109 protein-coding genes and 2 tRNA genes (2 of these 111 cut by a window edge) are annotated in these 111,895 nt (G+C 67.9%); 54 read left to right on the forward strand and 57 right to left on the reverse strand.

The features are described 5' to 3' along the window. Nucleotides 1-491: the 5' portion of a winged helix DNA-binding protein gene (locus U4Z64_RS05515; protein WP_059448486.1), read on the reverse strand. 22 nt of this gene lie to the left of the window's left edge; the window shows 491 of its 513 coding nt (coding positions 1-491); its start codon is at nucleotides 489-491; the stop codon falls past the left edge of the window. A gap of 148 nt (nucleotides 492-639) precedes the next feature. On the opposite strand from U4Z64_RS05515, the gene pxpB reads away from it, so the two are divergent. The 3 genes from pxpB to pxpA are packed head-to-tail and all read left to right on the forward strand — an operon-like array spanning nucleotide 640 to nucleotide 3,179. Further along, on the forward strand, nucleotides 640-1,296 hold the full coding sequence (gene pxpB, locus U4Z64_RS05520; RefSeq protein ID WP_321803238.1) for a 5-oxoprolinase subunit PxpB: 657 nt from the start codon (nucleotides 640-642) through the stop codon (nucleotides 1,294-1,296). After that, on the forward strand, nucleotides 1,293-2,360 hold the full coding sequence (locus U4Z64_RS05525) for a biotin-dependent carboxyltransferase family protein (protein ID WP_124520540.1): 1,068 nt from the start codon (nucleotides 1,293-1,295) through the stop codon (nucleotides 2,358-2,360). The genes pxpB and U4Z64_RS05525 overlap by 4 nt, the downstream gene beginning before the upstream one ends. Nucleotides 2,361-2,414: 54 nt before the next feature. Continuing rightward, nucleotides 2,415-3,179, forward strand: a complete 765-nt coding sequence (gene pxpA / locus U4Z64_RS05530; protein WP_044848860.1) for a 5-oxoprolinase subunit PxpA — start codon at nucleotides 2,415-2,417, stop codon at nucleotides 3,177-3,179. A gap of 570 nt (nucleotides 3,180-3,749) precedes the next feature. Here the strand turns inward: pxpA and U4Z64_RS05535 are convergent. From U4Z64_RS05535 to U4Z64_RS05580, 10 genes are all read right to left on the reverse strand, one after another. Next, entirely contained in the window at nucleotides 3,750-4,895 is a 1,146-nt protein-coding gene (locus U4Z64_RS05535) for a TraB/GumN family protein (RefSeq protein ID WP_321819428.1), read from the reverse strand. Beyond that, nucleotides 4,888-5,904, reverse strand: a complete 1,017-nt coding sequence (locus U4Z64_RS05540) for a peptide ABC transporter ATP-binding protein (RefSeq protein ID WP_124570738.1) — start codon at nucleotides 5,902-5,904, stop codon at nucleotides 4,888-4,890. Before U4Z64_RS05540 ends, U4Z64_RS05535 begins: the two co-directional genes overlap by 8 nt. Beyond that, a complete protein-coding gene (locus U4Z64_RS05545; protein ID WP_044848857.1) occupies nucleotides 5,901-6,899 on the reverse strand; it encodes an ABC transporter ATP-binding protein in 999 nt (332 codons plus the stop codon). Before U4Z64_RS05545 ends, U4Z64_RS05540 begins: the two co-directional genes overlap by 4 nt. Before the next feature lie 2 nt (nucleotides 6,900-6,901). Further along, nucleotides 6,902-7,819, reverse strand: a complete 918-nt coding sequence (locus tag U4Z64_RS05550) for an ABC transporter permease subunit (RefSeq protein ID WP_044848856.1) — start codon at nucleotides 7,817-7,819, stop codon at nucleotides 6,902-6,904. A 4-nt stretch (nucleotides 7,820-7,823) separates the two neighbouring features. Continuing rightward, nucleotides 7,824-8,834: an ABC transporter permease subunit gene (locus U4Z64_RS05555; RefSeq protein ID WP_044848855.1), complete on the reverse strand. Its 1,011-nt coding sequence runs from the start codon at nucleotides 8,832-8,834 to the stop codon at nucleotides 7,824-7,826. 117 nt (nucleotides 8,835-8,951) lie between these two features. Beyond that, nucleotides 8,952-10,580, reverse strand: coding sequence for an ABC transporter substrate-binding protein (locus U4Z64_RS05560; protein ID WP_044848854.1), 1,629 nt, complete (start codon nucleotides 10,578-10,580; stop codon nucleotides 8,952-8,954). A gap of 314 nt (nucleotides 10,581-10,894) precedes the next feature. Next, entirely contained in the window at nucleotides 10,895-12,202 is a 1,308-nt protein-coding gene (locus U4Z64_RS05565; RefSeq protein ID WP_321819429.1) for an MFS transporter, read from the reverse strand. Nucleotides 12,203-12,390: 188 nt separating this feature from the next. Next, the gene (locus U4Z64_RS05570; protein WP_021163765.1) at nucleotides 12,391-12,702 is read right to left on the reverse strand and encodes a high-potential iron-sulfur protein; all 312 of its coding nucleotides are present in this window, start codon (nucleotides 12,700-12,702) and stop codon (nucleotides 12,391-12,393) included. A 172-nt stretch (nucleotides 12,703-12,874) separates the two neighbouring features. Next, nucleotides 12,875-13,984, reverse strand: coding sequence for an NAD(P)/FAD-dependent oxidoreductase (locus U4Z64_RS05575; RefSeq protein ID WP_321810931.1), 1,110 nt, complete (start codon nucleotides 13,982-13,984; stop codon nucleotides 12,875-12,877). Nucleotides 13,985-14,135: 151 nt separating this feature from the next. Beyond that, nucleotides 14,136-15,116 carry an AAA family ATPase gene (locus U4Z64_RS05580; RefSeq protein ID WP_044848851.1) on the reverse strand — a complete coding sequence of 327 codons (981 nt, stop codon included), beginning with the start codon at nucleotides 15,114-15,116 and terminating at the stop codon, nucleotides 14,136-14,138. 227 nt (nucleotides 15,117-15,343) lie between these two features. On the opposite strand from U4Z64_RS05580, the gene U4Z64_RS05585 reads away from it, so the two are divergent. From U4Z64_RS05585 to U4Z64_RS05620, 8 genes are all read left to right on the forward strand, one after another. Then, nucleotides 15,344-16,072, forward strand: a complete 729-nt coding sequence (locus U4Z64_RS05585) for a nitroreductase (RefSeq protein WP_321819430.1) — start codon at nucleotides 15,344-15,346, stop codon at nucleotides 16,070-16,072. A gap of 147 nt (nucleotides 16,073-16,219) precedes the next feature. Then, nucleotides 16,220-16,708: a hypothetical protein gene (locus tag U4Z64_RS05590; protein ID WP_321819431.1), complete on the forward strand. Its 489-nt coding sequence runs from the start codon at nucleotides 16,220-16,222 to the stop codon at nucleotides 16,706-16,708. 5 nt (nucleotides 16,709-16,713) lie between these two features. Next, nucleotides 16,714-17,529 carry an endonuclease/exonuclease/phosphatase family protein gene (locus U4Z64_RS05595; protein ID WP_124486665.1) on the forward strand — a complete coding sequence of 272 codons (816 nt, stop codon included), beginning with the start codon at nucleotides 16,714-16,716 and terminating at the stop codon, nucleotides 17,527-17,529. A 358-nt stretch (nucleotides 17,530-17,887) separates the two neighbouring features. Then, nucleotides 17,888-18,658, forward strand: a complete 771-nt coding sequence (locus U4Z64_RS05600; RefSeq protein ID WP_321819432.1) for a ferredoxin--NADP reductase — start codon at nucleotides 17,888-17,890, stop codon at nucleotides 18,656-18,658. Nucleotides 18,659-19,074: 416 nt separating this feature from the next. After that, a complete protein-coding gene (gene rqpS, locus U4Z64_RS05605) occupies nucleotides 19,075-19,890 on the forward strand; it encodes a quorum system sensor histidine kinase RqpS (RefSeq protein WP_321803216.1) in 816 nt (271 codons plus the stop codon). Nucleotides 19,891-19,897: 7 nt separating this feature from the next. Further along, complete coding sequence (rqpR, locus tag U4Z64_RS05610) at nucleotides 19,898-20,554, forward strand: response regulator transcription factor RqpR (RefSeq protein ID WP_044848845.1); 657 nt, start codon at nucleotides 19,898-19,900, stop codon at nucleotides 20,552-20,554. Nucleotides 20,555-20,768: 214 nt separating this feature from the next. Continuing rightward, the gene (locus U4Z64_RS05615) at nucleotides 20,769-22,175 is read left to right on the forward strand and encodes an amino acid permease (RefSeq protein WP_321810934.1); all 1,407 of its coding nucleotides are present in this window, start codon (nucleotides 20,769-20,771) and stop codon (nucleotides 22,173-22,175) included. A gap of 340 nt (nucleotides 22,176-22,515) precedes the next feature. Then, entirely contained in the window at nucleotides 22,516-23,541 is a 1,026-nt protein-coding gene (locus U4Z64_RS05620) for an XdhC family protein (protein ID WP_044848843.1), read from the forward strand. 166 nt (nucleotides 23,542-23,707) lie between these two features. Here U4Z64_RS05620 and U4Z64_RS05625 read toward each other — a convergent pair whose 3' ends face one another. The 6 genes from U4Z64_RS05625 to fliE form a co-directional block, all read right to left on the reverse strand. Next, nucleotides 23,708-24,442: a PepSY-associated TM helix domain-containing protein gene (locus tag U4Z64_RS05625; protein ID WP_321819433.1), complete on the reverse strand. Its 735-nt coding sequence runs from the start codon at nucleotides 24,440-24,442 to the stop codon at nucleotides 23,708-23,710. Nucleotides 24,443-24,772: 330 nt separating this feature from the next. Next, nucleotides 24,773-25,093 carry an EscU/YscU/HrcU family type III secretion system export apparatus switch protein gene (locus tag U4Z64_RS05630; protein WP_044848841.1) on the reverse strand — a complete coding sequence of 107 codons (321 nt, stop codon included), beginning with the start codon at nucleotides 25,091-25,093 and terminating at the stop codon, nucleotides 24,773-24,775. Continuing rightward, nucleotides 25,090-26,484: a flagellar hook-length control protein FliK gene (locus tag U4Z64_RS05635; protein WP_321819434.1), complete on the reverse strand. Its 1,395-nt coding sequence runs from the start codon at nucleotides 26,482-26,484 to the stop codon at nucleotides 25,090-25,092. The genes U4Z64_RS05630 and U4Z64_RS05635 overlap by 4 nt, the downstream gene beginning before the upstream one ends. Before the next feature lie 75 nt (nucleotides 26,485-26,559). Next, entirely contained in the window at nucleotides 26,560-26,892 is a 333-nt protein-coding gene (locus U4Z64_RS05640) for a flagellar protein FliT (protein WP_044849239.1), read from the reverse strand. Continuing rightward, nucleotides 26,889-27,323 carry a flagellar export chaperone FliS gene (fliS, locus tag U4Z64_RS05645; protein ID WP_044849240.1) on the reverse strand — a complete coding sequence of 145 codons (435 nt, stop codon included), beginning with the start codon at nucleotides 27,321-27,323 and terminating at the stop codon, nucleotides 26,889-26,891. The genes U4Z64_RS05640 and fliS overlap by 4 nt, the downstream gene beginning before the upstream one ends. A gap of 196 nt (nucleotides 27,324-27,519) precedes the next feature. Then, nucleotides 27,520-27,864, reverse strand: coding sequence for a flagellar hook-basal body complex protein FliE (fliE, locus tag U4Z64_RS05650; protein WP_044849241.1), 345 nt, complete (start codon nucleotides 27,862-27,864; stop codon nucleotides 27,520-27,522). Between the two features lie 251 nt (nucleotides 27,865-28,115). Here fliE and fliF point away from each other — a divergent pair, with 251 nt between their 5' ends. From fliF to U4Z64_RS05680, 6 genes are read left to right on the forward strand one after another with little or no spacing between them, the layout of a single operon-like run. Further along, complete coding sequence (gene fliF / locus U4Z64_RS05655; RefSeq protein WP_321819435.1) at nucleotides 28,116-29,879, forward strand: flagellar basal-body MS-ring/collar protein FliF; 1,764 nt, start codon at nucleotides 28,116-28,118, stop codon at nucleotides 29,877-29,879. Beyond that, nucleotides 29,869-30,864 (forward strand): flagellar motor switch protein FliG, encoded by a 996-nt coding sequence (gene fliG, locus U4Z64_RS05660; protein ID WP_044849243.1) that lies wholly within the window; start codon nucleotides 29,869-29,871, stop codon nucleotides 30,862-30,864. Before fliF ends, fliG begins: the two co-directional genes overlap by 11 nt. Continuing rightward, the gene (fliH, locus tag U4Z64_RS05665; protein WP_124486674.1) at nucleotides 30,857-31,540 is read left to right on the forward strand and encodes a flagellar assembly protein FliH; all 684 of its coding nucleotides are present in this window, start codon (nucleotides 30,857-30,859) and stop codon (nucleotides 31,538-31,540) included. The genes fliG and fliH overlap by 8 nt, the downstream gene beginning before the upstream one ends. Beyond that, the gene (fliI, locus tag U4Z64_RS05670; protein WP_321819436.1) at nucleotides 31,534-33,075 is read left to right on the forward strand and encodes a flagellar protein export ATPase FliI; all 1,542 of its coding nucleotides are present in this window, start codon (nucleotides 31,534-31,536) and stop codon (nucleotides 33,073-33,075) included. The genes fliH and fliI overlap by 7 nt, the downstream gene beginning before the upstream one ends. 5 nt (nucleotides 33,076-33,080) lie before the next feature. Next, nucleotides 33,081-33,539, forward strand: a complete 459-nt coding sequence (gene fliJ / locus U4Z64_RS05675) for a flagellar export protein FliJ (RefSeq protein ID WP_044849246.1) — start codon at nucleotides 33,081-33,083, stop codon at nucleotides 33,537-33,539. Between the two features lie 31 nt (nucleotides 33,540-33,570). Next, entirely contained in the window at nucleotides 33,571-34,932 is a 1,362-nt protein-coding gene (locus tag U4Z64_RS05680; RefSeq protein ID WP_321819437.1) for a flagellar hook-length control protein FliK, read from the forward strand. A 63-nt stretch (nucleotides 34,933-34,995) separates the two neighbouring features. Here U4Z64_RS05680 and U4Z64_RS05685 read toward each other — a convergent pair whose 3' ends face one another. Beyond that, on the reverse strand, nucleotides 34,996-36,636 hold the full coding sequence (locus U4Z64_RS05685) for a GMC family oxidoreductase (RefSeq protein WP_321819438.1): 1,641 nt from the start codon (nucleotides 36,634-36,636) through the stop codon (nucleotides 34,996-34,998). A gap of 217 nt (nucleotides 36,637-36,853) precedes the next feature. Between U4Z64_RS05685 and U4Z64_RS05690 the strand changes: the two genes are divergently transcribed. Further along, nucleotides 36,854-37,318, forward strand: a complete 465-nt coding sequence (locus tag U4Z64_RS05690; protein WP_321819439.1) for a hypothetical protein — start codon at nucleotides 36,854-36,856, stop codon at nucleotides 37,316-37,318. Nucleotides 37,319-37,357: 39 nt separating this feature from the next. Next, complete coding sequence (locus U4Z64_RS05695) at nucleotides 37,358-38,800, forward strand: coniferyl aldehyde dehydrogenase (protein WP_044847857.1); 1,443 nt, start codon at nucleotides 37,358-37,360, stop codon at nucleotides 38,798-38,800. Nucleotides 38,801-38,845: 45 nt separating this feature from the next. On the opposite strand, the gene U4Z64_RS05700 is transcribed toward U4Z64_RS05695, so the two are convergent. Together U4Z64_RS05700 and U4Z64_RS05705 are read right to left on the reverse strand one after the other, a co-directional pair. Beyond that, the gene (locus tag U4Z64_RS05700) at nucleotides 38,846-39,877 is read right to left on the reverse strand and encodes a serine/threonine protein kinase (protein WP_321810941.1); all 1,032 of its coding nucleotides are present in this window, start codon (nucleotides 39,875-39,877) and stop codon (nucleotides 38,846-38,848) included. Nucleotides 39,878-39,926: 49 nt separating this feature from the next. Next, nucleotides 39,927-40,139: a hypothetical protein gene (locus tag U4Z64_RS05705; RefSeq protein ID WP_011886311.1), complete on the reverse strand. Its 213-nt coding sequence runs from the start codon at nucleotides 40,137-40,139 to the stop codon at nucleotides 39,927-39,929. A gap of 832 nt (nucleotides 40,140-40,971) precedes the next feature. Between U4Z64_RS05705 and U4Z64_RS05710 the strand changes: the two genes are divergently transcribed. After that, nucleotides 40,972-41,853, forward strand: coding sequence for a DMT family transporter (locus U4Z64_RS05710; RefSeq protein ID WP_321810942.1), 882 nt, complete (start codon nucleotides 40,972-40,974; stop codon nucleotides 41,851-41,853). 307 nt (nucleotides 41,854-42,160) lie between these two features. After that, a complete protein-coding gene (locus tag U4Z64_RS05715) occupies nucleotides 42,161-42,346 on the forward strand; it encodes a hypothetical protein (protein ID WP_014895742.1) in 186 nt (61 codons plus the stop codon). Nucleotides 42,347-42,465: 119 nt separating this feature from the next. On the opposite strand, the gene mgrA is transcribed toward U4Z64_RS05715, so the two are convergent. Then, nucleotides 42,466-43,509: an L-glyceraldehyde 3-phosphate reductase gene (gene mgrA / locus U4Z64_RS05720; protein WP_124486683.1), complete on the reverse strand. Its 1,044-nt coding sequence runs from the start codon at nucleotides 43,507-43,509 to the stop codon at nucleotides 42,466-42,468. Nucleotides 43,510-43,693: 184 nt separating this feature from the next. On the opposite strand from mgrA, the gene U4Z64_RS05725 reads away from it, so the two are divergent. Further along, complete coding sequence (locus tag U4Z64_RS05725; protein WP_044847854.1) at nucleotides 43,694-43,900, forward strand: DUF3185 family protein; 207 nt, start codon at nucleotides 43,694-43,696, stop codon at nucleotides 43,898-43,900. Between the two features lie 157 nt (nucleotides 43,901-44,057). Here U4Z64_RS05725 and U4Z64_RS05730 read toward each other — a convergent pair whose 3' ends face one another. Next, a complete protein-coding gene (locus U4Z64_RS05730) occupies nucleotides 44,058-44,831 on the reverse strand; it encodes a phytanoyl-CoA dioxygenase family protein (protein WP_124486684.1) in 774 nt (257 codons plus the stop codon). A gap of 353 nt (nucleotides 44,832-45,184) precedes the next feature. Between U4Z64_RS05730 and U4Z64_RS05735 the strand changes: the two genes are divergently transcribed. Continuing rightward, nucleotides 45,185-45,526, forward strand: coding sequence for a hypothetical protein (locus U4Z64_RS05735; RefSeq protein ID WP_044847852.1), 342 nt, complete (start codon nucleotides 45,185-45,187; stop codon nucleotides 45,524-45,526). A gap of 118 nt (nucleotides 45,527-45,644) precedes the next feature. Here the strand turns inward: U4Z64_RS05735 and metK are convergent, their stop codons facing one another. Then, nucleotides 45,645-46,832 (reverse strand): methionine adenosyltransferase, encoded by a 1,188-nt coding sequence (gene metK, locus U4Z64_RS05740; RefSeq protein WP_044847851.1) that lies wholly within the window; start codon nucleotides 46,830-46,832, stop codon nucleotides 45,645-45,647. 264 nt (nucleotides 46,833-47,096) lie between these two features. Between metK and lpxL the strand changes: the two genes are divergently transcribed. Next, nucleotides 47,097-47,981, forward strand: coding sequence for a lauroyl acyltransferase LpxL (gene lpxL / locus U4Z64_RS05745; RefSeq protein WP_044847850.1), 885 nt, complete (start codon nucleotides 47,097-47,099; stop codon nucleotides 47,979-47,981). Nucleotides 47,982-48,001: 20 nt separating this feature from the next. Here lpxL and U4Z64_RS05750 read toward each other — a convergent pair whose 3' ends face one another. Next, nucleotides 48,002-48,304: a HigA family addiction module antitoxin gene (locus U4Z64_RS05750; RefSeq protein ID WP_044847849.1), complete on the reverse strand. Its 303-nt coding sequence runs from the start codon at nucleotides 48,302-48,304 to the stop codon at nucleotides 48,002-48,004. Between the two features lie 14 nt (nucleotides 48,305-48,318). Continuing rightward, nucleotides 48,319-48,597 carry a type II toxin-antitoxin system RelE/ParE family toxin gene (locus tag U4Z64_RS05755; RefSeq protein WP_321819440.1) on the reverse strand — a complete coding sequence of 93 codons (279 nt, stop codon included), beginning with the start codon at nucleotides 48,595-48,597 and terminating at the stop codon, nucleotides 48,319-48,321. A 419-nt stretch (nucleotides 48,598-49,016) separates the two neighbouring features. Between U4Z64_RS05755 and dapF the strand changes: the two genes are divergently transcribed. From dapF to hslU, 8 genes are all read left to right on the forward strand, one after another. Continuing rightward, on the forward strand, nucleotides 49,017-49,886 hold the full coding sequence (gene dapF / locus U4Z64_RS05760; protein WP_124486686.1) for a diaminopimelate epimerase: 870 nt from the start codon (nucleotides 49,017-49,019) through the stop codon (nucleotides 49,884-49,886). A 39-nt stretch (nucleotides 49,887-49,925) separates the two neighbouring features. Further along, the gene (locus tag U4Z64_RS05765) at nucleotides 49,926-50,651 is read left to right on the forward strand and encodes a DUF484 family protein (protein ID WP_124486687.1); all 726 of its coding nucleotides are present in this window, start codon (nucleotides 49,926-49,928) and stop codon (nucleotides 50,649-50,651) included. A 13-nt stretch (nucleotides 50,652-50,664) separates the two neighbouring features. After that, nucleotides 50,665-51,585, forward strand: coding sequence for a tyrosine recombinase XerC (gene xerC, locus U4Z64_RS05770; protein WP_044847845.1), 921 nt, complete (start codon nucleotides 50,665-50,667; stop codon nucleotides 51,583-51,585). A 76-nt stretch (nucleotides 51,586-51,661) separates the two neighbouring features. Next, nucleotides 51,662-52,876: a class I SAM-dependent rRNA methyltransferase gene (locus U4Z64_RS05775; protein ID WP_321819441.1), complete on the forward strand. Its 1,215-nt coding sequence runs from the start codon at nucleotides 51,662-51,664 to the stop codon at nucleotides 52,874-52,876. A 198-nt stretch (nucleotides 52,877-53,074) separates the two neighbouring features. Next, nucleotides 53,075-54,148: a GTP-binding protein gene (locus tag U4Z64_RS05780; RefSeq protein ID WP_321810946.1), complete on the forward strand. Its 1,074-nt coding sequence runs from the start codon at nucleotides 53,075-53,077 to the stop codon at nucleotides 54,146-54,148. A 492-nt stretch (nucleotides 54,149-54,640) separates the two neighbouring features. Further along, nucleotides 54,641-55,057 (forward strand): RNA polymerase-binding protein DksA, encoded by a 417-nt coding sequence (gene dksA, locus U4Z64_RS05785; RefSeq protein ID WP_006477498.1) that lies wholly within the window; start codon nucleotides 54,641-54,643, stop codon nucleotides 55,055-55,057. A 238-nt stretch (nucleotides 55,058-55,295) separates the two neighbouring features. Continuing rightward, on the forward strand, nucleotides 55,296-55,832 hold the full coding sequence (gene hslV / locus U4Z64_RS05790; RefSeq protein ID WP_006760749.1) for an ATP-dependent protease subunit HslV: 537 nt from the start codon (nucleotides 55,296-55,298) through the stop codon (nucleotides 55,830-55,832). A 10-nt stretch (nucleotides 55,833-55,842) separates the two neighbouring features. Then, nucleotides 55,843-57,186, forward strand: coding sequence for an ATP-dependent protease ATPase subunit HslU (hslU, locus tag U4Z64_RS05795; protein WP_044847842.1), 1,344 nt, complete (start codon nucleotides 55,843-55,845; stop codon nucleotides 57,184-57,186). 86 nt (nucleotides 57,187-57,272) lie between these two features. Here hslU and U4Z64_RS05800 read toward each other — a convergent pair whose 3' ends face one another. From U4Z64_RS05800 to U4Z64_RS05810, 3 genes are all read right to left on the reverse strand, one after another. Continuing rightward, on the reverse strand, nucleotides 57,273-57,815 hold the full coding sequence (locus U4Z64_RS05800; protein ID WP_044847841.1) for a response regulator transcription factor: 543 nt from the start codon (nucleotides 57,813-57,815) through the stop codon (nucleotides 57,273-57,275). A 13-nt stretch (nucleotides 57,816-57,828) separates the two neighbouring features. Next, the gene (locus U4Z64_RS05805) at nucleotides 57,829-59,235 is read right to left on the reverse strand and encodes an ATP-binding protein (RefSeq protein ID WP_044847840.1); all 1,407 of its coding nucleotides are present in this window, start codon (nucleotides 59,233-59,235) and stop codon (nucleotides 57,829-57,831) included. Between the two features lie 113 nt (nucleotides 59,236-59,348). Next, nucleotides 59,349-59,573: a cysteine-rich CWC family protein gene (locus U4Z64_RS05810; protein ID WP_044847839.1), complete on the reverse strand. Its 225-nt coding sequence runs from the start codon at nucleotides 59,571-59,573 to the stop codon at nucleotides 59,349-59,351. A gap of 354 nt (nucleotides 59,574-59,927) precedes the next feature. On the opposite strand from U4Z64_RS05810, the gene argB reads away from it, so the two are divergent. From argB to U4Z64_RS05845, 7 genes are all read left to right on the forward strand, one after another. Beyond that, entirely contained in the window at nucleotides 59,928-60,827 is a 900-nt protein-coding gene (gene argB, locus U4Z64_RS05815; protein ID WP_006490510.1) for an acetylglutamate kinase, read from the forward strand. Next, on the forward strand, nucleotides 60,824-61,615 hold the full coding sequence (locus U4Z64_RS05820; RefSeq protein WP_044847838.1) for an HAD-IA family hydrolase: 792 nt from the start codon (nucleotides 60,824-60,826) through the stop codon (nucleotides 61,613-61,615). The genes argB and U4Z64_RS05820 overlap by 4 nt, the downstream gene beginning before the upstream one ends. Continuing rightward, entirely contained in the window at nucleotides 61,582-62,244 is a 663-nt protein-coding gene (gene slmA / locus U4Z64_RS05825) for a nucleoid occlusion factor SlmA (protein ID WP_321819442.1), read from the forward strand. The genes U4Z64_RS05820 and slmA overlap by 34 nt, the downstream gene beginning before the upstream one ends. A 417-nt stretch (nucleotides 62,245-62,661) precedes the next feature. Continuing rightward, nucleotides 62,662-63,807 (forward strand): homoserine O-succinyltransferase MetX, encoded by a 1,146-nt coding sequence (gene metX / locus U4Z64_RS05830; protein WP_321819443.1) that lies wholly within the window; start codon nucleotides 62,662-62,664, stop codon nucleotides 63,805-63,807. Next, nucleotides 63,804-64,412: a methionine biosynthesis protein MetW gene (gene metW / locus U4Z64_RS05835; RefSeq protein WP_044847830.1), complete on the forward strand. Its 609-nt coding sequence runs from the start codon at nucleotides 63,804-63,806 to the stop codon at nucleotides 64,410-64,412. The genes metX and metW overlap by 4 nt, the downstream gene beginning before the upstream one ends. A 119-nt stretch (nucleotides 64,413-64,531) precedes the next feature. Next, nucleotides 64,532-65,953: an AmpG family muropeptide MFS transporter gene (locus U4Z64_RS05840; RefSeq protein ID WP_124486695.1), complete on the forward strand. Its 1,422-nt coding sequence runs from the start codon at nucleotides 64,532-64,534 to the stop codon at nucleotides 65,951-65,953. Next, the gene (locus U4Z64_RS05845; protein ID WP_321819444.1) at nucleotides 65,943-66,986 is read left to right on the forward strand and encodes a M48 family metallopeptidase; all 1,044 of its coding nucleotides are present in this window, start codon (nucleotides 65,943-65,945) and stop codon (nucleotides 66,984-66,986) included. The genes U4Z64_RS05840 and U4Z64_RS05845 overlap by 11 nt, the downstream gene beginning before the upstream one ends. Nucleotides 66,987-67,053: 67 nt before the next feature. Here the strand turns inward: U4Z64_RS05845 and U4Z64_RS05850 are convergent, their stop codons facing one another. Further along, complete coding sequence (locus U4Z64_RS05850) at nucleotides 67,054-67,998, reverse strand: AraC family transcriptional regulator (RefSeq protein ID WP_321819445.1); 945 nt, start codon at nucleotides 67,996-67,998, stop codon at nucleotides 67,054-67,056. A 229-nt stretch (nucleotides 67,999-68,227) separates the two neighbouring features. Here U4Z64_RS05850 and U4Z64_RS05855 point away from each other — a divergent pair, with 229 nt between their 5' ends. Continuing rightward, entirely contained in the window at nucleotides 68,228-69,280 is a 1,053-nt protein-coding gene (locus tag U4Z64_RS05855) for an NAD(P)-dependent alcohol dehydrogenase (RefSeq protein WP_321819446.1), read from the forward strand. A 105-nt stretch (nucleotides 69,281-69,385) separates the two neighbouring features. On the opposite strand, the gene U4Z64_RS05860 is transcribed toward U4Z64_RS05855, so the two are convergent. The 5 genes from U4Z64_RS05860 to gatC form a co-directional block, all read right to left on the reverse strand. After that, nucleotides 69,386-70,159 carry an exodeoxyribonuclease III gene (locus U4Z64_RS05860; RefSeq protein ID WP_321819447.1) on the reverse strand — a complete coding sequence of 258 codons (774 nt, stop codon included), beginning with the start codon at nucleotides 70,157-70,159 and terminating at the stop codon, nucleotides 69,386-69,388. Between the two features lie 59 nt (nucleotides 70,160-70,218). Then, on the reverse strand, nucleotides 70,219-71,058 hold the full coding sequence (locus tag U4Z64_RS05865; RefSeq protein ID WP_321810949.1) for a polyphosphate kinase 2 family protein: 840 nt from the start codon (nucleotides 71,056-71,058) through the stop codon (nucleotides 70,219-70,221). A 126-nt stretch (nucleotides 71,059-71,184) separates the two neighbouring features. Then, the gene (gatB, locus tag U4Z64_RS05870) at nucleotides 71,185-72,660 is read right to left on the reverse strand and encodes an Asp-tRNA(Asn)/Glu-tRNA(Gln) amidotransferase subunit GatB (RefSeq protein WP_044847823.1); all 1,476 of its coding nucleotides are present in this window, start codon (nucleotides 72,658-72,660) and stop codon (nucleotides 71,185-71,187) included. Between the two features lie 3 nt (nucleotides 72,661-72,663). After that, entirely contained in the window at nucleotides 72,664-74,154 is a 1,491-nt protein-coding gene (gene gatA, locus U4Z64_RS05875; RefSeq protein WP_124486699.1) for an Asp-tRNA(Asn)/Glu-tRNA(Gln) amidotransferase subunit GatA, read from the reverse strand. A 69-nt stretch (nucleotides 74,155-74,223) separates the two neighbouring features. Then, the gene (gene gatC / locus U4Z64_RS05880; RefSeq protein ID WP_006407213.1) at nucleotides 74,224-74,523 is read right to left on the reverse strand and encodes an Asp-tRNA(Asn)/Glu-tRNA(Gln) amidotransferase subunit GatC; all 300 of its coding nucleotides are present in this window, start codon (nucleotides 74,521-74,523) and stop codon (nucleotides 74,224-74,226) included. 368 nt (nucleotides 74,524-74,891) lie between these two features. Here gatC and U4Z64_RS05885 point away from each other — a divergent pair, with 368 nt between their 5' ends. From U4Z64_RS05885 to rodA, 5 genes are all read left to right on the forward strand, one after another. Beyond that, nucleotides 74,892-75,935 carry a rod shape-determining protein gene (locus U4Z64_RS05885; protein WP_004189550.1) on the forward strand — a complete coding sequence of 348 codons (1,044 nt, stop codon included), beginning with the start codon at nucleotides 74,892-74,894 and terminating at the stop codon, nucleotides 75,933-75,935. Nucleotides 75,936-76,074: 139 nt separating this feature from the next. Next, nucleotides 76,075-77,157, forward strand: a complete 1,083-nt coding sequence (mreC, locus tag U4Z64_RS05890) for a rod shape-determining protein MreC (RefSeq protein ID WP_321819448.1) — start codon at nucleotides 76,075-76,077, stop codon at nucleotides 77,155-77,157. Beyond that, nucleotides 77,154-77,666 carry a rod shape-determining protein MreD gene (mreD, locus tag U4Z64_RS05895; RefSeq protein ID WP_009687274.1) on the forward strand — a complete coding sequence of 171 codons (513 nt, stop codon included), beginning with the start codon at nucleotides 77,154-77,156 and terminating at the stop codon, nucleotides 77,664-77,666. Before mreC ends, mreD begins: the two co-directional genes overlap by 4 nt. Nucleotides 77,667-77,775: 109 nt before the next feature. After that, complete coding sequence (mrdA, locus tag U4Z64_RS05900) at nucleotides 77,776-80,061, forward strand: penicillin-binding protein 2 (RefSeq protein WP_124486701.1); 2,286 nt, start codon at nucleotides 77,776-77,778, stop codon at nucleotides 80,059-80,061. A gap of 11 nt (nucleotides 80,062-80,072) precedes the next feature. Beyond that, nucleotides 80,073-81,221 carry a rod shape-determining protein RodA gene (gene rodA, locus U4Z64_RS05905; protein WP_044847360.1) on the forward strand — a complete coding sequence of 383 codons (1,149 nt, stop codon included), beginning with the start codon at nucleotides 80,073-80,075 and terminating at the stop codon, nucleotides 81,219-81,221. 91 nt (nucleotides 81,222-81,312) lie between these two features. Here the strand turns inward: rodA and U4Z64_RS05910 are convergent, their stop codons facing one another. The 14 genes from U4Z64_RS05910 to def all read right to left on the reverse strand — a co-directional run bounded on the left by U4Z64_RS05910 (nucleotide 81,313) and on the right by def (nucleotide 94,134). Continuing rightward, a complete protein-coding gene (locus U4Z64_RS05910; protein WP_321819449.1) occupies nucleotides 81,313-82,092 on the reverse strand; it encodes a tetratricopeptide repeat protein in 780 nt (259 codons plus the stop codon). Continuing rightward, nucleotides 82,089-82,874 carry an HpcH/HpaI aldolase family protein gene (locus U4Z64_RS05915; RefSeq protein ID WP_044847358.1) on the reverse strand — a complete coding sequence of 262 codons (786 nt, stop codon included), beginning with the start codon at nucleotides 82,872-82,874 and terminating at the stop codon, nucleotides 82,089-82,091. The genes U4Z64_RS05910 and U4Z64_RS05915 overlap by 4 nt, the downstream gene beginning before the upstream one ends. Before the next feature lie 306 nt (nucleotides 82,875-83,180). Beyond that, nucleotides 83,181-83,633, reverse strand: a complete 453-nt coding sequence (gene queD / locus U4Z64_RS05920; RefSeq protein ID WP_044847357.1) for a 6-carboxytetrahydropterin synthase QueD — start codon at nucleotides 83,631-83,633, stop codon at nucleotides 83,181-83,183. Between the two features lie 18 nt (nucleotides 83,634-83,651). Beyond that, entirely contained in the window at nucleotides 83,652-84,284 is a 633-nt protein-coding gene (gene queE / locus U4Z64_RS05925; RefSeq protein WP_044847356.1) for a 7-carboxy-7-deazaguanine synthase, read from the reverse strand. 75 nt (nucleotides 84,285-84,359) lie between these two features. Beyond that, complete coding sequence (queC, locus tag U4Z64_RS05930) at nucleotides 84,360-85,094, reverse strand: 7-cyano-7-deazaguanine synthase QueC (protein WP_044847355.1); 735 nt, start codon at nucleotides 85,092-85,094, stop codon at nucleotides 84,360-84,362. A 350-nt stretch (nucleotides 85,095-85,444) separates the two neighbouring features. Further along, nucleotides 85,445-85,520, reverse strand: a tRNA-Phe gene (locus tag U4Z64_RS05935). 60 nt (nucleotides 85,521-85,580) lie between these two features. Beyond that, complete coding sequence (esaR, locus tag U4Z64_RS05940; RefSeq protein WP_044847354.1) at nucleotides 85,581-86,282, reverse strand: response regulator transcription factor EsaR; 702 nt, start codon at nucleotides 86,280-86,282, stop codon at nucleotides 85,581-85,583. Continuing rightward, on the reverse strand, nucleotides 86,283-88,697 hold the full coding sequence (gene esaS, locus U4Z64_RS05945) for a sensor histidine kinase EsaS (protein WP_124570768.1): 2,415 nt from the start codon (nucleotides 88,695-88,697) through the stop codon (nucleotides 86,283-86,285). Beyond that, the gene (locus tag U4Z64_RS05950) at nucleotides 88,687-89,277 is read right to left on the reverse strand and encodes a DUF4390 domain-containing protein (RefSeq protein WP_044847362.1); all 591 of its coding nucleotides are present in this window, start codon (nucleotides 89,275-89,277) and stop codon (nucleotides 88,687-88,689) included. The genes esaS and U4Z64_RS05950 overlap by 11 nt, the downstream gene beginning before the upstream one ends. Beyond that, nucleotides 89,274-90,662, reverse strand: a complete 1,389-nt coding sequence (gene rsmB / locus U4Z64_RS05955) for a 16S rRNA (cytosine(967)-C(5))-methyltransferase RsmB (protein WP_321819450.1) — start codon at nucleotides 90,660-90,662, stop codon at nucleotides 89,274-89,276. The genes U4Z64_RS05950 and rsmB overlap by 4 nt, the downstream gene beginning before the upstream one ends. A gap of 232 nt (nucleotides 90,663-90,894) precedes the next feature. Next, complete coding sequence (gene htpX / locus U4Z64_RS05960) at nucleotides 90,895-91,752, reverse strand: zinc metalloprotease HtpX (RefSeq protein WP_006485774.1); 858 nt, start codon at nucleotides 91,750-91,752, stop codon at nucleotides 90,895-90,897. A gap of 99 nt (nucleotides 91,753-91,851) precedes the next feature. Then, the gene (locus U4Z64_RS05965; RefSeq protein WP_321819451.1) at nucleotides 91,852-92,493 is read right to left on the reverse strand and encodes a LysE family translocator; all 642 of its coding nucleotides are present in this window, start codon (nucleotides 92,491-92,493) and stop codon (nucleotides 91,852-91,854) included. A gap of 110 nt (nucleotides 92,494-92,603) precedes the next feature. Further along, nucleotides 92,604-93,596: a methionyl-tRNA formyltransferase gene (gene fmt, locus U4Z64_RS05970; RefSeq protein ID WP_321819452.1), complete on the reverse strand. Its 993-nt coding sequence runs from the start codon at nucleotides 93,594-93,596 to the stop codon at nucleotides 92,604-92,606. Nucleotides 93,597-93,630: 34 nt separating this feature from the next. Next, nucleotides 93,631-94,134 (reverse strand): peptide deformylase, encoded by a 504-nt coding sequence (gene def, locus U4Z64_RS05975; RefSeq protein WP_044847349.1) that lies wholly within the window; start codon nucleotides 94,132-94,134, stop codon nucleotides 93,631-93,633. 71 nt (nucleotides 94,135-94,205) lie between these two features. Here def and dprA point away from each other — a divergent pair, with 71 nt between their 5' ends. From dprA to U4Z64_RS05990, 3 genes are all read left to right on the forward strand, one after another. Beyond that, nucleotides 94,206-95,642 carry a DNA-processing protein DprA gene (dprA, locus tag U4Z64_RS05980; RefSeq protein ID WP_415750552.1) on the forward strand — a complete coding sequence of 479 codons (1,437 nt, stop codon included), beginning with the start codon at nucleotides 94,206-94,208 and terminating at the stop codon, nucleotides 95,640-95,642. 36 nt (nucleotides 95,643-95,678) lie between these two features. Continuing rightward, a complete protein-coding gene (locus tag U4Z64_RS05985) occupies nucleotides 95,679-96,059 on the forward strand; it encodes a thioredoxin family protein (RefSeq protein WP_044847347.1) in 381 nt (126 codons plus the stop codon). A gap of 186 nt (nucleotides 96,060-96,245) precedes the next feature. Next, entirely contained in the window at nucleotides 96,246-98,843 is a 2,598-nt protein-coding gene (locus U4Z64_RS05990; RefSeq protein WP_044847346.1) for a DNA topoisomerase III, read from the forward strand. A gap of 134 nt (nucleotides 98,844-98,977) precedes the next feature. On the opposite strand, the gene U4Z64_RS05995 is transcribed toward U4Z64_RS05990, so the two are convergent. Continuing rightward, entirely contained in the window at nucleotides 98,978-100,027 is a 1,050-nt protein-coding gene (locus U4Z64_RS05995) for a LysR family transcriptional regulator (protein WP_044847345.1), read from the reverse strand. Between the two features lie 425 nt (nucleotides 100,028-100,452). Between U4Z64_RS05995 and U4Z64_RS06000 the strand changes: the two genes are divergently transcribed. Next, the gene (locus U4Z64_RS06000; protein WP_044847344.1) at nucleotides 100,453-101,466 is read left to right on the forward strand and encodes a D-2-hydroxyacid dehydrogenase family protein; all 1,014 of its coding nucleotides are present in this window, start codon (nucleotides 100,453-100,455) and stop codon (nucleotides 101,464-101,466) included. Between the two features lie 79 nt (nucleotides 101,467-101,545). On the opposite strand, the gene U4Z64_RS06005 is transcribed toward U4Z64_RS06000, so the two are convergent. Both U4Z64_RS06005 and U4Z64_RS06010 read right to left on the reverse strand, forming a co-directional pair. Continuing rightward, nucleotides 101,546-102,412 carry a patatin-like phospholipase family protein gene (locus U4Z64_RS06005; protein ID WP_044847343.1) on the reverse strand — a complete coding sequence of 289 codons (867 nt, stop codon included), beginning with the start codon at nucleotides 102,410-102,412 and terminating at the stop codon, nucleotides 101,546-101,548. An 8-nt stretch (nucleotides 102,413-102,420) separates the two neighbouring features. Then, the gene (locus U4Z64_RS06010; protein WP_321819454.1) at nucleotides 102,421-102,825 is read right to left on the reverse strand and encodes a PaaI family thioesterase; all 405 of its coding nucleotides are present in this window, start codon (nucleotides 102,823-102,825) and stop codon (nucleotides 102,421-102,423) included. A gap of 191 nt (nucleotides 102,826-103,016) precedes the next feature. Between U4Z64_RS06010 and U4Z64_RS06015 the strand changes: the two genes are divergently transcribed. Next, nucleotides 103,017-103,092: transfer RNA gene (locus tag U4Z64_RS06015), tRNA-Lys, on the forward strand. Between the two features lie 190 nt (nucleotides 103,093-103,282). Further along, nucleotides 103,283-104,332: a DUF3592 domain-containing protein gene (locus U4Z64_RS06020; protein WP_321802696.1), complete on the forward strand. Its 1,050-nt coding sequence runs from the start codon at nucleotides 103,283-103,285 to the stop codon at nucleotides 104,330-104,332. Nucleotides 104,333-104,374: 42 nt separating this feature from the next. Here U4Z64_RS06020 and U4Z64_RS06025 read toward each other — a convergent pair whose 3' ends face one another. Next, nucleotides 104,375-104,989 carry a CGNR zinc finger domain-containing protein gene (locus U4Z64_RS06025; protein WP_321819455.1) on the reverse strand — a complete coding sequence of 205 codons (615 nt, stop codon included), beginning with the start codon at nucleotides 104,987-104,989 and terminating at the stop codon, nucleotides 104,375-104,377. Between the two features lie 81 nt (nucleotides 104,990-105,070). Between U4Z64_RS06025 and U4Z64_RS06030 the strand changes: the two genes are divergently transcribed. After that, a complete protein-coding gene (locus tag U4Z64_RS06030) occupies nucleotides 105,071-105,886 on the forward strand; it encodes an alpha/beta hydrolase (protein WP_321819456.1) in 816 nt (271 codons plus the stop codon). Between the two features lie 29 nt (nucleotides 105,887-105,915). Here the strand turns inward: U4Z64_RS06030 and U4Z64_RS06035 are convergent, their stop codons facing one another. From U4Z64_RS06035 to U4Z64_RS06045, 3 genes are read right to left on the reverse strand one after another with little or no spacing between them, the layout of a single operon-like run. Next, complete coding sequence (locus tag U4Z64_RS06035) at nucleotides 105,916-106,674, reverse strand: amino acid ABC transporter ATP-binding protein (protein WP_124486713.1); 759 nt, start codon at nucleotides 106,672-106,674, stop codon at nucleotides 105,916-105,918. Then, nucleotides 106,671-107,351: an amino acid ABC transporter permease gene (locus tag U4Z64_RS06040; RefSeq protein WP_044847337.1), complete on the reverse strand. Its 681-nt coding sequence runs from the start codon at nucleotides 107,349-107,351 to the stop codon at nucleotides 106,671-106,673. Before U4Z64_RS06040 ends, U4Z64_RS06035 begins: the two co-directional genes overlap by 4 nt. A gap of 14 nt (nucleotides 107,352-107,365) precedes the next feature. Further along, on the reverse strand, nucleotides 107,366-108,148 hold the full coding sequence (locus U4Z64_RS06045; RefSeq protein ID WP_257773938.1) for an amino acid ABC transporter substrate-binding protein: 783 nt from the start codon (nucleotides 108,146-108,148) through the stop codon (nucleotides 107,366-107,368). Nucleotides 108,149-108,474: 326 nt separating this feature from the next. On the opposite strand from U4Z64_RS06045, the gene U4Z64_RS06050 reads away from it, so the two are divergent. Next, nucleotides 108,475-108,750 (forward strand): hypothetical protein, encoded by a 276-nt coding sequence (locus tag U4Z64_RS06050; protein ID WP_321819457.1) that lies wholly within the window; start codon nucleotides 108,475-108,477, stop codon nucleotides 108,748-108,750. A gap of 90 nt (nucleotides 108,751-108,840) precedes the next feature. Here the strand turns inward: U4Z64_RS06050 and phnY are convergent, their stop codons facing one another. Continuing rightward, nucleotides 108,841-110,295 (reverse strand): phosphonoacetaldehyde dehydrogenase, encoded by a 1,455-nt coding sequence (gene phnY, locus U4Z64_RS06055; protein ID WP_124486716.1) that lies wholly within the window; start codon nucleotides 110,293-110,295, stop codon nucleotides 108,841-108,843. 27 nt (nucleotides 110,296-110,322) lie between these two features. Continuing rightward, nucleotides 110,323-111,561: a phosphonoacetate hydrolase gene (gene phnA / locus U4Z64_RS06060; RefSeq protein WP_124520568.1), complete on the reverse strand. Its 1,239-nt coding sequence runs from the start codon at nucleotides 111,559-111,561 to the stop codon at nucleotides 110,323-110,325. 217 nt (nucleotides 111,562-111,778) lie between these two features. Here phnA and U4Z64_RS06065 point away from each other — a divergent pair, with 217 nt between their 5' ends. Beyond that, nucleotides 111,779-111,895: the start of a putative 2-aminoethylphosphonate ABC transporter substrate-binding protein gene (locus U4Z64_RS06065; RefSeq protein WP_321819458.1), read on the forward strand. It continues 939 nt past the right edge of the window; 117 of the gene's 1,056 nt are visible here — the first part of the coding sequence; it begins with the start codon at nucleotides 111,779-111,781; its stop codon lies off the right edge, out of view.

Consider the following 111,895-nt stretch of genomic DNA (forward strand, 5'->3'; position numbering starts at 1 on the left):
GCGGCCGTGTCGTAGAGGCCCGATGCGTGGCGCAGCAACTGCGCCGCGTCGCCGATCTGCTCGTTGGTGAGGCCGCTGTCCTTCAGCGTCTCGATCAGGCAGTGCTCGCGCACCTCCCGATACTTCAGGCACAGCTCGCGGCCCGCCTCGGTCGCGAAGAAGAACACTTCCTTGCCGCTCTTCTCGCTCTTCACATAGCCGCGCGCGATCAGTTTTTTCAGCGCATAGGTCGCGACGTGCGTATCCTCGATATTGAGCACGAAGCAGATGTCGGCGAGCTTCTTCTTGCGTTCGCGGTGGCTCACGTGATGCAGCAGCGACACCTCGACCGCCGTCATGTCCTTCGCGCCTGCGGCCGACATGCAGCGCACCATCCAGCGGTTGAATGCGTTGCCGGCCATGATGAGCCCGTATTCGAGTTCCGACAGCTCCGCGCTCGAATCGGAAACGAGGTGTTCGGATGACACGATCTTGGTCGCAGGACGCTTCATGGAAAGGCGGAGCAAGCCGGATGACAGGGTGTGCCGAGTGTACGCCAGAAGCCCGGACATACGGGCTAGGCGAAAACGCTTATTGGGAAGTTGTCGATATTTTATTGACAATGTGCGCTAACATTGCCGTCCGAACCGTGCCAGTCCGATGACGCAACCCCGCATTTATCCGCTCGGCGATGCCGCCCTCGTCTGCGAGGTACCGCCGCCCGCCACGCTCGATTGCCAGCGCCGCGTCTGGGCCGTCGCCGAGGTCGCGCGCGCGTGGCCCGACGTGATCGACGTCGTGCCGGGCATGAACAACCTGACGATCGTGTTCGACGCGCTCGCCACGACGGCCGACTCGCTCACGCCGGCGCTGCGCGACGCGTGGGAAACCGCCGATATCGAGCACGCGGACGGCCGGGAAATCGACATCCCGGTCGAATACGGCGGTGCCGCCGGTCCCGACCTCGCGGCCGTCGCCGCGCACACCGGGCTGTCGGCCGACGAAGTCGTCGCGCGCCACGCGGCCGGCGCCTACGTCGTGTTCTTCGTCGGCTTCCAGCCGGGCTTCGCGTATCTCGGCGGCCTCGATGCGTCGCTGCACACGCCGCGCCGCGCGGCCCCGCGCCTCGAGGTGCCGGCCGGCTCGGTCGGCATCGGCGGCGCGCAGACGGGCATCTATCCGGCCACGTCGCCCGGCGGCTGGCAGCTGATCGGCCGCACGTCGCACGTGCTGTTCGACCCGGCGCGGCCGCAGCCGACGCTGCTGCTGCCCGGCGACCGCGTGCGCTTCACCATTGCCGGAGTCGACGCGACATGAGCCAGAACACCGCACCGGGCACGATCGAGGTCGTCCGCGCCGGCCCGCTGTCGACCGTGCAGGATCTCGGCCGCCGCGGCACGCGCCATCTCGGCGTCGCGCAGGGCGGCGCGCTCGACGGCCTCGCGCTCGAAGTCGGCAACCGGCTGGTCGGCAACCGCCCCGACGCGGCGGCCGTCGAAATCACGATCGGGCCGGCCGCGTTCCGCTTCACGCGCGCGACGCGCATCGCGATCACCGGCACCGAATTCGGCGCGACGCTCGACGGCCGGCCCGTGTATTCCTGGTGGAGCCTGCCGGTCGACGCCGGCCAGACGCTCGTGCTGCCGGCGGCGAAACGCGGCATGCGCGGCTACCTGTGCATCGCGGGCGGCATCGACGTGCTGCCGATGCTCGGCTCGCGCAGCACCGATCTCGCGTCGCGCTTCGGCGGCCTCGGCGGCCGCGCGCTGCGCGACGGCGACCGGCTGCCGGTCGGCGTGCCGCCGGCCGGCGCCGGCTGCCTCGCGGCCGACGCGCCCGAATTCGGCGTGAAGGCGCCCGCGTGGTGCGCGTTCGTGCGCGTCGACGAACCGCCGCGCCGCCACCGGCCCGCGCATGCGCCGTGGGCGATGCCCGTGCGCGTGCTGCCGGGCCCCGACTACGCGTCGTTCGCGGCCGATTCGCAGCAGGCGTTCTGGGACGAGGAATGGCTCGTCACCGCGAACAGCAACCGGATGGGCTATCGTCTCGCCGGCGCCGAACTGGTGCGCGAGCGGCCGGTCGAGCTGCTGTCGCACGCGGTGCTGCCCGGCACGATCCAGGTGCCGCCGAACGGCCAGCCGATCGTGCTGATGCACGACGCGCAGACCACCGGCGGCTATCCGAAGATCGGCACGGTGATCCGCGCGGATCTCTGGAAACTCGCACAGGCGCGGCTCAACCTGCCGATCCGCTTCGTGCGCACGACACCCGACGCCGCGCGCGCCGCCCTGGTCGCAGAACGTGCCTATCTGCGCCAGATCGACGTCGCGATCGAGATGCGCGAGGAAACGCGCCGCCGCGCGCAATCGCGCGCAGCGTGACAATGACGGAAGCAGGACGAAGGACGCGCCACGCACCCGTGGACGAGGAACATCATGGAAATCGATCTGAATGCCGATCTCGGTGAAGGATGCGGATCGGACGAGGCGCTGCTCGACCTCGTCACGTCGGCGAACATCGCGTGCGGCTGGCATGCAGGCGGCGCCAATGCGATGCGCGACTGCGTGCGCTGGGCCGTGCAGAAAGGCGTGTCGATCGGCGCGCACCCGAGCTTTCACGACCCGGAGAATTTCGGCCGCAAGGAAATGCAGCTGCCGGCCGGCGACATCTATGCGGGCGTGCTGTACCAGCTCGGCGCGCTGTCGGCGATCGCGCAGGCCGAGGGCGGCCGCATCGCGCACGTGAAGCCGCACGGCGCGCTGTACAACCAGGCCGCGCGCGACCCGCTGATCGCCGACGCGGTGGTGTCCGCGATCCACGACTTCGATCCGTCGCTGGCCGTGTTCGGGCTCGCGAACAGCGTGTTCGTCGCGGCCGCGCGCCACGCGGGGCTCGCCGCGGTGGAGGAAGTATTCGCCGACCGCGGCTACCGCGCGGACGGCTCGCTCGTGCCGCGCAGCCAGCCCGGCGCGCTGATCGACGATGAAGATGCGGTGCTCGCGCGCACGCTCGACATGGTGCGCGAGCGGCAGGTGCGGGCGGTGAGCGGCGAGTGGGTGCCGCTCAACGCGCAGACGGTCTGCCTGCACGGCGACGGCCCGCATGCGCTCGCGTTCGCGAAACGGATCCGCGCGGCGCTCGAAGCGGCGGGGGTCGACGTCGTCGCGCCCGGCGCGCTGCAGGCCGGGGAAGACGCATGATGGCGTGACGCGTCGTTGAAGCGCTCAGCCGCCGCAGGCCAAAAACCGCCGCCACAAAAGAAAAAAGCGCCCTCGTGGCGCTTTTCTGTTGGCGCAATCGCCGCGGACTTCGCCGTCTGTCGATTCGCCCCCCGAAACCGTCTGTCGACGGTGACCGGAAACATGCTCCGGATCAAAAAACGTCCGCCGCCGCCCGCTTGCTGCTTCCCCCGGTCGGACGACGGAACGTTGCTTATGCCGCAAGTCTGTCGCATGCATTTGTTGTGCCGACGATGTTTGGCCCCGCCGTGCATGCAGACACTCCGCGGCCGGCACGTTACATACGTGCCGGCTACGCTAACCCCGCGCTTTGTTTTCTGCTACCCCGTAGAACTTATCTATTCTTTTCATTTTTTCAACTTGTGGGATGAAGAATAGAGATTGGCCGAACCGGATGTCAATCGTTTTAAACGCTATTTCCTGAAGATTCGAGGGTTTTCCTTATCGAGCCGCGTGGCCGCGCGGGCGCCTCGCAGCGCGTGCATCTCGTCGATCAAACAGGGGAGGATCGGCGCGCGGTGCGCAGCGCAATCAGTTCGCGTCGACCTGATACCCTTGCTGGCGCAACAATTCGAGCACGCCGCGCGGGCCGCCCAGGTGCAGCGCGCCGATGGCCACGAATACCGGCCGGTTCGGCGCGGCGATTGCCGTCATCCGTGCAACGAAGCGCCGATTGCGCTCGTACAGGATCTTGTTGTCGATCGACGCCGACAGCGCCTTGGAACGGGCCAGCCGCTCGCTCTTCGCGACCGCCCACGCCGAGATCGCGTCGGCGTCGCCAATTCGCCACAGCCGGTGCAGCGCCTTGATGTCGTCGGCGTTCTGCGCCGGGGTCTGCACCATGTCCTGCGCGAGCATCTCGCGCTGCTCGGCGAGCGTCAGCCCGGTGAACGCGCGCATCTGCTCGGCGAGCGTCTCGAGCCCGATCACGCGGCCGCCCTTCTTCTTCAGGAACACGTTCTGCAGCTGCGCCTCGGTGCCGTACTCGGTCTGCAGGCCGGCCGCCAGCGAGTCGTAGGTTTCGACGACCAGCGCCGCGAGCCACGGCCGCATCCGGCGGATCTCCGCGAGCGCGGCCGGGTTGCCGCGCAGGCGCGCCGCGAGGCGCTGCCACTGCGGCTCGGGCAGCAGGCGCTGCAGGCACGGGTAGCGGCACACGCCGTACTTCGACACGTCGTCCTGCGATTCGAGGAGATCGTCCGGCGACAGTTCGAGCGCGAGCGTCGGCGACGCGGCGAGCGCCGCGAGGATGCGCGGCCGGAACGGCTGCGCGGGCGGATAGTCGGACGGGTCGCCCGTGTGCAGCGTGCCGAGCACGTACAGCGTGACCCTGCCCCGGGTCGCGACATAGAACGGCATGCGCGCGGGCTGCACGCGCACCGTGCCGCGCGCGACCGTGCCGTTCGACACGGACGGCACGTGGAAGCCCGGCAGGTTCATGCCGGGCGGCGGAACCTGCGACGGATGGATCGGCGAACTCGCCGGCGCGCGCCGTTCGGCACGCGCGGCGTCGACCGGGACCAGCACGCTGGCCGCCACGCACGCGCCGGCCAGCGCCGCGCCCGTGACCGTGCGCACGCTCCAGCGCCGTGCATTGCGGCACGCGCGCATCACGCGCGCGCGGCCGCCCCCCGAACGGCGCACGCCAGACGCGCGCGCCGCCAAACCATCAGGCATTCACCTCCCCTACCTCCTCGGCGCGATGGCAGGCCACGCGGCGTCCGTCGACGTCGCGCAGCTGCGGTTCCTCGACGCGGCAGCGCTCGACCGCGTACGGGCAGCGCTGGTGAAACGCGCAGCCCGACGGCGGATTGAGCGGCGACGGCAGCTCGCCCTGCAGCTTGATCTGCACGCGGCGGTCTTCCTCGAAGATCGCCGGCGTCGCCGACATCAGCGCGCGCGTGTACGGATGGCGCGGATGCGCGTAGATCGTCGCCTTGTCGCCGAGCTCCGCGACGCTGCCGAAGTACATCACCATCACGTCGTCGGCGACGTGCTCGACCACCGACAGGTTGTGCGAGATGAACACGTAGCTCGTCTTGAACTGCTCCTGCAGGTCCATGAACAGGTTCAGGATCTGCGCCTGGATCGACACGTCGAGCGCGGACACCGGTTCGTCGGCGACCACGATCCGCGGATCGAGGATCATCGCGCGCGCGATCGCGACCCGCTGGCGCTGGCCGCCCGAGAACATGTGCGGATAACGCTTCGCGTGCTCGGGCCGCAGGCCGACCGTGCGCATGATCTGCGCGACGCGCTGCGCGCGTTCGGCCGCCGTCAGGTTCGCGTTGATCTCGAGCGGCTCGGACAGCGTCTGCTCGACGGTCTTGCGCGGGTTCAGCGACGCGAACGGGTTCTGGAACACCATCTGCACGCGGCGGCGCAGGTCGGCGACCGTCTCGCGGCTCGCGCCGGCCACGTCCTTGCCGTCGATCGTCAGGTGGCCCGAGGTGGGCGTCTCGATCATCGTGAGCTGGCGCGCGAGCGTCGATTTCCCGCAGCCCGACTCGCCGACGACGGCGAGCGTCTTGCCGCGCTTGAGCGTGAACGACACGCCGTTCAGCGCCTTCACCGTGCCCTGCCCGAACATCCCGCGCTTGACCGTGTAGTGCTTCGCGAGCCGGTCGGCGACCAGCACCGCTTCCTCGTCGTGCGGCACGCGAGGCGTTTCGTGGACTGCATTCATCGTGCGCCTCCCGTCAGGTCGAGGTTGGAAACATTGAGCGGCTTGATGCAGCGCGCGCGCATCGCATCGTTGGCCGGCACCAGCGTATCGAGCGCCGGACGCGCCTTGCGGCAATCGTCGACGACGTACTTGCAGCGCGGCGCGAACAGGCACCCGGACGGGCGATCATCGCGGCCCGGCACCATGCCCGGCAATGCGGCAAGGCGACGCGCCCCCTGATTGTGCTCGGGAATCGCCGCGAGCAGCGCTTCGGTATACGGATGATGCGGCGCACGGAAGATGTCCGGCACGCGATTGGTCTCGATGACCTCGCCCGCATACATCACCGCGACGCGCTGCGCGACCTCCGACACGACGGCCAGGTCGTGCGAGATCAGCACGAGCGCCATCCCGCGCTCCTTCTGCAGCTTCACGAGCAGGTCCATGATCTGCGCCTGGATCGTCACGTCGAGCGCGGTGGTCGGCTCGTCGGCAATCAGCAGCTTCGGGTTGCACGCGACCGCCATCGCGATCATCACGCGCTGGTTCATGCCGCCCGACATCTGGTGCGGGAACGCCGTGATGCGGTTCTTCGCATCCGGAATGCCGACCTGGTCGAGCAGCTCGAGCGCGCGCCGGTGGAGCGCGTCGCCGCGCAGGCCTTCGTGCAGCTTCAGCACCTCCTTGATCTGGTAGCCGACCGTGTAGCTCGGGTTCAGGCTCGTCAGCGCGTCCTGGAACACCATCGCGATGTCCTTGCCGACGATCTTGCGGCGCGCCTTCGGCGACGCCTTCAGCAGGTCCACGCCGTTGAACGTGACCTCGTCGGCCGTCACCTTGCCCGGCGCATCGATCAGGCCCATCAGCGCCATCATCGTCACGCTCTTGCCCGAGCCCGATTCGCCGACGACGCCCACCACCTCGCCCGGCGCGATCGACAGGTTGATCCGGTCGACCGCGGGCAGGCCGTTGAAGTTCACCGCGAGATTGCGGATAGTCAGTAGATCTTGGCTCATGGTCACGCCATCCGCTTCAGTTTGGGATCGAGCGCGTCGCGCAGCCCGTCGCCGAGCAGGTTGATCGCGAGCACCGAAATCAGGATCGACAGGCCGGGCATCGTCACGATCCACCATGCGTTGTCGATGTAGTCGCGCGCGGACGCGAGCATCGCGCCCCACTCGGCGGTCGGCGGCTGCACGCCGAGGCCGAGGAAGCCGAGCGCGGCCGCGTCGAGGATGGCCGACGAGAAGCCGAGCGTCGCCTGCACGATCAGCGGCGCCGTGCAGTTCGGCAGCACCTGCGAGAACATCAGGCGCAGCGTGCCGGCACCGGCCACGCGCGACGCCGTCACGTACTCCTTCTGCAGTTCGCCGAGCGCGGATGCGCGCGTGAGACGCACGTAGGCCGGCAGCGCGACGATCGCGATCGCGAACATCGTGTTGGTGAGGCCCGGGCCGATGATCGCGACGACCGCCACCGCGAGCAGCAGCGACGGCAGCGCGAGCAGCACGTCCATGATGCGCATCACGGGCGTGTCGGCCCACTTCTGGAAGAACGCGGCGATCAGCCCGAGCACGATGCCGGGGATCAGCGCGAGCACGACCGACACGAAGCCGATCCAGAACGACATGCGCGCGCCGAACATCAGGCGCGAAAGGATGTCGCGGCCCGCTTCGTCGGTGCCGAGGATGAACTGCCAGTTGCCGCCCGCGAGCCATGCGGGCGGGATCTTCACGTAGTCGCGGTATTGCTCGACCGGGCTGTGCGGCGCGATCAGCGGCGCGAACAGCGCGACGAGGATCAGCACCAGCACGACGATGCCGGCGCCGACGGCGCCGCGGTTGCGCGAGAAATTGGCCCAGAACTCGCGCAGCGCGAGCGCACGGCCGCCGGCCGGCGCGGATTCGCTCGGCAGGGTGTTTTGCAGATTGCTCATGGGATTACCTCGTGTGGCGGATGCGCGGATTCAGCACGCCGTACAGCAGGTCGACGACCAGGTTCACGACGATCACGAGCGTCGCGATCAGCAGGATGCCGCCCTGGACGACCGGATAGTCGCGGCGGCCGATCGCATCGATCAGCCACTTGCCGACACCGGGCCACGAAAAGAGCGTCTCGGTCAGCACGGCGCCCGCGAGCAGCGTGCCGATCTGCAGGCCGATCACGGTGACGACCGGGATCAGCGCATTGCGCAGCGCATGCACGACGACCACGCGCACGGGCGACAGCCCCTTCGCGCGCGCCGTGCGGATGTAGTCCTCGCGCAGCACTTCGAGCATCGACGAGCGCGTCATCCGCGCGATCACCGCGAGCGGGATCGTGCCGAGCACGATCGCCGGCAGGATCAGGTGGCTGACGGCCGATTTGAACGCGCCTTCGTCGGGTGCGAGCAGCGCGTCGATCAGCATGAAACCGGTCGGATGCGGGAAATCGTATTCGACCGCGATGCGGCCCGACACGGGCGTCCAGCCGAGGTACGACGAAAACACCATGATGAGGATCAGCCCCCACCAGAAGATCGGCATCGAGTAGCCGGTGAGCGCGGTGCCCATCACGCCATGATCGACGACCGAGCCGCGCCGCAGCGCGGCGATCACGCCGGCCGGCAGCCCGACCGCGAGCGCGAACACGAGCGCGCACAGCGACAGTTCGACGGTCGCCGGGAAGCGCGCGAAGAATTCGCCCGCGACGCTGGTGTTGGTGATGATCGACGTGCCGAGGTCGCCATGCAGCGCCCGGCCGATGTAGTGGATGTACTGCAGGGGCAGCGGCTGGTCGAGCCCGAGGCGTTTCATGGCCTCCGCATGCATCGCGGGATCGACGCCACGCTCGCCCATCATCACTTCGATGGGGTCGCCCGGTATCAGGTGAATCAGCGCAAACGCCAGGATGGTGATGCCGATGAAGGTCGGGATCACCATGCCCACGCGGCGCAACACGAATGTGAACATGATGCGTCTCGTATTTTCTTGTGGGAAATGTACGACCGGCGACGAGGGGCTTTTGGCCCCTCGTCGCCGGATGATTTCAAGCCGGTCTTCTCAAGACGACAGCTTACGCCAGGCCGGTTACTTCACGCTGACACCGTCGAAACGCGCATAGCCGAGCGGCTCGATGCGCATGTCGACCACGTTCTTGCGTACCGGCTGGTAGACCGTCGAGTTCGCGATCGGCGAGAACGGCAGCTGCTGCGCGAAGATCTGCTGGGCCTGCGTGTAGATCTTCGTGCGCGCGTCCTGGCCCGTCGTCGTGCGACCCTTCTGGATCAGGTCGTCGAACGGCTTGTAGCACCAGTGCGAGAAGTTGTTGCCCTTGATCGCCTCGCAGCCGAGCAGCGTGCCGAGCCAGTTGTCCGGGTCGCCGTTGTCGCCCGTCCAGCCGATCAGCATCGTGTCCTGCTCGCCCGTGTGCGCGCGCTTGATGTACTCGCCCCACTCGTACGTGACGATCTTCGCCTTCACGCCGATCTTCGCCCAGTCGGCCTGGATCATCTCGGCCATCAGGCGGGCGTTCGGGTTGTATGCGCGCTGCACCGGCATCGCCCACAGCGTGATGTCGAAACCGTTCGGATAGCCGGCCTTCGCGAGCAGCGCCTTCGCCTTCTCGGTGTCGTTCGGGGCCATCTTCAGGTTCTTGTCGTACGACCATTGGGTCGGCGGCATCGGCGCGCTGGCGGCCTGGCCGGCACCCTGATAGACGGATTCGAGAATCGCCTTCTTGTTGATCGCCATGTCGAGCGCCTGACGCACTTCGAGCTTGTCGACCGGCTTGTGCTCGACGTTGTACGCGAGGTAGCCGAGGTTGAAGCCCGGCTGCGACGGCATGTCGATGCCCGAGTCGGCCTTCAGCGCCGCGATGTCGGCCGGACGCGGATAGCTCATCACCTGGCACTCGTTGCGCTTGATCTTCTGCACGCGCACGCCCGGGTCGGGCGTGATCGAGAAGATCAGCTTCGACAGCTTCACCGCGCCCTTCTTCCAGTAATCAGGATTGCCATCGAAACGGATCGTCGCGTCCTTCGTATAGCTGCGGAAGATGAACGGGCCCGTGCCGACCGGCTTCTGGTTGATGTCGGCGGCCTTGCCGGCCTTCATCAGCTGGTCGCCGTACTCGGCCGACAGGATCGACGCGAATTCCATCGCCATGTTCTGGATGAACGGCGCATTCGGCTCGGACAGCGTGAACTTCACGGTGTACGGATCGACCTTCTCGATCTTCGTGATCAGCTTGTCGAGGCCCATGTCGGTGAAGTACGGGAACGACACCGGGTAGGCCTTGCGGAACGCATTGTTCGGATCGAGCATGCGCTCGAACGAGAACACGACGTCGTCCGCGTTGAATTCACGCGTCGGCTTGAAGAAGTCGGTCGTGTGGAACTTCACGCCATGACGCAGGTGGAACGTGTACACCTTGCCGTCGGACGAGACGTCCCACTTCTCGGCGAGGCCGGGTTCGACCTTGGTGCCGCCGCGCTCGAATTCGACGAGGCGGTTGTAGACGGTGAACGTGGCGGCGGTGAAATCGACGCCGGTCGTGAATTGCGCGGAATCAAAACCCGCCGGGCTGCCTTCTGAGCAGTAGACGAGCGTTTTGTTCGGGATCTGTGCGAATGCAGAACCCGCGACGCCGAGCGATGCCGCTGCCACGCCTGCGATGGCGGTAACACGCAGGGTGTGCAACAGACGGTTGTATTCCATGTTTCCTCCAGGTCTCCAGATCGGAACCGGTCCCCCTGGGGGCCGGGTACGCGGATATTACTTGAGCTAGCGATTTTGCAACAAGCTGGAGAAAAAACTCTTCTAGACGCGCATCCACGCGGGTTTTTGCCGATGTCTTGCACACGCGAAAAGTGCCTCTGCGCGCGCGAGCGGCCATTTCGTTCATCCCGCGCATGTTTCGTTCGACAACTAAACAATTCGGGCGCGAACGCAGAGGGTTGTCGCGCCGTGTTCGCAGCCAGTCCGCACATCGTTGCGGCTTCCGAAACGATGCATGCGATGCAATGCAACCGTCAGGCCGGCGCGTCGAGATCCGCGCTGCGCGCGGGCACGAACGCGACCGCGACGATCGACAGTGAGATTCCCGCCATCACGTAATAGGTCGGTGCGAGCGGCGTGCCCGTCACCTTGATCAGCCACGTGACGATGAACTGCCCGAAACCGCCGAACAGCATCACCGCGACGTTGTACGCGATCGACAGCCCGGTCGAGCGCACGTTGGCCGGGAACAGCTCGGCGATCATCGCGCCGAACGGCCCGTAATAGCCGGCGAGCGTCACCGACAGCACGGCCTGCACCACGATCAGCCGCGCGATGCTCGGCGCCGCGTCGAGCCACGCGAACAGCGGATACATCAGCACGAGCGTCAGCCCGAGCGACCACAAAGACAGACCCTTGCGGCCGATGCGGTCCGACCATGCGCCCGCGACCGGCGACAGCACCATCAGCAGCAGGTTGCCGATGATCACCGCATAGAACGATTGCGCATACGGCAGCTTCAGCTGCTTCACCGCGAAGGTCGGCAGATAGCTGATCAGCACGTAGACCGTCACCGTCAGCGCGATCACCGAGCCGAGCCCGCACAGCACCTCGCGCGGATGGCGCGTGAACACTTCGCCGAGCGTTGCGCGGCGTGCGCTTTGCTGCGCATGCAGGAACGCTTCGGAATCGGCGAGATGACGGCGGATGTAGAAACCGATCGGGCCGATCACGAGCCCGAGGATGAACGGCACGCGCCAGCCCCAGCTGCGCAGCGCGTCGTGCGACAGCCCGCGCGTGACGGCCGCGCCGACGAGCGCGCCGATCAGCAGCGCGCCCGCCTGGCTCGCCATCTGCCAGCTGCCGTAGAAGCCGCGTTTCGAGAACGGCGCGGCTTCGATCAGCAGCGCCGTTGCGCTGCCGAATTCGCCGCCCGCCGAGAAGCCCTGCAACAGGCGGCCGAGCACGATCAGGAGCGGGCCGCCGATGCCGATCGCCGCATAGGGCGGCGCGATCGCGAGCAGGAAGATGCCGGCCGTCATCAGCAGGATCACGAGCGACAGCGCGGCCTTGCGGCCCGCGCGGTCGGCGTACAGCCCGAACACGATGCCGCCGATCGGGCGCATGAAGAACGCGACGCCGAAGGTCGCGGTGGTCAAGAGCAGCGACGAGTATTCGCTGGTCGTCGGGAAGAACAGTTCGGCGATCACGACGGTCATGAAGCCGAACACCGTGAAGTCGTACCACTCGAGCGCGTTGCCGATCACGGCGGCGACTACCGCGCGGCGGTTCAGCGCGCGCTCGGGCCGGATCGTTTTCGTTGAATTCGCAATCGTCGCCATGCGAGCCTCGTTCTCGTGAATCCGCCGTATCGGGCGCGGCGCGCGGAGGGGCCGCGGCGCGTTGGTTTGCAGCGAGTGTAGAAAGCGACGGAACCGTTTTCAAGCATAAAAAACGCCCGCCATCGTCCGATGGCGGGCGTTTTGCGGTTTTCGCCACATTGCGGCATCGCACGATGCCGCCGCGGGCATCAACCCATCTTCGAGAATGCGCTGCACCAGCCCTTCGCCGATACCTGCTTGCCCGGGAATGCACCGCACGGGCCCGACGCCGAGCCCTTCTTGCCCTGGTACAGCATGCAGGCCGCGCAATCCTGGCCCGCTGCGTATTTCGGATACTTCGTCTTGTCGACCTTCGTCGCATCGGCCTTGTAGCCGAGCGCCACGGCGGTCGGATCCGTTTCCGACAGCATCGGCGCATCGGCCAGCGCTTCGCGCGACAGCGCCAGCGCGGACACGGCGCCGATGCTCGTGATCAGGAAACTCCGACGGGATGTTTTCATGGGGGACTCGCTCCAACGTTATCGGTTTGAAAGCCGTTCTGGCGACGGCCGTGCAACAGAATAACGCTCAAGCGCATGAATGTGCGCGCCGAAATGCCGGAGATAAGGGATTTCACACGGGTCTCGCCCGGGGTTTCGCACGGCCGGCCCGCACGGATGCGGGCCGTGAGCGTCAGCCATGCGACGTCATGTCGGCGACGCGCTGCGCGAGCGCGAGCGACGCGGTCAGCCCCGGCGACTCGATGCCGAACAGGTTCACGAGGCCGCGCACGCCGTGCTGCGCCGTGCCTTGCACGATGAAGTCGGCCGGCGGCTCGCCGGGCCCCGCGAGCTTCGGCCGGATCCCCGCGTAGGCCGGCTGCAGCGCGTCGTCCGGCAGGTCGGGCCAGTACGTGCGGATCGACGTGTAGAACGCCGGCGCGCGCGCCGGATCGACTTCGTAGCGCAGCGCATCGACCCACTCGACGTCCGGGCCGAAGCGCGCCTGCCCGGCGAGATCGAGCGTCAGATGCACGCCGAGCCCCGCGCGGTCGGGCATCGGATAGACGAGATGCGAGAACGGCGCGCGCCCGGACAGGCTGAAGTAGTTGCCGCGCGCGAGATAGAGCGGCGGCACCCAGCGCGGATCGAGGCCGCGCGTGCGGCGCGCGAGCGCCTGCGCGCCGAGGCCCGCGCTGTTGATCACGCACGCGGCCTCGATTTCGGTCGGCGCGTCGCCGCCGGTGCGCACGACGAAGCGGCCGCCGCGCAACACGTCGATCGACTCGACCGGGGATTTCAGCGCGCACACCGCGCCGTCGCGCTCCGCGTCGCCGAGCAGCGCGAGCATCAGCTGGTGGCTGTCGACGATGCCGGTGCTCGGCGAAAACAGCGCCTCCACGCAATCGAGCGCGGGCTCGAGCGTCTGCGCCTCGGTGCGCGTGAGCGGCATCAGGTCGAGCACGCCGTTTTCCGCCGCGCGCGCGGCGATCGCCTTCAACTGCTTCACCTGCGCGGTGCTCGTCGCGACGAGCAGCTTGCCCACGCGCCGGTGCGGCACGTGACGCGTCTCGCAGAACTCATACAGCAGGTCGCGCCCGCGCACGCACGACATCGCCTTCAGCGAGCCGCGCGCGTAGTAGAGCCCCGCGTGAATCACCTCGCTGTTGCGCGAGCTCGTGCCCGTGCCGATTGCGTCGGCCGCCTCGAGCACGATCGTTTCGCGTCCGCGCGCGGCCAGCTCCCGCGCAATCGCAAGACCGACGACACCCGCGCCGATCACCACACAATCCATCTGCTCCATGGCGTTTCGCGTCGCTCACGCGTCGAGGGGAGAGAAGAGAATTGTACGTCCCGGTTCGCCCGCCTGCCGAACGCGCTTGCATCGGCATGTCGCGTGCGCCGCGCCGCACGGCACGAAGCGCGCAGGCCGCGGCGAGGCGCGCGCCGCCGGCTCAGAACCCGATCGGCCGGCGCTTCGCCGCGCCCTCGTCGGCGCGGATGTCGGACGGTGCGATCACGTCCCGGCCGTCGAGCCGCGCGGCGCCGAACGCATGCAGCAGCGCACGGCGCATCGTGCGCGGCGGCGTCGCGGCCAGCACGTCGAGCGCGTCGTCGTCGAGCGTGTCGGGGAAGCGCCGCCCCCACGCGTGCGACGTGCGGATCTCGTCGTAGATCGTCTGCGCGATCCGGCGCGCGCCGGCCGCGTCCGGCGGCGCGATCTCGTACACGTTCATCCGGTTCAGCAGCGGCTCCGGAATCGCCTGCGCATCGTTCGCGGTCGCGACCCAGATCACGTTGCCCGCATCGATCGGCACCTCGGCGAATTCGTCGACGAACGCGCGCGCGGTGTCGTGCTCGAGCAACGCGTACAGCGCGCCGAGCGGATCGTATTGCGCGTCGCTGCCCGCCTTGTCGATCTCGTCGACCGCGATCACCGGGTTCGCGTAGCTGCCGTTGACGAGCGCTTCGAACACCTTGCCGGGCTTCGCGTTCTTCCATTGCGACGACGCGCCCGACAGGATCCAGCCGGCCGTCAGCGAACTCATCGGCACGTAGTGGTACGCGGTGCCGAGCAGCTGCGCGAGCGCCTTCGCGAAATGCGTCTTGCCGATGCCGGGCGGCCCGAGCAGCAGGATCGGCATCAGTTCGAGCCGGTCGTCCGTCTCGAGGCACAGCGCGACCTGCTTGCGCACGTCGTCGAGGGGCTCGGTGAAATTGGGCAGCGCGTCGCCGAGTTCGTCGAACGACGGCATCCGGTTCGGCTTCACGCAAAAGCGCAGATTGCCGGTCTTGAGCATCCGCTCGTAGGTAGCGCGCAGTGCGTCGCTCGCGCTCTCGTTCAGCTCGTTCAACGCGGTCTCGACCTGCTCGAGGTCGTACACCGTGCTGAAGGACGCCACCGCCAGTTCCTGTTTCACCATCGCCGTCGTCATACCAACCTCGCCGCTGCTGCCGTCACTCGATCATCAGACCCTTACGATTTCAGTGTAGCGATCCCGCATCGGCGTGCAAGCAAGCAGCCACCGCGGTCTGCTGCTAACACCGTGCGCGCGCTGCGGCGTCGCGCCGCGCGGCGTATGATCGATGGTTCACCGGCCGTCGCGCCGGCCTCGCCACGGCGCCCGCGCGGCGCCGCGCGCTTCGTCTCCAAGGGTTGCCGATGTCCGTCCCCGCTGCTGTCTCGCGCGTCGATCCCGACGCGATCCACGCCATCGACGCTGTCGACGCCGCGCTCAAGTCGCGCCGCGCGATTCGCGCGTTCCTGCCGACGCCCGTGCCGCGCGACACGCTCGAGGCGATCCTCGAAGCCGCGAGCCGCGCGCCGTCGGGCACCAACATCCAGCCGTGGCACGTGTACGTCGCGACCGGCGCGACCCGCGACGCGCTCGCCGCGGCCCTCACCGCGGCATACGACGATCCGGCGCGCGACGAGAAATACGTCGCCGAGTACGACTACTATCCGCGCGAATGGGTGTCGCCGTACCTCGACCGGCGCCGCAAGGTCGGCTGGGACCTGTATGGTCTGTTGAACATCGGCCGCGACGAAAAGGCCCGCATGCACGCGCAGCATGCGCGCAACTTCCGTTTCTTCGATGCGCCGGTCGCGCTGTTCTTCACGCTCGACCGCGTGATGACGCACGGCGCATGGCTCGACTGCGGGATGTTCCTGCAGGGCGTGATGACGGCCGCGCACGCACGCGGCCTCGACACCTGTCCGCAAGCCGCGTTCGTGCCGTTCCACCGGATCGTCGCCGAGCATCTCGGCATCCCGGCCAACGAGCAACTCGTGTGCGGGATGTCGCTCGGCCATGCGGACCCGCACGCGATCGAGAACCGCCTCGTCACCGAGCGCGCGAGCGTCGCCGAGTTCGCGCGCTTTTTCGCTTGAAAACGCGTGACGCGCACCTACCTTTCGATCAGGACCAAATCGTGCTGCGAACCCGCGGCGACGCATCGTGTCACGCGACCGTCCGGATCGATCGGGCGTAAGATGTGCGTCCGTTCCCCGCTACCCCCGCGTTTCCGGAGAAGTTTCATGCTGAAACACGGCCTGGCCGTCCTGCTCGCGAGCGCCGCGCTCGCGGCCCATGCGCAGAGCGCCGCACCGGCAGCCGTCGCATGGGAGATCCAGGTGGTGCGCGACGGTCAGACGATCGACACGTTCCAGCAACGCACCACCGTCGGTCAGACCCGCACCGACACCCATCGCTATCCGTCCGCCGTGCCCGTCGGCTGCGGCAACGCCGCGCGCGTCGTGCCGACCGAGCGCTCGCGCTCGGTGACGGTCGCGCCGCTCACCGTCGACGACGCCGCCCGCACCGTGTCGCTCGCGCTCGACGTGCAGGAAACCCTCGACGACGAAAACGCGACGCGCAGCGATCCGTGCGTGCCCGCGTCGCCGCGGCAAATCGTCGCGAGCCATCCGGGGCTGTCGGTCGGCGACGACGCATGGACCGACTGGACGCTCGTCGAGCAGCGCCCGCATCTCGTCTACCGCGTGCGCGCGCACGTCGCGAAGGACTGAGCGCCATGTCCGCCGACGCCCTGTCCCTGCCGTTCGCCGAACCGCACGCCGCGCCCGACGAAATCACCGCGGTCAGCTGGAACCTGCACAAGGGCCGCTCGCCGCTCGGCTTCACCGCATGGAACGCGATGCGCAACTGGATGCAGTCGACGCACGCCGACGTGTATTTCCTGCAGGAAGCGATGGCGCGCCGCATGCCGCGCCCGATGCTCGCCCCCGGCTTCGGCGCGCCGATGGACGACGCGGTCGACGACGTGTGGCACTGCCAGGCCACCGAGATCGCGCAGGCGCTCGACTGGCAGATCGCGCTCGGACCGAACGTGTTCAAGCCGTCGTGGCGGCACGGCAACGCGATCCTGTCGCCGCACCCGCTCGACCTCGGCGGCCGCTGGGACATCTCCGCGCACCGCTTCGAGCGGCGCGGGCTGCTGGTCGCGCGCGCGACGCTCGCCGGCGCGCGGCCCGTCACGCTCCTGTGCGCGCACCTCGCGCTCACGCGTGCGGCGCGGCTGCGCCAGATGCACTGGATCGCGCACTGGATCGTGCGCAACGCGGGCGACGACCCGCTCGTGCTCGCCGGCGACTTCAACGACTGGCGCAACGATTCGGTCGCGCTGTTCGCCGAGATCGGGCTGTCCGAAGTCGCGACGCTGCTCGGCGAGTCGGGCCGCACGTTCCCCGCGTTCTCCCCGGCGCTCGCGCTCGACAAGATGTTCGTGCGCGGGCTGACGCCGCTCGAATGGCAGGCGCCGTCCGGCGAAACCGCGTGGCTGTCGGACCACCTGCCGTATATCGCGCGGCTGCGCCTCGATTCGCAGTGACGCGGCAGCACCGCATGCCCGCGACTACCGAAGCGCATATCGCAGCGGCCGGTTCACCTGCCTGACCGGCTCGAAAGCGTGCGCGTTCCGGACCCGCGTGTTCGCGGCGCGAAGCTCGCTGGCGACCGTTGAAAGCAATTTGCAAGATTCCGTTGCGCCAAATCCGCGCAGCCGCGCGGGTCAAGCCCGCATCTGCCCCAAGCAGGGTAAAATAACGAGTTCCTCAAACGTCTGTCATCGAGAAGGCGCGTGTCCGACGCGCCGGCCGGCCGATCCGCGATCGGGCCGACGCACTCGGTTTTTTGCCCGTTTTTGGGCCCGTTACACGCGTTCGCTACGCGCGTCCGTTTTCAAAGCCATGAGCAAATACGACACCGCCACCGTCCAATCCGTCCATCACTGGACCGACACGCTTTTCAGCTTCACCTGCACCCGTGAGCCGAGCCTGCGCTTCAACAACGGCGAATTCACGATGGTCGGCCTCGAGGTCGACGGCAAGCCGCTCGCGCGTGCCTACTCGATCGTCAGCCCGAACTACGAAGAGCACCTCGAATTCTTCAGCATCAAGGTCCAGAACGGTCCGCTGACGTCGCGCCTGCAGCACCTGAAGGTGGGCGACCCGGTGCTGATCGGCAAGAAGCCGACCGGCACGCTCGTCGCCGACAACCTGCTGCCCGGCAAGACGCTGTGGATGCTGTCGACCGGCACGGGCCTCGCGCCGTTCATGTCGATCATCCGCGACCCGGACATCTACGAACGCTTCGACAAGGTCATCCTGACGCACACCTGCCGCCTGAAGGGCGAGCTGGCGTACATGGACTACATCAAGCACGACCTGCCGGGCCACGAGTACCTCGGCGACATCATCAAGGAAAAGCTCGTCTACTACCCGACGGTCACGCGCGAAGCGTTCGACAACGAGGGCCGGATCACCGACCTGATCGCGACGGGCAAGCTGTTCACGGATCTCGGCGTGCCGGCGTTCTCGCCGGAAAACGACCGCGTGATGCTGTGCGGCAGCACCGCGATGCTGAAGGACACGACCGACCTGCTGAAGCAGGCCGGCCTCGTCGAGGGCAAGAACAGCGCGCCGGGTCACTACGTGATCGAGCGCGCATTCGTGGACTGATCGAGCCCCGAATTTGTGCCGTATCAAGAACCGGAGCAAAAGCTCCGGTTTTTTTTCGTCCCTACTTGGCGAATTCGTAACAAACTGGGACTATTCCATGTCAAATCGTTACATTTGGATACGCGCAGCGCCGGTGCTTTCGTGTCGGTGTTTTTCCTACAGCCAGCTTCATTCCGATTATTCACATTTACCCTTAAACCTCCGTCTGACATGACCTTTTCAAAATTTTTGAGATATTATTCGGCCCGCATGGTTGGCGTCGGGACGGTCATTGAAGGGTCGGACTCAAACGTTACAAATTGTAACTTCTGTTACCTCGGCAAGGGGCGATTCCCTGACGGCGACCGTCATCGAAACGGCAGCCGATCCACGCAGCCGGCCGGTGCCCGAACCGCTTTCTGACAGCAGGGAGAGTCATGGATACGTCGCTCAACGCGCCCCCGGGCGCCCACGCCCCGTTCCCGTCGCAGCCGCGCGTGCCTGGCGACGGCGCGGCAGCCCCCGTGGCCGAAGCCCTGCCCAACCGCGACACGTCCGCCGCCCGGATCGCGGCGCTGTCTCTTCAGCTGACGGCCGCCGACGAAGCGGCCCGCCGCCATCTGGCCGGCGAACTGCATGACGGGCTCGGCGCCGAACTTACCGCCGCGCGTTTCGCGCTCGCAAACGTTCAAACGTGGCTGCCGGCCGATGCGCCGGAGGGCTGCCTGCGCGCGCTCGAGCTGGCGCAGCGGTCGCTCGACGCCGCGACCGACGCCAACCGCCGGCTGATCGACGAGCGCGACACGCCGGCACTCGACGGCGGCGTCGTCGGCGCACTGTCGACGTGGGCCGACAGCCACGCGGCCCGCACCGGCCTGCGTACGAGCTTCGTCTGCGCGGCCGACGCGCGGCTCACGCAACTCGGCGGCGCCGGCGCGCTCGCGATCTTCCGTGTCGCGCAGGAAGCGCTGTCGAACGTCGCGAAGCATGCGCGCGCGGCGTCCGTCGACGTGCAGATCGACACGGACGCCACCCATCTGTCCCTGATCGTCACCGACGACGGGACCGGTTTTGCCCGCAGCCGGCGCGCCGGCTACGGCCTCGCCGGGATGCGCGCACGCTGCGAGGCGTTCGGCGGCAGCTTCGACGCGCGTGCGCCGGAAGCGGGCCGCGGCACGCGCGTCATCGCGCGCTTCGCGTGGGACTCGCTGTTCGCGGTGCCGGCCGCCGCGCGCCGCGCGTCGCTTTCGTGAGGTCGTCATGAGCCTGAACATCCTGCTCGTGGACGATCATGCGATCGTCCGCCAAGGGATCCGCCACCTGCTGATCGACCGCGGTGTCGCGCGCGACGTGACCGAAGCCGAGACCGGCAGCGATGCGATGGCCGCGGTCGACCGCCAGGCCTTCGACGTGATCCTGCTCGACATCTCGCTGCCGGACGCGAACGGCATCGAGGTGCTCAAGCGCATCAAGCGCAAGCTGCCGGGCGCGCCGGTGCTGATGTTCTCGATGTACCGCGAGGATCAGTACGCGGTGCGCGCGCTGAAGGCCGGCGCATCCGGCTACCTGTCGAAGACGGTGAATGCCGCGCAGATGATCGGCGCGATCCAGCAGGTCGCGGCCGGCCGCAAGTACGTGAGCCCGGCGATGGCCGAGGCGCTCGCCGAATACGTGTCGTTCGAGAACGAACCGCTGCCGCACGAGAAGCTGTCCGACCGCGAATACCAGACGCTCTGCATGCTCGCGTCGGGCAAGCGCCTCACCGACATCGCGAACACGCTGTCGCTGTCGGTGAAGACGGTCAGCGTGTACCGGTCGCGGCTGCTCGAGAAGATGCGGCTGTCGAACAACGCGGAACTGACGTTCTACGTGATGAGCAACCGGCTCGTCGAGATGACGCCCGCGTCGGGCGCCTGATCCGCCGGATTCACCGGAATCGCGCCGTCCACCGCGCCGGCCTGCGCCGCGCCGGCGCCGGCCGCCGAATGCTGCGCGCAAGCGCTTGTTTTGTCGGGCGATTCCGGAGCACGCCGCTGCGCCGCAGCGGGTCTTTCACGCCAAATCGGCTAAAATTGCGGGTTTTCACTCACTCGGCGGCGCCGCGCTCGCGCACGCCGGAGACACATCCGCAATGTCCCTCTTCCGCAAGAAAAACGTCGATCGCATGATCGCCGGCGCGCACGGCGCCGGGCTCAAGAAAGCGCTCGGCGCAATCGACCTCACCTTCCTCGGCATCGGCGCGATCATCGGCACCGGCATCTTCGTGCTGACCGGCACGGGCGCCGTGCAGGCCGGCCCCGCGCTGATGCTGTCGTTCGTGATCGCCGCGATCGCATGCGGCCTCGCGGCGCTGTCGTACGCGGAATTCGCGTCGACGATTCCGGTCGCGGGCTCGATCTACACGTATTCGTACGCGACGCTCGGCGAGCTCGTCGCGTGGATCATCGGCTGGGACCTGATGCTCGAATACGGCCTCGCGGCGTCGGCCGTGTCGGTCGGCTGGTCGGGTTACCTGCAGTCGCTGCTGCAGGGCTTCGGGCTCTCGCTGCCGACCGTGCTGACGGCCGCACCCGGCGCGATTCCGGGCGTCGTCACGTGGTTCAACCTGCCGGCGTTCCTCGTGATGGTGGTGATCACGACGCTGCTGTCGATCGGCATCCGCGAGTCGACCCGCATCAACAACATCATGGTGTTCATCAAGGTGTCGGTGGTGCTGCTCGTGATCGCGGTCGGCGTGTTCCACGTGACGCCCGCGAACTGGAAGCCGTTCATGCCGCACGGCTGGAACGGCGTGTTCGGTGCTGCGGCCGTGATGTTCTTCGCGTTCATCGGCTTCGACGCAGTGTCGTCGGCGGCCGAGGAAGTGAAGAACCCGAAGCGCGACCTGCCGATCGGCATCATCGCGTCGCTCGCGGTGTGCGCGGTGCTGTACGTGACGGTCGCGGCGGTCGCGACCGGCATCGTGCCGTCGGCGCAGTACGCGAACGTGTCGCACCCGATCTCGTATGCGCTGCAGATCGCCGGCGAGACGTGGGTCGCGGGCTTCATCGACCTCGGCGCGGTGCTCGGCATGCTGACCGTGATCCTCGTGATGAGCTACGGCCAGACGCGGATCATCTTCGCGATGTCGCGCGACGGGCTGCTGCCGGCGACGCTGTCGCGCGTGCATCCGCGCTACGCGACGCCGTTCCTGACGACCTGGCTCGTCGGCCTGTTCTTCGGGCTGATCGCCGCGCTCGTGCCGCTCAACGTGCTCGCCGAGCTGATCAACATCGGCACGCTCGCCGCGTTCTCGATGGTGTCGATCGCGGTGCTGGTGCTGCGCCGCACGCACCCGGAGCTGCCGCGCGCGTTCCGCTGCCCGGGCGTGCCGGTGGTGCCGATCCTCGCGGTCGGCGCGTGCCTGTTCCTGATGCTGAACCTGCAGCCCGTCACGTGGGCCGCGTTCGGCATCTGGCTCGTGATCGGCCTCGTGATCTACTTCCTGTATTCGCGGCGCCACTCGAAGCTCGCGCACGGTCACCACGACGCGCATTGACCGCCGCCGCTGCGCGCGCACACCGCGCGCAGCACGCAGCGTGTAGCGGTACGACGCCACGCCGGGCCGGCACCGGCCCCGTGCGCCCCGCTCCCTCCCGCCTGAATCGTCCCCGCCCGAATCGTCCCCGCCATAGGCGCACCCGCGCGGGCGGCGCGACATGCGCCGCTTCGCCCCGCCCGCGCACGATCGCTGCCCGATCGTCGCGATTTCTTGCCCGATCGTCCGGATTTGCCGCCACGATCTGCACGCTGCCGGCACGCGCGCGCCGGCCGGTTCATAATCCCGCCATCGAACGACGGCCCAGCCCGGCGGGCCGTCCGGCAACAGGAACAGGATGATGGAAAGCGTCGATCTCGATGTACTGAAATCCAGCGCGCGCTGGCTCGACGAAGGACGCCGCGTGCTGCTCGTGACGGTCGTGAAGACGTGGGGCTCGTCGCCGCGCCCCGAAGGCGCGATGCTCGCGGTGCGCGAGGACGGGCTCGTGGTCGGCTCCGTGTCCGGCGGATGCATCGAGGACGACCTGATCGCCCGCGTGCATGCGAGCGGGATCGCGGCCGACGCGCGCCCGGAAGCCGTCAAGTACGGCGTGACGGCCGAGGAAGCGCACCGCTTCGGGCTGCCCTGCGGCGGCACGATCCAGCTCGTGCTGGAGCCGCTCACGCGCGACAGCGGGATCGCCGCGTTGTGCGCGGAAGTCGAAGCCGGCCGCCTCGTCACGCGCACGATGACGCTCGCGACCGGGCGCGCGTCGCTGTCACCCGCGCAGGCGACCGACGGGCTCGCGTTCGACGGCGAGCGGCTCGTGACGATCCACGGGCCGCGCTACCGGATGCTCGTGATCGGCGCCGGGCAATTGTCGCGCTATCTGTGCCAGATCGCGGTCGGCCTCGACTATCAGGTGACGGTTTGCGATCCGCGCGAGGAATACACGGATGCGTGGGATGTGCCGGGCACGCGCGTCGTGCACACGATGCCCGACGACACGGTGCTCGACATGAAACTCGACGCGCGTTCGGCCGTGATCGCGCTCACGCACGACCCGAAGCTCGACGATCTCGCGCTGATGGAGGCGTTGAAGACGCCCGCGTTCTACGTGGGCGCGCTCGGCTCGCGACGCAACAATGCGGCGCGGCGCGAGCGGCTGCTCGAATTCGACCTGAGCGAGGCAGAACTGGCGCGGCTGCACGGGCCGGCCGGCATCTACATCGGCAGCCGCACGCCGCCCGAAATCGCGATCTCGATCCTCGCCGAAGTGACGGCCGCGAAGAACAACGTGTCGCTGCCGACGATCCTGCAGGTCGAGGGCGCGAAGGCCGCCCGCGAGATCGCGGCAAACGGCGGCGCGGCCTGCGGCCTCTGAGGCCCCCTCCAAACCGGTCGCTTCGCGCCAGCCCCCCAAGGAGACTTCCTTCGGGGCGGAAAACCTGGGGCGGCCCGGCGTTTTCTTGACGCCGTCGCTGCGGTGCAAGGCCGCGGCGGATGGCCGTCATGCGTCGGCGGGAAACCGGCGCGCGTCGATGCCGACGTCAGGCAAGGCCCGCCGCGAGCGCCGCGGCGACCGAGCCGGCCACCAGCACGACGCCGACCGTGCGGCGCTTGTTCAGCTCCGTCCACAGCAGCACGCCCGTCAGCGACAACAGGATCAGCGAACCCGCGATCGTGTCCATCAACAGCACCCAGCCGAGATTCATGCCGACGCCGCGATGCAGGTTGTTCAGCGTCGTCAGGAACGTGTTGCCGCTGCGCTTCACCGACACGTAGCCGTTGCCGACCCAGTATTCCGCCTGCAGGTTCTGGTGCGGACCGAACAGGCCCATCTGCCAGTGCTCGGGCTGCATCACGCGCTTGTCGCCCCAGGCGACCGGCTGCGCAGGCTCCTTGCGCACGCGGCCCGGCCGGCCGTCGAAGTGCAGTTCCTGCTGGAGCCAATTCGTCATCGCGGCGGGCGACTTCGGCACCGGGTCCGGCAGCGCGATCTGCATCTGTTCGACCTGCGGTTCGCCGGTCGGGATCTTCAGCGGCGGCGCACGGTGGTTCAGCAGCACGCCCGTCACGCCGAACAGCAATCCGAGCACCGCGCCCCACAATCCGACCCAGCCGTGCACCTTGCGCAGCCATTTGATGAAGGTCGCGCGGCGCGAGCGCTGGCGGCGCGCCGCGAGTTCGGCGTCGCTCAGGGGCCGTGCGGCCGGATGCAGCACGGTAACGCCCGCGGGGGGCCTGCCCGCCTGCGGCGGGGCGATCGTTTCGGGCGCGTTCACGCGAGAGTATCCATTCGTTCAAAGCAACGGGCGGCGCACGGAAAACGTACGCCGCCCGGACAGCATGAAAATGAGAATGGATATCATTACACAAATGAAGCGACCACTCAATCCGCCGGCACACGCCGGAGCTGGCGAAAAAGTCCAGAGATAACCGAAAAAGCACACTGATCGCGCGCAGATTCCGGTCAATAGACGAAAAATGCCGACGAAATGATCGCGAAAGACCCGGACAGCATTTCGCAAGAAAACCCGGGCGGGCGTGGGCGTGGGCTCAGCGATTCAGCAATTCAGCAATTCAGCAATTCAGTGGCTCAGCAGCTCAACTACTCAGCGGCGCAGCGGCGGCAACGGAAAGCGCGGCGCGGCGTCACCCGGTTCGGGCTCGGTGCGATCGAGCGCATACAGCCACGCGAGCAGATCCGCGACGGCCTGGTAAAGCTGCGGCGGAATCCGGTCGTCGAGGTCGACCTGCATCAGCAGCGACACCATCTCCGGCGCGGTATGCACGTACAGCCCCGCATCACGGGCGCGCGCGACGATCATCTCGGCGAGCAGGCCATACCCCTTCGCGACCACGCGCGGCGCGGCATCGCCGCCTTTCGGATCGTAGACGAGCGCGGCCGCGCGCTTGCGCGACGTCATGCTCATCGCGGCACCTCGTCGTCGGTGCCCGGCATGCCGCCAGCCGCACTGCGCGCATACGCGGCAGCGGCGGCCTGCGCGACGAGCGGATCGAAGCCGTCCGGCTCGTCGCCGACCGCGCGGATCGACAGTCCGCCGAGCTGCAGGCCCGATCCCTCGAACCGTTGCCGCAACGCCGCCTCGTTTCGCGTGAGCCGGTCGGCGCCGGCCGAATTCGCGCGCAGCCGTGCGACGAGCTGCTTGCCGTTCAACACCAGCTCCGCGTCGACCGTGCCGAGCGACGGCAACGTGAGCGTCAGCCGGGTGCGCCAGGCGATCCCGTCCCCCGTGTCGTCGCCGCTGCGCGACGCGCGGCCGCCCGGCTCGTCGGGCTCGATCGTCCAGTCGAGCCGCGCGCCGGGCCATGCCTCGCCCGCCCAGCGAAACTGGTCCGTCGCGAGTGCGTCGAGCTGCTGCCGGACGATCGGCACGGCGGCCGGATGCACGGGAGCCGATGCCTGCGCCTGCGGATCGGCCGACGCGGCGGCCAGTTCGGCGCGCGCCGGCGTCCAGCGCGGGTCGGGATGGTCGCCGAGCGGGTCGGTCAGCGCGGCCGTGCCCGACGCGGTACCCGGCCGGGAGGCCGGCTGCGCGTTCGGCACAGGCTCGTGCGGCACTGCACCGCCCGGCGCGGGCGCGCCCGGTTGCATGGCGAATCGCGGCGCGGCCGCCGGCAACGGCAGACGCGCCGCGAGCAGTTCGTCGAGCACATCGGGCGCATCGTGCTGCGCGGCATCCGGGGCGGGCTGCACCGGCACGGTCGTGAGGCGCGCCTGCGGTTCGCGCATCAGCGCGGCGAGCGGGCGCTGGCCGGCCAGCCACTGCGCGAGATGGGATTCGTAGAAGAGGCCGCTTTCGCTCACGGCCTGCGCGAGCGCCGCGCGCAGCGCCGCGACGGGCGGTGCGGCAGCCGCAGCGCGCGTGGCCGCGACGTCGGACGCGGGCGACGCGGTTGAAGAAGTGCTGGAAGAAGCGGTGTAGGAAGCAGTGGAAAAAGCGGCGGCCGAAGCGGCCGGATCGGAGGCGCTCTGCCCGACCGGCGGCGCGGTCGCCGCGCCGCCCAGCAGCACGGAAGGGTCGGCCAGCAGCGGCGTGCGCCCGGCGATCACGGGCGTCGCGACACCGCCCGAGCGCGAGATCGCATCGAGCACGAGCGCGACATCGGACAGCGCCGTCTGCGCGGACGCCGGCGGCGCGGCCGGCGTGGCCCCCGTCGCGGGCGGCGACGACGCGCCGGCACCCGGCGTGCCGACTTGCGCGGTCGCGCCGCCGCCGGCGGGCGCCGTCACGGTGCCGGCCAGCAGGCTGTCGAGGCGGCTCGCCAGCAGGGCGGCCGCAACGGAGTCGATACCGGTCATGATCGAAGCCTGCTCACCTCAGCCACATCGTTGCGAAGCCGGGCACGCGGCTACCGCCGCCCCGGCAAACGGGCACTATCCGCGAGCGCGGTAGAGATCGGTCAATACCTCGGTCGAGCGCCGCGCCTCGAACAGCGCGGACAACCGCGCGACTTCCGGACTCGCGAGATCGCGGATCGCGGCGTCGTCGGCGAGGATGCGGCGAATCAGCGCGAGCTTGCGGCCGAGGTCCGCTTCGTCGAGCGCGACGCCCGGAGCGGCCGCCTTCAATCCGTCGACGAGCCTCAGGAATTCGGCCTGCAACTCCGGCAGCGCCCGCCAGTCCGCGCCGCGCGCCGCGCACAGCATGCGGCCGGACACGGCCGCGAGCGCCTCGTAGCGAGCGAAGTATTCGGCCTTGAGATTCATCGCGCCGCGCCCGCCGCCTGTTGCGCGGCCATGCGCGCGACTTCCGGAGCGATGCCCGTCCACGCTTCCTCGAGCGTCGCGAGCAGCCCGTCGACCTCGACCAGCATCGCGTCGCTCGCGTGCATGTTGGCTTCCAGCAGGCGCCGGCCGATATAGGTGTACAGCGCGTCGAGGCGCTCGGCGATCTGGCCGCCCGCGTCGCGATTCAGCGACACCTGCAGGCCGTTCTCGACGATCCCGATCGCCTTGCCGATCGCTTCGCCGCGTGCGGACACGTTGCCCTGCTGCAAATGCATGCGCGCGAGCGCGATGGCCTGCCGCGCGCCCTGGTACAGCATCGCGATCAGCCGGTGCGGGGAGGCGCCCATCACCCCCGTCTCGACGCCGACACGCGCGTACGCACTGGCTCCAGCGTGTCCTGGGGAAAACATGCGCTTCTCCTTGTGATGCGTTGGCTATGCGGTGGCCGCCGCCTTGCGATGCACGACGCGGCCTCGTTCCAGAGTTATCGGAACGGAATTGGAAAGCTTTAGGTGCGCGGGCCGCCGGCGCGGCAGGCAGGCTGCTCCCCTGGGCGGCTGCCCCGGGAAGCCCGTCGCCGGATGCCCGTCGCCGGTTGCCCGCGGGTCAAACCGACATCTGCATGATGTCGTTGTACGCGCTCACGAGCTTGTTGCGGACCTGGAGCCCGAACTGGAAGCCGATGTTGGCCTTCTGCATGTCGACCATCACGTCGTTCAGCGACACGTTCGCCGCGCCGACCTCGAACGCGTGCGCCTCGCCGAGCGCGTGCTGCTGGTCGCCGCTGATCTTGTCGAGCGACGCCTTCATCGCGCTCGCGAACGTGCCGGCCGTCGCGGCGCCCGAGCCGGCGAGCGCTGCCGCCGGGCTCCCGACGCCGCCGCTCGCCTGCGCGGCCATCGCCTGCATCTGTTGCAACACCGAACCGATTCCGCTCACGTTGGCAGCCATGCTGTTCCCAGACCTGTAAGAAATGAGACCCGGGCACACCGGGCGTTTCCGACGGCGCCGCACGACGCGCACCATGCCGGATCGCGAAAAAGGATAGCAGCGCGGCGCGCGCCAAAGCCGCGAAAGTACGGGGGAAACCCCGCTCTTTTCGGTCGATCGGAGTCGCGCCCGGGTCCCGATAATCGCATCGTGTCATTGTCCGTCCGCTCGTCCGAGCGGCTCAGTCGTCCCGCTCCGGAGAAACTCCACGCATGGATTCGCAGGCCAACTCGCTGATCAACCCCGACGCCCGCACGGGCCTCGCCAGCCCGGTGCCAGGCGCCACCGCGGCCGCCGCGTTGCCGGGAGCAGGCGGCGCCGGCGCGGACTTCGGGTTCGGCGGCTTCGCGGAACGCATCCCCGGCATCTCGCGGATGAAGGGCAACCCGAAGCTGCCGTTCGTGATCGCGGTCGCGTTCGCCGTCGCCGCGATCACCGCGCTCGTGCTGTGGAGCCGCGCGCCCGACTATCGCGTGCTGTACAGCAACCTGTCGGACCGCGACGGCGGCGCGATCATCACCGCGCTCCAGCAGGCAAACGTTCCCTACAAGTTCGCCGACGCGGGCGGCGCGATCCTGGTGCCGTCGAACCAGGTGCACGAAACGCGCCTGAAGCTCGCCGCGATGGGCCTGCCCAAGGGCGGCTCGGTCGGCTTCGAGCTGATGGACAACCAGAAATTCGGCATCAGCCAGTTCGCGGAGCAGGTGAACTACCAGCGCGCGCTCGAAGGCGAGCTGCAGCGCACGATCGAATCGATCAACGCGGTGAAAACGGCGCGCGTGCATCTCGCGATCCCGAAGCCGTCGGTGTTCGTGCGCGACAAGGAAGCGCCGAGCGCGTCGGTGTTCGTGGACCTCTACCCGGGCCGCGTGCTCGACGAGGGCCAGGTCCAGGCGATCACGCGGATGGTGTCGTCCGGCGTGCCCGACATGCCGGCCAAGAACGTGACGATCGTCGACCAGGACGGCAACCTGCTGACCCAGACGGCGTCGGCCTCCGGCCTCGACGCGAGCCAGCTCAAGTACGTGCAGCAGGTCGAGCGCAACACGCAGAAGCGCATCGACGCGATCCTCGCGCCGATCTTCGGCGCCGGCAACGCGCGCTCGCAGGTCAGCGCCGACGTCGATTTCTCCAGGCTCGAGCAGACCTCGGAAAGCTACGGCCCGAACGCCTCGCCGCAGCAGACCGCGATCCGCAGCCAGCAGACCAGCACGGCCACCGAACTCGCGCAGGGCGGCGCCTCGGGCGTGCCGGGCGCGCTGTCGAACACGCCGCCGCAGCCGGCCTCCGCGCCGATCGTCGCCGGCAACGGCCAGAGCGGGCCGCAGTCGACGCCCGTCAGCGACCGCAAGGACCAGACGACCAACTACGAACTCGACAAGACGATCCGCCACGTCGAGCAGCCGATGGGCAACGTGAAGCGGCTGTCGGTCGCCGTCGTCGTCAATTACCAGCCGATGGCCGACGCGAAGGGCCACGTGACGATGCAGCCGCTGCCACCCGCGAAGCTCGCGCAGATCGAGCAGCTCGTGAAGGACGCGATGGGCTATGACGAGAAGCGCGGCGACTCGGTGAACGTCGTGAACAGCGCGTTCTCGACCGCGAGCGATCCGTACGCCGACCTGCCGTGGTGGCGCCAGCCGGACATGATCGCGATGGCGAAGGAAGCCGCGAAGTGGCTCGGCATCGCGGCGGCCGCGGCGGCGCTCTATTTCATGTTCGTGCGCCCGGCGATGCGCCGCGCGTTTCCGCCGCCCGAGCCGGCCGCGCCGGCGCTCGCGGCGCCGGAGGATGCGGTCGTGCTCGACGGCCTGCCCGCCCCGGACAAGGCCGACGAGCCCGATGCGCTGCTGCTCGGCTTCGAGAACGAAAAGAACCGCTACGAACGCAACCTCGACTACGCGCGCACGATCGCCCGCCAGGATCCGAAGATCGTCGCCACCGTCGTGAAGAACTGGGTGTCCGATGAACGCTGAAGGCCTGACCAAGAGCGCGCTGCTGCTGATGTCGATCGGCGAGGAAGAGGCCGCTGAAGTATTCAAGTTCCTCGCGCCGCGCGAGGTGCAGAAGATCGGCGCCGCGATGGCCGCGCTGAAGAACGTCACGCGCGAGCAGGTCGAGGACGTGCTGCAGGAGTTCGCGAGGGAAGCCGAGCAGCACACCGCGCTGTCGCTCGATTCGAGCGAGTACATCCGCTCGGTGCTGACCAAGGCGCTCGGCGAGGACAAGGCCGGCGTGCTGATCGACCGGATCCTGCAGGGCAGCGACACGAGCGGCATCGAGGGCCTGAAGTGGATGGACTCGGGCGCGGTGGCCGAACTGATCAAGAACGAGCATCCGCAGATCATCGCGACCATCCTCGTGCACCTCGACCGCGACCAGGCGTCCGAGATCGCATCGTGCTTCACCGAGCGGCTGCGCAACGACGTGCTGCTGCGGATCGCGACGCTCGACGGCATCCAGCCGGCCGCGCTGCGCGAGCTCGACGACGTGCTGACCGGCCTGCTGTCCGGCAGCGACAACCTGAAGCGCAGCCCGATGGGCGGCATCCGTACCGCGGCCGAGATCCTGAACTTCATGACGAGCAATCATGAGGAAGGCGTGCTCGAAAGCGTGCGCCAGTACGACGCGGAGCTCGCGCAGAAGATCATCGACCAGATGTTCGTGTTCGAGAACCTGCTCGACCTCGAGGATCGCGCGATCCAGATGGTGCTGAAGGAAGTCGAGTCGGAAACGCTGATCATCGCGCTGAAGGGCGCGCCGCCCGCGCTGCGCCAGAAGTTCCTCGCGAACATGTCGCAACGCGCGGCCGAACTGCTCGCCGAGGATCTCGACGCGCGCGGCCCGGTGCGCGTGTCCGAAGTCGAGACGCAGCAGCGCCGCATCCTGCAGATCGTCCGCAATCTCGCCGAAAGCGGCCAGGTCGTGATCGGCGGCAAGGCGGAAGACGCGTATGTCTGATTCCGCGCGCGAGCCCGCCGGCACCCTCACCGCGTACCAGCGGTGGGAGATGGCGTCGTTCGATCCGCCGCCGCCCCCGCCGCCGCCCGACGCTGCCGCAGCGGCCGCCGCCGCGCTCGCCGCGGACCTGCAGCGCGTGCGCGACGCCGCGCATGCCGAAGGCCATGCGGCCGGTCACGTCGAAGGCCAGGCGCTGGGTTATCAGGCCGGTTTCGACCAGGGCCGCGAGCAGGGTTTCGAAGCCGGGCAGGCCGAAGCCCGCAAACAGGCCGCGCAGCTCGCGGCGCTCGCCGCGTCGTTCCGCGAAGCCGTGTCGAGCATCGAGCACGATCTCGCGTCCGACCTCGCGCAGCTCGCGCTCGACATCGCGCAGCAGGTCGTGCGCCAGCACGTGAAGCACGATCCGGCCGCGCTCGTCGCGGCGGTGCGCGACGTGCTCGCCGCCGAACCGGCGTTGTCCGGCGCGCCGCATCTCGCGGTGAATCCGGCCGACCTGCCCGTCGTCGAAGCCTATCTGCAGGATGAACTCGATACGCTCGGCTGGAACGTGCGCACCGACGCGTCGATCGAGCGCGGCGGCTGCCGCGCGCACGCCGCGACGGGCGAGGTCGACGCGACGCTGCCCACCCGCTGGCAGCGCGTCGCCGCCGCGATCGGCAAGGTGAGCGCATGGTGACGCCCACGCCCGAATCGATCCTGTACGACGGAATGACACCGCTCGAGCGCGAACTCGCGCTCGCGTCGTTCGGCCCCGACGGTCCGCACGACACCGCGCACGACGCGCCGGCACACGCGACGGAGGCCGCCTGCGACACGCCGCGCGCGCCGCACAATCCGCATCTCGCGCACTGGCGCACGCACCTGAAGGGGCTCGCGACACGCAGCCACCGCGCGCTGCCGCTGCGGCCGTGCGGGCGCCTCACGCGCGCCGCGGGCCTCGTGCTCGAGGCGATCGGGCTGCGCCTGTCGGTCGGCGCCGAATGCACGATCGAATTGCCGCCCGGCAGCACGCTGCCGCACGCGGAAGCGGAAGTCGTCGGGTTCTCCGGCGATCGCCTGTTCCTGATGCCGACCACCGACGTCGCCGGCGTCCTGCCCGGCGCGCGCGTATGGCCGCTGGAGGCCGCGCCCGTCGCCGATCCGCTCGCGGGCGCCAAGCGGCTGCCGGTCGGCTGGGAAATGCTCGGGCGCGTCGTCGACGCGTCGGGCCGCCCGCTCGACGGCCTCGGCCCGCTCGGGTCGAAGGTCGATGCGCCGCTGTCCGCGCCGTCGATCAACCCGCTCGATCGCGAGCCGATCCACCACGTGCTCGATGTCGGCGTGCGCGCGATCAACGGGCTGCTCACCGTCGGCCGCGGGCAGCGGATGGGCCTGTTCGCCGGCTCCGGCGTCGGCAAGTCGGTGCTGCTCGGCACGATGGCGCGCTACACCAGCGCGGAAGTGATCGTGATCGGGCTGATCGGCGAACGCGGCCGCGAAGTGAAGGAATTCATCGAACAGATCCTCGGCGAGGACGGGCTCGCGCGCTCGGTCGTCGTCGCGGCGCCGGCCGACGTGTCGCCGCTGCTGCGGATGCAGGGCGCCGCCTACGCGACGTCGCTCGCCGAGTATTTCCGCGACCAGGGCAAGCACGTGCTGCTGCTGATGGATTCGCTGACGCGCTACGCGATGGCGCAGCGCGAGATCGCGCTCGCGATCGGCGAGCCGCCCGCGACCAAGGGTTATCCGCCGTCGGTGTTCGCGAAGCTGCCCGCGCTCGTCGAGCGCACCGGCAACGGGCCCGAAGGCGGCGGCTCGATCACCGCGTTCTACACGGTGCTGACCGAAGGCGACGACCAGCAGGACCCGATCGCCGACTCGGCGCGCGCGATCCTCGATGGCCACGTCGTGCTGTCGCGCGCGCTCGCCGAGGCCGGCCACTATCCGGCGATCGACATCGAGGCGTCGATCAGCCGCGCGATGACCGCGCTGATCGACGAACCGCATCTCGACCGCGTTCGGCAGTTCAAGCAGATGCTGTCGCGCTACCAGCGCAATCGCGACCTGATCGCGGTCGGCGCCTATGCGCCCGGCCGCGACGCGCAGCTCGACCGCGCGATCGCGCTCTACCCGTGCATCGAATCGTTCCTGCAGCAGGGCTTTCGCGAATGCGCACCGTTCGAATCGAGCCTCGCCGCGCTCGATGCGCTGTTCGACGTACACGGAGGCTGATCCCGATGGCACACGGCTTTCCCCTTCAACTGCTGCTCGATCGCGCGCAGGAAGATCTCGACACGGCCGCGAAGCAGCTCGGCACCGCGCAGCGCGACCGCACCGCGGCCGCCGAGCAGCTCGATGCGCTGCTGCGCTATCGCGACGAATACCACGCACGCTTCGCGCAGTCCGCGCAAAGCGGGATGCCGGCCGGCAACTGGCGCAATTTCCAGGCGTTCATCGATACGCTCGACGCGGCGATCGCGCAGCAGCGCAACGTGCTGGCCGCAGCTGAACGCCGCATCGACGAGGCGCGCCCGAACTGGCAACAGAAGAAACGCACCGTCGGCTCCTACGAAATCCTGCAGGCGCGCGGCGTCGCGCAGGAAGCGCAGCGTACCGCGAAGCGCGAACAGCGCGACGCCGACGAACACGCCGCGAAGATCCTGCGCATGCGGGCCGACGCCGCCCGCTCGGCGTAGCCGCTCACCGCTTTCGAACGAGAGAATCGTCATGCCTCCCCTGCCCCTGCTCGGCGCGCTGCTCGACACCGCCGGCACCGCACTCAAGGCCGTCCGCGACGCGGGTTCGTCGGCCGCCGCCGGCAAGACCGCCGGCAACGATGCCGCCGCCAGCCCGGCCGCCGTGCCGTTCGCGCAGACGCTGAAGCAAAGCGTCGACACGCGGCACGACGTGGCGACTGCCGGCAAGCCGGACGCCACGACGAAACAGGTTTCGGCGACGCTGGCCGCCGGCACGAAGCCGTCCGGCACGGGCGACGACAAGCCGACCGACGACGCGAACGCGACGCCCAATCCCGACGCCGCCGCGCTCGCAGCGGCCGCCGCCGTGCAGGCGCAGCTGCTGGCTCGCACGAACGACGCGGCGCCGGCCGATGCCGACAGCACCGCCACTGCCGCGCAGACGACGGCCGTGTCCGGCCAGCCCGACGCCACGGCCGCGCTGACGAATCATGCCGGCAAGGATGCGGCCGCCGAGCCGGCTGCCCCCGCGCCGGGTCGCGACGCGCTGCAGACCGCACTCGCGAAGCTGACCGGCGGCGCGGGCGCGATCGCGATGCCCGCGACGGGCGCGGCGGCGGGCGCGGCGCCCGCACCGGCAGCGACGACGTCGGCCTCGGCCGCCGCCCCGCTGGCGCCGAAGGTCCCGACGTTCGACCGCGCGCTCGCCGACGCGAAAGGCGCGCCCGCGACGCAGCAGCCCGCCACGCAGGCCGCCGCACCGGCGCTGCAGGCCGGCGCAACGGCCCAACCCGCCGCGCAACATGCATTCGCGGCCGCCGAAGAAACCGCCAGCCCGGCCGCCGACGCAACGGTCGCTGCCGCCGCCTCGGCTGCGGCAGCCGCACAGGCGAACCTCCAGGCATCGCCCGCAGCAAGCACGATCGCCGCGGCCAACCCGCATGTGCTCGCGCCGCACGTCGGCACCGCCGACTGGACGGATGCGCTGAGCCAGAAGGTCGTGCTCCTGTCGAATGCGCACCAGCAGAGCGCCGAGCTGACGCTGAACCCGCCGGACCTCGGCCCGCTGCAGGTCGTGCTGCGCGTCGCGGACAACCACGCGCATGCACTGTTCGTATCGCAGCACGCGCAGGTGCGTGACGCGGTGGAAGCCGCGCTGCCGAAGCTGCGCGAGGCGATGGAAGCGGGCGGGCTCGGCCTGGGCAGCGCGACGGTCAGCGACGGCGGCTTCGCGTCGCAGCAGCAGAACCCGCAGCAAAGCTTCGCCGGCGGCCGGTCGTCGCCGCGCGCGCGCGCCGGATCGTCAGCCGTCGACGCACCGGTCGACGCCGCGCAATCCGCATCGGCCGCCGCCACCGTGAACCGCGCGGGCCTCGTCGATACGTTCGCCTGAGCATCGCGTCGCTCGCGTGCCGGTATGTGCCGGTATGTGCCGGTATGTGCCGGTATGTGCCGCTCAGCGGCCGTGCGCGGCCGCGGCCGCCTCGCCGCGCGGCACGCCGCCCCGGCGCGCCGCGACGATGAAGTCCGCCGCGCGTTCGCCGATCATCACCGACGGCGCATTCGTGTTCCCGCCGATCAGCGTCGGCATCACCGACGCATCCACCACCCGCAGCCTTTCGACGCCCCGCACGCGCAGTTGCGGATCGACGACCGCGCGCGCATCCGAGCCCATCCGGCAGGTGCCGACCGGGTGATAGATCGTGTCGGCATGCGCGACGATCGTCGCGCGCAGTTCGGCTTCGCTCTGGCCCGCGCGCGTGTATAGCTCGCGCCCGCCCTGCGACGCGAGCGGCGCCTGCGACAGGATCCGGCGCATCGCCTGCGCCCCGCGCACGAGCAGGTCGAGATCGCGCGTATCGCTGAAGAAACGCGGATCGATCAGCGGCGCGTCGCGCGCATCGCCGCTCGCGAGCGCGACCGTGCCGCGGCTGAACGGGCGCAACGCGCACACGTGCAGCGAATAACCGAAGCCCCAGTGCATCTTGCGGTTGTGATCGTCGACGAGCGCCGTGCAGAAATGCAGTTGCAGGTCCGGACGATCGAGCGACGGATCGCTCTTGATGAAGCCGCCGGCCTCCGCGACGTTGCTCGTCATCATCCCCGTGCGGCTCGAGAAATAGCGCGCGAGCGCCGGCGTCATCTTCGCGATCCCGCGCAGGCAGATGCCGACCAGCTCCGACGAATTCACGCGCGTGTTGATGATGAAGTCGATATGGTCGATCAGGTTGGTGCCGACGTCCGGCGCGTCCTGCACGACCGCGATCCCGTGCCGGCGCAGTTGTTCCGCCGGCCCGATCCCCGAGCACATCAGCAGTTGCGGCGAATTGAACGCGCCGGCCGACAGGATCACTTCCGCGCGCGCGCCGAGCGTCTCGACGCGTCCGTCGCGCGACACCACCACACCGACCGCGCGCCTGCCGTCGAAGCCCACGCGCAGCACCGTCGCATCGGTGATCACATGCAGGTTCGGCCGGTCGCGGTCGTAGATGTACGCACGTGCAACGCTGCAGCGCGAGCCGTCGCGATGCGTGACCTGATAGAAGCCGACGCCTTCCTGCGTCGCGCCGTTGAAGTCGTCGTTGAGCGGATAACCGGCCGCATGCGCGGCCTGGATGAATCGTTCGGAGAACGGATTGCGAAAGCGCAGATCGGACACCGTCAGCGGCCCGTCCGCGCCGTGCCAGGCGTCGGCGCCGCGCGCGTTGCCTTCCGCGCGGCGGAAATACGGCAGCACGTCCTGCCAGCCCCAGCCCGTCGCACCGAGTTGTGCCCACTCGTCGTAGTCGCCCGGATGGCCGCGCGTGAAGATCATCGCGTTGATCGCGCTCGAGCCGCCCATCCCGCGTCCGCGCGGCTGGTAGCCGCGGCGGCCGCCGAGGCCCGGCTGCGGCACCGTTTCGTAACCGTAGTTCGTGCCGAGCTTGAACGGCACGAGCGCCGCGATCCCCACCGGCATGTTGACGAGCAGGTTGCGCGCCGTGTGCGAACCGGCCTCGATCAACGCGATCGTCGCGTCGGGGCATGCATCGGCGAGGCGGCTCGCGAGGCTCGACCCGCCCGATCCTCCGCCGACGATGATGTAGTCGTATTGCATGTCACGTCTCCTTCGTGTCATGAACGGCGCCCGGCGCGGCCCGGCTCCCGCTTGTAATGTTCGGGCATTGTAGGAATGGCCGTCGCGCGCGCGGCACGCCGATTCAAGAGCGATTCCTCTAAACGCCCGCGTGAACTAAATTTAAGATGTATCGATGAATTCGACGCGATGCAGCGGCCGCCAGAAGCCGCGCCGTCGCGAAACTGGGGAGACGACGATGCAGCGCGACGTACTGCAGGCCGCGTGCCGACCGGGTTGCCCGGACGCACCGCGCGCGGCCCGCATTTCATTTCAAACGGATGCCGTGACGGTGACGTGCAACACCGTGCGCGCGGCCGGTCGAAATCGAACGACGCCGCGTATCGCCGATCGTTTGAACGGCGCGTCGCATGCGCGGCTCGACCGGCCGATTCATGCGTCGTCGCGCGCATCGCGTCATGCCGCTTCGGTGCGCCGGCAAGCATCGGCAATTCGCGATCGCGCACCATTCGGAAGTCGCAGCGAGCCGTACGCGCACCCCGGGCAATCCCGTTTTCGAACACGAATACCGTCGCGCGAATACGACGCTTGCCGCACGTTGCACCCTGTTTTCGACCGTGCATTGCATCCGGCCCCGTGCCGCGCGACGCGCGCCATCCCGACCCGCCCCACCACGCTCGCCGAGCGGGTACGTGCGGCCTGACTGCTGGCCGACGTGCCACGCCCAACTGGAGTAGACGACATGAAGAACGACCTGCCCGAACTGGCCCCGCAAACGGCGCCGTCGGTCGATGCGCTGACGTCGCTGCTGCGCGACCAGCGCGCGGCCTACCTGCGCGCGCCGTATCCGGAGTGGGACACCCGCGCGCAGCACCTGCGCGCGCTGCGCACGATGCTGCTCGATCACGCGGATGCGCTCGCCGATGCGATCAGCGCCGACTTCGGGCATCGCGCGAAGCAGGAAGTGCTGCTGTCGGAAATCTGGATGGCGAAGGAAGAGATCGACGATGCGCTCAAGCACGGCAAGCGCTGGATGAAGCCCATCCGCAAGCCGATGAACAAGTGGCTGCGGCCGGCGCGCGCGAAGGTGCTGCCGCAGCCGCTCGGCGTGGTCGGCATCGTCGTGCCGTGGAACTATCCGCTCCTGCTCGCGGCCGGGCCGCTGATCTGCGCGCTCGCGGCCGGCAACCGCGCGATCATCAAGATGTCCGAACTGACGCCGCGCACGTCGGCGCTGTTCGAGCAACTGATTGCGAAGACCTTCTCGCGCGACCACGTCGCGGTGGTGAACGGCGATGCGGAGATCGGCGCCGCATTCAGCGCGCTGCCGTTCGATCACCTGCTGTTCACCGGGTCGACGCACGTCGGCCGCCATGTGATGCGCGCCGCGGCCGACAACCTCACACCCGTCACGCTCGAACTCGGCGGCAAGTCGCCGGCGATCGTCGGTCCGAATGCGCGCTTCGATGCGGCCGTCGACGCGATCATCGGCGGCAAGACGCTGAACGCGGGCCAGACCTGCATCGCGCCCGACTACGTGCTGCTGCCGCGCGGGATGGAAGCCGCGTTCATCGAGCGGGCACGGGCGCGCTTCGCGAAGCTATATCCGGACCTGTCGACCAACGGCGACTACACGACGATCGTGTCGCCGCGCCATTACGCCCGGCTGCAGCAACTGGCGACCGACGCGCAGGCGGCAGGCGCGCAATTGCATCCGCTGTCGGACGCGCAGTCCGATCCCGCGTCACGCCGCTTCGTGCCGTGCGCGGTCACGCACGTGCCGGCCGCGTCGCAGCTGATGCAGGAGGAAATCTTCGGGCCGTTGCTGCCGCTCGTGCCGTACGAGCGGCTCGACGAGGCGATCGCGTACGTGAACGCGCGGCCGCGGCCGCTCGCGCTGTACCTGTTCGACGAGGATGGCGGCACGGTCGAGCGCGTGATGCGCGAAACGATCTCGGGCGGCGTGACGGTGAACGACGCACTGCTGCACATTGCGTGCGGCAGCCTGCCGTTCGGCGGCGTCGGCGCGAGCGGGATGGGCGCGTATCACGGCTACGACGGCTTCGTGACGTTCTCGAAGATGAAGCCCGTGCTCACGCAGGCGCGTCTGAATACCCGTGGGCTGATCGCACCGCCTTACGGCAAGCGCTTCGCCGCGGTCATCAGGATGATGCTGAAGTTCTGAGCGATGCGGGCCGCGCGGCGACGCTGCCGCGCGCGCCGTCGCACGTCACACGGGCCAGAGCGGCCCTTCCTGCATCGCGCCGATCTGCTCGCGCAGCTCGAGCACGCGTGCTTCCCAGTAGCGATGCGTGTTGAACCACGGGAACGCGGCCGGAAACGCCGGATCGTCCCAGCGGCGCGCCAGCCAGGCCGCGTAGTGAATCAAGCGCAGCGTGCGCAGCGCTTCGACCAGATGCAGCTCGCGCGGCTCGAATTCGCAGAAGTCCTCATAACCGGCGAGCAGGTCCGCGAGCGCGCGCGACGCGCCTTCGCGATCGCCCGGCAGCAGCAGCCACAGATCCTGGACGGCGGGCGCCATCCGGCTATCGTCGAAGTCGACGAAATGCGGGCCTGCGTCGGTCCACAACACGTTGCTCGGATGGCAGTCGCCGTGCGTGCGCAGCAGGCGAATCTCGCCCGCACGCTCGAACGCGGCCTCGACGCCTTCGAGCGCGAGGTTCACCGCCGTCTCGTAGGCGGGCCGGACATCGTCGGGAAGAAAATCGTGCGCGAGCAGGTAGTCGCGCGGCTCGTAGCCGAACGTGCGGATGTCGAGCACCGGACGCGCGACATACGGCTCGGTCGCGCCGACCGCGTGAATCCGGCCGATGAAGCGGCCGAGCCATTCGAGCGTGTCGCTGCGGTCGAGATCGGGCGCGCGGCCGCCGCGCCGCTCGAAGATCGAGAAGCGGAAGCCGTCGAACGCGTGCAGCGTGCGGCCGTCGAACACGCGCGCGGGCACCGCCGGAATCTCGCGCGCGGCGAGTTCGGCGACGAACGCGTGTTCTTCCAGGATCGCGTCGTCCGACCAGCGCGCGGGCCGGTAGAACTTCGCGACGACCGGCGGGCCGTCTTCGATGCCGACCTGGTAGACGCGGTTCTCGTAGCTGTTGAGCGCGAGCAGGCGCCCGTCGGTGCGCAGCCCGGACGGCATCAGCACGCTGTCGAGCGCGTCGAGCACGCACTCGGGCGTGAGGCCGGCGAACGGCGGGCCGGCAGGAGCTGCGGGGGCGGAAGTGTCGTCTTTCATGCCCCGCATTGTGCCGTCAGCCGCGCCGAAACACGAGCGCCCGGTGCGGCACGCGCGCTCAGTGGATCGCGGCGCCGGCCGGCAGCACGGATTCGCCGGTGTCGATCAGGTCCTCGAGAAAGAACGGCTCGGTGTTGAGTTCCTTCGACTCGCCCGGCACGCCCGCGTACCAGGTCACCATGGCCATGTCGCCCAGAACGCGCTGAACGATGCCGCGCGCGCCCTTCGGCACTGCGATATGGGTAGTGCAGACAATCGACCCGACATGCATGATGGTTCCCCACTCTTGAAACTTGAAACCCGGCTCGCTGGCGAGCCGGCAAATGCACGATCCGCGCCGCCCTCGTCGGGGTGTTGCGCGTGATCCCATTGTTCACGGTTTATCGAAGCGCGAAAAGAAGAAGAAGCAGGCGTAGTGCCGCGAATTCGTCGAATGTCTCCAATCAACCACTGCGCCGCGCGTGCGCTTGCACGGGCGGATACCCCCATCATACCCTGTCGAATGTGACCGTCCGCCGAATCCGGCCATACGCGCGGCGCGCACGCGAATCGCACGACAGGCGTATCGTCTGCCCTTTGCCCGGTCGCGAGGAGACTTCGCGTGAACGCAGCGAACGGAACCACGCCCGCGGCCTCGCGCCTCAATGCCGCGTCTCCTTTCCTCGAACAAGACTCACGCGGCTACCGACGCGCGGCGTGCGGCGTGATGTCGTAGTGTCATCGTGTCGTGGCGCCATAGCGCATGGCGATGCCGGTGCGCCGCCGGTTGCGCTGCACGACCGCCTTGCGTTACCTTTGACGTTCATTCGCGTTCAAGCGCATTTCGACACGATGCATCCGCTCACGTCCGCTCTCGCAAAATCCCGGCCGCAGTTCGACTCGCGGCCGCAGGCGTGCGCGCATCCGTCGGTCCTCCCTCCTCCTGTCACACCGCCGCTCGTCGGCGCCGCGCCGCCCCCGCCGGCGGCACGCGTCGGCTGACCGGCCGGCTTCCGGTTTCCGTTTTCCATTTGCCCGTTTGGGCCGTTCGTGCGTGATCGCGCACGACGCGTTCCCGCACGCGCGACATGGAACGTTTCGATCCGTTCGACAGGTGGATTCACATGGTTTCGTTCAAACGCGCGCTCGCCGCGCATGGCGTGACGTCGCTCTTCGTCCTGCTGTGGAGCAGCGGCGCGATCTTCGCGGAACTCGGTCTGCATCACGCATCCGCGTTCGTCTTTCTCACCGCGCGATTCGCGCTCGCGTCACTCGTGCTGCTCGCGCTGGCCGTCATGCGCGGACGCTGGCTGCCGCCGCGCGGCGAGCGCCGCATGGCCGCGCTGACCGGCCTGCTGATGATGGGCGGCTATTCGATCTTCTACCTGCTCGCGCTCGATCGCGGGATCGCGCCGGGCGTGCTCGCGACGATCCTCGGCGTGCAGCCGATCCTCACGCTCGCGATCGTCGAGCGGCGCTGGCAACCGATGCGTATCGCCGGGCTCGGGCTGTCGCTGGCCGGTCTCGCGCTCGTCGTGTGCCGCGGCGTGGGCGGTGCCGGCCTGCCGGTCATCGGCGTCGCCTGCGCGCTCACGGCGCTCGTCGCGCTGACCGCCGGCTCGCTGCTGCAAAAGCGCGTGCGCGCGGCGCCTGCCGACGTGCTGCCGCTGCAGAACGCGATCGGCCTCGCGCTGTGCGTGGCGATCCTGCCGTTCCGGCCGATCTCGCTCGAGATCGGCTGGGCGTTCGTCGTGCCGCTGCTGTGGCTCGGGATCGTGATCTCGGTGATCGCGCAGTTGCTGTTCTACCGGTTGATGCAGCGCGGCGATCTCGTCAACGTGACGAGCCTGTTCTATCTCGTGCCCGTCGTCACCACGCTGATGGACGCGCTCTGGCTCGGCAACCGGCCCGAACCGCTCGCGCTCGCCGGCATGGGGGCGATCGTCGGGGGCCTCGCGCTCGTGTTCCGCACGCCCGCCGTTCGCGCGCAACCCGATCGCGCGTAAGCGGCCAAGCTGCCGCGCCCGCGGGTGCGGCAGCCCGTAGCGAACACGTACGACGTTTCCGCGCCAATCGAAAGGAACGGGAAAGACTGACGCAAGGCATTCGTCCAGTTCGCGGAAAAAATGCGGAATCCCCGGGGTTTTCCGCATACTTTTAATGGTTCGGATAGCGAAAAACGCGGCGAGCTTGCCTATACTCGAACTGTCCGACCCGCTCGCAATCGCGAATCGGTCGGCCGAACAAGAGAAATGCCCGGCATGGGGCTGGAAGACGCGCATGCGCCTGTTCCGGCCGACTACGGAGACACGCATGACGACCTATTTCACGATCGGCGACTTCATCCTGTTGATTCCGATGGCGCTGGCCGGAGCGCTATTTCTCGGCGCGGTGCCGTGCGCAACCGAATTCCGCCACAACCTGCTGCGCGTGCTCGGCGTCATCCTCGGCGTCGGCGTTGCGGTATTGCTCGTCGAAGGCTTGCCTGCACTCCTCTAGCGACGCGTCGGCGCGCGGCGGTCACGTCGCTGCATTGCAGCGACGCGACGGCGTGCGTGCGTGCGCGGCGATACGGCATGCAATGCTTCGCATCCCGTATCAGCCGTCGTTGCTGCCGGTCAGATCGCCTGATCGGTGGACGGCTTTTCCCACAGATTGATGCCACCCTCGATCGCATGGCGATCGATCTCCGCGAGTTCGTCGGCCGAGAATTCGAGATTCTTCAGCGCGCCGACGTTTTCACGCACCTGCTCCGCACGGCTCGCGCCGATCAGTGCGGACGTCACGCGGCCATTGCGCAGCACCCACGCGAGCGCCATTTGCGCGAGGCTCTGCCCGCGCCGCTCGGCGATGCCGTTGAGCTTGCGCACGTGCTCGAGGTTCTCCGCGCTCAGGTGATCCTGCTTCAGCGAGCCGCCGCCCGGTTTGTTCACGCGTGCGTCGTCCGGCACGCCGTTCAGGTATTTCGACGTCAGCAGCCCCTGCGCGAGCGGCGTGAACGCGATGCTGCCCGTGCCGATCTCGTCGAGCGTGCCGAGCAGGTCCGGCTCGATCCAGCGGTTCAGCATGTTGTACGACGGCTGGTGGATCAGCAGCGGCACCTTGTATTGCGCGAGCAGTTCGGCCATCTCGCGCGTCTTCGCGGCCGAGTACGACGAGATGCCGATATACAGCGCCTTGCCCTGCTGCACGGCCGATGCGAGCGCGCCGGCGGTTTCCTCGAGCGGCGTGTGCGCGTCGAAGCGGTGCGAATAGAAGATGTCGACGTAGTCGAGGCCCATGCGCTGCAGGCTCTGGTCAAGGCTCGCGAGCACGTACTTGCGCGACCCGCCGCCGCTGCCGTACGGCCCCGGCCACATGTCCCACCCGGCCTTCGTCGAGATCAGCAGCTCGTCGCGGTACGGCCGGAAATCTTCCTTCAGCAGCCGGCCGAAGTTGGTTTCGGCGCTGCCGTACGGCGGCCCGTAGTTGTTCGCGAGGTCGAAGTGATTGATGCCGAGGTCGAACGCGGTGCGCAGGATCTCGCGCTGCGTCGCGATCGGCGTCGAGTCGCCGAAGTTGTGCCACAGGCCGAGCGACAGGGCGGGCAGTTTGAGCCCGGATTTGCCGCAGGTGCGGTATTGCATGTCGGCATAACGTTCGGAAGCTGCTTCGTAGGCCATGAGTCGGTTCCGTCAGGACGTCGGGGAAGGGACGCGCGCCGCGCGCGAACATCACGCGCCGGCGGCGAAGGAAACATACGACGGCTATGGTAGCGAACGTGGCCGATGCGCGCACGGCAATGGACGCGGCCGCGCGCGTCGCCTACACTGCGGCGTCTCGAATCACCGTTACAGCGAGGTTGGTATGTCCCGGGTCATCTCGGTTGCGCTGCTCGTCGGCGGCGTCGTGCTGCTGTATTTCGGCGGCCAGTCGTTCCATTCGATCAACGACAACGTGTCGCGCTTCTTCACCGGCTCGCCCGCCACGAAAACGATCCTGCTGATCGCCGGCGGCGCCGTCGCGATGCTGATCGGCCTGATCGGCCTCGCAATGCCGGCCAACAAGCGCTGATCACGCAGCCGCGCGACGCACGACGACGTGCCCGCCTCGCGCGATGCGGGCCGCACAAAACGCAACGGGCGGCCAGGCCGCCCGTTTCTTCATCCGCTCACGCGGCCGCGCGCCGCATCGAATCATCGACGCGGCTGCAGCGCCGCCCGAACCGCTGCTAGAACTGCACTTCCGGCTTCGCCGCCGAACGCGTGCCCGGCACTGGCCGGTTGCTCACGCCGTGATACGTGTAGACGAGCGAGAACTTCACCTGGTCGGAGCGGTTCTGCCCCGCCGAATGCAGCGTGTTGCAGTGGAAAAACACGACGTCGCCCGTCTGGAGCGGCGGGCAGGTTGCCGCGTCGATCATCTTGCGGTTTTCCGGCAGGTCGCTGCGGAAGAACTTCGCGTCGTCGAACGCTTCCGGCCCGAATTCGGCCGTGTGCGAGCCCGGCACCAGCCAAAGCGCCCCGTTTTCATTCGTTTCCGGGCCGAGCGCGAGCCACACCGACACCATGTCCGCGCGTTCGAACGACCAGTAGCGGAAGTCGCGATGCCAGCCCGTCAGGCTGCCGTACGCCGGATGCTTCGTCATCATGCAGTTGTGATGCGCGCGCGACAGCACCGGCTGCTCGCCAAAGTACTCGCGCATCCACGCGCCGATTTCCGGCGCGATCGCGCGCTCGGCGAACGCCGGATCGCGCGTGTAGGCGTCCAGCAGCCGCCGCACCGTATGCCCGCCCGGCGCATGCTTCGACTCGGGCGCGCCCGGGTAGCGCAAATCCGCCTCGAACTCGATCGGCTCCGCCGCTTCCTGCAACTGGCGCGCCGCGATCCGCTTGAGCGTCGCGCACTGCGCTTCGCCGACGAGGCCGCGCGCGACGACGAAGCCGCGTTCGCGCAATTCCGCGACTTGCGCGCGGATCGATTCCGACTGCAATGAAGACGACATGGGATGCCAGACGTTTATTGTGTGAATGTGACGATTGTAAATCGGCGCCGGATGCCGCGAACAGCGCCATTGTCGTACGCAGGGGCATGCCAATCGCCGATTTGATCTGGCTCAAGGGAACTGTGCGGCGCGGCGCGAGCCTCAGCGACAGGCGGTATGCGACGACACGCTTGCGGCACAAGGGTTTATCGCGACTTTTGCACGTCATGAAACCCCGGTAGCCTGTCGCGGCCTGTCAATTCTGGCGGGCGCGGCGCGCAACGACTTTCGGTAAGATCCGTTGCGCCATCCGAGGCCGTTCATACCAGTGCGCTCTTCAAGGGCGCCATCCATACAAGCGAAGCATCGTTCACATGCCATTCCGTCTGACTTCCCGTCTCAGCCGCGCTGCGAAGCGCGTCGTGCCGTCCGCTCCCGCCCGCCCGCTGCGCCATCACCGCGCGCGCACGCAGGCGCTCGCCGAGCACACGCACGCGCACAGCCGGCTGGACGGCATCCGCGCGTGGTTCCACGCGTTCTTCTCGATGATGAGCGCACAGGCGTTCGCCCGCCGCGCCGGCCTGCGCTCGCTGCTGCAGAAGCCGTCGTCGCTGCGCGCGCTCGCGCTGCGCCGCACGCTGGGCCCGCAGCGCCGCGTCAATCGCCCGCGCCGCCTCGCGGCGAGCAACGGCTGGTTCGGGTTCGGCGCACGCTGAAGCCGAGCCGGCGGCACGCTGCCCGCCACGATCGTCGCGCGCGCGTCATTCCGCCGGCGCGCGACGCGCATAAAAAAACCCCGGCATGCCGGGGTTTTTCGTTTCAGGCGGACGACGCTTATGCGACGCGTGCCGTCGGCTCCACGCCAGCTGCTTCGGCCAGCGCGAGTGCCTTGTCGGTTGCTTCCCACGAGAATTCCGGCTCGTCGCGGCCGAAGTGGCCGTAAGCGGCCGTCTTCTCGTAGATCGGGCGCAACAGGTCGAGCATCTTGATGATGCCCTTCGGACGCAGGTCGAAATGCTCGCGCACGAGCTTCGTGATCACCGCATCCGACACGCGGCCCGTGCCGAACGTGTTGACCATCACCGAGGTCGGCTCGGCAACGCCGATCGCGTACGACACCTGGATCAGCGCGCGCGACGCGAGGCCTGCCGCGACGATGTTCTTCGCGACGTAACGGCCGGCATACGCTGCCGAACGGTCGACCTTCGACGGATCCTTGCCCGAGAACGCGCCGCCGCCGTGCGGTGCGGCACCGCCGTAGGTATCGACGATGATCTTGCGACCCGTCAGGCCGCAGTCGCCCTGCGGGCCACCGATCACGAACCGGCCGGTCGGGTTCACCAGGAACTTGATGTCGCCCTTGATCAGGTCGGCCGGCAGCGTCGGCTTGATGATTTCCTCGATCACGGCTTCGCGCAGCGCCGGCAGCTCGATGTCCGGTGCGTGCTGCGTCGACAGCACGACGGTGTCGATCGAATCGGGCTTGCCGTCGACGTAGCGGACCGTGACCTGCGACTTCGCGTCCGGGCGCAGCCACTGCAGGCGGCCGTCGCGGCGCAGGCTGGCCTGGCGCTCGACGAGACGGTGCGACAGGTAGATCGGCAGCGGCATCAGTTCCGGCGTTTCGTCGCATGCGTAACCGAACATCAGGCCCTGGTCGCCCGCGCCTTGATCGAGGTTGTCGTCATGCGCGCGGTCGACGCCTTGCGCGATGTCCGGCGACTGCTTGTCGTACGCGACGAGCACCGCGCAACCCTTGTAGTCGATGCCGTAGTCGGTGTTGTCGTAGCCGATGCGCTTGATGGTGTCGCGCGCGATCTGGATGTAGTCGATGTTGGCCGTCGTGGTGATTTCACCGGCCAGCACGACGAGACCCGTGTTGCACAGCGTTTCGGCCGCAACGCGGGAGTATTTGTCCTGCTCGAGGATGGCGTCGAGAATCGCGTCCGAGATTTGGTCCGCGACCTTGTCCGGATGGCCTTCGGAGACGGATTCGGACGTGAAGAGATAATCGTTTGCCACTTTTTCAGGCTCCTGTGTGGTTACGGTGGGTTTCACGTAGCCAGCTTCGTTGGCCTGAAGCGGCGACGCTTTAGCGGATTACCAGGACCGGGCAGCGCGCTTCGCGCCAGCCGGCTTCGCCCCGCAAGTTGTCAGTTAACTCGGCGAAGCCCGTATTATAGCGGCTTTCGTGAATTGTCACAGAGCGCCACACGTGCTGCATCGTCCGCTGTCCTACCCCCCTGTTCGCAACGCGCCGGCCAGCCGGCCCCACGGAGATTCCGCATGCTAGGCCGCCTCGGCACGCACCTCGCCATCGGCTTGCTGAAGCTGCTCGCCCTGCTGCCGTACGGTCTGACCGCACGGTTCGGCGACGGCCTCGGCTGGCTGCTGTACCAGATTCCCAGCCGGCGAAAGCGCATCGTACATACCAATCTGAAACTCTGCTTCCCCGACTGGAGCGACGAACGGCGCGAGGAAGTGGCGGGCCGGCATTTCCGCCACGCGATCCGCAGCTACGTCGAGCGCAGCGTCCAGTGGTTCGGCTCCGAGCGCAAGCTCGCGAAACTGATCCAGGTCGACAGCGCGGTCGATCTCACGGACCCCGATCTGCCCCCGACGCTGTTCCTGGGCCTGCATTTCGTCGGCATCGAAGCCGGCTCGATCTGGCTGAATCGTTCGCTGCAGCGCCGTTGCGGATCGCTGTACCAGCCGTTCTCGAATGCGATACTCGAGGAAGAAGCGAAGAAGGCGCGCGGGCGTTTCGACGCCGAGATGGTCGGCCGCGCGGACAGCGCGCGCGTCGTGCTGCGCTGGCTGCGCGACCGCAAGCCGGTGATGCTCGGCGCCGACATGGACTACGGGCTGCGCAATTCGACGTTCGTACCCTTCTTCGGCGTGCCCGCGTGCACGCTGACGGCCGTCGGCCGGCTCGCGAAGACGGGCCGCGCGCAGGTCGTGCCGTTCATCGGCGAAGTGCTGCCGAACTACCAGGGTTACCGGCTGAAGGTGTTCAAGCCGTGGGATCACTACCCGACCGGCGACGACGATCTCGACGCGCGGCGGATGAACGAATTCCTCGAAGAGCAGATTCCGCTGATGCCCGAGCAGTATTACTGGGTGCACAAGCGCTTCAAGACGCGCCCGCCCGGCGAGCCGAGCCTCTACTGAGTCGAACCGCGGGCGCGTCGTCAGATGCGCGCCTGCACCCTCGCCACCTTCGGCGCGCCTTTCGCGCGCGCCTGCCAGAGATCGTAGGCCGACTGCTGCGCCAGCCACAGATCCGCCTTCCCGCCGTTTTCCTCGCCCAGCCACGCTTCGAGACGCAGCGCCATTTCAGGCGAGATGCCGGCATGGCCGTGCAGGATGCGCGACAGCGCCGCGCGCGTGACGCCGAGCTGCGCGGCGGCTTCGGTGACGGTCAGGCCGAGCGCCGGCAAGACGTCGTCGCGCAGCGCCTCGCCCGGATGGGGCGGATTGAAGATGCGAGTCATGGCGTTGAATGACCTCAGTGATAGTCTTGATAGTTGACCAGGACGACATCCGGGCCCTCGAATCTGAACGTCAGGCGCCAGTTGACGCTCACGCTCACCGAGCAGTAACCCTCCAGCCCGCCGGCGAGGCCATGCAGGCGCCAGCCGGGTACGTTCATGTCTAACGGCTGGCTCGCCATGTCGAGACGGGCAAGCTGGCGCCGCAACCTCGGCGCATGATCCGGCCGGATGCCAGCCTTGCTCCCGTTCGTGAAAAACGCTTCCAGCCCCTTGTGCTGCCATGACTTGATCATGGGCCTCCCACACTCGAGTGCGATTCGATGGCATGGCCCACATGGCGTATAGCCAGACTATACGAATCGCCTGATTGATTTGTCAATTTGACCGGTACGAAAACAGGCACGCGGCAAAATCCCGTGCACTGGCAACGCCGGGCAGCATGCCGCCGGATTCACCTGTCCCGACAACGCTCGCCACATCGCACCACCTCAATCTGCCGGCTCGGTGCCCACGTGACCAGTCAGCCGATCGGCCGGCATCGCCGCGCTCCGCCCCCCGAACGACGGCCGGCGCCCCGCCCGCGCAGGACGCCCCTGTCGGCTGCATGTATCATTTGCGGTTGAGATCAGCACGACGAACGACGCCGCCCGGCATGACGGCGCGCCGCGTCCGTCGTGCCGGCCGCCCTGTTCGCCATGGAATTCCGGACCCAGTGAAACTCTCGTTCACCAAGATGCACGGCGCGGGCAACGACTTCGTCGTGCTCGACAGCTATTCGCGCGCGCTGCCGCCGCTCACCGAGGCGCAGGTGCGCGCGCTCGCCAACCGACACTTCGGCATCGGCGCCGACCAGTTGCTGCTCGTCGAGAAACCGACCGTCGACGGCGCGGATTTCAAGTACCGGATCTTCAATTGCGACGGCGGCGAAGTCGAACACTGCGGCAACGGCGCGCGCTGCTTCGTGAAGTTCGTCAGCGACCGCGGCCTGACCGACAAGCGCAGCGTGCGCGTGCAGGTGATGAAGGGCCTGATCACGTTGACGATGCAGGACAACGGCGAAGTCGTCGTCGACATGGGCGCGCCCGTGTTTGCGCCGGCGGAGGTGCCGTTCGACGCCGCGGGGCTCGACGGCCGGACGGAAGGCAACGACACGCTGTGGCCGCTCGACGTCGGCGGCCACACGCGCTGGATCTCGACGGTGTCGATGGGCAACCCGCACGCGGTGCAGGTCGTCGACGACGTCGAAGCGTATCCGGTGCTCGACGAAGGCCCGCTGATCGAGCGCCACGCCCGCTTCCCGCAGCGCGTGAACGCCGGCTTCATGCAGATCGTGTCGCGCAGCGAGGTGAAGCTGCGCGTGTACGAACGCGGCGCGGGCGAGACGCTCGCATGCGGCACCGGCGCGTGCGCGGCGGTGGCGGCCGGCATCCGGCGCGGCCTGCTCGATTCGCCGGTGACCGTGCACACGCATGGCGGCACGCTGACGATCGGCTGGGGCGGCGCGCGCGACGAAGCCGCCGCGCTGATGATGTCCGGACCCGCCACGACCGTGTTCGAAGGCGAGATCGACCTGAACGTCTGACCCTTCAACGTCCCGATAACCGAAGAACGCTCCAGCCACATGAACGATCGCGAAGTCGCCGACTACCTGCTCGCCAATCCCGAATTCTTCGCGCAACATGCGGAATTGCTCGCGACGATCCGTCTCGCGAACCCGCACGGCAAGGCCGCGATCTCGCTGCAGGAGCGGCAGATGGAGATGCTGCGCGACAAGAACAAGCATCTCGAGCGCCGGCTCGCCGAGCTCGTGCGCTACGGCCACGAGAACGACAGCCTGTCCGCGAAGTTCAGCCGCTGGACCGCGCGCGTGATCGCGGAACGCGACCCGTACGCGCTGCCGCGCACAATCGCCGAAGGCATCGCCGACGTGTTCGACGTGCCACAAACCGCGCTGCGCGTATGGGACGTCGCCGACACCTACGCGCAGGCCGATTTCGCGCGCCAGGTCGGCGAGGAAGTGCGCCTCTTCACGAACGGGCTGTCGACGCCGTACTGCGGCGCGAACACCGGATTCGAAGCGGCCCAGTGGCTCGCGCCCGCGCTCGCGGCGCCGGCCGCGAACGCGGCGGAAGGCGCCGAAGCCGCGCCGGCCGGCGACGGCGCGGCCACGTCGGTCGCGCTGCTCGCGCTGCGTGCGCCGCTCGGCGGCACCGATGCGCCCGCGTTCGGCCTGCTCGTGCTCGGCTCGCCCGATCCGCGCCGCTTCCACGACGGGATGGCGACCGACTTCCTCGCGCAGATCGCGACGCTCGCGAGCGCCGCGCTCACGCGCCTGCTGCCGCATTGAGATCGCTCCCGCGATGACCGACGATCCGATCGCCGCCTACCTGTCGAACCTGAAACACGTCAGGCAGCTGTCGGAACACACGCTGCGTGCGTACACGCACGAACTCGACGAACTGAAGAAACTCGCCGCCGGCCGCCCGCTCGACGCGCTGACGGCCGCCGACATGCGCGGCGCGGTCGTGCGCGCGCACGCGGGCGGCTTGTCCGCTCGCTCGATCTCGCACCGGCTTTCCGCATGGCGTGCGTTCTATCGCTGGCTCGCGCAGCGCATCGAGATGCCCGCGAATCCCGTTGCCGGGGTGCGCGCGCCCAAACGCGAGAAATCGCTGCCCAAGGCGCTGTCGGTCGACGATGCGGTCGCACTCATGGATACGCCGCTCGCCGGCACGACCGAAGGCATCCGCGATCACGCGATCCTCGAGCTGTTCTATTCGTCCGGGCTGCGCCTCGCGGAGCTGGTCGGGCTCGACGTCATGTACACGCAGGCCGACGGCTACCGCTCGGCCGGCTGGCTCGACCTCGCCGAAGCTGAAGTCACCGTGCGCGGCAAGGGCAACAAGGAACGCAAGGTGCCGGTCGGCCGCAAGGCGATCGAGGCGCTGAACGCGTGGCTCGCGGTGCGCGGCGAATTCGTGAAGCACGATCCGCATCCGCTGTTCGTGTCCGTGCGCGGCAACCGGATGGCGCCGGGCGTCGTGCGCGACCGCGTGAAGCGCGCGGCGCTGGCCGCGGGCATCCCCGCCAACGTCCATCCGCACGTGCTGCGCCATTCGTTCGCGACGCACGTGCTGCAGTCGAGCGGCGACCTGCGCGCGGTGCAGGAGCTGCTGGGCCACGCGAGCGTCGCCGCGACGCAGGTCTACACGTCGCTCGACTTCCAGCATCTCGCGAAAATTTACGACAGCGCGCATCCGCGCGCGAAGAAGCGCGACTGACGCGCGTTCCGCCCTACCCGCCGCGCGCGGCGGCCGGCAACGGCCGGCGCCGTCCGCGGCCCCAATCGATCCGATCATGCAAACCGTCACACTCAGACCGTCCAAGGAAAAATCGCTGCTGCGCCGGCATCCGTGGATCTACGCCAATGCGATCGATCGCGTCGACGGCACGCCCGCCCCCGGCGCGACCGTGGTCGTGCGCGCGCACGACGGCCGCTTCCTCGCGCGCGGCGCGTACAGCCCGCAGTCGCAGATCCGCGTGCGCGTGTGGAGCTTCGACGAGAACGAGCCGATCGATCACGCCTTCTTCAAGCGCCGCGTGCAGCGCGCGGTCGCGCACCGCACGACGATGGTGTCGGGCACGGGCGCGGTGCGGCTCGTGTTCGGCGAAGCCGACGGGCTGCCGGGGCTGATCGTCGACTACTACGTCGCGGACACGGCCGAGTCGGGCGCCGCGCCGCGCGGCCAGCTCGTGTGCCAGTTCATGGCCGCGGGCGTCGAGGCATGGAAGGATGCGATCGTCGCGGCGCTCAGCGGCGCGACCGGCTGCCCGAACGTGTACGAACGCTCGGACGTGTCGATCCGCGACAAGGAAGGGCTCGCGCAGACGACCGGCGTGCTCGCCGGCGACGCGCCGCCCGCGACGCTGATCGCGAACGAAAACGGCGTGCGTTATCACGTCGACGTGCCGAACGGCCACAAGACCGGCTTCTACGTCGACCAGCGCGACAACCGCGCGCTCGTCGCGCAATACGCGGACGGCCGCGACGTACTGAACTGCTTCTGCTACACGGGCGGCTTCTCGCTCGCGGCGCTCAAGGGCGGCGCGAAACGCGTCGTGTCGATCGATTCGTCGGGCGACGCGCTCGCGCTCGCGCAGCAGAACGTCGTCGCGAACGGTTTCGATCCCGACCGCGCGACCTGGCTCGACGCGGACGCGTTCAAGACGCTGCGCCGCCTCGTCGACGAAGGCGAGCGCTTCGACCTGATCGTGCTCGATCCGCCGAAGTTCGCGCCGACCCGCGACAGCGTCGATCGCGCGTCGCGCGCCTACAAGGACATCAACCTGAGCGGCTTCAGGCTGCTGCGTCCGGGCGGCCTGCTGTTCACGTACTCGTGCTCGGGCGCGATCGACATGGACCTGTTCCAGAAGATCGTCGCGGGCGCGGCCGCCGACGCGAAGGTCGACGCGCGGATCCTGAAGCGGCTCGGCGCGGGCGTCGATCACCCGCTGCTCGCCGCGTTCCCGGAAGGCGAATATCTGAAGGGCCTGCTGTTGCAAATCGTCTGATCGCCCCGATCTAGACGCACACCCGTTCGCCGGCCGTTCGTGCGCTGGCGGAACCGCGCTCCCGCCTATCGTCCGGACGACGGGCGAGGGCTTGACAGGTATGTTTCAATGGATGGTTGTGCGCCCCGGCTCGCGAGTCGACGGCGCGACGCACACATCCTGGTTTTGACCCCGATTCACGAACCACAGGCGACCGACATGGCCACTCCCGTCACCATCCTCACCGGCTTCCTCGGCAGCGGCAAGACGACGCTGCTCAAGCGCATCCTGAACGAACAGCACGGCATGAAGATCGCCGTGATCGAGAACGAGTTCGGCGAAGAGAACATCGACAACGAGATCCTCGTCCAGGACACGAACGAGCAGATCATCCAGATGAGCAACGGCTGCATCTGCTGCACGATCCGCGGCGACCTCGCCCGCGCGCTCGGCGATCTCGCCGCGAAGAAGCGCGAAGGCAAGCTCGACTTCGACCGCATCGTGATCGAGACGACCGGCCTCGCGAACCCGGGCCCCGTCGCACAGACCTTCTTCATCGACAGCGAGATCGCCGACGATTTCCTGCTCGACGCCGTCATCACGCTGGTCGACGCGAAGCATGCGAACGCGCAGCTCGACGAACACGAAGTGGTGCAGCGCCAGGTCGGCTTCGCCGATCGCCTGTTCATCACGAAGTCGGACCTCGTCGACGACCAGGCCGTCGCGGCGCTCAAGCACCGCCTGATGCACATGAACCCGAAGGCGACGATCAAGGTCGTGAATTTTGGCGAAGCCGACATCAAGGAAATCTTCGACCTGCGCGGCTTCAACCTGAACGCGAAGCTCGAGATCGACCCGGACTTCCTCGCCGAGGACGACCACGCGCACCATCACCACGATCACGACCATGATCACGATCACGCGGATTGCGACCACGATCACGGTCAATGCGCGCACGATCACGCCCACGGCCATCACCATCACGCGCACCACGACGACAAGATCAAGTCGTTCGTGTACCGCAACGATCGCCCGTTCGACCCGAACAAGCTGGAGGATTTCCTCGGCGGCATCCTGCAGATCTATGGGGAACGGATGTTGCGCTACAAGGGCGTGCTGTACATGAAGGGCGTCGACCGCAAGGTCGTGTTCCAGGGCGTGCACCAGATGATGGGCAGCGACCTCGCCGCGAAGTGGCTGCCGGTCGAGAAGAAGACCAACAAGATGGTGTTCATCGGCGTCGACCTGCCGCAGGACCTGATCACCGACGGCCTCGACGCCTGCCTCGCCTGAGCGGTCGGGCCGGCGTCGCAGGCCTTCCGTGCGGCCGCCTTCGCGGGCGGCCGCGGCGCTTGCGGGGTGCCGTTTCCGGGCAGGGTTTCGCCGTCATCGCTTTTTCGCGATTTGCGCGTTATATTTTCTAGATATTGGCGCAGCCGACGGGGATCGACCCGATACGGCGCCCGCTTGCGATTCAGTTACAATACGTGCCCGCTGGAGTACGGCAATAACAGGCCCGGTTCTTGCAGAACCAATACCCGGGCATCGCAACCGCGCCGGATCGCCCATCCGCCACCCGGCCGCGGCCGATGCGATCTGCCGCGCAGTACCGGTTCGCCGCGCGCGCAAATCCGCGCCAGGCCTGTCCTGGTATTTGAGAACCGGTTTTCCAGAGGCTTTCGGCCCCGCGGCGGCAAATCGCAAATGATTGCAAGCGGCAGTTGCGGGTAATCCCAAAGTGCAGGCACTATCTCCTGATTTGCCGCACATTGAAGAAGCAAGCAGATGACGAAGAAACTCTTGACCGAAGCCGAAATCCTGAAGATGAGCGACAAGGATTACATGAATGAGGATCAGCTCGCCTTCTTCAAAAATCGGCTCGAACAGTTGCAGGCGGACATCCTCAAGAACGCAGGCCAGACGACCGAGAACCTGCGCGAGACGGTGATCGTCCCCGATCCCGCCGACCGCGCGACGATCGAGGAAGAGCACGCGCTCGAGCTGCGCACACGCGATCGCGAGCGCAAGCTCCTCAAGAAGGTTCAGCAGTCGCTCGCCCGCATCGATTCCGGCGACTACGGCTGGTGCGAGGAAACCGGCGAACCGATCGGCATCCCGCGCCTGCTCGCGCGTCCGACGGCCACGCTGTCGCTCGAGGCGCAAGAGCGCCGCGAGCTGCGCCAGAAGCTGTTCGGCGACTGATCGAGCGGCGTTCCGCTCCGACACGCTGCTTCCCGAAAGCGCGCGGCCTGCCGCGCGCTTTTTGTTTTTCCGGCACCGGTTCCCGGCCCGCCGGCCGATTTGCGTCCCCCTCTTGATATCCCGGCGCCCGCCCTAAAATGAAACGGACGCGCGCCGGGCCGCTCCCCGGCGCACTGCGGATTCACGCGGCGGCGCGTCGCGCCGCCCGACTCTTCCCCGTTTTTCTCAAGGAACGCAGATGGAGCAATTTCACGGCACGACCATCGTTTCGGTCCGGCGCGGCGACAAGGTCGCGCTCGGCGGCGACGGCCAGGTAACCCTCGGCAACATCGTCATGAAGGGTGGCGCGCGGAAAGTGCGGCGGATCTACAACAACCAGGTACTGGTCGGATTCGCGGGCGGCACCGCCGATGCGTTCTCGCTGCTCGATCGCTTCGAGGCGAAGCTCGAGAAGCACCAGGGCAACCTGACCCGCGCGGCCGTCGAGCTCGCGAAGGACTGGCGCACCGACCGGATGCTGCGCCGCCTCGAGGCGATGCTGATCACCGCTGATGCGACCACCACGCTCGTGATCACCGGCAACGGCGACGTGCTCGACCCGGAAGGCGGCATCTGCGCGATCGGTTCGGGCGGCGCCTATGCGCAGGCCGCGGCCCGCGCGCTCGCGGAGAACACCGAGCTGTCGCCGCGCGAGATCGTCGAGAAGTCGCTCGAGATCGCCGGCGACATGTGCATCTACACGAACCACAACCGCATCATCGAAACGATCGAGTAAGGACCGCCCCATGAGCACCATGACCCCTGCCGAGATCGTCTCGGAACTCGACAAGCACATCATCGGCCAGGCCAAGGCGAAGAAGGCCGTCGCGGTCGCGCTGCGCAACCGCTGGCGCCGCCAGCAGGTCGCCGACCCGCTGCGCCAGGAAATCACGCCGAAGAACATCCTGATGATCGGGCCGACGGGCGTCGGCAAGACCGAAATCGCACGACGCCTCGCGAAGCTCGCCGACGCGCCGTTCATCAAGATCGAAGCGACCAAGTTCACCGAAGTCGGCTACGTCGGCCGCGACGTCGACAGCATCGTGCGCGACCTGATCGAGATCTCGGTCAAGCAGACGCGCGAATCCGAGATGCGCAAGGTGCGCAGCAAGGCCACCGACCAGGCGGAAGATCGCATCCTCGACATCCTGCTGCCGCAGCCGCGCGCGGTGGGCTTCGGCGGCAATGCCGACCACGCGAACGACGACAACAACGCGACGCGCCAGACCTTCCGCAAGCGCCTGCGCGAAGGCCAGCTCGACGACAAGGAAGTCGAGCTCGACCTCGAGCAGCCGTCGGCCGGCATGGACATCATGGCGCCGCCGGGAATGGAAGAGATGACCGAGCAGATCCGCTCGATGTTCTCGAACCTCGGCAGCGGCAAGAAGCAGCGCCGCAAGGTGAAGATCAAGGAGGCGCTGAAGCTGCTGACCGACGAGGAAGCGGCGAAGATGCTCAACGACGAGGAAGTGAAGACGAAGGCCGTGCAGAACGTCGAGCAGAACGGCATCGTGTTCCTCGACGAGATCGACAAGATCACGTCGCGCAACAACGAAGGCAGCGGCGGCGAAGTGTCGCGCCAGGGCGTGCAGCGCGACCTGCTGCCGCTCGTCGAGGGCACGACGGTCAACACGAAGTACGGGATGGTGAAGACCGATCACATCCTGTTCATCGCGAGCGGCGCATTCCACCTCGCGAAGCCGAGCGACCTGATTCCCGAACTGCAGGGCCGCTTCCCGATCCGCGTCGAGCTCGACTCGCTGTCGGTGAAGGATTTCGAGGCAATCCTCGTCGCGACCGATGCCAGCCTCGTCAAACAGTACCAGGCGCTGCTCGCCACTGAAGACGTGCAGCTCGAGTTCGCCGAAGACGGCATCCGCCGCCTGGCCGAGATCGCGTACGCGGTCAACGAGAAGACCGAGAACATCGGTGCGCGCCGGCTCTACACGGTGATCGAGAAGCTGCTCGAGGAAGTGTCGTTCTCGGCCGGCAACCACGCCGGCGAGCGCGTGACGATCGACGCGCAGTATGTCGACCGTGCGCTCGGCGAAGTGTCGCAGGACGAAGACCTGTCGCGCTACGTGCTGTAACGCGCGCGGGGGCGAATGCGAAACGGGCGGCTCCTTCGGGGCCGCCCGTTTTCGTTGGGGGCGGCCGGCCGCTGCCGCCGCGCCGCTTACTGCCGCACCGGCTTCTTCGCGAGCTTGCGCTGCAGCGTGCGACGGTGCATGTTCAGCGCGCGCGCGGTTGCCGAAATGTTGTTGTTGTTCTCCGCGAGCACGCGCTGGATGTGCTCCCATTCGAGCCGGTCGACCGACAGCACGACCGGATTCTCGAGCGCCTCGTCGGCCTGCACTTCGCTCGCGTTGGTCTGCAGCGCGGCCAGGATCGACTCGATGTTCGCCGGCTTCGCGAGATAGTTGTCGGCGCCTTCCTTCACGGCCTGCACGGCGGTCGCGATGCTCGCGTAGCCGGTCAGCACGAGAATCCGCGCGTCGGGCTGCAGGTCGCACAGCGGCGCGATCAGGCTCAGCCCCGAATCGTCGCCGAGATGCAGGTCGACGGTGATGAACTGGAACTTGCCGCCGGCCGCGAGCCGCAGCGCCGCCTCCTTGTCGTGCGCCTGCTGGACCGCGTAGCCGCGGCGCTCGAGGCCGCGCGCGAGCGTGCCCGCGAACACCTCGTTGTCGTCGATCACCAGGAAATTGTTCTCGCTCATGTGGTTTCTCCGTCTACGTGTTGGTTGAGGCGGCCGGCGCCGTGACGCGCGCCACCGGCAGGCGCAGCACCGCGCGGGTGCCGCGGCCGGTGACGCCAGCCGGGCGGCTGTCCGGCGCGGCTGCCGCTCGTTCGCTCGCGCGCTGGCCCGACGCAGCAGCGGCGTGACCGTTCGCACCGCCACCCGCGCGCCCGTTGCCGCCCGCCGCGCGCGGCGTGACATCGGACAGCTCGACCTCGCCGCCGAGGCGCGCAGCCGCGCTGAACGCAAGATACAGGCCGACCCCGTGCCCGCCCTGCGTGCTGTCGACCGGCATCGCGCCGAGCGATTCGCGCAATGCGGCCGGAATGCCGGGGCCGTCGTCGCATACTTCGAATTCGATCTGGTCGCCCGCCCGGTCGTTGTGCGCGAGCTTCGCGGCCAGCGTCACGCGGTGCGGGCTCGCCCGCGCGGCATTGTCGAGCAGGATCGTCAGGATCTGGCCGGCCGCCACCGTGTCGTCGAGCGCGACGCCTGACGGGCGCGCACCCAGCAGCTCGAACTGCACGTGCGGATGCCGCAGGCGCCAGTGCTCGACGAACGTGTCGAGCCAGTCATCCACCGGCTGGCGGCTCGCCGGCGCGCTCGCGCGACTGCGCAGCCGCGCGAGCGCCGACGTGCAGAGCGTCATCTGTTCTTCCAGCACCTTCAGGTCGCCCTCGTAACGCGCGAGCCCCGGATCGGCGCGTGCCGCGTCGCGCAGTTCCTCCGCGAGCATCGCGATCGTCGACAGCGGCGTGCCCATCTCGTGCGCGACGGTGGCCGCCTGCACGCCGAGCGCGACCGCCCGCTCGTCGCGCAGCAGGTGCGCCTGCGCCTCGCCGAGCGCCGCATCGCGCTGGCGCAGCGCGTTCGACATGCGCGCGACGAACCATGCGATCAGCCCGACGCTGACCATGAAGTTCGCCCACATCCCGGTGCGGTAGTAGTCGAACAGGTTCGCCGGGTTATCCATGTTGAGCGGCACCGAATCGAAGCCGAGCGCCGCATAGCACGCGACCGCGAACGCCGCGAGCCAGATCATCAGGTGCCACGGCAGCACGGCCGCCGCGATCGCGAGCGACGGCAGGTACAGCGACACGAACGGGTTGGTCGTGCCGCCCGACAGGAACAGCAGCGCCGACAATGCGCCGAGGTCGACCCACAGCTGGCCGAGCAGCTCGAAATTGGTCTCGGGCCGCGCGCGCAGCACGCGCACCCAGGTCAGCGCGTTGAAAACGATTTCGAGCGCGATGACCATCAGCATCGCCGGCAGCGGCAGATGCACGCCGAAATAGGTCTGCACGACGCCGATCGTCACGAGCTGGCCGATGATCGCGAGATTGCGCAGCCAGAACAGGTGACTGAGGTTGACGCGCCCGGTGGTGGTGATTCGTTGCATCCGAGCAGTTTACCCGTTTAGCGCCCGGCGCCTCTACCGGGGGCCGGATCGGTGAGGACGAACGGAGCACCGGGCGAGCCGGCGTCGCATCGGGTTGCACGGGCCGGCAACCGTCAGCCGGCCGCACCGGCCATGCGTTGCGCGATCTCGTCGGCGAGGCACTCCGGACAGCGGCAACGCGTACCGGCTGCCGGCGGCGCGCCGCCGGGCACGGCCGGCATCGACGCACACCAGCACTCGAACGGCTGCGTGCCGGCGCCGCAGTCGAAGCCGCGCCCGCAGTGCGGGCAACGCGCTCGGCGCGGGGTCGAACGGGCGGCGGCGGCGGAATCGGTCATGGCTCAAGCGTGAAAGCGGGCATGCACGTCGCCCTACGCGACAAGCATAGCGCGGCGGACGGATTTTGCACGTCTGCCGTCCGGCCGATGCGTGCCGCCGACACCGCCGCACGCGGCGGGCGTCGCCCGGCTCGCGCCGCTGGCGCGGAGCCCGCCGCGGGGGCCGGCTCAGAGCCGGCTCAGAGCCCGGCGCAGGGTTCGGCCGCAGGGTCCGGCGCCATGGCCGGCGGGCCGCCGCGCGTGGCGCCGGGCCCGCGCGATCGGCCGTCCGGCCAGCCCAAAAACCCGATGCTGCGCTGCGCCACTCCTGTACAATTCGCCCTGTTTCAACCGTTCCCAGCCAGAGCCGCCGCCATGTCCGAGCCCATCGACCTCTCGCAGATCGCCCCCACGCTGAAGGCAGAAATCCTCGCCGAGGCGCTGCCGTACATCCGCCGCTACCACGGCAAGACCGTGGTGATCAAATACGGCGGCAACGCGATGACGGAAGAGCGGCTCAAGCAGGGTTTCGCGCGCGACGTGATCCTGCTGAAACTGGTCGGCATCAATCCGGTGATCGTCCACGGCGGCGGTCCGCAGATCGATCATGCGCTGAAGAAGATCGGCAAGGCCGGCACCTTCATCCAGGGCATGCGCGTCACCGACGAAGAAACGATGGAAGTCGTCGAATGGGTGCTGGGCGGCGAAGTCCAGCAGGACATCGTGATGCTGATCAACCACTTCGGCGGCCATGCGGTGGGCCTGACGGGCAAGGACGGCGGCCTGATCCATGCTCGCAAGCTGCTGATGCCGGACCGCGACAATCCGGGCCAGTACATCGACATCGGCCAGGTCGGCGAAGTCGAGGCGATCAACCCGGCGGTCGTGAAGGCGCTGCAGGACGACGCGTTCATCCCGGTGATCTCGCCGATCGGCTTCGGCGAGGACGGCCTCTCGTACAACATCAACGCCGATCTGGTCGCGGGCAAGCTCGCCACGGTGCTGAACGCCGAGAAGCTGCTGATGATGACCAACATCCCTGGCGTGATGGACAAGGACGGCAACCTGCTGACCGACCTGTCGGCGCGCGAGATCGACGCGCTGTTCGAGGACGGCACGATCTCGGGCGGCATGCTGCCGAAGATCTCGTCGGCGCTCGACGCGGCGAAGAGCGGCGTGAAGTCGGTGCACATCGTCGACGGCCGCATCGAGCACTCGGTGCTGCTGGAAATCCTGACCGAGCAGCCGTTCGGCACGATGATCCGCTCGCATTGAGCGCGCGCCGCAAAACCACCGGTCCCGACCTGCCGGCGTCGCTGCGACGCCGGCGCATCTCCCGCAGCCGGCCGCGCGCCGGCTCGCCTGTCTGGCTGTTCGATCTCGACAACACGCTTCATCACGCATCGCACGCGATCTTCCCGGAGATCAACCGCGCGATGACGCAATACATCATCGACACGCTCCACGTCGGCCGCGTCGAAGCCGATCGCCTGCGCACCGGCTACACGCAGCGCTACGGCGCCGCGCTCCTCGGCCTTGCGCGCCATCATCCGATCGATCCGAACGACTTCCTGCGGGTCGTGCACACGTTTTCCGACCTGCCCGCGATGCTGCGCGCCGAGCGCGGCCTCGCGCGTATCATCGCCGCGCTGCCGGGCCGCAAGTTCGTGCTGACCAACGCGCCCGAGAACTACGCGCGCGCGGTGCTGCGCGAGCTGCGCATCGAACGGCTGTTCGAGCGCGTGATCGCGATCGAGCACATGCGAGACCGGCGTGCGTGGCGCGCAAAGCCCGATCACACGATGCTGCGCCGCACGCTGCGCGCCGCGCACGCGCGGCTCGCCGACGCGATCCTCGTCGAGGATACCCGCAGCCACCTGAAGCGCTACAAGCGCCTCGGCATCGGCACCGTATGGATCACGGGCCACCTGCCGGGTCATCTGCCGAACATCGGCCGGCCGCATTATGTCGACCAGCGCATTCGTTCGTTAAAATCGCTGCGACTGGGCACACGATCGGGGCGACAAAAATGCAGCCGACTTACCCGCAGGACCAAGCCGTAACGGAAGACCAGGCCACGCCGTCCCGCCCGCGCCCGAAGCCGGGCGAGCGGCGCGTGATGATCCTGCAGACGCTCGCCGCGATGCTGGAGGCGCCGAAGCCCGAAAAAATCACGACGGCCTCGCTCGCGGCCCGGCTCGACGTGTCGGAAGCCGCGCTGTACCGGCACTTCTCCAGCAAGGCGAAGATGTACGAAGGGCTGATCGAGTTCATCGAGCAGGCGCTGTTCGGCCTCGTCAACCAGATCGTCGCGAAGGAGCCGAACGGCGTGCTGCAGGCACGCACGATCGCGCTGACGATGCTCAATTTCGCCGCGAAGAACCCCGGCATGACGCGCGTGCTGACCGGCGAGGCGCTGGTCGGCGAGGACGAGCGGCTCACCGAGCGCGTGAACCAGCTCGTCGACCGAATCGAGGCGACCGTCAAGCAGTGCCTGCGGGTCGCGCGCACCGAATCCCAGGCGCCCGACGGCGCGGCGCCGTTCGTGCTGCCGGCCGATTACGATCCCGCCGCGCGCGCAAGCCTGCTCGTCAGCTATGTGATCGGCCGGTGGCATCGCTTTGCAAAAGGCGGGTTCCAGAAGCCGCCCGGGGAACAGGCCGATGCGCATTTGCGGCTGATTCTGCATTGACGCGCGCTTCCATCCGACTCGGCACGACCGGACAAGTGAGCCAGCGCTTCTCGATATCGGCCAGCCTCCGCGTGGAAGGAAACCTGTCCGACTACTCGGTGGTCACGGGGCAATTCACGGCAAAGTACCGCTGCTGGTAACGGGCCAGCGGGCCGCACGCCCCGATGCAATCCGCCTCCGGCGGAATTCCGCTATACTTTGCCGACTTGCCGCCCCCTTGGCGGCAGGCCGGAAGCGCGCCGATTTGCTGACTCGATTGCGGGCGCGCGAACCGGCCGGGGCCTTGACGCGTCGATGCGTCGTTCCCCCGGCGGTTCACTACAAATGCGGCTAAAGAGGTCGTCAGCCGCGCACCTTCGACTCCGCGCCTCGCCGACACCATTTAGCCGCCCAGTCATATGGCATAAGGCGGAACGAATGGAATCGATCGGCATCGTCGCTCCACAGACCATGCACTTCGCCGAACCGCTGCGCTTGCAAAGCGGCAGCGTGATCGGCAACTATCAGCTCGTCGTCGAGACGTACGGCGAGCTCAACGCCGCGCGCTCGAACGCGGTGCTCGTCTGCCACGCGCTCAACGCGTCGCACCACGTCGCCGGCATCTACGCGGACGATCCGCGCAGCACCGGCTGGTGGGACAACATGGTCGGCCCCGGCAAGCCGCTCGACACCAACCGCTTCTTCGTGATCGGCGTGAACAATCTCGGGTCGTGTTTCGGCTCGACCGGCCCGATGAGCATCGATCCGTCGACCGGCAAACCGTACGGCGCGCGCTTCCCCGTCGTCACCGTCGAGGACTGGGTGCACGCGCAGGCGCGCGTCGCCGACGCGTTCGGCATCGAGCGCTTCGCCGCCGTGATGGGCGGCAGCCTCGGCGGGATGCAGGCGCTCGCGTGGAGCCTGATGTATCCGGAGCGCGTCGCGCACTGCATCGACATCGCGTCGACACCGAAGCTGTCCGCGCAGAACATCGCGTTCAACGAGGTCGCACGCTCGGCGATCCTGTCCGATCCCGACTTCCACGGCGGCGACTACTACGCGCACGGCGTGAAGCCGAAGCGCGGCCTGCGCGTCGCGCGGATGATCGGCCACATCACGTACCTGTCCGACGACGACATGGCCGAGAAATTCGGCCGTGCGCTGCGCCGCGCGGACGGCGCGCTCGACGCGTACAACTTCAGCTTCGACGTGGAGTTCGAGGTCGAGTCGTACCTGCGCTATCAGGGCGACAAGTTCGCCGACTACTTCGACGCGAACACCTACCTGCTGATCACGCGCGCGCTCGACTACTTCGATCCGGCGAAGGCGTTCGACGGCAACCTGACGGCCGCGCTCGCGCACACGCAGGCGAAATACCTGATCGCGAGCTTCTCGACCGACTGGCGCTTCGCGCCGGCGCGTTCGCGCGAGATCGTGAAGGCGCTGCTCGACAACAAGCGCACGGTCAGCTACGCGGAAATCGACGCGCCGCACGGCCACGACGCGTTCCTGCTCGACGACGCGCGCTATCACAACCTGCTCCGCGCGTATTACGAACGAATCGCCATCGAGGTGGGGGCATGAACCAGCAAGCACTGAATTCCCTGTCCGCCCGCGCGGACTTCCGCGCGATCGCCCGCTGGGTCGAACCGCGCGCGACCGTGCTCGACCTCGGCTGCGGCGACGGCTCGCTGCTGTCGCTGCTGTCGGAAGAACTCGACGTGTCCGGCTACGGGATCGAACTGAACGACGCGGGCGTGCTCGCCAGCGCGAAGAACGGGATCAACGTGATCCAGCAGAACCTCGAGGACGGCCTGCGCCTGTTCGAGGATCACAGCTTCGATTTCGCGATCCTGTCGCAAACCCTTCAGACGATCCACCAGACGGCCGCGATCCTGCGCGAAACCGCGCGCGTCGGACGCGAATGCATCGTGTCGTTCCCGAACTTCGGCTACTGGGCGCACCGGTTGTCGGTGCTGCGCGGCCGGATGCCGGTGTCGAAGTCGCTGCCTTACCAGTGGCACAACACGCCGAACGTCCGGGTGCTGACGATCAAGGATTTCGAGGCGCTCGCGCCCGAAGTCGGCGTCACGATCCTCGACCGCATCGTGCTGCACGAAGGCCAGCCGATTCGATGGGGAGCGAACTGGCGTGGTAGTCTTGCTGTCTATCGCGTCAAGCGCAGCTGAGCCGGGGGGCCGTTGACGGACGCCGACGGCCCGCACGCACGTACGGCCGCGCTCCTGTGCTACCCGCGCCGCCGCGTGCGCTGCCGCCGCCATCAGTCAACGCTACCCAGTTTCCGTCCATGTCCAAAACGCCACACGAGGCGCCCGCACTCACCGCTCACGAGGATCACCCCGGCTGGCGCGCCTATCTGAACACGCACATGCTGATCTGCGTGTTCCTGGGCTTCACGTCGGGGCTGCCCCTGTTCACGCTCGTCTACCTCGTGCAGGCATGGCTGCGCTCCGAGGGCGTGAACCTGAAGGAAATCGGCCTGTTCGCGCTGATCCAGTTCCCGTATACGTGGAAGTTCCTGTGGGCGCCGCTGATGGACCGCTACATCCCGCGCCTGCCCGGCTGGCGGCCGGGCCGCCGGCGCGGCTGGATGCTGCTCACGCAGGTGCTGGTCGCCGGCGCGATCGCCGCGCTCGGCTTCGTGTCGCCGCGCGACTCGATCTGGACGGTCGCCGCGCTTACGACGCTCGTCGCATTCTTCGGCGCAAGCTCCGACATCGTGATCGACGCCTATCGCCGCGAACTGCTGCGCGACACCGAGCAAGGCCTCGGCAACGCGGTACACGTGAACGCATACAAGCTCGCCGCGCTGATCCCCGGCTCGCTGGCGCTGATCCTGTCCGACCACATGCCGTGGGACGCCGTGTTCGCGCTCACCGGCGCGTTCATGCTGCCGGGCATCCTGATGACGCTGCTCGTGCGCGAACCGGAAGTCGTCGGCGCGCCGCCGCGCAACCTGCGCGACGCGATCGTGCTGCCGTTCCGCGAATTCATCCAGCGTGACGGCTGGAGCGGCGCGCTGCTCGTCATCGCGTTCATCTTCCTGTTCAAGATCGGCGACACGATGGCCACCACGCTGTCGACGTCGTTCTTCCTCGACATCGGCTTCACGCGCACCGAGATCGGCATCGTCGCGAAGACCACCGCGCTCGTCGCGAGCGTCGCCGGCGGCATCATCGGCGGCGTCTGGCTCGTGAAGATCGGGATCGGCCGCGGGCTGTGGATCTTCGGCGCGCTGCAGATGGTGTCGACGCTCGGCTTCGCGTGGCTCGCGCAACTCGGCCCCGGCTCGCCGGTGCTCGCGATGCTGTACGACTTCACGGTATCGACGAGCCACGCGATCGCGGCGGCGCTGTCCGTGTTCGGCGTCGCGGTCACGCCGCAATTCAGCCCGATGACGGTCGCGCTCGCGATCGTCTACGGCGTCGAAACCTTCACGACCGGCCTGACGATGGCCGCGTTCGTCGCGTATATCGCGAGCACGACCGATCCGCGCTACACGGCCACGCAGTTCGCGCTGTTCACGAGCCTCGCGTCCGTGCCGCGCACCCTCGCATCGGCCGCGAGCGGCTTCATCGTCGCGAAGATCGGCTGGTTCGACTACTTCATCGTGTGCACCGCGCTCGCGATCCCCGGCATGCTGCTGCTGTTCAAGATCGCGCCGTGGAACGGCACCGCGCGCAACGGCGAGGCCAGCCGTGCGCAATGACCGACTGCATCGCGTGGCGCGCGTCGTCGCCGCGCTGGGCGTCGGCTTCGCGACGCTCGGCGCGGCGGGAAGCGCTCATGCGTCCGACACCGTTGCGGCCATGGCCGGCTCCGCGCCCGCTGCCCCGGCAGCGCCGTCCACGCCGGCTGCAGCCGCTCCCCCGCCTGCAGCCGAAGCCGCGCAGCCGACCGGCGCCGCCGTGCCCGCGAAAGCCTATACGCCGACGCCGCAGCAGATTCGCTACGGCAATGCGATCGCGTTCCGCACGCTGATCCCGTCGCCGCTGCTCGAACAACTCACCGCGAACGAATACGCGCAGATCGTCCAGGCCGCCGCCGACAGCGACCGCCTGCTGCCCGCGAACCAGCCGCGCGTGAAGCGGCTGCGCGCGATCGTCATGAAGCTCGCGCCGTATTCGGTGAAGTGGAACGATCGTGTGAAGAGCTGGGCGTGGGACGTCAACGTGATCCGCTCGCGCGACATCCGCATCACCTGCCTGCCGGGCGGCAAGGTGCTCGTGTACGGCGGGCTGCTCGATCGCGTCCGCCTGAACGACGACGAGTTCGGCGTGCTGATCGCACACGGCATCGCGCATGCGCTGCGCGAACACGCGCGCAGCAATTTCAGCGCGACGTCGCAAACGTCGCTGCGCGCGGCCACGCTGCCGCCGCTGTTCGGCGTCGGCGATCCGCTGCCGCAGGCGCTGAATCTCGGCGAACGCCTGCAGACGCTGCGCTACGACCCGACCGACGAAACCGAAGCCGACGTGATCGGCGGCGACATCGCCGCCCGCGCGGGCTTCGATCCGCGCGCGGCGATCACGCTGTGGGACAAGCTCGCGGCGGCGACGCGCACGAACAAGACGTCGGGCTTCATCTACATGCATCCGTACAGCGCCGCGCGGCGGCAGGATCTGCTGAACCGCCTGCCGGACCTGATGCCGCTGTATGCGAAGGCGACGGCCAAACGGGTCGACACGCTGCCCGACTACGCGGGCATCAGCGCGCAGCGGCGCAAGGTCGTGCGGCGCTGAGCGCCGCACCCGGCGGCTTCCCCGCCGGGAATCGCCGGCACGCATCGCCGGCGCACGAGGCCAGGCGCTACGCGCCGACTTCCGACTCGGCCGGCCGGCTGCCGATTTCGCGCATCCAGCGTACTTCGTCTCCCGGGCTGCGGCCGAACAGCCGCTTGAACTCGCGGCTGAACTGCGACGCGCTCGCATAACCGACCCGTGCCGACGCCGCACCCGCGCCGAGACCGTCCTGCACCATCATCAACCGGGCCTGGTGCAGGCGCGCGGCCTTCACATACTGCATCGGCGACGTCGCCGTCACGTGCTTGAACTGCGCGTGGAACACCGCAACGCTCATCCCGGCCTCGCGCGCGAGCGTCTCGACGTCGAGATCGGCCTTCAGGTCCGCATGGATGCGCCGCAGCGCCTTCGCGATGCGGCCGAAATGATGCTGCTGGACGAGCGCCGCCCGAATCGCGTCGCCCTGCGCCCCCGTCAGCACGCGGTATGCGATCTCGCGCATGATCGCCGGCCCGAGCACGCACGTGTCGTGCGGCGACGCGAGCGCTTCGAGCAGCCGCACCACCGCGTCGGCGAGCGGCGCATCGAGCGGCGTCGAATAGACGCCGTGCGGCTCGCTGACTGAAGCACCCAGCGTCTCGTCGAGCAGGATCGCGAGCTCGGCGATCACCGCGAGATCGACGCGGATCGAGATCGCGAGAAACGGCTCGTCCATGCTCGCGAAGGTCTCGCATTCGAACGGCAGCGGCACCGACAGCACGAGATACTGCTGCGCGTCGTAGACGAACGAGCGGTCGCCGAGATAGCCGAGCTTGCGGCCCTGGCACACGACGATGATGCTCGGTTCGTACAGCACCGGCATGCGCGGCACGGGGCGGTTCACGCGGAAGAAACGCACGCCGTCGAGCGCCGCCAGCGTATCGCCCTCGTTCGGCGCGAGGCGCGCGTGCAACTCGATCATGCGGCGCCGCACACGGTCGCCCGTGTCGTCGAAAAGGGGTTGGAAGCTCACGGGCGTCGTCCTGTCCGGCAAGAGAATCAGGCTCGCAATGTAGCACCTTGAAAGCGTTTTACCGGCCTTTCGCGTGCAATTCGAGAGGAATAGGCAAATCTTCGAGACCTTCGTGTATTTCACCGAAGCGGCCCGCTCCTTACGATGGACACCTGTCTCGCCGCGTCGCCACATGATGCGGCGGCAGTCTGATTCGCCGGACGTTTTTGCCGGACAAGGAGCCCCCTGAATGAGCACAACCTACGCTTACGCCGCGACCGACGCGCAGTCGCCGCTCGCCCCGTTCGAATTCCAGCGCCGCGCGCTGCGCGACCTCGACGTCCAGATCGAGGTGCTCTACTGCGGCGTCTGCCACTCGGACCTGCATCAGGCCCGCAACGAATGGCGCAACACGATCTACCCGGTCGTGCCGGGCCATGAAATCGTCGGCCGCGTGACCGCGACCGGCCCGCAAGTGTCGCGCTTCAAGGTCGGCGAGCTGGTCGGCGTGGGCTGTCTCGTCGATTCGTGCCGCACCTGCCCGAGCTGCGCGGAAGGCCTCGAGCAGTATTGCGAGAACGGCTTCGTCGGCACCTACAACGGCCAGGACCGCGTGACCGGCGACATCACGTTCGGCGGCTATTCGACGCAGCTCGTCGTCGACGAGGCGTTCGTGCTGCGCGTGCCCGAGACGCTCGACCCGGCCGGCGCCGCGCCGCTGTTGTGCGCGGGGATCACGACCTATTCGCCGCTGCGCCAGTGGAACGTCGGGCCCGGCAAGAAGGTCGGGATCGTCGGCCTCGGCGGCCTCGGCCACATGGGCGTGAAGCTCGCGCGCGCGATGGGCGCGCACGTCGTGCTGTTCACGACGTCGCCGTCGAAGATCGAGGACGGCAAGCGTCTCGGCGCGCACGACGTGGTGATCTCGAAGGACGAAGCGCAGATGAACGCGCACCTGAACAGCTTCGACTTCATCCTGAACACGGTCGCCGCGCAGCACGACCTGAACCCGTTCCTGCACTTGCTGAAGCGCGACGGCACGATGACGCTCGTCGGCGCGCCGGAGCACGACCATCCGTCGCCGCAGGTGTTCAACCTGATCTTCAAGCGCCGCCGCCTCGCGGGCTCGCTGATCGGCGGGATCGCGGAAACGCAGGAAATGCTCGACTTCTGCGCGGAGCACGGCATTACGTCGGATATCGAAACGATTCCGATGCAGCAGATCAACGCCGCTTACGAGCGGATGCTGAAGAGCGACGTGAAGTACCGGTTCGTGATCGACATGGCGTCGATCAAGCAGTAAGCGACGCACCAAACGAAACGGGGCCGCATGTTCGACATGCGGCCCCGTTTTTACGTCCGGCGACCGGACGACTCGACAGCGACGCGCACCGCGTCGCGCCGACGCTCACTTCTTGTAGTCGTAATCGACCGTCAGCGGCGCGTGATCGCTGAACTTGACGTCCTTGAAGATCGACGTGCGCTTCGCGGTGCCGGCCACGCCCGGCGTCGCGATCTGGTAATCGATCCGCCACCCGACGTTCTTCGCGTACGCCTGGCCGCGGTTGCTCCACCACGTGTACTGCTCGGGGCGCGGATCGAGCGTGCGGAACACGTCGACGTAGCCGACATCGTCGAACAGCTGCGTGAGCCACGCGCGTTCTTCCGGCAGGCAGCCCGAATTCTTCTGGTTGCTCTTCCAGTTCTTGATGTCGATTTCCTTGTGCACGATGTTCACGTCGCCGCACAGGATCACCTCGCGCTTCTTCTTCAGTTCGGCGAGGTGCGGCATGAACTCGTCCATGAAGCGGTACTTCGCCTGCTGGCGCTCTTCGCCGCTCGAGCCGGACGGCACGTACACCGACACGACCGACAGCTTGCCGTAGCGCGCCTCGACGTAGCGCCCCTCGGAGTCGAATTCGCTGCTGCCGAAGCCGATGATCACGTCATCGGGCTCGTGGCGGCTGTACACGCCCGCGCCGCTGTAGCCCTTCTTCTCGGCGTGATGGAAGTAGCTCCTGAAGCCGTGCGGCTCGACGAATTCGGCCGGCAGGTCGTCGGCCGATACCTTGATTTCCTGCACGCACACGCAGTCGGCATTCTGTTCGCCGAGCCATTCGAAGAAGCCCTTCTTCGCGGCGGAGCGGATGCCGTTCAGGTTGGCGGTAATCACTCGCATCATGTCGGGTTCCGTTGTTCAGTTCAGTTCGGTTCAGTTCGATGTGGTTGCAGGTTCGCAGCCTAGCGGATCTTCACGCCTTCGAGTTCCGGCTTCGGCGGCGGGAATTCGAGCTTCATGTCGGTCATCGTGCGCAGCAGCAGCTCGGCGATCATCACGTTGCGGTGCGTCTTCGAGTTCGCCGGGATCACGTACCACGGCGCATGCTCGGCCGACGTCGCGGCGAGCGCATCGCGGTACGCCGACTGGTACGCCTCCCAGTGCTTGCGCGCGTCGAGATCGGCGATGTCGAACTTCCAGTGCTTGGTCGGATCGTCGATGCGCGCCTGCAGCCGCTCGCGCTGCTCGTCCTTCGAGATGTGCAGGAAGCACTTGACGATCGTCGTGCCGTTCTCGAACAGCATCGTCTCGAAATCGCGGATCTGCCGGTAGCGGCGCTCGCATTCCTTGTCGTCGATCGCGCCGATCACGCGCGGCACGAGCACGTCTTCGTAGTGACTGCGGTTGAAGATCGCGAGCTCGCCCGCGGCCGGCACCTGCAGATGCACGCGCCAGAGGAAGTCGTGCACGGCCTCGATCGGCGTCGGCGCCTTGAACGACACGACGCGCAGGCCGAGCGGATCGACCTCGCGGAACACGGCGCGCACGGTGCCGTCCTTGCCGCTGGTATCCATCCCCTGCAGCACGAGCAGCACGCGCTTCTTCTGCTGCGTGTGCAGGCGCTCCTGCTGGACGTCGAGCTCGGTCGACACGGCCGACAGCCGTTCGCGGTCGGCGTCCTTCGACCCCGACGAGAACGGCTTCGCGGCCGGATCGAACGCATCGAGCTTGAATGCGGCAGCTTCCTTCTCGCGCGTGCTGTACGGCACGCGGAAATCGTCGAGCGACGGTTGTTTCGCCATTCGTTCCTCCGTTGGGCGGTGCAATGCACACGCGCACACGATAACGCATGCACCAAAGCGACGGGCCGCCCCGAACGAATTCGGCGGCGGCCCGTCGTCAGGCGCGGTTCAGGCGCGCGGCCATGTTCAGCCGAGTTTCTTCTTCAGCAGTTCGTTGACCTGCTGCGGATTGGCCTTGCCCTTGGTCGCCTTCATTGCCTGGCCGATCAGCGCGTTGAACGCCTTTTCCTTGCCCGCGCGGAATTCCTCGACCGACTTCGCGTTCGCCGCGAGCACTTCGTCGATGATCGCTTCCAGCGCGCCGGTGTCGGAGATCTGCTTCAGGCCCTTCGCGTCGATGATGCGGTCGGCCGCGCCTTCGTCGGTCGCCTTCTCGTCCCAGATCGTCGCGAAGATTTCCTTCGCGATCTTGTTCGAGATCGTGCCGTCGGCGATGCGCTGCAGCACCAGCGCAAGCTGCGCGGCCGACACAGGGATCGCGTCGATCTCGATGCCGTCGCGATTCAGCTGCGACGACACGTCGCCCATCAGCCAGTTCGCGGCGATCTTCGCGTTCGCCGCGCCGGCCTTCGCGACCACCGCCTCGAAGTAGGCAGCCATCGCCTTGCTCGACGTCAGCACGCCCGCGTCGTACGCGGACACGCCGTACTGCTCGACGAAGCGCTGCTGCATCGCGGCCGGCAGTTCGGGCATGCCGGCCTGCACGCGCTCGACCCAGTCACGGCCGATCACGAGCGGCATCAGGTCGGGGTCGGGGAAGTAGCGGTAGTCGTGCGCGTCTTCCTTGCTGCGCATCGAACGCGTCTCGCGCTTGTCCGGATCGTAGAGGCGCGTTTCCTGCACGACTTCGCCGCCGTCCTCGATCAGCTCGATCTGGCGGCGCACTTCGTAGTTGATCGCCTCTTCAAGGAACCGGAACGAGTTCAGGTTCTTGATCTCGGCACGCGTGCCGAACTTTTCCTGGCCGACCGGGCGCACCGACACGTTCGCGTCGCAGCGGAACGAGCCTTCCTGCATGTTGCCGTCGCAGATGCCGAGCCACACGACGAGCGCGTGCAACGCCTTCGCATACGCGACGGCCTCGGCCGCGCTGCGCATTTCCGGCTCGGTGACGATCTCGAGCAGCGGCGTGCCCGCGCGGTTCAGGTCGATCCCGGTCATCCCGGCGAAGTCTTCATGCAGCGACTTGCCCGCATCTTCCTCGAGGTGCGCGCGGGTCAGGTTGACGGTCTTCTCGTACGCTTCCTTGCCGGCCTTTTCGTTGGCGGGCACCTGGATCGTGATCTGGCCGCCCTGCACGACCGGAATCTCGTACTGGCTGATCTGATAGCCCTTCGGCAGATCGGGGTAGAAGTAATTCTTGCGCGCGAAGATGCTGCGCGGCGCGATGGTCGAGCCGATCGCGAGGCCGAAGCGGATCGCGCGCTCGACCGCGCCGCGGTTCAGCACCGGCAGCACGCCCGGCAGCGCCAGGTCGACCGGGCAAGCCTGCGTGTTCGGCTCCGCGCCAAACTGCGTCGACGCGCCCGAGAAAATCTTCGAGACGGTCGACAGTTGCGCGTGCGTCTCGAGACCGATGACGACTTCCCATTGCGTAGTCATTGCTTACACCCCTGCCGGAACTTGCTTGTGCCAGTCGGTCGCGCGCTGGAACGCGTCGGCGACCTGCAGCATCCGGGCTTCGTTGAAATAGTTGCCGATGATCTGCAGGCCGACCGGGCGCTTCGCGTTCGCGCCGGCGCCGAAGCCGCACGGCACGCTCATGCCGGGAAGACCCGCGAGGCTCACCGACAGCGTGTAGATATCCGCGAGATACATCTGCACCGGATCGTCGCCCTTCGCGCCGAGATCCCATGCGACCGTCGGCGACGCCGGGCCCATGATCACGTCGCAGGACTTGAACGCTTCCTGGAAATCGTTCGCGATGATGCGGCGGATCTTCTGCGCCTGCAGGTAGTACGCGTCGTAGTAGCCGTGCGACAGCACGTAGGTGCCAACCAGGATCCGGCGCTTCACCTCGGGGCCGAAGCCTTCGGCGCGCGACTTCTTGTACATGTCGAGCAGGTCGCCGTACTGCGCGGCGCGGTGGCCGAAGCGCACGCCGTCGAAACGCGACAGGTTCGACGATGCTTCCGCCGGCGCGATCACGTAGTACACGGGGATCGACAGTTCCGTCTTCGGCAGCGACACCGGCACGAGCGTCGCGCCGAGCGCCTCATACTGCTTGAGCGCCGCGTCGATCGACGCGCGCACGTCGTCGGCCAGACCATCACCGAAATACTCGTTCGGCAGGCCGATGCGCAGCCCCGCGAGCGGCTTGCCCGCATCGTTGCCGGCCGCCCACGGCTGGCCGAGATGACGCGTGAAATCCTCGTCGTCGCGCTCGAGGCTCGTCGAGTCGCGCTCGTCGAAGCCGGCCATCGCGTTCAGCAGCAGCGCGCAGTCGGACGCGCTCTGCGCCATCGGGCCGCCCTGGTCGAGCGACGACGCGAACGCGATCATCCCGTAGCGCGACACGCGGCCGTAGGTCGGCTTGATGCCCGTCACGCCCGCGAACGACGCGGGCTGGCGGATCGAGCCGCCGGTGTCGGTGCCGGTCGCGGCCGGCGCGAGGCGCGCGGCGACGGCCGCCGAGCTGCCGCCCGAGCTGCCGCCCGGCACGGCGTTGGTGTCCCACGGGTTCTTCACCGCGCCGAACGCCGAGTTCTCGTTGGACGAGCCCATCGCGAACTCGTCCATGTTGGTCTTGCCGAGCGTGACCATGCCGGCCGCCTGCAGGCGGGCGACGACGGTCGCGTCGAACGGACTTTCGTAGTTCGCGAGCATCTTCGAGCCGGCGGTCGAGCGCCAGCCGCGCGTGACGAACACGTCCTTGTGCGCGATCGGCAGGCCGGTCAGCGCGCCGCCCGCGCCGCGCGCGAGCTCGGCGTCGGCGGCCTTCGCCTGCGCAAGAGTGAGGTCGGCATCGACATGGACGAACGCGTTCAGGTCGCGTGCCGCGTCGATCCGTTTCAGGTAGAGCTGCGCGAGCTCGACGGCCGAGCATTCCTTGGCGGCGAGCGCGGCGCGCAGTTCGGTCAGGCTTTTTGCGTGCATTGAGTGGTTTTCCTGGGAATTCTGGGTGGCGCGCGGCGCAAGCCGGCCGGCGCGCTTCTCGTCGAATGCTTACTCGATCACCTTCGGCACGAGATAGAGGCCGTCCTGGACGGCCGGCGCCGGACGCTGGTTGTCGTCGCGATTGACGACTTCCGTCACGGCGTCGTCGCGCAGGCGCTGCGCGACTTCCTGGATCTGTTCGATCGGGTGGGCGAGCGGCGCGATGCCGGCGGTGTCGACCGCCTGCATCTGCTCGACGAGGCCGAAGAATTCATTGAGCTGGCCGAGCGTATGCTCGGCGTCGGCGTCGGCCATTTCGAGTCGCGCGAGGTGCGCGATGCGTTTCACATCGGTCAGGGTCAGGGCCATGCGATCACCGGAAAAACAAGGCTGCGCAGCGCATCGAAAATCGCGCTGCGGCGGGGGGTTGGAGGGTACGATCCCACCCTCAAAAATCGGGGCCGAAGCGGCAAAAATACCGTCCGTTTCGATTCAAATACCGCGAAATTATAAGGTATCATTACGCGTTCGACCCAAACCCGGCAGCCTTTTCCCGCACCGTTTCGCCCCGCTTCGGCAAGCCGTGCGTGCTTCGTGCGATTCCCGGTAGACATCACTCGCAGCTTCGTGCGCCGCGGCGGCCGCTTCCGCCACGCTTCCCGAGGCTGTTATTTTTTCCGCTGCCCGCCCTCAGCGTTCGCTATGCAGGGCCGGCCCAGAGCGAAACAGGATTCTGAATGTTCGGTTTTTTGCGCAGCTACTTCTCCAACGATCTGGCGATCGACCTCGGCACCGCAAACACCCTGATCTACATGCGCGGCAAGGGCATCGTGCTCGATGAGCCGTCGGTCGTGTCGATCCGCCAGGAAGGCGGTCCCAACGGCAAGAAGACGATCCAGGCAGTCGGCAAGGAAGCCAAGCAGATGCTCGGCAAGGTGCCGGGCAACATCGAGGCGATCCGCCCGATGAAGGACGGCGTGATCGCCGACTTCACCGTCACCGAGCAGATGATCAAGCAGTTCATCAAGACGGCGCACGAGTCGCGCATGTTCTCGCCGTCGCCGCGCATCATCATCTGCGTGCCGTGCGGCTCGACGCAGGTCGAGCGCCGCGCGATCAAGGAAGCCGCGCACGGCGCCGGCGCATCGCAGGTCTACCTGATCGAGGAGCCGATGGCGGCCGCGATCGGCGCCGGCCTGCCGGTGTCGGAAGCCACCGGCTCGATGGTCGTCGACATCGGCGGCGGCACCACGGAAGTCGGCGTGATCTCGCTCGGCGGCATCGTCTACAAAGGCTCGGTGCGCGTCGGCGGCGACAAGTTCGACGAAGCGATCGTCAACTACATCCGCCGCAACTACGGGATGCTGATCGGCGAGCAGACGGCCGAGGCGATCAAGAAGGAAATCGGCTCCGCGTTCCCGGGCTCCGAAGTCAAGGAAATGGAAGTGAAGGGCCGCAACCTGTCGGAAGGCATTCCGCGCAGCTTCACGATCTCCAGCAACGAAATCCTCGAAGCGCTGACCGATCCGCTGAACCAGATCGTGTCGTCGGTGAAGATCGCCCTCGAGCAGACGCCGCCGGAACTCGGCGCCGACATCGCCGAGCGCGGGATGATGCTGACGGGCGGCGGCGCACTGCTGCGCGACCTCGATCGCCTGCTCGCGGAAGAAACCGGCCTGCCGGTGCTCGTCGCCGAAGATCCGCTCACCTGCGTCGTACGCGGTTCGGGCATGGCGCTCGAACGCATGGACAAGCTGGGCAGCATCTTCTCGTACGAGTGATCGACGAGTGATCGCCTAAGCAGTCCCGTTTGATATGGCGCACCCGCGGCGTGGCCGGATCGCTCGTTCAGAACGAACCGCCACGCCGTTCGCGCGTCTGAGCATTATTTAACCGATCGCCACGCGCCCGGCGCCGACCATGGAATACAGTCCGCCGCCCCTCTTCAAGCAAGGTCCGCCCGCGCTCGCGCGGCTCATCTTCTTCGTCGCCCTCGCCATCGCGCTTCTCGTATCGGACGCGCGCTTCAGCACGCTCGAAATCGTCCGCGGCGTGCTCGGCACCGTGCTGTACCCACTGCAGCGCGCGGCGCTCGTGCCGCGCGACCTGTTCATGGGCGCGGCCGACATCGCCGTCACCGGTGCGTCGCTGCGCCACGAGAACGACGCGCTGCGCAAGCGCAACCTGCAGCTGTCCACGCAGGCCAACCAGGCCGCGGTGCTCGCGCAGGAGAACACGCATCTGCGCGCCGTGCTCGAGCTGCGCCAGCACATCGCGACGCATTCGACGCCGGTCGAGATCCAGTACGACACCAGCGACCCGTTCACGCAGAAGATCGTGATCGGGCAGGGTTCGCAGCAGGGCATCCAGAACGGCGCGCCGGTCGTCAGCGAGGACGGCGTGATCGGCCAGGTCACGCGCGTGTTCCCGCTGCAGGCCGAAGTCACGCTGATCACCGACCGCGATCTCGCGATTCCCGTGCAGGTGCTGCGCACCGGCCTGCGCAGCGTGATCTACGGCACGCCGAAGGGCGATTCGCTCGACCTGCGCTTCGTGCCGACGAGCTCGGACCTCGTCGCGGGCGACGAACTCGTCACGAGTGGCCTCGATGGCGTCTATCCGCCGGGCCTGCCGGTCGCGAAGGTCGCGAAGGTCGACAAGCTCGCCGATACCGCGTTCGCGCGCGTGACCTGCGCGCCGGTCGCCGCCGTGCGCGGCGCGCGGCAGATGCTCGTGCTGCATTACCAGAACGATGTCCCGCCGCGCCCGGCCGAGCCCGAGCCGGCCGACAAGAACGCGAAGGGCAAGAAGGGCGCCAAGGCCGCCGCGAAGAGCGACAAAGCCGACAAGGCCGAGAAGGCCGACGCGAACGCGAAGCCGGCCGCCGCGGCCGCACCCGGCGCGAAACCGGCGGCGGCTGCACCTGCCGCCCCCGCCGCTCCGGCCAAGCCCGCCGCCGCGCCCGCGAAGCCCGCGGCCGGGCAACCAGGAGCCCAGCGATGAACCGCCCGCAATACATCCTGCAGCCGGTCAACCCGTACTTCATCGTCTTCAGCCTCGCCGCCGCGTTCCTGCTGAACCTGATGCCGTGGGGCCGCCTGCCCGGCGTGCCCGACTTCGTCGCGCTCGTGCTGCTGTTCTGGAACATCCACCAGCCGCGCAAGGTCGGAATGGGCGTCGCGTTCGCGCTCGGCATCCTGATGGACGTGCATGACGCGGGGCTGCTCGGCGAGCATGCGCTCGCCTATACGCTGCTGTCGTACGGCGCGATCACGATCCACCGCCGCGTGCTGTGGATGCCGATCGGCGTGCAGGTGTTGTACGTCACGCCGCTGCTCGTCGTCGCGCAGCTGGTGCCGTTCGTGATCCGCCTCGTGATGGGCGCCGCGTTTCCCGGCTGGCGCTATCTGGTGGACGGCTTCGTCGAGGCCGCGCTGTGGCCGATCGCGAGCCACCTGCTGCTGATGCCGCAACGCCGCCCGGTCGACCCGGACGATACGCGCCCCATCTGAGCCGGACCGACCTTGAATACCCGCCGCCCCCACGCCCGCGCGCCGCGCTCCGGGGCGGCTCCTCGCCCGCGCGCGCTCGCCGCGCACGGGCCAGATCGATCGTAACCGCATGACCGAATTCAACGACACCCAACAGCAGCTCTCGAAGTTCCGCCTGCGCGTCGCGGCGGCGGGCGTGTTCGTGTTCGTCTGCTTCGGGCTGCTCGCGAGCCGCTTCTTCTACCTGCAGCTGATGCAGCACGGCAAATACGCGCTGCAGGCCGAGGAAAACCGCATCTCGGTCGCACCGATCGTGCCGAACCGCGGGATCATCACCGACCGCAACGGCGTGGTCCTCGCGAAGAACTATTCGGCCTACACGCTCGAGATCACGCCGTCGAAGCTCGACGACACGCTCGACAACACGATCGACAAGCTGTCCGAGATCATCCCGATCGACGCGCGCGATCGCCGCCGCTTCAAGAAGCTGCAGGAAGACTCGAAGAACTTCGAGAGCCTGCCGATCCGCACGCGCCTCACCGACGCGGAAGTCGCGCGCTTCACCGCGCAGCGCTTCCGCTTTCCCGGCGTCGACGTGCGCGCGCGGCTGTTCCGCCAGTACCCGCTCGGCATGACGGCCGCGCACGTGATCGGCTACATCGGCCGGATCTCGAAGCGCGACCAGGATCGCATCGACGCGATGAGCGACGACAACGACAGCGACCAGGAACACTACGATCCGCGCCGCGACGCGAACAACTACAAGGGCACCGACTACATCGGCAAGATCGGCGTCGAGCAGAGCTACGAAACCGAGCTGCACGGCCTCACGGGCTTCGAGGAAGTCGAGGTGACGGCCGGCGGCCGGCCTGTGCGCACGCTGTCGCGCACGCAGGCGACGCCCGGCAACAACCTCGTGCTGTCGCTCGACATCGCGCTGCAGCAGGTCGCCGAGCAGGCGTTCGCCGGCAAGCGCGGCGCGCTCGTCGCGATCGAGCCGAAGACGGGCGACGTGCTCGCGTTCGTGTCGTCGCCGAGCTTCGACCCGAACTCGTTCGTCGACGGCATCGACCAGCAGACCTGGGACGAACTGAACAACTCGCCCGACAAGCCGCTCCTGAACCGCCCGCTGCACGGCACCTACCCGCCCGGCTCGACGTACAAGCCGTTCATGGCGCTGGCCGGCCTGACGCTCGGCAAGCGCACGCCGGGCTGGGGCTTCCAGGATCCCGGCTACTTCACGTTCGGCGGGCACACGTTCCGCAACGACGTGCGCTCGGGCCAGGGCTGGGTCGACATGAACAAGGCGATCATGGTGTCGAACGACACCTACTTCTACATGCTCGCGCGCGATCTCGGCGTGAACGCGATCGCGAACTTCATGAAGCCGTTCGGCTTCGGCCAGATCACCGGCATCGACATCCAGGGCGAGGCGCGCGGGATCCTGCCGTCGACCGACTGGAAGAAGAAGGCGTTCAAGAAGGCCGCGCAGCAGAAGTGGTTCGACGGCGAGACGATCAGCCTCGGGATCGGCCAGGGCTACAACTCGTACACGATCCTGCAGCTCGCGCATGCCACCGCGACGCTCGCGAACAACGGCGTCGTGATGAAGCCCCACCTCGTGAAGGAAGTCGAGGATCCGATCACGCGCGGGCGCCACCTGACCGTGCCGAAGGAAAGCGAAACGATCCCGCTCAAGCAGGCCGACATCGACGTCGTGAAGCGCGGGATGGAGAACGTGATCGAGAATCCGTCCGGCACCGCGTACAAGGTGTTCCGCGGCGCGTCGTACCTCGCGGCCGGCAAGACCGGTACCGCGCAGGTGTTCTCGCTGCAGGGCTCGAACTACAAGGGCCACCTGCTCGCCGAGCACCTGCGCGACCACGCGCTGTTCATCGCGTACGCGCCGGTCGACCATCCGCAGATCGCGCTCGCGCTGGTCGTCGAGAACGGCGGCTGGGGCGCGCAGGCCGCGGGCCCGATCGCGCGCCGCGTGCTCGACTTCTACCTCGTCGAGCGCCAGAAACCGGAGAACGAGGCGGCTGCCGTCGCCGCCGCCGCGTCGGCGACCGAGCCGATCAGCGCACCGGTGATCGGCGATGCCTCGAAGGCCGTGTCCGTCGCGGCCGGCTTCAAGGCGCTGCCGCAGCCTGTCGTGCCGGCCGCGGCCAGCGCGGCGGATGCGGCATCGGCCGCGTCGGCGCCCGATGCGTCGGGTGCGGCCGCGGCAAGCGCGGCGCAGCCCGCCGACGCGAGTGCCGCGGCGCCGAGGGCCGCGAGCCTGCCGCCGATCCGGCGCCCGCACCGGCCGCGCCGGCCCGCCAGCGACGCGCAGCCGCTCGCCGCCGCGCCGCGCGACGACAACTTCCGTGTCACGGCCTCCGCGAAAGCGGTGAACGCCGGCACCGCTCATTAACGGAGAAAGGCATGCAATTCGACAAGCGCGCCTGGCTCGACAAGATCAAGCAGATGTTCGCGGGCTTCGACCGCCCGCTCGCCCTCATCGTGTTCCTGCTGCTGTGCGTCGGCATCGTCACGCTGTACAGCGCGTCGATCGACATGCCGGGCCGCGTCGAGGATCAGCTGCGCAACATCCTGCTGACGTTCGTGCTGATGTGGGTGATCGCCAACATCCCGCCGACGACACTGATGCGCTTCGCGGTCCCGCTCTATACGTTCGGGGTCACGCTGCTGGTCGCCGTCGCGCTGTTCGGGATGACCAAGAAGGGCGCGAAGCGCTGGCTGAACGTCGGCGTCGTGATCCAGCCGTCGGAAATCCTCAAGATCGCGACACCGCTGATGCTCGCGTGGTACTACCAGCGCCGCGAAGGCGGGCTGCGCTGGTACGACTTCATCGCCGCGTTCGCGATCCTGCTGGTGCCGGTCGGCCTGATCGCGAAGCAGCCCGACCTCGGCACGGGCCTGCTCGTGTTCGCGGCCGGCTTCTTCGTGATCTACCTCGCGGGCCTGTCGTTCAAGCTGATCGTGCCGGTGCTCGTCGCGGGCGTGATCGCGGTCGGCTCGATCGCCGTGTTCGAAGAGCGCATCTGCCAGCCCGAAGTGCAGTGGCCGCTGATGCACGACTACCAGAAGCACCGCGTGTGCACGCTGCTCGACCCGACCTCCGACCCGCTCGGCAAGGGCTTCCACACGATCCAGGCCGTGATCGCGATCGGCTCGGGCGGCGCGCTCGGCAAGGGCTACCTGAAGGGCACCCAGGCCCACCTCGAATTCATTCCGGAGAAGCACACCGACTTCATCTTCGCGGTGTTCTCGGAAGAATGGGGGCTCGCCGGCGGCCTCGTGCTGCTGACGCTGTACATGGCGCTGATCGCACGCGGGCTCTATATCGCCGCGCAGGGCGCGACGCTGTTCGGCCGGCTGCTCGCGGGCTCGCTCACACTCGCGTTCTTCGTCTACGCGTTCGTCAACATCGGGATGGTGAGCGGCGTGCTGCCCGTCGTCGGCGTGCCGTTGCCGTTCATGAGTTACGGCGGCACCGCACTCGCGACGCTCGGTGTCGCGATCGGCATGATCATGAGCGTCGGGCGACAGCGGCGGCTGATGAAGAGCTGACGGCGCGGCACGCAGTCGCAAGTAATGAAAAACGGCGCCGAGGCGCCGTTTTTTCGTTCTGCGCGTATCGCATGGCGCCCGCGCTGCCTGCTCACTGCGGTGGCGTCGCGCGCGGGCTCCCATGATCCGCACCAGCGCCCGAAGCGGGCTCCTGCGCTCTCAGCCGCGCGCTCAGTTCCTTGAATTTCAGCCCGGCCGTCTCGTCGCCCTGCGCGGCCGCGGCCGCGTAATACGCGCGCGCGATGTTCAGGTTCTGCGTGACGCCGTCGCCACCGCGCTCGTAGAACGACGCGGTCACGTACTGCGCAGTCGGCTCGCCCGCGTCGGCCGCCTGCTTGTACCACTCGAACGCCCGCCGGTTGTCGCGCGGCGTGCCGCGCCCGTCGAGGAACTGGTTCGCGAGCGACAGCTCGGCCTGCACGTGCCCCTGCTTCGCCGCGCGCAGGAACCAGCGGTGCGCTTCGGCCGGGTTGCGCGCAACGAACTCGCCGTCGTCGAACATGCGCCCGTACACGTACTGCGCATGCGACATGTTCGCGTCGGCCGCCCGCTTCAGCCAGCGCAGCCCTTCGTCGACGTTCGCGCTCACGCCGACACCCGTGAGCAGCATCATCGCGTAGTTGAACTGCGCGAGCCGGTCGCCGCGTTCGGCCGCGTCGTGGAACTGCACCAGCGCCGCGCGATAGTCGCCCGCGTTGTAGTCGGCCACCGCGGATTGCGTCTCGCGCGCCGGGTCCGGCTTCGCGTGCGGCGCATTCTGCGCAACCGCCGCGACGCATACGGCCCACAGCCCGAGCAGCGCGCCGATCCGCCCGCGTACGCCGGCCGTAAGCCGCACACCTTCGTGCCCCGCGCCGTCGCCATCGTTCATGACCGCACCTCCTGCAATGCCTGGCGCGTCGCGCGCAGCAGCCAGCTCACGTCGGCCGACAGCGTGATCATCCGGAAGCCGGCCTCGCGATACTGGCGCGCGGTTGCGGTATCGCTCGCAAAGATGCCGACCGCGACGCCGGCCTGCTTGCCGGCCGCGAGCACGCGCGCGATCGCGGTTTCGACGTCCGGATGGCGGCTGTCGCCGAGGTGCCCGAGGCTCGCCGCCAGATCGGCCGGGCCGACGAACAGGCAGTCGACGCCCGGCGTCGCGGCGATCCGCTCGACTTCGTCGATGCCGCGCGCCGATTCGATCTGCACGATCACCGCGACCTGCGCGTTCGCCGTCTGCAGGTAATCGCGGCGCATGCCGAACGCCGCCGCACGCACCATGCCGGCCACGCCACGCAGCCCGTCGGGGGAATCCGGCGACGGGAAGCGCGTGAGCCGCACCGCGTGCGCGGCCTCGTCGGGCGTCTCGATGCACGGGAACATCAGCGTGCGCGCGCCGGCGTCGAGCGCGCGCTTCACGAGCCACGGCTCGCGCCCCGGCACACGCACGACGGGTTCGCTCGGCAGGTGCGCGGCGGCCAGCGCGCGCAGTTGCGACGCGACGTCGCGGCTGTCGTTCGGCGCATGCTCCATGTCGATGCAGAGCCAGTCGTAGCCTGCGTGGGCGAGCGCTTCCGCGGCCGAATCGCAGCCGAGCGACAGCCACAGGCCGTACAGCGGCTCGTCGCCGTCGTGCAGGCGTTGTTTGAGGGAATTGGTGAGCGTGCTCATCGATACGGGCTCCTGGACGGAACGGCAATCGAACGGGACAAGCAACGGGCGAAGCGGGCGCGATACGCCGGGCCGCGATGCCCGGCGGCGCCGGACCGGGCCCTGGAACGTCAGTCGGTCGTGAGCAGCCGATCTGACAGCGCGGGCCGCGCAATGCCGCACGGATGTGTTTTCCGGTGCCACGCAACGATCATAGCGCGGCGTCACGCGGAATGTGGGAACAGGCGGGGAACGGCGCCGGGCGGGGCCACGCGGCGCGGCGGCAGGCAGCCCGCGCCGGCTGGCGGGGCTGCCGGGAAGGCAGGATCAGCGGCCGGGCTGGCGCTCGACGTCGGCCCAGCAGTTCGGCGTTTCGTACAGGCGCACGCGCTCCAGGCGCAGGTTCACGCCGTAGTGCGCGTCGTACACGTTCGCGAGAATGTCGAACGCGATCGCCGCGAGGTTCTCGACGGTCGGGATCCGGTCGAGCACGACGGTCTTGTGGTCGGCCATCTGCTCGAGGAACGAGCGCACGACTTCGTCGCGCGCGTAGACCAGGAACGCGTGATCCCACTTGTTGACGAGGTGCTCGACCGCGAGCGCCTTCACGTCGGCGAAGTCCATCACCATGCCGCGATCGGGCGCCCCCTCGGTATCGACGAGATCGCCGCGCAGCGTGACTTCGAGCACGTAGCGATGGCCGTGCAGGTTGCGGCACTGGCTGCGGTGATCGGGAATGCGGTGGCCCGCGTCGAATTCGAGTTTTCGGGTAATCAGCACGATGTCAAAAGCCGTGGCTCAGGGAATGTTCAGATATTTGTGGGTCTGCATCGACAGCCGCCACTGCGGATGCCGCTTGCACCAGTCGATCGCGAGCTTCGTATTGAGGTCGCGCGACGGGCCGTCCATCGGCTGCACGAGAAAATACTCGAAATCGAGCTTCGCGTAATCGGCCAGCCGCTGGTTGTCCTGCGGGATCACGACCTTCAGTTCGTTGCCCTTCGTGACGACGAGCGGCGCGTCGGCCTTCGGGCTCACGCAGATCCAGTCGATCGTCTCGAGCACCGGCAGCGAGCCGTTGGTCTCGATCGCGATCTCGAAGCCCGCCGCGTGCAGCGCGTCGACGAGCGGCTGGTCGAGCTGCAGCATCGGCTCGCCGCCCGTGCAGACGACGAAGCGGTGCGCCTCGCCGTCCGGCCACAGGCCGGCGATCGTCGCGACGAGCGCGTCGGCGTCCTTGAACTTGCCGCCGTTCTCGCCGTCGGTGCCGACGAAGTCGGTATCGCAGAAGCGGCACACGGCATCCGCCCGATCCTCTTCGCGGCCCGACCACAGATTGCAGCCGGCGAACCGGCAGAACACGGCCGGACGGCCCGCGTTCGCGCCCTCGCCCTGCAACGTGTAGAAAATTTCCTTGACCGCGTAAGTCATCGTGCTTCGTCCGGCTCGCGCCGCTCGTTGTCGATCAGAATCCGTTATCCATCCAGCGCTGCCGGCGCACCCGCGTCACAGCGGTGCTTCGGTCACGCGCTCGCCCTTCAGGTAGGCCTCGTAGCCGCGCTTGCGCAGCTTGCAGGCCGGGCATTCGCCGCAGCCGAAGCCCCAGTCGTGCAGTTCCGCGCGCTCGCCCACGTAGCACGTGTGCGTCTCGACGCGGATCAGCTCGACGAGCGCCTCGCCGCCGAGCTGCTCGGCGAGTTGCCAGGTCTGCGCCTTGTCGAGCCACATCAGCGGCGTCTCGAGCACCATGCGCGTGTCCATGCCGAGGTTCAGCGCGACCTGCAGCGCCTTCATCGTATCGTCGCGGCAGTCCGGGTAGCCCGAGAAATCGGTCTCGCACATCCCGCCGACCAGCACGCGCAAGCCGCGGCGATAGGCGATCGCGGCCGCGATCGTCATGAACAGCAGGTTGCGGCCCGGCACGAACGTGTTCGGCAAGCCGTTCGCCGCGGTCTCGATCTCGATCGTGCGGGTCATCGCGGTATCGCTGATCGCGCCGAGCACCGACAGGTCGACCATGTGATCGTCGCCGAGGCGGTCGGCCCACGCGGGAAACTGACGCTTCAGCGCGTCGCGCACGCCTTCGCGACATTCGAGTTCGACGCGGTGGCGCTGGCCGTAATCGAAGCCGAGCGTCTCGACCGTCTGGTAGCGTTCGAGGGCCCAGGCCACGCACGTGGCCGAGTCCTGCCCGCCGGAAAACAACACGAGCGCGCCGTCTTTAGCGTCTGTCCGAATCACCGTGATACTCCGTGAATGTGTAGGCTCGCGTCGCGCTGCGCCCCGGGGCCGGCTGCCGCCGGGCGGCCCGACGCGTGCCGGCCTGCGCCGGCTCGACCAGTATAGGCAGCGCGGTCGGCCGCGAACGCGGCGGAGCGCTTATACCGCCCATCGCGCGGCATCGTTGCCGCACATCACGGCAGCGCCTGCGGGCAGCCTTGCCGGGCGCCTGAAGCGATGCGCTAAGTCATTGAGCGGGCACGGATTTTATCACGCCCCGACGAATGCTGCCGGGCGCGCCGCCAATGCCGCGCAAACCCACCACAAACGAAAAACCCCAAGAACCTTCCGATTCTTGGGGTTGGAACTGCTGGTGGCCTGGGACGGAATCGAACCATCGACACGCGGATTTTCAATCCGCTGCTCTACCAACTGAGCTACCGGGCCAACGAAGAAACAAAGTATATCGAGCTTTACTGAGTCGCACAAGGGGTTTCGTGAAATTTCTTATACGGCCCCTTCCGACGGCTTCTTGCCGAGCTCGACGCCGAGCTGCTTGAGCTTGCGATACAGGTGCGTGCGCTCGAGGCCCGTCTTCTCCGCGACGCGCGTCATGCTGCCGTTCTCGCGCGCGAGGTGATATTCGAAGTACGCGCGTTCGAACGCATCGCGCGCTTCGCGCAACGGGATGTCGAACGGAATCGCGGCCGTCTGGCCCGCGAGGCCGAGCGCCGCGGCCATGTCGTCGCCGAGCGTCGGCAGCGCGGCCGCGGATGCGACCGCCGCCGGGCCCGATGCCTGGCCGCCGCCCGCCTTCGCCGCCGCATTGGCAGACACCGGTGCCGCGCCGCGCGCGAGACCGTGCTCGACGGACTTCAGCAGCTTCTGCAGCGCGATCGGCTTCTCGAGGAAATCGAGTGCGCCGATCTTCGTCGCCTCGACGGCGGTATCGATCGTCGCGTGCCCGGACATCATGATCACGGGCATCGTCAACAGGCCCTGCGCCGCCCATTCCTTGAGCAGCGTGACGCCGTCGGTATCGGGCATCCAGATATCGAGCAGCACGAGATCGGGCGCCTGATTCAGACGGTATTCCCGCGCGGCCTGCGCGTTTTCCGCCGCCTCGACGACATGTCCTTCATCGCTGAGGATCTCCGAGAGCAATTCCCGGATGCCCATTTCATCATCTACCACCAGGATGGTTGCCATTTACGCTGCCTTTGTCTGCACACTTGCTTTTGTCTTGGCGGGAGCCGCCCCGCCCTGCGCGCCGGATTCGACGCCTGGCGTATCGCTCGCCATCTGCAGGAACAGGATCGACACCTGCGCACCCTCGACGGTCTCGCCGTGCATGCGATTGCGCAGATCGATCCGCGCGCCGTGCTCATCGACGATTTTCTTGACCGTGGCCAATCCGAGCCCCGTGCCCTTCGCCTTCGTCGTCACGTAAGGCTCGAACGCACGGGTCAGGATGCGTGCCGGAAAACCGGGCCCGTTGTCGGACACGGTAAGACGTACCGCGACGCGCGTTTTGCCCTCGGCGTCGGGGTCGCCATATTCTACTGTCTTGGTTTCGATCAACACACGCGGATGCGCGACGTCCGCGACCGAATCCTGCGCGTTCTGCAGCAGGTTGTGAATCACCTGGCGCAGTTGCGTCGCGTCGCCGCGGATCACCGGCAGCGACGGCGCGAGTTCGGCGACGATCGCGCTCTTGCCTTCGCCGACACCATACAGCCCGAGCACCTCGCTCGCCAGTTCGTTCAGCTGCAGGTTGGCGAGCACCGCCGGCGGCGTGCGCGCATATTCGCGGAAGTCGTCGACCATCCGCTTCATCGCGGCCACCTGGTTGACGATCATCGTCGCGCCGCGCTTGAGCACGTCGGCATCGGGCGGCGCGAGCTTGTCGGACAGCTTCATCTGCAGCCGCTCGGCCGACAGCTGGATCGGCGTCAGCGGGTTCTTGATCTCGTGCGCGAGCCGCCGCGCGACCTCGCCCCATGCGACCGAACGCTGCGCGGAAATCACGTCGGAGATGTCGTCGAACACGACGACGTAGCCGGACGTTTGCGGATCGTCGGCCTCGCCCTCGACGGTCGATACGAGGCGCGTGCCGCGTACGAGCAAGGTCAGCGGATCGGCTTCGCCCGGCACTTCGATCGCGAACTGCTGCTGCCAGTGGCCGCGGTCGCCGCCGCCGTCGTCGGACGCCGCTTCGCGATCGGCGAACGCCTTGCGCACCATCGCGCCGAATTCCGCGACGACGCCGATCCGGTCGAGCGCCGTGCCGATCATCGCGCCGAACGGTTGCCGGAAAATGCGCTCGGCGCCGCGGTTGGCCGTCGTCAGCCGGAACTGGCGATCGAGCACGAACACGCCGGCGGTCAGGTTCGCGAGGATGCTCTCGAGATAGGTCTTCGAATGCTCGAGCGCGACGCGGTTCTTCTCGACCGCGAGCCGCGCCTCGGACAGCTGGCGCGTCATCGCATTGAACGACTGCGTGAGGAAGCCGAGCTCGTCGCGCGACTTGATCTCGCGCTTCGGCGTGTAGTCGCCTTCCGTGATCTCCTTCGTGCCCTGCGCGAGCAGGAACAGCGGCCGCGCGAGCTGCTGGCCGAGCGCGAGCGCGAGCATCATCGCGATGAAGGTCGCGAGGAACAGCGCGAGCGTCAGCGTGCCGATGTACATCTTGCGCAAGCCCGTGCGGCCGAGCGATTTTTCCTGGTACTCGCGATACGCGCGCTGCACCGCGTCGGCATTGTGCGCGAGCGTGGGCGGCACCGGCTGCGTGAGCTGCAGGAACCGCTCCGCCGGCTGCAGCAGCGACGTCGTCGCGTCGGGAATCGGCCGCACGACACGCAGCCGCAGCGCGCCCTTCGCGCCGTGCGCGCGCGGGTCGCCGTCGACCTCGCCCTCGATCGCCGCATACGCGCCGTGTTCGCGCGCCTGGCTCAGCATCAGCGGCGTCGGCAGGTCGTCCGGAATCAGCGCGGCGAAATTGCCCGATGCCTGCGCGACGATGTGCAGGTCGGGCGCCGCGCCGGAGCCGCCGCGGCTCGGCTCGACGATCGTCGCATCCTGCACGCCGAACTGGTCGCGCAGGCGCAAGAGCGTGAGCGTCGTGCCGTTCGTGTTCGCATCGACGCTCGCGAGCTGGTCGGACATCAGCCGCGCCTTCGTCTGCAGGTCGGACAGCGACGCGTCGAGCATCCCGCGGCCGAGGTTCAGGCCGGCCGTCAGCGCGGTCTCGACGTTCACGTCGAACCACGACTCGATACTGCGCGACACGAACTGGTACGACACGATGTAGATGATCCCGCCCGGCACCACGCCGACGAGCGCGAAGAACACCGCGAGCTTCGCGAGCAGCCGCGTGCCGAACTTGCCCTTCCTCAGGCGCACGACGATCATCCCGATCAGCCCGAGCACCACGAGCAGGAACACGAGCGCGACGACGATGTTCGTCGCGTACAGCCACGAGTAGTAGCGGTCGAAGAATTCGGTGTTCGCGCTCGCGGCCGCGAGCAGCACGAGCAGCAGCAATGCGGTGATCGCGACGGTCGAGACGATCACGCGAACGAGGAGGCTCTTCCCGCTGGCCGCGCGGCGCACTTTATTTAGCACGTTCGGTCACCGTGAAGGTAAAGCGCTTCCAGTCCGACCCGAGCGTCCAGTCGCGGTTGTTCACCGCGTCGACCTGGAACGGCTTCGGCATCAGCGCCGTATCGAGCTGCATCCGCACCGAGGCCGTGTAGGTTTCGCCGGCACGCACCTGGTTGCGGTCGATCACGTGCCACGACGTGATGTGCCGGACGACCGCGAGCGCGTCCTTCAGCGACGGGAAGCCGAGTTGCAGGCCGCCCGTCGACACGCGGTACTCGCGCGTGAGCGGCTGGAACGACAGCCGGATCGTCTGCGACACCGACACCGGCTGCTCGTCGAACCAGTACCAGCGCGCGCGGCCCAGTTCGAAGTCGGTCGTGAAGTAAAGCGGGATGCCCTTGTTGACGGCATCCTCGAGGTTCGGATTCAGCTCGAAATCGAAGCGGGCATCGAGGCTCCAGCCGCTTCCGTCAGCCTGCAGCGATGCGCGCTGCACGGCGATCGACTCGGCGCGCGCCGGCCGAACGACCGTCAGGCACAGCGTCAACGCGACCAGCAGGACGGCCGCAAGCCGAAGTGGAAATAGGTGTTTGATCGTCACCGTTTCTGAAACCGCGCGTAGAAAAATCCGTCGTGATCGGTGTTCTGGTCGCGTGCGCCGGCCGCCCCGCCGTGCACGCCGCCCGGCAGCAGTTGGCCGGGCGCGTCCAATCGTACCGCATCTTCACAGGCCGCTTCAAACCAGCGCGCCTGCAATTCACCTTCCTCGGGGAAGATCGAACAGGTCACGTAGAGCAGTTCGCCGCCCGGTTTCACCAGCGGCCACAACGCGCTCAGGATGCGGCGCTGTTCCGCGACGAGCGCGGCGATGTCGGCTTCGCGGCGCAGCCAGCGGATGTCGGGATGACGGCGCACGATGCCGGACGCCGAGCACGGCACGTCGGCCAGGATGCGATCGAACGGACGGCCGTCGTACCACGCGTCCGGTGCGCCCGCGTCGCCGACGCGCACGTCCGCCGCGAGCGACAGGCGCGCGAGGTTCTCGCCGATACGCGCCGCGCGCGTCGCGTCGCTTTCGAGCGCAACGACTTCCGCGTCGGCCAGTTCGAGGATATGCCCGGTCTTGCCGCCCGGTGCCGCGCACGCGTCGAGCACGCGCATGCCGTCGCGCGCACCGAGCCATTCGGCCGCGAGCTGCGCGCCGGCGTCCTGCACCGACACGACGCCATCGGCGAAGCCCGGAATGCGATCGACCGGCAGCGCCGACGCGAGCCGCACCGCGTGACGGCCGATCGCGGTCGCGTCGATCCCGCTCGCACGCAGCGTGTCGAGATACGCGTCGACGCTCGCGCGGCGCGCGTTCACGCGCAGCGTCAGCGGCCCCTGGCGCTCGCCGGCCGCGAGGATCGCCTGCCATGCGTCGGGCCATGCGCGCTTCACCGCGTCGACCCACCAGGTGCGGTAATTCCAGCGCGCGACCGGATCGTCCTGCAGCGCCGCGACGAGCATGTCGCGCTCGCGCAGGAAACGCCGCAGCACCGCGTTGACCAGCCCCTTCGCGAACGCGTATTCGCGTCGCGCGCCGATTACAGTCACGGCCTGGTCGACGATCGTGAACGCCGGATATGCAGCCGTTTCCTCCGGATCGAGCAGCAGCGCGAATGCGCCGGCGAGCACCGCATGCACATGCGCGGGCGGCGCTTTGCTGACGAGCCGGCCGATCAGCCAATCGGCGCTCCCGAGACGACGCATCGTCCGATACGCAACGTCCTGCGTCGCGCCGCGCGCGAGCGCCTGCGTGCCGGCCGGCATCTGCGCGAACACCGCGGCCAGTGCCGCCGGCAGCGCGGTGCCGCGCCGCACCGCATCGACTGCCTGCGCGGCCGCGTCGAGCGCGAAGCCCAGCGAATCGGGCGCGAGATGCAGCGCGGACGGGCGCGCCGGGCGGCCGGAGGAAGACGGGGCGGAGGAACGGGTTCGTGTCATCGGAACGGAATCGGCAATCAAGCGCGGCAAGCAGGCACGGCAAACACAGGCGGCAAACGGCGGGATCGCAACGGCCCCGAGGCCGCGCGATTCCAAACCGCGCATTGTAGCGTGCGACCGCGCGAACCCTTTGGCCCCTTTACGGCGCGCAGAAATGAAAAACCCCGCAGCGCGAAGCGTGCGGGGTGGCATCGCGCCCCCGCGCGGCAATGGCCGCGCGATGCGCCTGGGATCAATCGAAGCGGCCGGTACGGGCCATCTCCATCAGGCGCGCGATGCGTTCCTCGGTCGCCGGGTGCGTGGAGAACAGGTTCTGCAGGCCGCCGCCGTGCAGCGGGTTCATGATCATCATCTGCGCGGTGGCCGGATGCGCTTCGGCCGCCTGGAACGGGATGCCTGCCGCATAGCGATGGATCTTGTCGAGCGCGGTGGCGAGCGACTGCGGATCGCCGGAGATCTGCGCGCCGCCGCGGTCGGCCTCGAACTCGCGCGCCCGCGAGATCGCCATCTGGATCAGCGCACCGGCGATCGGCGCGAGCAGCGCGACCGCAATCCCCGCGATCGGGTTGGCCGGACGGCCGTTTTCGTCGCGGCCGCCGAAGAACATCGCGAAGTTGGCCAGCGCCGAAATCGCGCCCGCCATCGTCGCGGTGATCGTCGAGATCAGGATGTCGCGGTGCTTCACGTGCGCGAGCTCGTGCGCCATCACGCCGCGCATCTCGCGCTCGGACAGCACGCGCAGGATGCCCGTCGTCGCGGCGACTGCCGCGTGCTCGGGGTTGCGGCCCGTGGCGAACGCGTTCGGCGCGTCCTCGTTGATCAGGTAGACGCGCGGCATCGGCAGGTTCGCGCGCGTGGCGAGTTCGCGCACCATCCGGTAGAACTGCGGCGCCGTGTTCTCGTCGACTTCCTGCGCGTTGTACATGCGCAGCACCATCTTGTCGGAGAACCAGTATGAGAAGAAATTCATGCCGAGCGCGAACAGCAGCGCGATCGTCATGCCGCGCGAGCCACCGATCATGCCGCCGATCACGATGAACAGGGCCGTGATCGCGGCCATCAGCATCGCCGTTTTGACCCAATTGAACATACCCACTCCTTATCCGTCAGGGGACCCGCCGACATCACAGTGCGCGGCGGAAAATTGTAAGCGATTTGTTAGATAAGGTCTTGCCGGAAAAATTCAATTTCAGCGTTGCGTCGCCGCGAGCCGCAGCCCGAGGCCGACGAAGGCGCTGCCCACCGTGCGATCCAGCCATTTCCTGACGCCCGGCTTGCCGGAAAAGCGCTGTGTGACGCTACCCGCGACCCACGCGACGATGCAGCTCCAGACGGTGCTCATCACGAGGAACACCGAACCGAGGGCCAGGAACGCCAGCGCCTTGTGCGGGCTGTCGGCCGACACGAACTGCGGGAAGAACGACACGAAGAACAGCACGACCTTCGGATTCAGCACGTTGGTCCAGAAACCCTGCATGAACAACTGGCGCAGCGGCTTCGCGGCCGTGACCTGCGCCGCCTCGGCGCCTGCCGGCGCGGCGGCCTGCTTCGTGACGATCATGCGCACGCCGAGGTAGATCAGGTAAGCGGCACCGACCAGCTTGATCGCCGTGAACGCGGCGGCCGACGCCGCGAGCAGCGCGGTCAGGCCGAATGCGCACGCAAGCGCGTGCACGCAGCAGCCGGCCGAGATGCCGAGCGCCGACATCAGCCCCGCGCCACGGCCCTGCGCGACGCTGCGGCCGACGATGTACGCCGTATCGGGGCCGGGCGTGACGTTCAGCAGGAAGACCGCGAGCACGAAGAAGCCGAAATGGGTGATGCCAAGCATGAGAACCTCGAAACCGGAATGCGCAGGGAAATTCTACGCGCGCCTGCCGCGCCGCGCGACTCGGCCATCCGGCCGATTGCGCGCGGGCGCGATGCCGGGTCGAATGACGCTCAGGCCGCGTCAGGCAACGCGAAGCGCTGGCCCGCGGCGAGCGGCGAGCCGGCCAGGAATTCGCGCGCGGGCAGCCGCTTGCCGCCCGGTTTCTGCAGTTGCGTGACGCGCAGCGCGCCGCTGCCGCAGGCAACGACCACGCCCTCCGGCGCAGCCTCGACGATCGTGCCGGGCGCCACGTCGACAGTCGTGCCGCGCGCCGCCACCGGTTCGGCCGCCCACAGCTTGATGGCCGCGCCGTCGAGCGTGGCGACGCCGCCCGGGAACGGGTCGAACGCGCGCACCTGGCGCGCGAGCACGTCGGCCGGCTTGCGCCAGTCGAGCGCCGCTTCGTGCTTGCCGATCTTTTCCGCATAGGTCACGCCGTCGGCCGGCTGCGGCGTGGCGGGCAGCGTGCCGTCGCGCTCGAGCCGCACCAGCGCATCGACGATCAGCCGCGCGCCGTCGGCGGCGAGCCGGTCGTGGAGCGTGGCGGTCGTGTCGTCGGACGCGATCGCGACGCGCGCTTCCTCGATCATCGCGCCGGTGTCGAGGCCGACGTCCATCTGCATCAGCGTGACGCCCGTCTCGGCGTCACCGGCCTCGATCGCGCGGTGGATCGGCGCGGCGCCGCGCCAGCGCGGCAGCAGCGACGCGTGGATGTTGATGCAGCCGGCACGCGGAATGTCGAGCACTTCCTGCGGCAGCAGCAGGCCGTATGCGGCGACCACCATCACGTCGTGCGGGGTCGCGCGCAGCAGCTCGATCGCGTCGGCCGCCTCCGCGGGGTACTTGCCCGCGCGGCGCAGCGACGGCGGCTGCGCGACGGGCATCCCGTGCTCGACGGCATAGCGCTTCACGACGCTCGCCTGCAGTTTCATCCCGCGCCCGGCCGGGCGATCGGGCTGGGTGAGCACGAGCGGCACCGGAAAACCGGCCTCGTGGATCGCGGCGAGTGCGGCCGCGGCGAATTCCGGCGTGCCGGCAAAAATCACGCGCAACGTATGGGTCATGACAGCGTTCGGGATCGGGCTGGGCACACGCGCGTCACATCGCGCGTTCGAGTTTCTTCATCTTCGTCTTGATGCGGGTCTGCTTCAGCGGCGACAGATATTCGACGAACACGCGCCCCATCAGGTGATCCATCTCGTGCTGCACGCACACGGCCAGGAGGCCCTCGCAGTCGAGCTCGAAGGTCTCGCCGTGCTCGTTGAGCGCACGTACACGGACGTGGTCGGGACGCTCGACTTCGTCGTAGATCCCGGGCACCGACAGGCAGCCCTCCTCGTAGACCTGTTTCACGTCGCTCGACCAGACGATCTCGGGGTTGATGAACGCGCGCAGCTCGTTCTTCTCCTCGGAGACGTCGATCACGATCACGCGCTCGTGCACGTCGACCTGCGTCGCCGCGAGGCCGATGCCCGGCGCGGCGTACATGGTTTCGGCCATGTCGGCGACGAGCTTGCGGATCCGGTCGTCGACCTTGTCGACGGGCTTCGCGACCTTGTGCAGTCGCTTGTCGGGGTAATGAAGAATGTTCAGCAAAGCCATGGTGTTCGGTATTCGGTGGAGCGGCGTGCCGCATCGGCCATCCGGCCGGCTGGCGCCGCCGCCGGGATGCAATGAAGATGAGGCAGACGCGCGGCATATCAACGCCGCGGGTCATGCCTCCTGCAATTGGCCGGGCGCCCGTGCGCGCGGCCCTGTCGAGTATTTCGGATGATGAAAATTTTATCATGGCGCCACGCGCTCCGCTGGCCGCCGCGTTCGAGGGGAACCTCATGTCGCCGCAAGCGCTGACGACTTCGGCGTTGCGCGCGTGGCTGCAGCTCGCGCATGCGCCGGGCATCCCACCCGCCGTGCTGCACGCGCTGCTCGACGCATTCGGCTCGCCGACGGCGCTGCTCGCCGCGTCCGACCAGGCCATCGGCGCGGCGAGCAGCGCTGCCGCCGCGCGGGCGGTGCGCGCCAGCGAGCGGGACGACCTCGACGCATGCACCGACGCCGCGCTGGCATGGCTCGACACACCGGGCAACGCGATCGTCACGCTCAACGATCCCGTCTATCCGCCACGGCTGCGCGACCTGCACGACCCGCCGCCGCTGCTATATGTAAAGGGCAGGCTCGACCTGCTGCATGCACGCGGGCTCGCCGTGGTCGGCAGCCGCCATGCGACGCCGCAAGGGCTCGCCGACGCCACGCGCTTCGCACATGCGCTGTCCGACGCGGGGCTCGCGATCGTCTCCGGTCTCGCGCTCGGCATCGACGGCGCCGCGCATCGCGGCGGGCTCGACGGCCGCGCCGGCACGGTCGCTGTGATCGCGACGGGCGCCGATCTCGTCTATCCGGCGCGGCACCGCACGCTTGCGCACGACATTGCCGCGCGCGGCGCGATCCTGTCCGAATGGCCGCTCGGCACGCCCGCGCGGGCGTCGCATTTCCCTCAGCGCAACCGGCTGATCGCCGCGCTCGCGCTCGGCGTGCTCGTCGTCGAAGCCGCGCCGCGCTCCGGCTCGCTGATCACCGCACGCCTCGCGAATGAGCTGGGCCGCGACGTGTTCGCGATGCCAGGCTCGATCCACGCGCCGCTCGCGCAGGGCTGCCACGCGCTGATCCGCGACGGCGCGAAGCTCACCGCGACACCGTTCGACGTGCTCGAGGAGTACGGGCTGGACGAACCGGCAACGCACACCGCCCACGCCGCGGCGAATTCGCGTACGCACCCCGATAACGGCGAAACAGCCGACACCGTGGGGCGACGCGCGGGCGAGCATGTCGGGAAACCGGCTTCCGCCGCTCCATCCACCGCATCGACCGGAAACGAAGGCGTGCCGCCCGACGACCCGGCAGAACGATCCGTGCTCGCCGCACTGGGATACGGCCCCGTTACTTACGAGTGGCTCGCCGAGCACAGCGGCCTGTCGGATGACGCGCTGCATCGCGCGCTGCTCGCGCTCGAACTGGCCGGCCGCGTCGCGAGCGTGCCCGGCGGACGCTTCGCGCGGCTTGACGTGGCGCCCACTCCGCCCGCGTCCGGCGTGCTACAGTCCCCCGCATAGGGCGGCCCGTGCCGCCGACGCTACCCAAGGAATTCCATGCCCGCGCTGAATCTCGACACCGATGCCGATCGGATCGCCGAGCGCCTCGCCGATCCCGACACGCTGCTGGTCGCCTGCCTGTGCGCCGAGTGGTGCGGCACCTGCCGCGACTACCGGACGGCCTTCGACCAGCTCGCCGACACCCATCCCGACGCCTGCTTCGCGTGGATCGACATCGAAACCCATGCCGACCGGCTCGACGATCTCGACGTCGAGAATTTCCCGACGATCCTGATCGAGGACGCGAACACCGCGCGCTTCTTCGGCACGGTGCTGCCGCACGCGACGATCGTCGAACGGATGCTGTCCGACCTGAGCGCCGTGCCCGGCGCGCCGCACGCACCGAAATTGCGCAATATCCTGAACGTCGAGGCGTGAACCGGCCGGGCGGCTTTTCGCGCCGTTGCGCGTGCCGCCGCGCCGGGCGCGCTTGCCGCCGTTGCGCCCCCCCTCTATGATGAGCCGCTTTTTGCACGCCGAGCCGCCGTCGCTGCGGCGTGTGCTATAAAGCCGTCGTAAAAGGGACCCACGCCGGCGAACCCGGTCTACCAACACACATCTGTCATGTCCAAAGCTCTGATCATTGCGGAAAAGCCTTCTGTCGCGAACGACATCGCGCGCGCTTTGGGCGGCTTTACCAAGCATGACGAATACTTCGAGAGCGACGAATTCGTCCTGTCGTCCGCGGTCGGCCACCTGCTGGAAATCGCCGCCCCGGAAGAGTACGAGGTCAAGCGCGGGAAATGGAGCTTCGCTCATCTGCCCGTCATCCCCCCGCATTTCGACCTGAACCCGATCGCAAAAAGCGAGTCGCGCCTGAAAGTCCTGACCAAGCTGATGAAGCGCAAGGACGTCGACCGCCTGATCAACGCATGTGACGCGGGGCGCGAGGGCGAGCTGATTTTCCGCCTGATCGTGCAGCACGCGAAGGCGAAGCAGCCGGTCCAGCGCCTGTGGCTGCAGTCGATGACGCCGCAGGCGATCCGCGACGGTTTCGCGCACCTGCGCACCGACTCGGACATGCAGCCGCTCGCCGACGCCGCACGCTGCCGCTCGGAAGCCGACTGGCTCGTCGGGATCAACGGCACGCGCGCGATGACCGCGTTCAACAGCAAGGGCGGCGGCTTCTTCCTGACGACCGTCGGCCGCGTTCAGACGCCAACCTTGTCGATCGTCGTCGAACGTGAAGAGAAAATCCGCCGCTTCATCCCGCGCGACTACTGGGAAGTGAAGGCCGAGTTCGCATGCGCGGGCGGCTTCTACGAAGGCAAGTGGTTCGACCCGAAATTCAAGCGCGACGAATTCGATCCGGAAAAGCGCGACTCGCGCCTCTGGAGCCTGCCGGCCGCCGAAACGATCGTCGCCGCGTGCCGCGACCAGGTCGGCACGGTGTCCGAGGAATCGAAGCCGTCGACCCAGCTGTCGCCGCTGCTGTTCGACCTGACGAGCCTTCAGCGCGAAGCGAACAGCCGCTTCGGCTTCTCCGCGAAGAACACGCTCGGTCTCGCGCAGGCGCTGTATGAAAAGCACAAGGTACTGACGTACCCGCGTACCGACGCGCGCGCGCTGCCGGAAGACTACATTTCGACGGTGCAGTCCACGCTCGAGATGCTCAAGGAGAGCCACAACTACCTGCCGCACGCGAAGCAGGTGCTCGACAAGGGCTGGGTGAAGCCGAACAAGCGGATCTTCGACAACTCGAAGATCAGCGACCACTTCGCCATCATCCCGACGCTGCAGGCGCCGAAGTCGCTGTCCGAGCCGGAGCAGAAGCTGTACGACATGGTCGTGAAGCGCTTCCTCGCGGTGTTCTTCCCGGCGGCCGAGTTCCGCGTCACGACGCGGATCACCGAAGTCGCCGGCCATCACTTCAAGACCGAAGGCAAGGTGCTCGTCGAGCCGGGCTGGCTGCAGGTGTACGGACGCGACGCCGAAGGCGCGGACGCGAACCTCGTGCCGGTGCAGAAGGACGAGAAGGTGAAGACGGACGAGATCGCCGCGGTCGCGCTCGTGACGAAACCGCCTGCACGCTACTCGGAAGCGACACTGCTGTCCGCGATGGAAGGCGCGGGCAAGCTCGTCGAGGACGACGAGCTGCGCGAGGCGATGGCCGCGAAGGGCCTCGGCACGCCGGCGACGCGCGCGGCGATCATCGAAGGCCTGCTCGGCGAGAAGTATCTCGTGCGCGAAGGCCGCGAGCTGATCCCGACCGCGAAGGCATTCCAGCTGATGACGCTGCTGCGCGGGCTCGGCGTGAAGGAACTGACCGCGCCCGAGCTCACCGGCGAATGGGAATACAAGCTGTCGCAGATGGAGCGCGGCAACCTCGGGCGCGACGCGTTCATGCAGGAAATCGCCCGCATGACGCAGCAGATCGTCAAGCGCGCGAAGGAATACGATTCCGACACGATCCCCGGCGATTACGCGACGCTCGAGACGCCGTGCCCGAACTGCGGCGGCCAGGTGAAGGAAAACTACCGCCGCTTCGCATGCACGAAGTGCGAGTTCTCGATCTCGAAGATTCCGGGCAGCCGGCAGTTCGAGATCGCGGAAGTCGAGGAGCTGCTGCGGGAAAAAACCATCGGCCCGCTGTCCGGCTTCCGCAGCAAGATGGGCCGTCCGTTCTCGGCGATCCTGAAGCTCTCGTTCGACGACGAAACGAAGAACTACAAGCTCGAGTTCGACTTCGGCCAGGACCAGGGCGGCGAGGAAGGCGAAGCGCCCGACTTCTCCGCGCAGGAACCGGTCGGCGCATGCCCGAAATGCAAGGGCCGCGTGTTCGAGCACGGGATGAGCTATGTGTGCGAGCACTCGGTCGCGAATCCGAAGACCTGCGACTTCCGTTCGGGCAAGGTGATCCTGCAGCAGGAAATCACGCGCGAGCAGATGGCGAAACTGCTGGCCGACGGCCGCACGGATCTGCTGCCGAACTTCAAGTCGTCGCGCACGGGCCGCAACTTCAAGGCATTCCTCGTGAAGCAGCCGGACGGCAAGATCGGTTTCGAGTTCGAGAAGAAGGAACCGAAGGCCGCTGCCGCGAAGAAGACGGCAAAATCGGCGACGAAGGATGCCGAAACCGTGACGGAAGGCGCCGACGAGAAACCGGCACCGGCGCGCAAGACCGCCGCCCGCAAGACGACGGCGCGCAAGACGGGCTCCTGACGCACCGGGCGCCGGGGTTTCCCGGCCCGTAGTAAGCCGGTGAACCGGCGATAAAAAAACGCGGATCGATCGCTCGATCCGCGTTTTTTCTTGGTGCCTGCTGCCGGCCGTGCCGGTGCGCGGCCGCCGCGCCGTTACAGCGGCGACGGCACCGCGACGCGCGCGCGCGGCGAACGCGCGAGCCGCGGCTGCAGGTTCGGATCGGTCGACTCGGGCGGCTCGGCACGCATCTCGACACCGATCGGCGCAGGCGCCGCACTCTGTGCGGCCCACTGTTCGCCCATCATCGCGTCGGTCGAGTGGCTGAAATATTCGACGAGGTGATCGATGAACGTGCGCACCTTCGCGGGCAGGTGGCGCCGGCTCGGATACGCGATGTTGATCTCGACCTGCGGCAGCCGGAAATCCGGCAGCAGCCGGACCAGCGCGCCGCGCGCGATGTCGCTGCCGATCAGGTAGCTGGGCAGGATCGCGACGCCCATCCCGAGCAGCGCGAACTGGCGCAGCATCGCGGTATTGTTCGCGACGATCACGTTGGTCGGGCGCACGCGCACTTCGCCGTCCGGCCCGGTGAACACGCGCTCGTCGCCCCAGTATTCGGTCGGCAGGCTCAGCGCCGGGTGTTCGGCGAGATGCTCCGGATGGGTCGGCACGCCGTGCTTTTCCAGGTAGCTCGGCGTCGCGCACACGGTCATGCAGCCCGTGGTCAGCCGACGCGTGACGATGCTCGCGCTGCGCATCTGGCGCGTGACGACGATGCCGACGTCGAAACCTTCCTCGACGAGATCGACCTGGCGGTCGACCAGCGTCAGATCCGGCACCACTTTCGGGAAATTCTCGGTGTACGACTGCAGGACGGGCGCAAGGTTGTGCAGGCCGAACACGACCGGCGCGACGATGCGCAACGTGCCGACCGGCTCGTGATTGCGCGCGACGACCATCTGCTCGACATCCTCGAGCTCATCGAGAATCTGGCGCGCCCGCTCCAGATAGACCTGGCCCGACTCCGTCAGCGAAAGGCTGCGCGTGGTGCGGTTCAGCAGGCGCGTGCCGAGCCGGCCTTCCAGATCGGCGACGTGACGCGTCGCGACCGCGTTGGAAATATCCATTGCACTCGCGGCCCGCGCGAAACTGCCGAGATCCGCAACCTTGACGAACACGCGCATCGACTGCAAATGATCCATAACGACTCCTGCCGCTGTTACAACTTCAAAAAGTTGAAGCAAATGCGTAATTCTCCTACGACAGCGGAAATGATGCAGAGTTGCTCAACAAGGGCCGCCTTGACGATAAAAATAGTCAAAAATCCTCACTCATCGCGAATGGATGATCCAATTATTCTGATTGAAGCAACAATTGGGTGAACCTCGTCGAGGAAACGTCCGAATCAGGAAGGACGTATTTGACGCGACACGGCAGCGGACACCGCCGCACCCGACGGGAGCGGCGCCGGCTCAGGCCGGCGCCGATTGCGGCGGAGCGTAACAACCTGTTAAAAAGACACCACGACGTGCGCCGACGTAGCATCATGTCGGCCCCGGCCGGGCGGGACGGGTGCGCGACGTGCGCCGCCGCCGCTGCCGCTTTCAACGCGCGACTCCCGCTGATCATGAAAATTGCCATCCTCGACGACTACCAGGACGCCGTCCGCAAGCTGAACTGCTTCGAGATGCTCGCCGAGCACGACGTGAAGGTCTTCAACAACACGGTACGCGGTCTGGGGCAACTCGCGAGCCGCCTGGCGGAAGTCGAGGCGCTCGTGCTGATTCGCGAGCGCACGCCGATTTCGTCGCAACTGCTCGCCAAGCTGCCGAACCTGCGCATGATCAGCCAGACCGGCCGCATCTCGAGCCACATCGACCTCGAAGCGTGTACCGACCGCGGCATCGCGGTGCTCGAAGGCACGGGTTCGCCGGTCGCGCCCGCCGAGCTGACGTGGGCGCTCGTGATGGCCGCCCAGCGCCGCATTCCGCAATACGTCGCGAACCTGAAGCAGGGTGCGTGGCAGCAGTCGGGCCTGAAGACGTCGGCGCTGCCGCCGAACTTCGGCCTCGGCCAGGTGCTGCGCGGCCAGACGCTCGGCATCTGGGGCTACGGCAAGATCGGCCGGCTGGTGGCCGGCTACGGCAAGGCGTTCGGGATGAACGTGCTGATCTGGGGCCGCGAGCATTCGCTCGAGGCCGCGCGCGCCGACGGCTACACGGCCGCCGAGAGCCGCGAAGCGCTGTTCGAGCAGAGCGACGTGCTGTCGCTGCACCTGCGCATGCACGACGACACGCGCGGGATCGTCAAGCAGGAAGACCTGATGCGGATGAAGCCGACATCGCTGCTCGTCAACACGAGCCGTGCCGAGCTGCTCGAGGAAAACGCGCTCGTCAACGCGCTGTCGCACAACCGCCCGGGGATGGTCGCGATCGACGTGTTCGAGAGCGAGCCGATCCTGCAGGGCTACAGCCTGCTGCGGATGGAAAACGTGATCTGCACGCCGCACATCGGCTACGTCGAGCGCGAAAGCTACGAGCTCTATTTCAGCGCCGCGTTCAAGAACATTCTCGCGTTCGACCAGGGCGATATGTCGAGCGTCGTCAATCCGGAAGCGCTGACGCCGCGCCGCGTGCGCTGACCGACTCCGACCGGTGCTGGCCGGCACGGGCCGCGCTCGCCGCGCGGCGCTGCTGCCGGGCTTCCCGCCTTCCCCGCCTTCAGGCGGCCACGCGGCCGCCCGTCATCGCGTCGACGCGCGTGAGGAAATGCTCGCCGTCGCGCCGTCCGAGGTCGTACGCATGCCGCATCTGCGACGGACTCGTGTAATCCCAGCTCGAAATCGGCACCTTGCTCGACGGCTGTACATACAGCCGCCGCTGGTCGCCGTGCGCGACCGTGAACATCTGCGGGCGCGGATACAACCGCGTGACGAGCACCAGCACGTCGCCCGGCGACGCGTCGAGCGCGTCGACCGGCACGTTGTCGACCATCCCGCCGTCGAGCACCGGCCGGCCGCCGCGGCGCAGCACCGGCGTGAACGGCGGCGTGCACGACGACTGCAGGATCAGGTCGGCGAGTTCGTCGACACTCGCGCACGCCTGCGCGCGCACGAACTCGGGCCGGAAACCGAGCGTGCGCCCGAGCGTCGGGTGCAGCGTCTTGCGCAGGTACTTTTCGATGTTGTATGCGACGAGGCCCGCGGCGACCGCGCTGCGCGCGCCGAGCCAGCGCGGCACGTGCGACACGCCGATGCGGATCTCCGGCGCGTCGGCGAGCCGCGCGAACGGCTCGCCGTAGATGTCGAGCAGCGCCTGACGGTAGATCCGGTAATGCGGAAACACCGGCTCGCGGCCGAACAGGTTGCCCCAGTACGCGTTCTTGCGGTTGTGGCGCAGCGCTTCCTCGTAATAGCGCATCACCCACGCGGCGTCGCGTGTATACAGCATGCAGGCGGTCGCCGCGCCGGCCGAGATCCCCGCGATCACGCGCGGGCGCAGGCCGAGCGCCGGCTGCGCGACGTCCCAGAAGCCGGCCTGCCACCAGCAGCGATTGCCGCCGCCCGCGAAGACGATCTGGTCGAACATCACGCCGCTCAGCTGACGAGCGCGTAGGTCGACGTCGCGTGAACGGCCATCTTGCCGTCCTCGTCGAACAGCTCGACTTCGCCGAATACCAGGTTGCGGCCCATTCGCAGCACGCGCGCGGTGACGAGCACGTCGCCCTTGCGCACCGGACGCATGAAGTTCGTGTTCAGCGAGACGGTGGTCATCGGCCGGAACTCGCCGAGCGCGGCCGAGATCGCGACCACCATCGCGGTGTCGGCGGCGGCCGTGAACACCTGGCCGCAGATGACGCCGCCCGAATGACGGAATTCGCCGGAAAACGGCAGGCGCATCGTGACGCTCTCGTCGCCGATCGATACGGGGACCAGACCGAGCGAGCGGACCCACGGGGCCAGCAGGCGATCCAGCAATTCGCGGACTGCGTTTTCGTCCATCTTCGAATGTCCAGAAAACGTTGCGCGACCGCCGCGCAACGGGTGTGGACGTCATCATACCGGGAGCGCGCCAACTGCGATGGCTCATAACCGCGGCGACGGCCGCCGTCGACGCTACGAAATATTTTGAGGAGATTCGCAGAAAGGGCTTGCCAAGTCCGAAATACACGGGCATAATCTTTCTTCTGTTGGGGGCGTTAGCTCAGTTGGTAGAGCAGCGGACTCTTAATCCGTAGGTCGAGTGTTCGAGTCACTCACGCCCCACCAGGAATTCCGAAGGCCGGTCAGCGCAAGCTGACCGGCCTTTTTCCATTTCCGGCGCCGCCCGGCCTCTCCCCCTCCTCGCGACAGGCAATCACATTGATGCCTCGCCCAGATACTTTCCGCTAGAATCGTCCGACAAAATATCACACGACCGGGACGGCGATCGCCGCATCGCCGCCGGCACTGAGAGAGCATGGGACGTCAGACATGGAATCATGTGAACGAGACGCGACCATTCAGAGGGCATGGTCACGCCGACAACGGCACGCACATCGTGTCGCCTCCTTCCCCCGATCGCATCCGGGCCCGTCGCGTGACGCGCACTACGGATCCGGCCATGCCGCGTAAGGACGCGCTCGTCGCACTCGCGCTCGGCGTTGCGCTGCTCGTGGTCGCAGCCATGCTCGCCGTCACCGCGAGCCATGCGGCCGGCGACCTGATCCGCACGCCGGGCACGGTCGTGCGCATCGTGCAGGACAGCGACGCGATGCGTGCATACCGCCCGATCGTCGCCTATTTGGCGAACGACGGCCGCCGCCGCGAAGTCGCCGGCAATACCGCATCGGTGGTCCCGGCCTACGACATCGGCGAAAGCGTGGACGTCCTGGTCGATCCGGCCCATCCGAACCGTCCCGCGCTCATCGACGATTTCACGCAACGCTGGTTGCCCGTCGCGGTGCCGGCGCTGCTTGCAGTCGCATCGCTGGCGATCGGCAGCCTGCTATACGTGAACGCGCGCCGCGGCCGGCAGGCCGACGCGCTGTCTGCGCCGGCCGCCCGCAAAGCGGTCCGGCGCCGCTGGAACATCGCGATCGTGCTGATTCCGATCGCGATCGGCACCGTCTTCCTGGCCGGCGCCGGCGCCGCCGGCCTGCGCCAGTGGCAGATCGCCCGCCATTACGCGCACTCGACCGGCCATGTGGTCGAGATCGCCGAAACCGCCCAGTCGTCCCGCACGCGCACGTCGCTCTATTCGGCGACCATCGCGTTCACGACCGACAGCGGCCGCCCCGTCACGTTCGCGCAAGGCTCGACCTCGTCGCGCCCCGGGCTGTACGAAGGCGAGGTGGTCGACGTGCTGTACGACCCCGTCACGCCCGAGCGTGCGGTCATCGACCGGTTCTGGGACCGGTGGGGGCTCACGGCCATCCTGTTCGCGATCGGCGCGCCGTTCCTCGTCGCCGGACTGTTCGTCGTCGGGGCGCTGTGGCCCGAGCCTCGACCGCACGAACTCGCCGAATGACGAACGCGGAAGAACCGGGCCGTCAACGTCGCGGCCCCGGCTTCACCGCTCCCTGAATGCCTCCACCTTCGCGCGGTTGCCGCACGTGCGCATGTCGCACCAGCGGCGTCCGACGCCGCGGCCGCGATCGACGAAGAACCACGTACAGCGGCCGCACTGCCGCACGCGCGCGAAATCGTCGCCGCGCAGCAGATGCTCGAATCCGAGCGCGGCCGCGTCGATCCATCGCGACTCGGCCCGCGCATCGGGCCGCCACGCGAAGCGGCCGTCGACCGCGTCGAATCTGCTGCGCCCGATCGCGTCGCGAATCGCCTCGGCGAGCCGGTCCGCCGCTCGCGCGCCGGCACTGCCGCCTTCGCCGGCCGTCAGGTGCGCGAGCGCCGCATACGCATCCTCGCGAAAACCGTGCAGCGCAGCGAGTTCGTCCGCGCCGTCCTGCCGCGGATGACGCAGAAACCGCGTCAGGTCGGCCTCCGCCAGCAACCCCGACTTCCCGGCCCAGGCACGCACGGCCGGCCAGTCGACGAGTTTGTCCTCATCGCGCGTCTTGCCCGTGTCGGCCACAGTGTTCAGGAAATCGAGCGCCGGATGGCCGCCGACGAAATCGGCCGCGCACCATGTATGCGCCGGTCGCGCAGGCTCGTGTCGAGTAACCATTTATTTTCACCTATCGGTTTCACATCCGAGTGAACAGGCGTAACCTGTTAACAACCAAAACAGGTTAGCACGGAGGCGCCGATGCTCGAGCTCGCCAATCGCTACGATTTTGAAGGTCACCGGATCGCATGGGGCGCGCTCGGCGAAGGGCCGCCGCTGGTGCTCGTGCACGGGACGCCGTTCTCGTCGCAGGTGTGGCGCCGCATCGCGCCGTGGCTCGCACGGCGTCATCGCGTGTTCTTCTACGACCTGCTCGGCTACGGCCAGTCGGACATGCCCGACACGGACGTCTCGCTCGGCCGGCAGAACGTGCTGTTCGGCGCGCTGCTCGACGAATGGAAACTTTCACGCCCGCGCGTACTCGCGCACGACTACGGCGGCGCAACCGTGCTGCGCGCGCATTTCCTCGACGGCATCGCGTATTCGGACCTGACACTCGTGAACCCCGTCGCGATCGCGCCGCAAGGCTCGCCGTTCGTGCGCCACGTCGCGCAGCACGAAGCCGCGTTCACCGGGCTGCCGGCGTATGCGCATCACGCACTCGTGTCGGCCTATATCGGCAATGCGGTCGCACGGCCGTTGAGCGACGACGTGCTGTCGATCTACCGCTCGCCGTGGCTCACGCCGGCCGGCCAGCCGGCGTTCTATCGGCAGATTGCGCAGATGCGCCAGCGCTATATCGAGGAAGCCGAGGCCCGTTATGCGCCGCCGGACTTTCCGGTGCGCATCGTGTGGGGCGAGGACGACGCGTGGATTCCGCGCGAACAGGGGCAGGCGCTCGCCGATCGCATCGCGGGCGGAAAGCTGATCCGCGTGCCGCGCGCGGGGCACCTGGTCCAGGAGGATGCGCCCGAGGCGATCGTCGCCGCGGTGCTCGACGCACACGGACAGGAATGATCGCCCACGCAGCCGCGTGGCGTGGCAGATCAGAAGGCCGGCACGCCCTGCGCGAGCGTCGCGACGAACTTCGCGGTGCGCGGATCGCGCGGCCGCCCGAACAGCTCGCGCGATGCGCCGGCCTCGACCACGCGGCCATCCGCGAGAAACACCGCATCGTGCGCGACCGACGCGGCCAGGCGCAGGTCGTGCGTGGCCATCAGCATCGTCGTGCCTTCCCGCGCGAGCTGGCGCAGCACTTCGACGACTTCGACGGACAATTCGGGATCGAGCGCTGAGGTCGGCTCGTCGCACAGCAGCACCTGCGGCGACGGCGCGAGCGCGCGTGCGATGGCCACGCGCTGCTGCTGGCCGCCCGACAGCGTCGCGGGCCATGCGTCGGCCTTGTCGGCGATACCGACCTTGTCCAGCAACGCGAGCGCGCGTTCACGCGCCTGCTCGCGCGGCCAGCGCTGCACGGTCACGAGCCCTTCCATCACGTTCTGCACGACGCTCAGGTGCGGAAACAACTGGAAGTTCTGGAACACCATGCCGGTCTGACGGCGCACCGCGAACACGTGATCGCGCGACGGGCGGCGCCCCGCCGCGAAGTCGATGCGGGCGTCGCCGACCGTGAGCGCGCCCGCCTCCGGCACTTCGAGCAGGTTCACGCAGCGCAGCAGCGTGCTCTTGCCGCTGCCGGACGGCCCGATCAACGCGGTCACGCTGCCGGGCTGCAATGCGAGGTCGATGCCGGTCAGCACGCGCTGCGCGCCGAACGATTTGTCGATGCGTTCGAGACGGATCATCGCAACTCCGCGTGGAACAGCGCATGGCGCCCGAAACGCAGCTCGAGGCGACGTTGCAGCGACGAGAGCACCGAGCTGAACAGCAGATAGATCAGCGCGGCTTCGGTATAGAGGATCAGCGGTTCGTAGGTGACCGCCGCGATGCGCTGCGCGGCCTGGAAGATCTCGGGCACGGTCAGCACGGCCGCGAGCGACGTGTCCTTTACCAGCGAGATGAACGAATTCGACAGCGCGGGCAGCGCGACGCGCGCGGCCTGCGGCAGGATCGCGCGGCGCAGCGCCTGCGCGCGCGTCATCGCCATCGAGTACGCGGCTTCCCACTGCCCTTTCGGGATCGATTCGATCACGCCGCGGATCACCTCGGCGTTGTACGCGCCGACGTTCAGCGAGAAGCCGATCACGGCGGCGGTCAGCGGATCGAGCACGATGCCGACGTTCGGCAGTCCGTAGAAGATCACGAACAGCTGCACGAGCAGCGGCGAGCCGCGAAACAGCCAGATGTAGAAACGTATGGCGGCCTGCGCCCAGCGCGGCCCGAACAGGCGCGCGAGCGCCGCGCCGAACGCGAGCAGCAGGCCGATCGCGAACGACGCGAGCGTGAGCGGAACCGTGAACACGAGCCCTGCCACCAGCAGGGGCCGCAGCGATTCCGCCATCAAGTGCAGCCAGGGCGGCATCGGTCAGCCTCGCGTCACGGCTGCGACACGTCGCGGCCGAAGTACTTCTGCGAGATCTTCGCGTAGGTGCCGTCGGCCTTGAGGTCCGCGAGCGCCTTGTCGATCGCCGCCACCAGCGCGGGGCTGCCCTTGCGCAGCAGCACGCCCGATGCATCGCCGGCGCCGCTCGTGTCGGTCGCCGCGATCTTCAGTTTCGCGTCGGGCTTGTGCTTGCGGAAATCGAGGTACGACAGCGAATCGTTGATCGTCGCGTCGACGCGCCCCGCGCTCAGCAGGTCGATCGATTCGTTGAAGCCCTGCACGGGCACCACGTCCGCGCCGTGCGCGGCCGCGAGCTTGCCGAAATTGCTGGTCAGCGTGTTCGCGGATTTCTTGCCCTTCAGGTCGTCGAACGAGCGGATCGACGTGTTGTCCGCGCGCACGATCAGCACCGCGTGGGACGTGATGTACGGCGTCGAGAAATCGTATTTCGCCTTGCGCGCATCGGTAATCGACACTTCGTTGACGACCGCGTCGTAACGGTTCACGTCGAGGCCCGCGATCAGCCCGTCCCACTTGCCTTCGACGAACTCCGCCTTCACGCCGAGCCGTTGCGCGATCGCGCTCGCGATGTCGACGTCGAAGCCGGTCAGCTTGCCCGACGCATCGTGATACGTGAACGGTGCGTACGTGCCTTCGGTGCCGACCCGGAACACGCCGGCCGACTTGATCTGCGCGAGATCGTCGGCCGCCAGCGCGCTCGTGACGGCAGTGGCCTGCAGCAATGCGACGACCAGGATGGAGCGAAGGAATTTCATGGTGCGGACCCCGAACGATGGAAGGGAGTGGACCCGCCGGCCCGAACGGCCGCGCGAGAGGTCCGCGAATTCTACCGACGCGCCGATATCCGGCAAAAACGCAAATCCGCTAACGATATGAGCGCGTCGAATAACGCGCCGGCGAGCCGCCCCCATTCCGCAGACGAAATCCCACGCGATGCAGCGCGGCGATCGTCTGACGAATCGTTACCTGCGGTTACAGAAGCGACACTGCGGTATCACCCATCGGGCATGCGCTACGTACCATGAAGGCAGGTAAAACGATTGCTCGCGGGCCTGGTCCCCGCGGACGGAGTGAACGGCAAATGAGACGCATCCTGTTGTCCAGTGCCCTCGGCATCGCGGCCGCCTGCCTGTCGGCAAGTGCGTTCGCGCGTGCCGACGTCGGCGTGTATTTCGGCGTGCCGGGGCCCGTGATCGAGGCGCCGCCGCCTGTCTACTACGCGCCGCCGCCGCCCGTCGTGTACGAGCCGGCGCCCGTCTATTACGGCCCGTACTACGGCGAATACCGTTACCGCTACTACCGGCACGACAACGGCTGGCATCGCGGCTGGCGTCATCACCATCACGACGACGATTGACCATCGCCTGGCGGCTGTCGCGGCCGCCTCCTGCGATGGGGAAATTGCGCGCGCCGGCCTTCGAGCCGGCGCGTGTGCATCACACACCGCTTACCACGGCAGCGAGTAGGTCTTCGTGTTCGTGAAGCTCTTCATCGCCTCCTGCACGCCTTCCTTGTAGCCGAGGCCCGAATCCTTCACGCCGCCGAACGGCGTCAGTTCGAGCCGGTAGCCCGGCACCTCGCGCACGTTCACGCTGCCGACTTCCAGCTCCGTGATGAAGCGCGTGATGCTGTCGAAGCGGTTCGTGCAGACCGACGACGACAACGCATAGTCGGTGCTGTTCGACATCCGGATCGCCTCGTCGATGTCGCGAAAACGCATGATCGGCGACACGGGCCCGAACGTCTCGTACTTCACGAGCGGCATGTCGGGCGTCACGCGATCGACGACCGTCGGCGAATACAGCGCGCCGTCGCGCACGTTGCCGACCAGCAGCCGCGCACCGCGCGCAATCGCGTCGTTCACCTGCTGCTCGCAAAACTTCGCGGCCGCTTCGTCGATCACGGTGCCCATGTCGACCGACGGATCGGCCGGGTTCCCGTAGGCCCACGCGCGGGTTTTCTCGACGACCAGCTCGGTGAAGCGATCGGCCACCGCCTCGTGCACGAGCATCCGCTTGATCGCGGTGCAGCGCTGCCCCGAGTTCTTGTACGAACCCGACACCGCCAGCGTGCTCGCTTCGTCGAGATCGGCGTCCTCCATCACGATGATCGGATCGTTGCCGCCGAGTTCCAGCACCGCGCGCCGGTAGCCCATCCGCGACGCGATCGACTTGCCGATCGACACGCCGCCGGTGAACGTGATCAGGTCGATCGCCGGATTCGTGATCAGCTCGTCGGCGATCTCCTTCGGGTCGCCGGTGATCACCTGCAGCATCTGCGGCGGCAGGCCGGCTTCATACAGGATGTCCGCGAACAGGTAGCACGACAGCGGCACCTTCTCCGACGGCTTCACGACGATCCGGTTGTTGGTCGCGACCGACGGCACGACCTTGTGCGCGACCTGGTTCATCGGATGGTTGAACGGCGTGATCGCGGAAATCACGCCGAGCAGCGGTTCGCGCTGCGTGTACACGCGGCGCTTCTTGCCGTGCGGCGTCAGATCGCACGAGAAAATCTGCCCGTCGTCCTTCAGCACTTCGCCCGCGCCGAACGTGAGCACGTCGGCCACGCGCCCGGCTTCATACGTCGAATCCTTGATGCACAAGCCGGCCTCGGCCGTGATCAGCGCCGCGATCCCGGCGGTGCGCGCACGCACGATGTCGGCCGCGCGGCGCAGGATCGCCGCGCGTTCGTGGCGCGTGAGCGACGGCCGGTACGCCCGCGCGACCGCGAACGCGCGCCGCACGTCGTCGAGCGTCGCCTTCGGCACGGTGCCGACGAGCGAGCCGTCGTACGGGTTGCGCACTTCGATCACCGCATCGCGCTGAATCCTTTCACCATCGATTCGCAGTGCTTCACGATGAACCGTGCGAACCTCCGTCGATGCTGCAATGGCGTTCATGAGTGTCTCCTGGCGGATGCGTCCGCGTCACTGCAGATGGTTGAGCGCGATGTCGATGATGTCGAAGTTGCGCAGCCGCGCCCGGCCCGCGACGTCGGTCGCGACCGGCTTGCTGAAGATCAGCGGCACGATCTGCTCGGAGATCCCGCCGTGCGAGCGCAGCGGCACGTCGAGGCCCGACAGGTCGTGCTTGATGCGGCGCGTGCCGAGCACGACGTCCTGCTTCGAGATCACGATCAGGTCGCCCATCCGCTCGGGCGGCAGCTCGAAGCGCGCGCAGCCTTCCGCGCCCGTCAGCACGACCTCGATGCCGTCCACCGCCGCGAGCCGCGCGCGCAGCGCGTCGGGATCGGCGTCGTCCGGCACGTAGACGGTCGCGAACGAGCCGAGCGCGCCGTGGTGCACGACGTACGGATCGGTGATCGGCAGGATCACGCGCGCCGCGTCGTGGCCGAGCCAGTCGTCGAACAGCTCCTGCAGATAGATCACGTTCGGCTCGCCGGTCTCGCCGTCGTGCTTCGCGTTCATCCCGTGGTCGGCCGTGATCGCGACGATCGCGCCGAGTTCGTCGAGCCGCTTCAGGTACGCGTCCATCATCTGGTAGAACGCGTTCGCGCCGTCGGTGCCGGGCGCGCACTTGTGCTGCACGTAGTCGGTCGTCGACAGGTACATCAGGTCGATCGGGCGCGTCTCGAGCAGGCGCACGCCGGCCGCGAACACGAACTCCGACAGGTCCGCGCTGTACACGCTCGGCACCGGCTTGCCGACCAGCTCGAGCACGTTGTCGATGCCGTTTTCCTCGAGGCTCGCCTCGTCCGCTTTCTCCGACGAGAAGCAGATGCCCTTGAGCCCCTTGCCGAGCAGGCGGCGCAGCTTGTCCTTCGCGGTGACGACCGCGACGCGCGCGCCCTGTTCCGCGAAGGTCGCGAGCACGGTGGGCGCGACCAGGTACTTCGGATCGTTCATCAGCACCTCGGCGCCGGTGTCGCGATCGTAGAAGTAGTTGCCGCTTATCCCGTGGATCGCCGGCGGCACGCCGGTAACAATCGACAGGTTGTTCGGGTTCGTGAAGCTCGGCACCACGCACTCGCCCTTGAGCGCCGTGCCCGGCTTCAGCAGCGTGCGCAGGAACGGCGCGACGCCGGCCTCGGCCGCCATCTCGAGATACTCATAGGCGCAGCCGTCGACGCAGACCACCACCACGGGGCGGCGCATCCAGTTGTAGCGGCGGCCGTTCACTTCCACGGATACAGGCGTTTCAGTCATGACGTTCAGTCCTTTCGGTTCGAAGGGGTTGAGCTGTCGGCGCCCGCGCCGCGCCGAGGAGGTGTTTTCCATGCTTGACATTAAAATTGATGATTTGTAGATTGTCAACAACATGCAGAGAACAGAAAGCAAAAGACGGAAACACGAGGCAGTACGAAGAGGGCTGGTCTCCACTCATCCGCCGCAGCCCGCGGCGCCACGGTCAAGGGGTCTTAAGATGAACGAAGTGCCGGTACAGAAGCGTTTCAATGCATGGGCGACGGGCGCGGCGCGCGTCGCGCTGGCCGCCGCGGTCGCGCTCGGCGCGGCGCAGGCGGCGCATGCGAAGACGTCG

The sequence above is a fragment of the Burkholderia sp. BCC1996 genome, assembly GCF_905339955.1.
Taxonomy (GTDB): Bacteria; Pseudomonadota; Gammaproteobacteria; order Burkholderiales; family Burkholderiaceae; genus Burkholderia.

Coding starts and splice junctions, on each gene's coding strand:
- pxpB (WP_321803238.1), top strand. CDS start 640: ATGACGCAACCCCGCATTTATCCGCTCGGCGATGCCGCCCTCGTCTGC.
- U4Z64_RS05525 (WP_124520540.1), top strand. CDS start 1,293: ATGAGCCAGAACACCGCACCGGGCACGATCGAGGTCGTCCGCGCCGGC.
- pxpA (WP_044848860.1), top strand. CDS start 2,415: ATGGAAATCGATCTGAATGCCGATCTCGGTGAAGGATGCGGATCGGAC.
- U4Z64_RS05535 (WP_321819428.1), bottom strand. CDS start 4,895: ATGCCTGATGGTTTGGCGGCGCGCGCGTCTGGCGTGCGCCGTTCGGGG.
- U4Z64_RS05540 (WP_124570738.1), bottom strand. CDS start 5,904: ATGAATGCAGTCCACGAAACGCCTCGCGTGCCGCACGACGAGGAAGCG.
- U4Z64_RS05545 (WP_044848857.1), bottom strand. CDS start 6,899: ATGAGCCAAGATCTACTGACTATCCGCAATCTCGCGGTGAACTTCAAC.
- U4Z64_RS05550 (WP_044848856.1), bottom strand. CDS start 7,819: ATGAGCAATCTGCAAAACACCCTGCCGAGCGAATCCGCGCCGGCCGGC.
- U4Z64_RS05555 (WP_044848855.1), bottom strand. CDS start 8,834: ATGTTCACATTCGTGTTGCGCCGCGTGGGCATGGTGATCCCGACCTTC.
- U4Z64_RS05560 (WP_044848854.1), bottom strand. CDS start 10,580: ATGGAATACAACCGTCTGTTGCACACCCTGCGTGTTACCGCCATCGCA.
- U4Z64_RS05565 (WP_321819429.1), bottom strand. CDS start 12,202: ATGGCGACGATTGCGAATTCAACGAAAACGATCCGGCCCGAGCGCGCG.
- U4Z64_RS05570 (WP_021163765.1), bottom strand. CDS start 12,702: ATGAAAACATCCCGTCGGAGTTTCCTGATCACGAGCATCGGCGCCGTG.
- U4Z64_RS05575 (WP_321810931.1), bottom strand. CDS start 13,984: ATGGAGCAGATGGATTGTGTGGTGATCGGCGCGGGTGTCGTCGGTCTT.
- U4Z64_RS05580 (WP_044848851.1), bottom strand. CDS start 15,116: ATGACGACGGCGATGGTGAAACAGGAACTGGCGGTGGCGTCCTTCAGC.
- U4Z64_RS05585 (WP_321819430.1), top strand. CDS start 15,344: ATGTCCGTCCCCGCTGCTGTCTCGCGCGTCGATCCCGACGCGATCCAC.
- U4Z64_RS05590 (WP_321819431.1), top strand. CDS start 16,220: ATGCTGAAACACGGCCTGGCCGTCCTGCTCGCGAGCGCCGCGCTCGCG.
- U4Z64_RS05595 (WP_124486665.1), top strand. CDS start 16,714: ATGTCCGCCGACGCCCTGTCCCTGCCGTTCGCCGAACCGCACGCCGCG.
- U4Z64_RS05600 (WP_321819432.1), top strand. CDS start 17,888: ATGAGCAAATACGACACCGCCACCGTCCAATCCGTCCATCACTGGACC.
- rqpS (WP_321803216.1), top strand. CDS start 19,075: ATGGATACGTCGCTCAACGCGCCCCCGGGCGCCCACGCCCCGTTCCCG.
- rqpR (WP_044848845.1), top strand. CDS start 19,898: ATGAGCCTGAACATCCTGCTCGTGGACGATCATGCGATCGTCCGCCAA.
- U4Z64_RS05615 (WP_321810934.1), top strand. CDS start 20,769: ATGTCCCTCTTCCGCAAGAAAAACGTCGATCGCATGATCGCCGGCGCG.
- U4Z64_RS05620 (WP_044848843.1), top strand. CDS start 22,516: ATGGAAAGCGTCGATCTCGATGTACTGAAATCCAGCGCGCGCTGGCTC.
- U4Z64_RS05630 (WP_044848841.1), bottom strand. CDS start 25,093: ATGAGCATGACGTCGCGCAAGCGCGCGGCCGCGCTCGTCTACGATCCG.
- U4Z64_RS05635 (WP_321819434.1), bottom strand. CDS start 26,484: ATGACCGGTATCGACTCCGTTGCGGCCGCCCTGCTGGCGAGCCGCCTC.
- U4Z64_RS05640 (WP_044849239.1), bottom strand. CDS start 26,892: ATGAATCTCAAGGCCGAATACTTCGCTCGCTACGAGGCGCTCGCGGCC.
- fliS (WP_044849240.1), bottom strand. CDS start 27,323: ATGTTTTCCCCAGGACACGCTGGAGCCAGTGCGTACGCGCGTGTCGGC.
- fliE (WP_044849241.1), bottom strand. CDS start 27,864: ATGGCTGCCAACGTGAGCGGAATCGGTTCGGTGTTGCAACAGATGCAG.
- fliF (WP_321819435.1), top strand. CDS start 28,116: ATGGATTCGCAGGCCAACTCGCTGATCAACCCCGACGCCCGCACGGGC.
- fliG (WP_044849243.1), top strand. CDS start 29,869: ATGAACGCTGAAGGCCTGACCAAGAGCGCGCTGCTGCTGATGTCGATC.
- fliH (WP_124486674.1), top strand. CDS start 30,857: ATGTCTGATTCCGCGCGCGAGCCCGCCGGCACCCTCACCGCGTACCAG.
- fliI (WP_321819436.1), top strand. CDS start 31,534: ATGGTGACGCCCACGCCCGAATCGATCCTGTACGACGGAATGACACCG.
- fliJ (WP_044849246.1), top strand. CDS start 33,081: ATGGCACACGGCTTTCCCCTTCAACTGCTGCTCGATCGCGCGCAGGAA.
- U4Z64_RS05680 (WP_321819437.1), top strand. CDS start 33,571: ATGCCTCCCCTGCCCCTGCTCGGCGCGCTGCTCGACACCGCCGGCACC.
- U4Z64_RS05685 (WP_321819438.1), bottom strand. CDS start 36,636: ATGCAATACGACTACATCATCGTCGGCGGAGGATCGGGCGGGTCGAGC.
- U4Z64_RS05690 (WP_321819439.1), top strand. CDS start 36,854: ATGCAGCGCGACGTACTGCAGGCCGCGTGCCGACCGGGTTGCCCGGAC.
- U4Z64_RS05695 (WP_044847857.1), top strand. CDS start 37,358: ATGAAGAACGACCTGCCCGAACTGGCCCCGCAAACGGCGCCGTCGGTC.
- U4Z64_RS05700 (WP_321810941.1), bottom strand. CDS start 39,877: ATGCGGGGCATGAAAGACGACACTTCCGCCCCCGCAGCTCCTGCCGGC.
- U4Z64_RS05705 (WP_011886311.1), bottom strand. CDS start 40,139: ATGCATGTCGGGTCGATTGTCTGCACTACCCATATCGCAGTGCCGAAG.
- U4Z64_RS05710 (WP_321810942.1), top strand. CDS start 40,972: ATGGTTTCGTTCAAACGCGCGCTCGCCGCGCATGGCGTGACGTCGCTC.
- U4Z64_RS05715 (WP_014895742.1), top strand. CDS start 42,161: ATGACGACCTATTTCACGATCGGCGACTTCATCCTGTTGATTCCGATG.
- mgrA (WP_124486683.1), bottom strand. CDS start 43,509: ATGGCCTACGAAGCAGCTTCCGAACGTTATGCCGACATGCAATACCGC.
- U4Z64_RS05725 (WP_044847854.1), top strand. CDS start 43,694: ATGTCCCGGGTCATCTCGGTTGCGCTGCTCGTCGGCGGCGTCGTGCTG.
- U4Z64_RS05730 (WP_124486684.1), bottom strand. CDS start 44,831: ATGTCGTCTTCATTGCAGTCGGAATCGATCCGCGCGCAAGTCGCGGAA.
- U4Z64_RS05735 (WP_044847852.1), top strand. CDS start 45,185: ATGCCATTCCGTCTGACTTCCCGTCTCAGCCGCGCTGCGAAGCGCGTC.
- lpxL (WP_044847850.1), top strand. CDS start 47,097: ATGCTAGGCCGCCTCGGCACGCACCTCGCCATCGGCTTGCTGAAGCTG.
- U4Z64_RS05750 (WP_044847849.1), bottom strand. CDS start 48,304: ATGACTCGCATCTTCAATCCGCCCCATCCGGGCGAGGCGCTGCGCGAC.
- U4Z64_RS05755 (WP_321819440.1), bottom strand. CDS start 48,597: ATGATCAAGTCATGGCAGCACAAGGGGCTGGAAGCGTTTTTCACGAAC.
- U4Z64_RS05765 (WP_124486687.1), top strand. CDS start 49,926: ATGAACGATCGCGAAGTCGCCGACTACCTGCTCGCCAATCCCGAATTC.
- xerC (WP_044847845.1), top strand. CDS start 50,665: ATGACCGACGATCCGATCGCCGCCTACCTGTCGAACCTGAAACACGTC.
- U4Z64_RS05775 (WP_321819441.1), top strand. CDS start 51,662: ATGCAAACCGTCACACTCAGACCGTCCAAGGAAAAATCGCTGCTGCGC.
- U4Z64_RS05780 (WP_321810946.1), top strand. CDS start 53,075: ATGGCCACTCCCGTCACCATCCTCACCGGCTTCCTCGGCAGCGGCAAG.
- dksA (WP_006477498.1), top strand. CDS start 54,641: ATGACGAAGAAACTCTTGACCGAAGCCGAAATCCTGAAGATGAGCGAC.
- hslV (WP_006760749.1), top strand. CDS start 55,296: ATGGAGCAATTTCACGGCACGACCATCGTTTCGGTCCGGCGCGGCGAC.
- hslU (WP_044847842.1), top strand. CDS start 55,843: ATGAGCACCATGACCCCTGCCGAGATCGTCTCGGAACTCGACAAGCAC.
- U4Z64_RS05800 (WP_044847841.1), bottom strand. CDS start 57,815: ATGAGCGAGAACAATTTCCTGGTGATCGACGACAACGAGGTGTTCGCG.
- U4Z64_RS05805 (WP_044847840.1), bottom strand. CDS start 59,235: ATGCAACGAATCACCACCACCGGGCGCGTCAACCTCAGTCACCTGTTC.
- U4Z64_RS05810 (WP_044847839.1), bottom strand. CDS start 59,573: ATGACCGATTCCGCCGCCGCCGCCCGTTCGACCCCGCGCCGAGCGCGT.
- argB (WP_006490510.1), top strand. CDS start 59,928: ATGTCCGAGCCCATCGACCTCTCGCAGATCGCCCCCACGCTGAAGGCA.
- slmA (WP_321819442.1), top strand. CDS start 61,582: ATGCAGCCGACTTACCCGCAGGACCAAGCCGTAACGGAAGACCAGGCC.
- metX (WP_321819443.1), top strand. CDS start 62,662: ATGGAATCGATCGGCATCGTCGCTCCACAGACCATGCACTTCGCCGAA.
- metW (WP_044847830.1), top strand. CDS start 63,804: ATGAACCAGCAAGCACTGAATTCCCTGTCCGCCCGCGCGGACTTCCGC.
- U4Z64_RS05840 (WP_124486695.1), top strand. CDS start 64,532: ATGTCCAAAACGCCACACGAGGCGCCCGCACTCACCGCTCACGAGGAT.
- U4Z64_RS05855 (WP_321819446.1), top strand. CDS start 68,228: ATGAGCACAACCTACGCTTACGCCGCGACCGACGCGCAGTCGCCGCTC.
- U4Z64_RS05860 (WP_321819447.1), bottom strand. CDS start 70,159: ATGATGCGAGTGATTACCGCCAACCTGAACGGCATCCGCTCCGCCGCG.
- U4Z64_RS05865 (WP_321810949.1), bottom strand. CDS start 71,058: ATGGCGAAACAACCGTCGCTCGACGATTTCCGCGTGCCGTACAGCACG.
- gatB (WP_044847823.1), bottom strand. CDS start 72,660: ATGACTACGCAATGGGAAGTCGTCATCGGTCTCGAGACGCACGCGCAA.
- gatA (WP_124486699.1), bottom strand. CDS start 74,154: ATGCACGCAAAAAGCCTGACCGAACTGCGCGCCGCGCTCGCCGCCAAG.
- gatC (WP_006407213.1), bottom strand. CDS start 74,523: ATGGCCCTGACCCTGACCGATGTGAAACGCATCGCGCACCTCGCGCGA.
- U4Z64_RS05885 (WP_004189550.1), top strand. CDS start 74,892: ATGTTCGGTTTTTTGCGCAGCTACTTCTCCAACGATCTGGCGATCGAC.
- mreC (WP_321819448.1), top strand. CDS start 76,075: ATGGAATACAGTCCGCCGCCCCTCTTCAAGCAAGGTCCGCCCGCGCTC.
- mreD (WP_009687274.1), top strand. CDS start 77,154: ATGAACCGCCCGCAATACATCCTGCAGCCGGTCAACCCGTACTTCATC.
- mrdA (WP_124486701.1), top strand. CDS start 77,776: ATGACCGAATTCAACGACACCCAACAGCAGCTCTCGAAGTTCCGCCTG.
- rodA (WP_044847360.1), top strand. CDS start 80,073: ATGCAATTCGACAAGCGCGCCTGGCTCGACAAGATCAAGCAGATGTTC.
- U4Z64_RS05910 (WP_321819449.1), bottom strand. CDS start 82,092: ATGAACGATGGCGACGGCGCGGGGCACGAAGGTGTGCGGCTTACGGCC.
- U4Z64_RS05915 (WP_044847358.1), bottom strand. CDS start 82,874: ATGAGCACGCTCACCAATTCCCTCAAACAACGCCTGCACGACGGCGAC.
- queE (WP_044847356.1), bottom strand. CDS start 84,284: ATGACTTACGCGGTCAAGGAAATTTTCTACACGTTGCAGGGCGAGGGC.
- esaR (WP_044847354.1), bottom strand. CDS start 86,282: ATGGCAACCATCCTGGTGGTAGATGATGAAATGGGCATCCGGGAATTG.
- rsmB (WP_321819450.1), bottom strand. CDS start 90,662: ATGACACGAACCCGTTCCTCCGCCCCGTCTTCCTCCGGCCGCCCGGCG.
- htpX (WP_006485774.1), bottom strand. CDS start 91,752: ATGTTCAATTGGGTCAAAACGGCGATGCTGATGGCCGCGATCACGGCC.
- U4Z64_RS05965 (WP_321819451.1), bottom strand. CDS start 92,493: ATGCTTGGCATCACCCATTTCGGCTTCTTCGTGCTCGCGGTCTTCCTG.
- fmt (WP_321819452.1), bottom strand. CDS start 93,596: ATGACCCATACGTTGCGCGTGATTTTTGCCGGCACGCCGGAATTCGCC.
- def (WP_044847349.1), bottom strand. CDS start 94,134: ATGGCTTTGCTGAACATTCTTCATTACCCCGACAAGCGACTGCACAAG.
- dprA (WP_415750552.1), top strand. CDS start 94,206: ATGAAGATGAGGCAGACGCGCGGCATATCAACGCCGCGGGTCATGCCT.
- U4Z64_RS05985 (WP_044847347.1), top strand. CDS start 95,679: ATGCCCGCGCTGAATCTCGACACCGATGCCGATCGGATCGCCGAGCGC.
- U4Z64_RS05990 (WP_044847346.1), top strand. CDS start 96,246: ATGTCCAAAGCTCTGATCATTGCGGAAAAGCCTTCTGTCGCGAACGAC.
- U4Z64_RS05995 (WP_044847345.1), bottom strand. CDS start 100,027: ATGGATCATTTGCAGTCGATGCGCGTGTTCGTCAAGGTTGCGGATCTC.
- U4Z64_RS06000 (WP_044847344.1), top strand. CDS start 100,453: ATGAAAATTGCCATCCTCGACGACTACCAGGACGCCGTCCGCAAGCTG.
- U4Z64_RS06005 (WP_044847343.1), bottom strand. CDS start 102,412: ATGTTCGACCAGATCGTCTTCGCGGGCGGCGGCAATCGCTGCTGGTGG.
- U4Z64_RS06010 (WP_321819454.1), bottom strand. CDS start 102,825: ATGGACGAAAACGCAGTCCGCGAATTGCTGGATCGCCTGCTGGCCCCG.
- U4Z64_RS06020 (WP_321802696.1), top strand. CDS start 103,283: ATGGGACGTCAGACATGGAATCATGTGAACGAGACGCGACCATTCAGA.
- U4Z64_RS06025 (WP_321819455.1), bottom strand. CDS start 104,989: ATGGTTACTCGACACGAGCCTGCGCGACCGGCGCATACATGGTGCGCG.
- U4Z64_RS06030 (WP_321819456.1), top strand. CDS start 105,071: ATGCTCGAGCTCGCCAATCGCTACGATTTTGAAGGTCACCGGATCGCA.
- U4Z64_RS06035 (WP_124486713.1), bottom strand. CDS start 106,674: ATGATCCGTCTCGAACGCATCGACAAATCGTTCGGCGCGCAGCGCGTG.
- U4Z64_RS06040 (WP_044847337.1), bottom strand. CDS start 107,351: ATGCCGCCCTGGCTGCACTTGATGGCGGAATCGCTGCGGCCCCTGCTG.
- U4Z64_RS06045 (WP_257773938.1), bottom strand. CDS start 108,148: ATGAAATTCCTTCGCTCCATCCTGGTCGTCGCATTGCTGCAGGCCACT.
- U4Z64_RS06050 (WP_321819457.1), top strand. CDS start 108,475: ATGAGACGCATCCTGTTGTCCAGTGCCCTCGGCATCGCGGCCGCCTGC.
- phnY (WP_124486716.1), bottom strand. CDS start 110,295: ATGAACGCCATTGCAGCATCGACGGAGGTTCGCACGGTTCATCGTGAA.
- phnA (WP_124520568.1), bottom strand. CDS start 111,561: ATGACTGAAACGCCTGTATCCGTGGAAGTGAACGGCCGCCGCTACAAC.